The sequence below is a fragment of the Serratia proteamaculans genome (assembly GCF_946227095.1).
In the GTDB taxonomy this organism is placed as follows: domain Bacteria; phylum Pseudomonadota; class Gammaproteobacteria; order Enterobacterales; family Enterobacteriaceae; genus Serratia; species Serratia proteamaculans_E.
In genome coordinates this window covers 115,343-230,685 of record NZ_CAMISV010000002.1, presented here as the reverse complement: position 1 = coordinate 230,685, position 115,343 = coordinate 115,343, and the positions used below count along the sequence as shown (strand labels likewise).

Below are 115,343 nucleotides of genomic sequence, written 5' to 3'. Positions count from 1 at the left end.
AAATCCGCCGGTAAGGGGACCTATACCGTCCGTTAATGGGAAGTCCACGCTGGTGGCAGCCCAATCCGGGAACGTTGGGCTGCCGTCAAAGGGAGTGAATGTGCCAAGTTGCCTCAAAGTAATTCTGTGATAATAACTTCGACCACATTGGGCAGGTTCACTGGCTTGACTGAAAACAGCGAGTTAAAGACTTCGGCATTGCCGCCTTTGGTCTCTGCATATTGATACCAAAGTTGATTTAAAACAGCGTGTTCAAATGAGGTGACGATGCGTACGGTGTGATTAAGGTAGGTCTGAATAACATAAGAGGTGTCTGAAGAAAAATAAATGCAGCATGCGTGAGTGTAATCCCAATTATCATAGTCGAGCAGTATATTAACCAGATCTCCATTTTTATATTTCTTAAGTTCATCTCCGGTCAGGTTATTGATTTTGATTCTGTAACTTTTATCCGTGTCCTTTCCTCCTGCTTTTTCATAAACGGCTCCGGCGAATTGAGTACAACCAATTGAACCGTCGGTGGTTTTATCTGAATTTAAATTATCGATTCTTATTGCGGAGTGAAATTCAGCTAACGCCGCATTGATGGCATTAGTCATCTGTGTTTTATCAATAGACATAATATCACCTGTATTAATGAGTTACGATTGGATATTGTCTTGGGCTCGGACGTGGCGATCACCAATGAAGAATATTGTTGTAACGATTCCACTTCTGACTGCTGTTTACTACATTGATTTATTGGTAGTTAAATTAAATAGCAGCGAACTTGTATTTAATTTTGCCATGCGTGAGTTACAACATTAATAAACATAGTCTGAATTGCAATGATACGTCGTTTTTTCTTAAGTATTTTTATTGTAATTTGTCGTTATTTAAACAACTCATTGTTATTGGTTAATAAAGATAACATTCGGAGCAGGTCGATTAATATCCTGGGTTATAATATTAACTGAAAGTATTTAATAACGAATGAAGTCATTTTTACCGGCAGCCTCGGCGGCTGCCGGTAAGGGGGCTAGAGGGTCAGCGAGTCATAATTTTTGCGGCGGTAATTCAGCGCGGACAATGCCCAAAGCACCACAAATAGCGCGATGGCGGCGTAACCTACGCTGCCCATGTTGTCATTGAGGACTTCAACACCACGCCACAGGCCACCCTGTAACCCCAGCTTGTCGGCTAACAACCCCAGACCTTCCAGGCCGCCGATCACCAAAGCAATCGCCACGCTGGTGGCGGTAATGGTCATGTTGTAATACAGCTTGCGGATCGGCTTGTTGAAGGCCCAACCATAAGCGCCGACCATCACAAAGTTATCCAGCGAATCAATCAGCGCCATGCCGCTGGCGAACAGTAACGGAAACACCATAATCGACCAGACCGATAGACCGGAGGTGGCACCTGCTGCGGAGATGCCCAACAGGCCGACTTCGGTGGCGGTATCGAACCCCAAACCAAACAAAAAGCCGACCAGATACATATGCCAGCTTTTATTCACCAGATTAAAAGCAAAGCGATACAGACGCGTCATCACGCCGCCGGTGCCATTAACCAGCAGGGCCACATCTTGTTCCACCAGTTTCTCCCCGCGTTTCACCTGCCGGAAAATGCGATAAACATCGCGGAAAATCAGCCAGTTCAACAGTGCCATGGCCAGCAGGAACAGCGAGGAGATCAGCGTACCCAGAGTCGCGCCGTACTGATGCAGCCAGCCAATGCGATCGCCAAACGCCAGAGAGGTGGCGGCAATCGCAATGCAGGCCAGGATCACGATGCTGGAGTGGCCCAAAGAGAAGAATGCGCCGACGGACACCGGGCGCTGGCCTTGCTGCATCAGCTTGCGGGTGACGTTATCGATAGCGGCGATATGGTCAGCATCCACCGCATGGCGCAGCCCGTAGCCATAAGCCAGCAAAGCGGCGGCGATCAGCGCCGGATACTGATGGAACGCAGCAAAAGCCGCCCCCCAGGCCAACAGATTCAATGCCACCAACGCCAGTAATAGCCAAAAGGCGCGGGTATGGGTGTGGAAAAACTCGCGGTTTAACATGTTAAATCCTGTCAGGGTTTACAGAGGAAGTCGGGGAATGCTGGGCACAGGCGACCAGCGCCTGACCCAACGCCAGCCCACCGTCGCCCGCCGGCAGTTGTTGTGGCAGCAGCACCTGCAACGGTGCCAGATGATGCTGTAGCCGTTCACGTAATAAGCGGTTGTGCAGCACGCCGCCGCTTAACGCCACATGGTGGATGCCATGCTGCGCGGCAAAATGTTTGGCCAAGCTGGCAAAGCCTTGCGCCAGCGCATCATGGAACGCCCAGGCCTGTTGAGGGGCGGGAGCCTGCCAACCCAGCCACTGCTGCCAGAATGCCGCAAGATCAAATTGCTCGCCTTTCAGTGACAATGTCACCGGGTGAGGGCAAGGTCCGCTCTGGTGAGCCAGGGCTTCAAACCGGCTGGCCGCTTCGCCCTCCCAACTCTGTTGTGCCGGGGCACAGCCCAGGGTGGCAGCGGCGGCGTCAAACAAACGGCCGCAGGAAGAGGCCAGCGGAGCATTAATACCGGCGTTAATCGCTTTCAGCAGCGGTTGCCAGGGCAGAGCCTGCAGCCGTTCGGCCTGAGGGTAGCTTTGCCAGTCCGGTACGAAGCGCGCGAAATGCGCCAACTGGTTACGCCAGGGTTGCTGCGCGGCCAGATCACCGCCGGGCAGTGCCACTGCGGGTAATCCCCCCAGATGACGGCAACGGCGATAATCAACCAGCAGGCATTCGCCGCCCCACAAAGCACCGCCCTGGCCGTACCCGAGGCCATCGAGTGCCAGACCAATCACCGGCCCGCCTTCCAGTGGCCAGCGGTGCTCGGCGAGACAAGCGGCCAGATGCGCATGATGATGCAGCACCGGGGTCACCGGCAGTGACTGCCGGGCGGCCCATTGATGGCTGATGTAATGGGGATGAGCATCGCTGGCCAGCCGCTGTGGCTGGCAATGGTACAGGCCGGTGAAGTGCTGAATGGCCTGTTGCCACTGTTGCTGAATATCCTCTTGCTCCAAATCGCCAAAATGCGCGCTGAGCAGGGCCTGATCGCCCAGCACCAGGCAAAAGGTATTTTTGCGATCGCCGCCCACCGCCAACAGGGCCTGCTGAACGGGGAAGCCGGGCGGCAGCGGCAGGGCATCGGGAACAAATCCACGCGCCCGGCGGATCATTTCATGGCCTTCGGTTAGCAAACGCACCAGCGAGTCGTCAGCGCGTTGCAGGATTTCGCGATCGTGCATCAACCACAGATCGGCAATGCCGTCCAGGTCGGCCAAGGCCTGGTCATTGGTTAACGCCGGAGCACGGCCAGCAGCATTGCCTGAGGTCATCACCAGAGGCCGTTGTATCGCCTGCATCAGCAAATGCTGAATCGGGTTGGCGGGCAACATCAGACCCACTTCATCAAGTTGCGGCGCAACGGCGGCAGACAGCGGTGAGTATGCGGATTGAGGGACCAGCACCACCGGTGCGGCGGGCGAAGTTAACAACGCCTGCAACTGCACCTGGTCAATGCCACTGGTGCAGCGCACCAGCCAACTGGCATCCGGCAACATCACCGCCAGCGGTTTGCTCGGTCGCCGTTTGTGCCGACGCAGCCGTTCGACGGCCTGGGTGTCGGTGGCGTCGCACGCCAGGTGAAAACCGCCCAGGCCTTTGATCGCCACAATTTGTCCGGCGGCCAGTGCAGCCACTGCCTGTTGTAGCGCGGCTTCGCCCTGATGTTGTGCCTGGCCCTGAGCCAGACAGCTAAACAACTGGGGGCCGCAGTCGCTACAGGCCACCGGCTGGGCATGAAAACGACGGTCCTGCGCAGAATGGTATTCCCAGGCACAGTGTGGGCAAAGAGTGAAGGGCGCCATGCTGGTCGCCGGGCGATCATAAGGCATGGCGCGAATAAGGGTAAAACGGGGGCCGCAATGGGTGCAGTTGATAAAAGGATAACGGTAGCGCCGATCCTGCGGATCGTTCATTTCCTGCAGGCATTGGGGGCAGGTCGCCGCATCCGGGACGATCTGGGTCGCTTTGGCGCCATGCTGACTGGGGCGGATACTGAAATCGTTGGGGGCTTGCAGCCAGGTAAACGCGCGCTGCTGGATGCGTTCGATCTGCGCCAGAGGCGGTGCCTGCTGGTACAATACATGCAGGAATACTTCCAGATCAACGGGTTGTACCAGACGAATTTCCACCCCGGCGCTGTCGTTCCAGACTTCGCCATGCAGGTTGAGTTGTTCGGCCAGTTGCCAGACAAAAGGCCGGAAGCCGACGCCCTGTACTTTGCCACTGATGCGCAGCAGTAATCCTGAATGGGACACTTTTTTATTACTCTCCGTGTAGGGGCGCTACATGCTGCGCCCGCGTTAATCGGGGCGAATGTATTCGCCCCCTACAAAGTGACCGTGTAACTTTACATCACATCTTCAGCCGCGCGCCGCAGGCGGGCTTTCATATCGCTGTAGCTCTGTTGCGCATAGTTTTCCGCCCAGTTCTGATCGGCAATGGCCTCCAGTTTTACCGCGCAGTATTTGGTTTCCGGCGTTTTGGAGATCGGATCCAAATTCTCCTGAGTCAGCTCATTACAGGCCCCGATCCACCACTGGTAGGTCATATACACCGCGCCCAGGTTAATGCGCTCGTTATAGTTGGCGCGGCTGATCACCTTGCCGCGGCGCGAGCTGACCCACACCAGTTGCTGGTCGGCAATACCCAGTGCTTCGGCATCCTGCGGATTGATCTGCACGAAGCCGGGCTCATCCGCCAGGGTTTGCAGGGCGGCGCAGTTACCGGTCATCGAACGGCAGGAGTAGTGACCGACTTCACGCACGGTACACAGTACCAGCGGATAACCGGCATCCGGCACTTCCGCCGGGGCACGCCAGGTGGTGGCGAACAACTGGCCTTTGCCGGTCGGCGTGGTGAACTGGTTACCCTGATACAGGTAAGGGGTACCCTGGCTTTCCAGCGTGGTACAAGGCCATTGCACGTGGCCCAGCTCGCCCATTTTTTCGTAGGTCGCGCCATAGAACAGCGGGCAGAGCTCGCGCATTTCGTCCCAGATTTGCTGGTTATCGTCGTAATGCATCGGATAACCCATCTCGGTGGCCAGCAAACTGATGATGTCCCAGTCACGTTTGACGTTGTACTGCGGTTCAATGGCTTTCTCGAAACGCTGGAACCCACGGTCGGCACAGGAGAACACGCCGCCATGCTCACCCCAGGAGGTAGCCGGCAGGATCACGTCGGCCTGTTCGGCGGTTTTGGTCATAAAGATATCTTGCACCACCACAAACTCCAGCGCCTCGAACGCGCCGCGCACCAGGCTCAGGTCGGCCTCGGTCTGCAACGGATCTTCGCCCATGATGTAGTAGGCTTTCACTTTGCCCTCATGAACCAAATGCGGAATTTCGGTGATGCGATAGCCCACGTTCGGATCCATTTTGGCGGCATCAATTCCCCAGGCGGTGGCGAACTTGGCGCGTACCGCAGCGTCGGTGACGGCCTGATAGCCGGGGAACTCATTCGGCAGCACGCCCATGTCGCAGGCGCCCTGAACGTTATTTTGCCCACGCACCGGCCCTACACCCACGTTGGCGCGGCCCAGATTACCGGTCAGCAGCGCCAGGCTGGCGAGCCCTTTGACCACGTCGACCGCCTGGCCGAACTGGGTGACCCCCATGCCCCACATAATGGTGGCAGAAGGGGCGCTGGCGTAGGTGCGCATCGCCTGGCGAATTTGCTGGGCGCTGACGCCGGTCAGTTGTTCTACCGCTTCCGGCGCATAGTCTGCCAACTGCTGACGATAAGCCTCGAACCCCTCGGTGTATTTCGCCACGTAATCGCGGTCATACAGGTTTTCTTCAATCAGCGTATAAGCGAAGGCATTCACCAGAGCCATGTTACAGCCGTTCTTGATCTGCAAATGCTGGTCGGCAATGCGCGCGGTTTCGATACGGCGCGGGTCGCACACGATAATCTGCGCGCCTTTCTCTTTGGCCTTCAGCACCCGGCGAGCCACGATAGGGTGTGAGTCGGCGCAGTTGTAACCGATGACCAGCAGGCATTTGGAGTTTTCGATATCACCAATCGAGTTGCTCATTGCGCCGTTACCCAGCGTGGCCTGCAAACCCGCCACCGACGGGCCGTGGCAGACGCGGGCGCAGCAGTCGACGTTGTTGGTGCCGATCACCGCACGGGCGAACTTCTGCATCACGTAGTTGGTTTCATTACCGGTACCGCGTGATGAGCCGGTGTGTATGATGGCGCTGGCACCGTGCTTATCTTTGATCTGTTGTAGCCGCTGGGCGGTGTAGCGGATCGCCTCATCCCAACTGACGGCCTCAAACTTGCCGCCTTTTTCACGGCGGATCAGCGGTTGGCTCAGACGCGGGGTCAGCAGCTTGGTATCGTTTAGAAAGTCCCAGCCGTAATAGCCTTTCAGGCACAGCTCGCCCTGATTGGTCACGCCGTCAGCCGCTTCGGCACGGATGATTTTACCGTTGTCGACCACCAGTTTCATTTTGCAGCCTGCACCGCAGTAAGGGCAGACGGTTGTGATTTTTTTCATCGGTTCAGTTCCTAAAACAGTGACGACATGGTGTCGAGTGCGGCGCGACGACGTTTCTCGGCGTTCATTTCCTGCAGCATGTTGCGATCCACACAGTGCAGTGCTTTGGTTGGGCAGGTTTCCATACAGGCCGGTCCGCTATCACGGCCAATACACAGGTCGCATTTATGGGCTTCGGCTTTCTCAGTGGTGGCGCTCATCATGGCGCCGTTCTGGCGGACAACCGGGCGGGTGATCACTTCCATCGCGCCGTAGGGGCAGGCCACTACGCAGGTTTTGCAGCCGATGCAGCGCTCCTGCATCACCAGCACCATGCCGTTGGTGCGGCTGATAGCGCCATTGGGGCAGACGTTGGAACAGGGGGCGTCCTCACACTGGCGGCACAGCACGGCGGTGCTGACGTTAACGCCTTTGATCACGTGCAGACGTGGAGCGAAGCTGGCGGCGTTGAGCGCTGAAATATCCTGGCTTTCGCTGTGTGCCATCACGCAGGCAATTTCACAGGTACGGCAGCCGATGCATTTCTTGGGATCGGCGATGATAAACCGGTTCATCAATAACTCCTGGGTTACCCTTCATCCGGGTATGACAATGGATAGGTTGTGCCTCGGATTAGGCATAAAGCATGCCAACCCTGAAAATCAAGTAAAAGCAGAGGGTTAGCCTGGTGGTGACGAAGTCAACGACGGCATGTCGACACAAATGACGATGCCGTGTCAGACATTCGTCACTACCAGTGGCGAGTAGCCGCCGTTAATCGGCCAGTCATGCAGGCGTTGGTGCAGCCGGGTCACCGCCTGCTGTACCGCCGCGCCGATCGGGTAGTAAAACGCCACCACCTCGGGCTGAATGCCGATAAAGGTAATCTCCGGCACCGTTTCGCGCAGTTGGTCGATCAGGAAATTGAGCGGCAGGTTATGGGTGGTCATGATGAACATGTCGGCAATGTCTTTTTCATCGATCACCCGGGTTTCACCCGCCGCCAGCCCCATGTCGGTGGCATCGACAATCACCAACCGATCGGGGCGCAGTTCGCGGATATGGCCAATGTCGTTCTCCGGCGCGGCTCCGCCATCAATCACTATCCAGCCAGCGGGGGGATTACCGGCACAGAGTTCCGCCAGCAGCGGCCCGGCGCCGTCATCTCCCATCATGCAGTTGCCTACACACAATAAAACGTCAGTCATCATGCCTCCGGACCATCAGGTAAATGGCGGGTTCGTTTTCAATCGACTGCAGCAGGGCGATCAACTGTTGGCTCCAGTCTTGCTGTTGGGCGTTCATCTGTGGGGCGGCCGCGCTCAACGCGGTGGCCAGCAGGTGGGTGTGGCTGCTGTCGATGCAGATCTCACCGAAGCGGTCGACCCCTTCCAGCTTGCGCCGGGCGGTGCTGTCGGCGGGCAGTTGGCCCACCCAGCCGTGGAACCCGGCCAGCGGGCAACTGAGTTTGGCCTCCAGACAGTCGATAACCCCCAGATGGTGGCCGATCGCCAGGCTGTAATAGATCACCTCCTGGGCTTTGGGCGGGGCTTTTTTCTCCTGCACGAACTTGCGGCTCAGGGAGTAAAACACCACCTGCGCATGGGAATGGCTCATAGTCGCAGCTCCCCACGCAGTACCCGCTGATAGATGCCCTGCAGGTTGCCGACAATCTCGCTTAGGCGCAGGTCGTCCTGCTGTTGCAGGTAAGCACTAATGCGCTGTTCGACCGGCAGGGGGCTGTCTGCGGCCAGCAGTTGCATAAACTGGTCGGCGATCTGACGACCATAACGATATCCGGCCATCCGCCGGGCTTCCCGATCCAGCAATACCCGCAGTGGCTGGGGTAATGCCGGGTGCAACAGTCGGGTGGCTTCGCCATCGGTTTCATCATGCTGGCGACCTTTTATTTTCTGATCCAACAGGCCGAGCGCCATGGCAAAACCGTAAATGGTGGCCGCCGGGGTCGGCGGGCAACCGGGAATATAGACATCGACCGGGACGATGCGATCGGTGCCGCCCCATACGCAGTACAGATCGTGGAAGATGCCACCGCTGTTACCGCAGGCACCGTAAGAGATGCTGATTTTTGGATCGGGCGACGCCTGCCAGGCGCGGATCGCCGGGATACGCATGGCGCGGGTGACTGCCCCGGTAAACAGCAAAATATCGGCGTGACGGGGTGAGGGAACCACTTTGATACCGAAGCGTTCAGCGTCGAACAGCGGGGAAATAGCGGCAAAAATCTCGATTTCGCAGCCATTGCACCCCCCGCAGTCCACCCGGTAAACATAGGCCGAGCGGCGGATATCTTTCAGCAGGGTGGTTTTCAGCTTGGCGATACTTTCGTCGAGGGTGATCGGCACCGGCAGGCCATTTTCGTCGCGAGGGCCAATCAGTGGCGGATTCATGAGATGACCTCCCGGGTCAGATGGCGGCCAATGTCAATGCGATCGGCCTGGGTCAGGTTTTGCTGCTGTTTGCAGGCCGGGCAGGTTTCAAACTGCGTGCGGCGCGCGGCGGTTTCGGTACTGTTCAGCCCGAGCAGCGCAATGGCATAGTCAATTTCCTTCTGCGACGCGTAGGGCTTGCCACACTGGCGGCAATGGCAGAGGGCGAAATCGGCTTGCTCGTACAGATCTTCTTTGCACCACACCGCCAGTTCGAACTGCTGCGAAAGCCGGATGGCGGCGGTAGGGCAAACCTCTTCGCAGCGGGCGCAAAAGATGCAGCGTCCGAGAAACAGCTGCCAGCGGATCGTGCCGTTGCTCAGGTCTGTCGCCATGGTCAACGCATTGGACGGGCAGGCGTTGGCACAGGCTCCGCAGGCAATACATTGCTGCGGGTTGTATTCGGGTTTGCCACGAAAGTTCGGGTCAATCACCAACGGCTGGGCCGGATAGGCCACGGTGGCCGGCCCGGTTTTCAGCACTTTTTTAATCAGTTTCAGCATGATGGGCTCCGGTTAGAACGGCTTGTTTTTCCGTTCGATGCCATAACGCTCAATCTCTTTGTACGGCACGATGATGGACTGGCGCTTGCGCACGTCGACGATGGTCATGCGATCGGTACAGGAATAGCAGGGATCCAGACTGCCGATGATCAGCGGGGCGTCAGAAACCGTGTTGCCACGCAGCATGTAACGCAGGGTCGGCCAATTGGCGTAGGTCGCGGCCCGGCAGCGCCAGCGGAACAGCTTCTGGTTGTCGCCGGTCATGCTCCAGTGGATGTCATCACCGCGTGGGGCTTCGGCAAAGCCCAGGGCAAAGCGGTGCGGGATATAGGTGAAACCGTCCACTGCCAGCGGCCCGCTGGGCAGACTTTGCAGCCCGAACTCGATGATACCGAGTGAGTTGAACACTTCGTGAATACGTACTTTAAGCCGCGAATAGACGTCGCAGCCGTCTTCCACGCACAGTTCCACCGGCAGCTTGGCGTAACCGGCAAACGGATGGTCGATGCGGGTATCGCGGCGGTGGCCGCTGCCGCGGATCATTGGGCCGACGTTGCTGTAGTCACGGGCAACCTGTGGATCGAGACGGCCAACCCCGACGCTGCGCTGTTCGGTATTTGGCGTGCTGAGCAAGATATCGACCAGATCCACCAGTTCACTGCGCATTTGCGCCGCCAGTCGCAGAGTTTGCAGCATGTCGTCTTTCAGAATGTCGCGGCGGATGCCGCCAATCAGGTTCAAACCATAGGTTTTACGCGCACCGGTCAGGATTTCAGCCATCTTCATCGACTGTTCACGCACCCGGAAGAACTGCATAAAGCCGGAGTCGAAACCGACGAAGTGGCAGGCCAGCCCCAGATTCAACAGGTGGCTGTGCAGGCGCTCCACTTCCAGCAGGACTGAGCGGATCATCTGGGCGCGCTCAGGCACCTGAATGCCCATCGCGTTCTCGACTGAACTGGTGTACGCCACGCTGTGGGTAAACCCGCAAATGCCACACACCCGGTCCGACAGGAAGGTCACTTCGTTGTAGCCCATGCGGGTTTCGGCCAGCTTCTCCATTCCCCGGTGCACGTAGAACAAGCGGTAGTCGGCATCAATGATGTCTTCACCGTCGACGAATAGCCGGAAATGGCCGGGTTCATCCGAGGTGATATGCAGCGGGCCGATTGGCACCACGTTGGCTTTGCTACCAGCCAGGCTCTGGAACGGATAGGTTTCCACGTCGGTGGTGGGTGCGGGCCGTTGGCGATAATCCATGGCGTCTTTGCGCAGCGGGTAGAGATCGTCCGGCCAGTCATCCGGTAGCACCAACCGGCGTTCGTCCGGCAGGCCAACCGGGCGCAGGCCATACATGTCGCGCACTTCACGTTCACCCCAGACTGCCGCCGGTACCCGTGGCGTCACGGAAGGGAACTCCAGCGTTTGGGCGTCGACTTCGGCACGCACCGTGATCCAGCATTTGGTGCCTTTCTCCATCGACAGCACGTAATACAGCGCATAACTGCCACACAGCGTGCGTTCATCGTTACCAAACAGCACCGACAGCCAGCCACCCTGTTGGTAATACAGCCATTCCACCACTTCCGGCAGCGCATTGAGTTTCACGGTAACCGTCAACTGATCGGCCGTTTGCCATTCTGCTGCCAGCATGGCGGCGGGGAACTGTTGCTGCAGTGCTGCCAGATAGTGCTGGCCTTGATGTTCGTTAGTCATTATTGATTGCCTTAATCATTATTCAGCCGACGACCAGCCAGGAAACCAGCGCCAGAAAAGCCAGCCCAAACCCGGCCCAGGTGGTACGGGCGGTTTTCAGGAAGCGCAAACGTGCCACGCTGTTTTCGATGAGTGCGATCAGCGTCACTGCACACAGTAGCTTGAGCAGCGCCAGCACCAGCCCGGTCAACAGTTGTGGGGCGGTGAGCTGTGCCGCTTGCCCCCAGGGCAGAAACACGCCGAGGAACAGTTGCAGTACCACCAGTTGTTTAAGGCTGATGCCCCATTTGATGATGCCGAGCTCAACGCCGGAGTATTCCGTCAACGGGCCTTCCTGCAGCTCTTGTTCGGCCTCGGCCATGTCGAACGGCAGCTTGCCCATCTCAATATAAGTGGCGAACGCGCAGGCCAAACCGGCCAACAGCAGCGGTAACCCCGCGTGATGCGGCAAGCCCAGCAGGCTTTGCACCATGGCACTCAGTTGGGTCGAACCGGCGACCAGCGCCGTCACCCACAGACCGAGCAGCAGGATCGGTTCGACCAGAATGCCTAACACCGCCTCGCGGCTGGCGCCGATGGCGGTAAAGGGGCTGCCGGTATCCAGCCCGGCAATGGCAAACACAAAGCGCACCACGGCAAACAGATAGATCAGCGTGATCACATCGCCGATGGCGGGCAGCGGTGAGGCGGTGGTCAACATCGGCAGCGCACAGGCAATGGCCAGCAAGGTGCCGGTCAGCAAGTAAGGCATGGCGCGAAATGTCAGGCCGGAAGCCCCCGGTGCCACGCTTTGGCGTTTAAGCAGTTTGGCGATATCACGGTATTCCTGTAATACGTCGGGGCCGCGACGGCTATGGATGCGCGCGCGTAGCACCCGGCTGATACCGGCAAATAGCGGGGCAATAGCCAGTAGCAGCAGAGCCTGCGCCAGTCCGAGTAATACATTGGGATAGGTCATTGTCATCTCCTCAGGCAAAAGCCACGACCAACAGCACCGCCAGCTCTATGGCGGCCAGGCCACGGCAGAAGGCCACGAATGCGTTACGGTGTAACCCATTACCGAAGTTTTCCGGCAGCCAGCGGCGCAGTTGGTACAGCGGGGCAAACATCACCCGCAGCGGTTGAGCAAAGCCGGTCGCGGTGATCACCATCGCGTCTTCATGCCCATAGCCGCAGGCCCAGGCGCTGCCTTGCACCCGGCGAGGTTGGCGACGAGCCTGATAACGCGCCGCGATCAACAACGGCAGTAGCGGCATCGCCAGCAATAAAATGGCGATCAGCGGGGTGGAAACCAGCGTATCGGTAACGGAAAGCGACTGCTCGGCCGTCATGCCGGTCAGGCGGGCAAACAGCGGAATGATCCAGGGCGCACCCAGGCCGCAAACCAGACACAACAATGCAGGCAGCGCATGGCTCAGCGTCAGGAAAAGGTTGGTCTGAACGGCATTCGCGGCAGCAGCACAGCGTGGTGCTCCCAGACAGGCAACACCAAAGACCTTACTGACGCACATCACCGCCAGCGCGCCGGTCAGGGCCAGGGCCACGGCCAACAGCGGGCCGAACAGATGACCAATAAAGCCGGGCGCGGCGCTAAAGTGGAACAGCCCCTGGTAGATCAACCATTCACTGGCGAAACCGTTCAACGGCGGTAATGCCGCCATCGCCACCAGGCCAATCAGCAGGGAAACGGCGGTCCAGGGCATTAACCGTGCCAAACCGCCCATTTTTTCCATGTCTTTCAGCCCGGTCTGTTGCTCAATCGCTCCTGCCGCCAACAGCAATGCGCTTTTGAACAGGCTGTGATTCAGCAGGTGGAACAGGCCACCAATCAGGGCGAAGGCGGTCAGTAATGGCTGTTGCAGCGCCATACCGACCATGGCCCCCCCGATACCCAGCAGGATGATGCCGATATTTTCCAGCGTGTGGTAAGCCAGCAAGCGGCGCAGATCGTGTTCCATCAGCGCATACAGCCCACCGAAAAAGGCGGTGCCGGCAGCCAACAGCAGCACCAGTAATCCCCACCACAATGGCGGCGTGCCCAGCAGATCCAGTCCGACTTTCAAAATACCCAGCAGGCCGACCTTCATCAACGCGCTGGAAAACAGCATGGCGGCGGAGGCGGGCGCACTGCTGTGGGACTGTGGCACCCAGGCATGTAACGGCATCACCCCGGCAAAAATGCCAAAGCCAGCCAGCGCCAGCAGGAAAACGCCGTTACGCAGCGCGTCCGGCAATGGTGTGGCGCGGATCACGCTGAATTGCAGACTGTGGCTGTGGGAATAGATCAATGCGAAGGCGAGCACCAACAGCAAAGTGCCTGAGCGCATCAACAAGAACTGGCTATGCCCGGCGCGCAGGCTTTTAGCGCTCGGGGCATGGACAATCAGGAAATAGCCGCACAGTGCCGCCAGCTCGAGTAACAAAAGCAAAGCCAGGGCGTTATCGGCCATTACCGCAGCGCTTAATGCCGCCAGCATCAGATTGCTTAACCCAGCCAACCGGCCGCGAGCGCGCGGGTTCAGACTGGATAAGCTGCCTGCGTGATACAGCGCGGCAAAAATTCCGCTGAGCGCCATCACCAGCAGCAACAGGGCGTTAAGGCCACTGATTTCCACTGCGTAATGCAACCAAGGCAAACGGGCGCTGTGCAGTGGCGCAAACAGCATTTGCACCGCCGCCAACAGCGAAGCGACAGCACAGAGCAAGGTGCCGCCACTCAGCAGGACGCTGATGCGTGACCAGGGGGCCAATAACCAGCCCAACAGGGCGCAGAGTAAATACCCCACCAATGCCGGCGTCAGCAGCAACAACGGGTCGGGCAGAAGGGCATACATCATCAATTCGGCTCCTTGTGGGATCCAGGGGCGGCGGCGAACGGCAACTCGGCGCTGAGCGCCTGCATGGCGTTGCGCCTTTTCTGTTCGCTGGCGTTGCGTACGTCCAGGTCAGTCACCAGCCGGATAGCCTGGGTTGGACAGGTGCGGATACAGGCCGGGCCTTCGGGGCTGAAGTCGCAGAGATCGCACTTCACCGCCACGGCACGCACACCGGGTACGCAATCCAGGAAGGCGCTGATCGGGCGTGGTGCCTTGGCCGCCGGCAGTGCCAGCGGGGTGTTGCAATAGGTTGGGATCGACAATGGACTACTGCCGCCGAAGCCAATCGCCCCGAACGGGCAGGCAATGCCGCAGAGCTTGCAACTGATGCACAGGCTTTCGTTCAGTACGATGGCGTTATCCTGATGACGAATAGCGTTGACCGGGCATACCTGTGCACAGGGGGCATCTTCACACTGGTGGCACATCACCGGGGCCGAGTCGCGGGCGTTACGTATTACCTGCAAGCGGGGTAATGCCTGCAAACCTTGCTGACGGTGTTCCGCAGAACAACTGGCCATACAGGTATTGCAGCCAATACACAGTTTGGGGTCCGCAATAATAAAGCGGTTCATGCACACTCCTTGCTTCGTCATTTATGACGAAATCGTCAGTAAAAAATGACGCTTCGACAGTTTTCTGTCGGTGATTAACGCCGACGGTCAGACGGGTAAGGTTATTTTCTTCAGTGCATCATGAATGGCATGGCCGTCATGCAGGGAATCAAACAGACATTGATAAATAACGGCGATCTTATCCAGGTAATGATCAAATACCGCCTGCATATCGCGGTTATTTATTACACCGTCGATATTGCCATTTTCATCCAGCGTGGCATGGGCGAATGGGGCAAAGTCTTCCGGCTCATGGGCCGTGGCCAGATTAATGCGGTAGCAAATATCACGGCTGTAAAAGCCCTCGCTCAGCTGGATGCTGACCGTAAAGTGGTTGAACAACACAAAACGCAGATCGTTTTCCTGCCCGTAGGTAAACTGATGATTAATCTTCTTTTTAGTGGTGGTCACCGCTTTGACCAGGGTGCTGTGGTAAGTCTGCCACTGCGCCATCAGGCGGTTGCTTTTGTTGGCGATATAATCGGCCTGACTGGTTACTTCACTGATTGTACTCATTGTCGTCACTCAATATTGATGGTCGTTGTCGAAATAGCTCCGGGTCAGCGAGTTAAAGCATAAAGCGTGCCAAACTCCGGTAAATTTCATTATTTCCTTTTAATTCAATTATCAGGATTAAATTAACCCGCCAGCCGCTCAGGCAATAAACGGGTTAATCACTGACGATGACATGACGCTCGACAAATATGCCATTGGCGACTTGGCACCCTATTTGCAATGTGAGGGGAATAACGCGTTTTATCGCCATTAACGGAGGCCGGATGCACGAAATAACCTTGTGCCAACATGCGATGGAAATAATGCAGCAACAGGCTAACCAACATCATGCGCAGCGTATTACCGCGGTGTGGTTCGAGATTGGCGCATTTTCCTGTGTCGAAGCGGAGTCATTGAGGTTCTGCTTTGACATGGTATGCCGCGACACGCTGGCCGAAGGCTGCGAACTGCATCTGATCGAACAGAAAGCGCTGTCCTGGTGTTATGACTGCCAGGCCGACGTCGAGTTACTGATGCCGCAGGTGCTGGTTTGTCCACACTGCTCCGGGCGCAACCTGCGGGTGCAGGCCGATGATGGCTTGCAGATAAAACGCCTGGAAATTGAATAACAGAGGGGAATGACTATGTGCAGTACCTGCGGATGTGCCCAGGGTGAACTGACGATTGAAGGGGAAGTGAAGGTGCCATTCCGCCCGCAACGCAATGTGCAGGGAGATCTGCATTACGGCTTGGGGTTGGCGGGCACCCATGCGCCGGGCATCAGCCAGCGCCGGATGCTGGAAATTGAAACCCGGGTGCTGGATAAAAACGATCGCCTGGCAGAAGGTAACCGGCAATATTTTGCCGGGCAACATATTCTGGCGCTGAATCTGGTTTCCAGCCCCGGCTCCGGTAAAACCACGCTGCTGACAGAAACCTTGCTGCGGCTGCGTGATCGGCATCCGTGCGCGGTGGTGGAAGGTGACCAGCAAACCACCAATGATGCGGAACGTATCCGCGCCACCGGCGTGCCGGCGATTCAGGTGAATACCGGGAAAGGGTGTCACCTGGATGCGCAAATGGTTCACGAGGCCGCCCGGCGTCTGGAACTCAAGCCCCATAGCCTGTTGTTTATCGAAAACGTCGGCAATCTGGTTTGCCCGGCCAGCTTTGATCTCGGGGAACGCCATAAGGTGGCGGTGCTTTCGGTCACCGAAGGGGAAGACAAACCGCTCAAGTACCCGCATATGTTTGCTGCTGCCCGGGTGATGCTGCTCAACAAAATCGATCTGTTGCCGTATTTGAACTTCGACCTGGCCACCTGTATCGACAATGCGCGGCAGGTGAACCCAACCATTGAGGTGATTACCCTGTCGGCGACCAGCGGCGAAGGCATGGATCAGTGGCTGGCCTGGCTGGAGGAACAGCTATGTGCATAGGCGTTCCAGGGCAGATCGTGGCGCTGGATGAAAAGCAGCCTCAGCACGCCTGGGCAGAAGTCTGTGGCGTGCAACGGGAAGTGAACATTGCTTTGGTGCGTCAGGACGGTGAGCCGAGAGAGGCGATGATCGGCTGCTGGGTGCTGATCCACGTGGGCTTCGCGATGAGTCGCCTTGACCAACAAGAGGCCGAGGAAATGCTGGCGGCACTGCAGGCGATGGGGGAAGTGGAGCAGGACGTAGCGCTGTTTCTGGCGGGGGAAGGCAACCATGCATTACGTTGATGAATTCCGCGATCCGCAACGGGTCAAAACCCTGTTACAGCATATCCGGCGGCGTGCAGTGCAGTTGCCGTTTACCGCCGAGCGCCCCTTGCAAATAATGGAGGTTTGCGGTGGTCATACCCATGCCATTTTCCGCTTTGGGCTGGATAAACTGCTGCCCCCGCAGATTGAATTTATTCATGGCCCCGGTTGCCCGGTTTGCGTGTTACCTATGGGCCGTATCGATGCCTGTTGCGAAATCGCCGCTCACCCGGAGGTGATTTTTTGCACCTTCGGCGATGCGCTGCGGGTACCGGGCAAACAAGGTTCGTTACTGCAGGCTCGCGAGCGTGGGGCCGACGTGCGGGTAGTTTATTCACCGTTGGATGCCCTTATGCTGGCGCGGCAAAATCCACAGCGGCAGGTGGTGTTCTTTGCCCTGGGTTTCGAAACCACCATGCCGGTCACCGCGATCACTTTGCAACAGGCCCGGCAGGAAGGTCTCGATAACTTCAGCGTATTTTGTCAGCACATCAGCCTGATCCCCACCTTGCGCAGCCTGTTGCAACAGCCGGATGTGCGCATCGACGGTTTTCTGGCGCCCGGTCACGTCAGTATGGTGATCGGCACCGAGCCCTATGACTTTATCAGCCAGCAATACCACAAACCCCTGGTGGTAACCGGCTTTGAACCGTTGGATATCTTGCAAGGGGTGATGATGCTGGTTGAGCAGTTTGTCGGGCAGCAGAGCCAAACCGAAAACCAATATCGGCGTGTGGTGCCGGAACAGGGCAATCTGCTGGCACAGCAGGCGATGAGCGACGTTTTTGTGCTGGGCGGCGGTAGCGAATGGCGTGGTCTTGGCACCATTGCCGACTCCGGCATTGCCCTGACCGCCGCCTATCGTGCCTTTGATGCTGAACGGCGTTTTCGCCCGAAGCATCGGCAGGTGGCTGACGATCCTCATGCCCGCTGTGGCGAGGTGCTGACCGGGCGCTGCAAACCGCGGGATTGCCCGCTATTCGGTCGTGGCTGTACGCCGCAAAACGCCTTTGGTGCGCTGATGGTGTCCTCGGAAGGGGCCTGCGCCGCCTGGTACCAATACCGCCGTGAAGCAGAGGAAACCCCAGCATGAATAACGTGATTACCATGGCTCACGGCAGTGGCGGCACAGCGATGCAGCAACTGCTGGATGAGATTTTCTTGCCGGCCTTTGCCAACCCACAGTTGGATCAGCGCGAAGATCAGGCCCGACTGGATTTGGCCGAGTTAACCCAACAGGGCGATCGGCTGGCATTTACCACCGACAGCTACGTGATTGACCCGATTTTCTTTCCGGGCGGCGATATTGGCAAACTGGCAGTTTGCGGTACGGCTAACGATCTGGCGGTCAGTGGTGCATTACCGCGTTATCTCTCCTGCGGGTTCATCCTCGAAGAAGGCTTGCCGTTGGCCGATTTACAGCGGGTGGTGGCTTCGATGGCCGTCACCGCACAGCAGGCCGGTATTCGCATTGTCACCGGGGATACCAAGGTGGTGCAGCGGGGTGCCGCCGACAAGCTGTTTATCAACACCGCCGGTATTGGAGTGATCCCACCGGGCCTGGATTGGGCGGCGACCCATATCCGTGTCGGCGACGCCGTTATTGTCAGCGGCACCTTGGGCGACCACGGGGCAACTATCCTCAACCTGCGGGAAAAGCTGGGCATGTCGCTGGACGTGATCAGTGACTGCGCGGTGTTGGCACCGTTAATCGCGCCATTGCGGGCCATTAATGGCGTGCGGGCATTGCGCGATGCCACCCGTGGTGGGGTGAATGCCATCCTGCATGAGTTTGCTCGTGCGGCCGGTGTGGGTATCGAGGTGGAAGAGAACCTGTTGCCCGTAGCCTCGGCGGTTCGGGGTATTTGTGAATTGTTGGGGTTGGATGCCATCAACTTTGCCAACGAGGGCAAACTGGTGGTGGTGGCTGCACCCGAAGCCGAACTTGAAGTGCTGGCTGCCTTGCAGGCTCACCCGCTAGGCAAGGCCGCTACGGTGATTGGCCGGGTGACGGCAGGACGTCAGGTGAGACTGCAAGGCGCTTATGGCATCAGCCGCCTGCTGGATTTGCCACATGCCGAACCTTTGCCGCGCATTTGTTGATCCGGTCGGGGGAGAACCTTGCCGCCCAGCGTTACACTTTGTGACGTGACTCACTAAAATCATCATCGCGACTCAGGCAAGTGATAAACAATGTCGAATGCACAATTAGAAAAACAAGAATTACTCGAAATAACTCGCACGCTGCTCAGTCAGCACAGCTTCGCCGATCTGTTACGGCAACTACGCCAGCTGCTGCAACGTCAGCAACTGGCCGACAACGTGACGCTGGTGCTGCTTGACCCACACAGTGAACGAGTGAGCTTTCATGGGTTGGACGCGCAGCGGCAGCCGGTTATCTATCAGGATGAAACCCTGCTGGCTAACGGACCGGTCAGCCGGTTACGGCAGAGCCCATTGCCGCAGCGTTGGCAGAGTGAAGATCTGCATGCGCGATACCCACAAATCAGCGCCCTGGCGTTGTACCCCTCCTTTAACCACTATTGCCTGATGCCACTGCATGCCGGTGGCACCCTGATTGGCGGTTGCGAACTGTTACGCAGTAGCGCGCAATCTTTCAGTGATGCCGGCCTGGTACAGCTACAGACGCTGATGGAGTTGGTCGCGTTGGCGGCAGAGCAGATCACATTGCGTGAGCAGGCGGAAACACGTCAGCGCCAGTTGAGCCATGAGCGAGACGATTACCGTGTTTTGGTTGACGTGACCAACGCGGTGTTGTCAAAGCTCGATCTGGATGATTTGATTGGCGAAATCTCAACGGAGATCCACCGTTTTTTCAAGATCGACGCCATCAGCATGGTGTTATGCGTCGATAAAACCGATCAGGTGACCATCTACTCCACGCATTATTTGCAAGACGACGTGGTTGAGCGTCAGCAGTACAGCGTGGCACTGGCGGGAACCTTATCGGAACAGGTGATGCAGAGCGGGGAAATGTTGCTGTTGAACCTCAAGCATTCCGATCGCCTGGCGGCTTATGAACGCCAGCTGTTCGATCTCTGGCATGACCAAATCCAAACGCTGTGCGTCTTGCCGCTGGTGTTTGGCAAAAAGACCCTGGGCGTATTGAAGTTGGCACAATGTCAGCCGGATAATTTCAACGCCGCCAATCTGCGGGTGCTGCAGCAAATTGCCGAACGTATTGCCATTGCGGTGGACAATGCGTTGGCCTACCAGGAAATCAGCCGACTCAAAGAGAGCCTGGTGCATGAAAACCTGTATCTGACCGAGCAAATCAACGGCAATAACCCGGACTTCGGTGAGATTGTCGGGCGCAGCGTAGTGATGTCTGCAGTGCTGAAACAGGTCGAAATGGTGGCCAAGAGTGACTGTTCGGTGCTGATCCTCGGTGAAACTGGCACCGGTAAAGAATTGATTGCTCGGGCTATTCACAACCTGAGTGAGCGGCGTGACCAGCGCATGGTGAAAATGAACTGCGCGGTGATGCCGGCCGGCTTGCTGGAAAGCGATTTATTTGGTCACGAAAAGGGATCCTTCACCGGGGCCACCAACCAGCGGATGGGGCGTTTTGAACTGGCCGACAAGGGAACGTTGTTTCTGGATGAAGTGGGGGAAATTCCCGTCGAACTGCAGCCTAAATTGCTGCGGGTATTGCAGGAGAGGGAGTTTGAACGGGTAGGCGGTAACAAGGTGATCTCGGTAGATGTGCGCCTGATTGCCGCCACCAATCGGGACCTGCAGCAAATGGTGGCCGATCGCGAGTTTCGCAGTGACCTGTTTTACCGGCTGAATGTGTTCCCGATCGTCATCCCACCCTTGCGTGAGCGGCCGGAAGACATTCCGCAATTAGTGAAGTTTCTCACCTATAAAATCGCCCGTCGGATGAAGCGCACCATCGACAGCATTCCGGCTGAAACCCTGCGCCTGCTGAGCCAAATGCCCTGGCCGGGCAATGTGCGCGAGCTGGAGAATGTCATCGAACGGGCGGTATTGCTGACGCGCGGTACGGTGCTTAATCTGGAATTGCCCGAACTGCGTTATCCGGTGCCTTCGATGGCCTTACCCCTGACGGCAGCGGAACCCATCCAGGCGGGAGAGGACGACCGCCAGCGGATTATCCGTGTACTGAAGGAAACCAACGGCGTGGTGGCCGGTCCGCGTGGCGCCGCGCAGCGTCTGGGGCTTAAACGCACTACGCTACTTTCACGCATGAAGAAGTGGGGGATTTTGGTCAAGTGACCGGCATAAGGTAATCTGCTTCCCAGGGTGAATAATCATTCTCCTACCGAATAGGATCAACGAGTGTGCTATGACCAGAACAGTTGCTTTCAAGCAGGTTGATGTTTTTTCTGAATTGCCTTTTGGCGGTAATCCGTTGGCAGTTATTCTGGATGCTGATGTGTTAAGCGATGACGAAATGGCCGCGATCGCCCGCTGGACGCATTTATCTGAAACGACTTTTGTGTTAACTCCGACGGATAATCAGGCCGACTATCGGGTGCGTATCTTTACCGTTGAAGGTGAGTTGCCGTTTGCCGGTCATCCTACGCTGGGTACCGCTCATGCATTACTGGAAGTTGGGCTGGTGCCAAAAACTGCAGGCAGACTGGTTCAGGAGTGTGGTGTCGGTCTGGTGAACGTCAAGATTGCCCCTCTGGGTTCGCTGGCGTTTGCGGCACCGGAGGCAGTGCTTACGCCGTTTGACGATGCGTTGCTCAGCACTGTGCTCAACCACGGGGCGTTGGATAAAGAGCAGAGGGTAACCATCGTTGATATGGGGATCCGCTGGCTATTAGTACCAATGATCTCGGCTGACGCGGTGTTAGAAGTCAGTCCTGACGTCAGTGCGTTAGAGCTTCTACTGAAACGCGCGCAGGTGAATGGTTTGATGCCGTTTGGGCCATGTAACCATGGTGAGGAGCAATTTGAGGTTCGCGGTTTGATGGTTGAAAATGGGGCATTGACGGAAGACCCGGTCACCGGCAGTGCCAATGCCTGTCTGGCGCGCTATTTTTCCGCGTGTGGGGTAAATGAAGATTACCGAGCTCGCCAGGGAACGGCCATTCAACGCAACGGCCGTATAACGATCCAGTATCGGGAGGACGGCATTTGGATTGGTGGCAAGACGGTAACGGTTATTGACGGCACTATTAATCTTTAATTTGGGACGTTGTTCATCACTTGGCAGGTAAAGCAGCCTTAATGTGAACTGCCCCATTTTCTGAGGGCAGTTCACTTGTGGGGCTAACGCCTTTAAGCGTGTTTATGGCGTTGGGTCATCGATCTCATGCGGTCTTTGCTTGCGCAGCAGATGCAGCAGTAAAGACACCCGTCGCTCCGTCCGTTCCGGGGTATCCGGCGGCAAGTTATAGCGCAGGGTATAACGCTCGTTTTTTTCATTGAAGAAATCGATAACCAGTACCGGTATCGAAGCCCCAACCACTTTGCGATAATTCAATGAGATCGATGACAGGTCTCGTTTCATGACACATCCATCCTTGATCAACTCACGACAACGTTACGACGTGTTGATACCGCAATCCGCCCGATAGCAAAACTCAGCCCAGCGCCCAACAACAGCAGCAACAAGGAGCCCCAGGCAGCACGAGATACCTGTTTGGCTGCCACATCCGCCGCTTCGCGGGCTTTCTGTTCGGCCTGAGCCTTCAGCTCTTCAACTTTTTTTACTGCCTGCTGATAGGCCTGAGCGTAGTTGTCGACAATTTGGGTCGCTTCGGCGTGGCTCTTGCCGGTACGAGCGGCAACGATGTTCACCAGTGCATCCTTATCAGCGGCATTCAGAGTTGGCTCACCAGATTGCTTTACGCGCTCGAACCATTGCTTAAGCTCCGCTGTGGCCTGGGCCGGATCGGTGGCGGCATCGGTCGCCGATTGTTTACCGTCCGCACCCGCCTGTTCGGTTTTTTGTTCCAGTCTGGACGGGTCTAATTCCGGCTTGCCGGTTTGCTTGAGCGTGGTAGCCAACTGATTTTGCAAATCATCCCAGTCCAGGCTGATACCCTTTTTATCAAGCTGCTGCTTAACGCTGTCGCCAATGCCCGGTGCCGCCGCTGCCAGGCCGTTGCCCGTCAGTGATAACCCTTTGCCCACGGCATTGCCGGCCAGACCGACCACGCCGCTCGCCAAGGAAATAACCAGCCAGGTGGTCAGCAAGGTAGTAACCGCCCAGCTCAACAGGCCGTGTAAACCGCCCCGGTTGGGTGAGGTTCGGCCGGCGACAAAGGCCCCGGCGGCCAGGGAGAGCAAGGTGGTGACAAACAGCCAGATGCCGGTTCCCACACCGAAGCCGCTCAGGGGATTACCTGCCTGCAGCGGATCCACGGCCGATGCGCCGACAGCGGTACCCAGTACACTCAAGATCAGATAGGTCACCAGTGCCATGGCGCTCCCGGCCAATATTGAGCCCCATGAAACGTGAAACGCCAAGCGATTGGATTCATAGACAGTGGTCATTGTTATTCCTTATATTTACTGGACAAGGGGTTGTACGCGCAGCAGTCCGCTGCACCGACAGGATCAGTCTGCCGCTCTGCACCACCGATCGTCCCGGTTCATTTGCACCCTTGGTGCTAGTGCATTCACACCCCGCGAATGAACTACTTAAGCACTATGCTGGTTGGGACGTCGCATCATTGCCAGGCGCGAAGATCGCCGCTTGGTGGCCCGAGGTCTTTTGTCTTATGGAGAAATAATGAGCCAGTCCGTTCTTGCCAGCGAAACTAACCGCAGCCAACTACAACAGATCATTTCAGGATTGACCGAAGGGGTGATTCTGACCGAAGTCGACCAGACCATCCTGTGGGCTAATGAAGCCGCGCTGAGCATGCATGGGCTGACCAAACTGAGTGAGTTGGGAGCCAATGCCCAGGAGTACGCAGAGCGTTTTGCCTTGCGTTACCGCAACAATCATCCTTTGACCGAAGAGCAATACCCGATTAACCGGGTAGCCAAGGGTGAAGAGTTCAGTGAGGTGCTGGTCGAGGTCAAACCTGTCAGCGAACCGGAGTTTCTCTGGGTTCACCGGTTACGCAGCCTGACTATCACCGACGCTAAAGGGCAACCTGAGTTATTGGTATTAATCCTGAGTGATGCCACCGACTGGGCCAGTGCCGAAGATCGTTTTGAAAAAACCTTCAACGCCAACCCGGCTCCCGCCGTGATCTGCAGCCTGAGCGATCTGCGTTATATCAAGGTCAATCAGGGATTCCTCGATATGACCGGTTACCACCGCGATCAGGTGATGGGCAATTCGGTCTACGCACTGGATGTACTGGAGCAGGCGGAGAATAAGGAGTTGGCCGTGCAGCGTCTGAGTGAAGGGGCAACCATTCCGCAGATGCAGGCCGAGTTAAAACTGCCCGCCGGGGGGACCAAACTGGTGATCGTCGCCGGGCAGCCGCTGGACATCAATGAAGAAGATTGCATGCTGTTTACCTTTACCGACCTTGAGCCTCGCCGCAAGGCCGAGTCGGCGTTACGCGAGAGTGAAGAGCGGTTTGCCAAGTCCTTTCGTTTGAGCCCGGTCCCCACGCTGGTGTGCACGGTGGACAAGCAGCGAGTGCTGGATATCAATGAAGCCTTTATCAAGACCACCGGGTACGCCGCTGAGGAGCTGATCGGCAAGACGGTCGAGGATCTCAATGTTATTGACGGGCAGGGGGAATGTCGTCGCTTGTTTACCCTGCTGGCAAAAACCGGCAACGTCGAGAGTCAGGATCTTAAAATCCGTAAGAAGGGCAATGAGGTGATCGACTGCGTGGTCTCTGCCGATGCCGTGAGTATTCAGGACGCGCCCTGTTATCTGTTGGTCATGATGGACATTACCGAGCGCAAACGTTCGGAACTGGAGCTGGTGTCCGCCATCGAGGAGGTGATGCAAGATGCCTCCTGGTTCAGTCAAACTTTGCTCGAGAAACTGGCCAATGTGAAAAGCATCAATAAACCCCATCTGTCTGGGGTTTCCTTCACCGATCTTACCGCCCGTGAGCGCGACGTATTGGGGTTAATCTGCGAGGGGCTGCCTGACAAGAAAATTGCCACACGCCTTAATCTTGCCGCCAATACCGTGCGCAATCATGTGGCTACGGTGTATTCCAAACTTGACGTGCACAGCCGCAGTGAGGCCATTGTCTGGGCCAGGGAACGGGGGTTATTTGCCGGTGAGCGGCAGCCCAAAAAGGAAAAGTAGGGCGCAAATGCACTAGTCAATTTCATGCAAATTGACCTTATGAGTGGCTAGGGGGCAGCTTAATATTGGGGCAGTCATCTAACCGATGCCAAACTCAGGAGAGCACGATGAACAGCGATAAGATTGAAGGTGTTATGGATAAAGTTGTCGGCAAAACGCAGGAAGTTGCTGGTGATGTGACTGGCGATGAGCGCTTGCAAGCCGAAGGCAGCGCCCGCTACGTGGCGGGGGCGATACAAGAAAAATATGGCGATGCACTGGGCTGTGTCAGCGACCTGGTCAAGAAGAAGCCGCTCACCACTGTGGCGATCTTTGCCGGCGTGAGTTTATTGGCCGGCCTGCTGTTACGTCGCCGATAACCCTGTTTTAATCGCCCGTATGCTGCGGGCGAACTCTCCAGATTGCGCACTATGCTTCAGACTAATCCCTTCGTCGTCCCCACCGTTATCTTATGTAACTTCGCCAGTGATCCCCCTTTGCAGCCGCAGACTTCTCATAACCCGGGCGAAGAACCTTTGCCTCTGATTTTGCGTCTGGGGCATACGTCCTATATATTTATTAACAGGCCCAAAGGCCGTTAGGGAATTGTGATACTTGATCCAACTAATCACCGATTACTAGGAAGCTATCATGCATAAAAGAACACTGGCGACACTGCACTACGATAAAATGCCTTACGATGGAGTGTATTACCATATCTTAAAACGTGAGGCGCAAGGGCACACGGCGCTGTTGAAACTTGATGCTGGCAGCCAACAGTCAGCCCGTTTTCATCCTGGTTGGGTCAAATTGATGGTCCTGTCCGGTGAGCTCAAAATTGGCGACCAGACCCTGCAGGCGCATGAGATGTTGATGATCCCGGCAAAAAACGCCTACACGGTAGAAGCCATCACCGAAGTTTACTGCCTGGCGATTTCTGAACTGGACGGGGTAGAACTGGCTCGCTAGAGAGGGCTCCTGACAAAGTAGCCAGCCTGGCCCCGCATGGGCTTATCTGGTGGAATTCCCCGTCACTCAGCGGGGAGTTCTGATTTTAGCGCTGCAAGGTATAACAACCCGCCTGATAGATAACCTCTTGCTCTTCATCTGCCGCTATCCTTGTTTCTCTGGGGAGGCTTTTGCCGCTTAATATAGATTGTGACCCATTAATATATTGGTCACTCATTGTGAATCAAAACTCACAGAGATAAGCTATACCGATGAATAAAAAAACGAAGACACCCCAAACACGCGGCCCCTCGGATCACAGCGTTCGCGATCAGGTCGTAGAGGCGGCTACAGAATATTTTGGACATTATGGGTTTGAAAAAACCACGGTGTCCGATCTGGCCAAGGCCATCGGTTTTTCCAAGGCTTATATCTACAAATTCTTTGAGTCCAAGCAGGCGATTGGCGAGGTGATCTGCGCCAATCGACTGGCCATGATTATGGTGCTGGTGGACTCGGCGATCGCGGAGGCACCCACCGCCTCAGAGAAGCTGAGATGTCTGTTCAAGGCGCTATCGGAAACCGGCAGCGACTTATTCTTCCATGACCGCAAGCTGTATGACATCGCCGCTGTTGCCGCACGCGATCGGTGGCCTTCAGTGAAGGCGCATGAAGCGCATTTGCTGCAGGTCATTCAGCAAATCCTCCGAGAGGGCCGCGAGTCCGGGGAATTTGAGCGCAAGACCCCGCTGGACGAAGCCGCCAGTGCGATTTATCTGGTGATGCGACCCTATATCAACCCGGTACAACTGCAATACAACCTGGAAACGGCCGGTGAGGCTGCGGTGCTTTTATCAGCATTGATATTGCGCAGTCTGTCGCCTTAACGTCACTAGTGACCATTGACATAATTGGTCACTAGTTAGAGAATGCGGTTCTTGTCCTGTTAATGACGTAAGGGAACCCATGCCTCGGCTTAAACCTGCCACCATTGCCGTTTGTCTGTTGCCTCTCGCCTTGGTGGCTTGTGGTGATCCATCGACCGCCGACGACCCACGAATTAAGGCGCCTTTAGTGCGGGCGGTAGCGGTTGAAGATTCAATCGACACTTCTCGTGCTTTCACCGGTGTTGTGGTCGCGCGCATTCAGAGTGACCTCGGTTTCCGGGTCTCCGGTAAAATACTTGAGCGCCTGGTCGATACCGGTCAGACCGTCAAGCGTGGTCAGCCACTGATGCGTCTTGATCCGGTCGATTTGGCTCTGCAGTCACGAGCCCAGCAACAGGCCGTGACGGCAGCTCGCGCGCAGGCCCGGCAGGCAACTGCCGACGAAGCGCGTTACCGTGGACTGGTCACCAGCGGTGCTGTTTCAGCCTCGGCTTACGATCAGATCAAGGCGGCAGCGGATACCGCCAAGGCACAGCTCAGCGCCGCAGAGGCTCAGGCTGATGTGGCCCGTAATGCTTTCGGGTATGCCGTTCTACCCGCCGACGCCGATGGCGTGGTGATGGCGACCCTGGCTGAACCCGGACAGGTTGTCAGTGCAGGTCAGCCGATAGTTCGGCTGGCGCGGGCAGGGCAAAGAGAGGCCATAGTGCATCTGCCGGAAACATTGCGTCCGGCCATTGGCAGTGTGGCGATGGCCAGTCTGTATGGCCGCAGTAGTGACGCAATGCCTTCCACATTGCGACTGCTTTCCGATGCGGCCGATCCTGCAACGCGAACATTCGAGGCCAGATATGTGCTTGAAGGCTCGCTGGCTGGAGCCCCTTTAGGATCCACCGTCACCCTCGATATCGCTAACAGCAATCGATCGGCGTCAAGGCTACAGGTACCGGTTGCGGCACTGTATGACCCCGGCAAGGGGGCTGGCGTATGGATTATCGCCGGTAAGCCGGCGAAAGTGTCCTGGCGTGCCGTGCAGGTCCTGGGCATCAGTGACGATATGGCACAAGTTGCGGGCAATCTCAGGGTCGGCGAACAGGTCGTGGCTTTGGGGGCGCACTTGCTGCGCGACGGCGAGCAGGTCAGGTCGGCTCAGCAGGCTGAAGACGGCGTTACCGGGAGCCAGCCATGAGCACGGGGCGTTTTAACCTCTCGGCACTCGCGGTTCGCGAACGTTCCATCACGCTTTTCTTGATCTTTCTTATCACGGTAGCCGGTATTCTTTCGTTTTTCGAATTGGGACGTGCTGAAGATCCCCCCTTTACGGTTAAACAGATGACGGTCATCACCGCCTGGCCGGGAGCTACAGCGCAGGAAATGCAGGATCAGGTCGCCGAGCCGCTTGAAAAACGGATGCAGGAACTGAAATGGTATGACCGCAGCGAAACCTACACGCGCCCAGGGTTGGCCTTCACCATGCTGTCACTGGCAGATAAAACACCGCCATCCGAGGTGCAGGAAGCTTTCTATCAGGCCCGCAAGAAGCTGGGTGACGAGGCCAGGAACTTGCCTGCGGGCGTCATCGGGCCGATGGTCAATGATGAGTTCTCAGACGTCACCTTTGCGCTGTTTGCGCTGAAGGCCAGAGGAGAACCGCAACGTCTGTTAGTGCGAGATGCCGAGTCCCTTCGCCAGCGCCTGTTGCATGTGCCGGGCGTGAAAAAGGTCAATATCATTGGCGAGCAGGCGGAACGTATCTTTGTCTCCTTCTCTCACGATCGACTGGCCACCCTTGGTGTGACCCCCCAACAGATTTTTGCCGCACTGAATAATCAGAACGTGCTGACGCCCGCCGGTTCTATCGACACCCAGGGACCGCAGGTCTTTCTCCGCCTGGACGGTGCCCTCGATACCTTGACGAAGATTCGTGACACACCGGTTGTGGCACAGGGGCGGACCCTGAAGTTTTCGGACGTCGCGACGGTGGAACGCGGTTATGAAGATCCTGCCACCTTTATTATTCGTAACAACGGCGAGCAGGTTCTGCTGTTGGGCATTGTGATGCGGGAGGGATGGAACGGACTGGACCTGGGCAAAGCGCTTAATGCAGAAACGGCCAGTATCAATCAGGACATGCCACTGGGGATGACGCTCACCAAGATCACTGACCAGTCTGTCAACATCCGGTCCGCGGTTGACGAGTTTATGGTGAAGTTCTTCGTTGCGCTACTGGTGGTGATGGTGGTTTGCTTTGTTAGCATGGGCTGGCGCGTAGGGGTGGTAGTTGCCGCGGCGGTGCCTTTGACGCTGGCAGTGGTGTTTATGGTGATGGAAGCCTCTGGCAAGAACTTTGACCGCATCACTCTGGGCTCACTGATACTGGCGCTGGGACTACTGGTTGATGACGCCATTATCGCCATCGAAATGATGGTGGTAAAGATGGAGGAAGGGTACGACCGGATCAAAGCCTCCGCCTACGCCTGGAGCCATACGGCCGCACCAATGCTGGCGGGGACGCTGGTGACGGCCATTGGCTTTATGCCGAATGGTTTCGCACAGTCTACCGCAGGCGAGTACACCAGCAACATGTTCTGGATTGTCGGTATCGCCCTGATCGCATCCTGGGTGGTTGCGGTGATCTTTACGCCTTATCTGGGGGTGAAGATGTTGCCGAACATCAAACAGGTCAAGGGGGGACACGCGGCTATCTATAACACCCGCCACTATAATCGCTTTCGCCGGTTGTTGACCCGAGTCATCACCCGCAAGTGGGCAGTGGCCGCTACGGTGATTGCCGCCTTTATCCTGGCGGTTGTCGGCATGGGACTGGTCAAGAAGCAGTTTTTCCCTACTTCCGATCGGCCTGAGGTCCTAGTCGAGGTACAGATGCCCTATGGAACCGCCATTGAGCAAACCAGCGCCGCCACCGCCAAGATTGAAGCCTGGCTGAAGAAACAGCCTGAGGCCAGGATCGTCACATCTTATATTGGCCAAGGTTCGCCGCGTTTTTTTCTGGCCATGGCGCCAGAGCTACCCGATCCTTCGTTCGCCAAGATAGTGATACACACGGACAGCCAGCAAGCCCGTGAAGCCCTTAAGTTCCGTCTTCGCGAAGCCGCAGCTGAAGGGCTGGCCCCAGAGGCTCGTATCCGGGTCACTCAACTGGTATTTGGTCCGTACTCGCCATTCCCTGTGGCTTATCGGGTCATGGGACCGGCCCCGGATAAACTGCGTGACATTGCCGGTCAGGTCGAGGCAGTGATGCAAACCAGCCCGATGATGCGGACCGTTAACACCGACTGGGGACAACGGGTACCCACACTGCATTTCTCTTTGGATCCAAACCGTTTACAAGCGGTGGGGTTAACGTCCAACAGCGTAGCGCAGCAACTGCAATTCCTGATTTCTGGCATACCTATCACGTCGGTGCGCGAGGATATTCGTGCTGTGCAGGTTGTCGGTCGAGCGGCGGGTAATATTCGACTCGATCCGGCCAAAATAGCCGGTTTTACCCTTGTGGGTTCTGCCGGACAACGCATTCCGCTATCGCAAGTGGGCGAAGTGGACGTGCAAATGGAAGATCCTATCCTGCGACGCCGCGACCGAATTCCGACGATGACGGTGCGGGGCGACGTAGCCGAAGGGCTGCAACCCCCGGACGTTTCCGCCGTGATACTGAAAGCGTTACAGCCGGTCATCGACCAACTGCCTGCCGGTTACCGCATAGAACAAGCCGGTTCGGTTGAAGAGTCAGCCAAGGCGACCAAGGCGATGTTGCCGTTATTCCCAATCATGATCGCATTGACGCTGTTGATCATCATTTTGCAGGTCCGCTCGATGTCCGCGATGGTCATGGTGTTCCTCACGGCCCCATTGGGACTGATCGGTGTAGTGCCCACTTTGCTGCTGTTCCAACAGCCGTTTGGCATCAACGCTCTGGTCGGGCTGATCGCGCTATCGGGTATTTTAATGCGGAATACCCTGATCCTGATCGGGCAAATTGATCACAATCAGCAGGCGGGAATGGATCCGTTCCATGCGGTAGTCGAAGCCACGGTGCAACGTGCCCGTCCGGTGTTGCTTACCGCTTTGGCGGCTATTTTGGCCTTTATCCCGCTGACCCATTCGGTATTCTGGGGCACCCTGGCCTACACCTTGATTGGCGGCACCTTCGGAGGAACCCTGATGACATTGGTGTTCCTGCCGGCGATGTATGCCATCTGGTTTAAAATCCGTCCTGACAAAGGGTAATTAATCTGACTGCGCAGGTTGGAAGCCCAAAAGGCGGCATCCGACCTGTCAGTTTGCCTGGAGGACGCCAGAGACAAAATAGTGCTAACAAAATAAATGACGATTGACATCTATTATACATGACGCGCATCATTCAATGAGTGAAGTATGAGTCATTTCCCATCACAGAGAGGCAAGTATGACAGACATCAGTTCGGTATTGATCACCGGTGCCTCCACCGGTATTGGAGCGGTTTATGCTGACCGTTTTGCCCGCCGCGGGCATAACCTTATCCTGGTTGCGCGGGATGTTTCCCGTATGGAAGCGCTGGCCGGTCGCCTGCGCGCAGAGTATGGCGTAGCCGTGGATATCCTGCCGGCAGACCTCACGCAGCGAGCAGATATACAAACTGTGGCACAGCGACTTCGGGACGATGAGAACATAACGGTGCTGGTGAATAACGCCGGTATGAGCCTGTCCGGTTCGTTTGCGTCTCAGGAGGCGGTGGATATTGACCGACTGATAGCCCTGAATCTGTCAGCGGTTGCCAGTCTGGCCCACGCGGTGGCTCCACGTCTGGCCGCGGCCGGGGAGGGTGCCATTATCAACATCAGTTCAGTGGTCGGGTTGGCGCCGGAATTCGGCCTGACCGTTTACGGTGCCACCAAGGCGTTTGTGCTTTATCTGTCTCAGGGGATGAGTCTCGAACTCGCGGCGCAGGGCGTGTATGTACAAGCCGTATTGCCTGCCGCAACGCGTACCGAAATCTGGCAGCGTTCGGGGACGGACATCAATACTGTGAGCGGCGTGATGGAAGTCGATGAACTGGTGGATGCAGCGCTTGTCGGCTTTGACCGCCGCGAGGTGGTGACCATTCCGCCTCTGCATAACGAACAGCAGTGGCTAAACTATGATCAAGCTCGCCAAGCGATGCTGCCGGAGTTTCGGCAGGAACATCCAGCAGCGCGCTACATTAGTGAGTAATTTGATCCTCCCGTCCCACCTGCGGACGGGATCTTATCGGTGTCGGGCTATCTTTTCCTCGTCGCACCATCACGGAACATTTTAGTTGCCCTGAGGGGCATTAAATTTGTCACTACCTTTAGCTGATTTATCAATCTATTGATAACTAAGTTAAATTAATTTGGCATGGTTGTTGCTCTAACCCTTTTTCTTGCTGGCGATACTGATTTTTTCTCCGCTGGCGTTTACAGATAACAAGGGAGAGTGCGAATGACCATATTGAATATGCCAATAACCGCTGCGGCCGGCACCCGGTGGCGTCAGTTAATCTTGGGTCTGATTTGTATGGCGGCAATTTCCAGCCCGCAATATATCTGGACGTTACTGACCAAGCCGCTAGCACTCAAACTTGGTGTGCCGCTGGCTGAATTACAGGTGACTTTCTCGCTGTTAATCATCCTGCAAACCTTCTTTTCTCCTTTTCAGGGCAGCCTGATTGAGCGCTTCGGCCCGCGTAAACTGATTTCAATTGGCGCGCTGTTATCAGGATTTAGCTGGGTGTTGGCGTCGCAAGTCAGCAGCATCACCGGCCTCTATCTGGTTTACGGTTGTATCGGCGGGCTGGGCACCGGTATTGTTTATGTGGGCGTTGTAGGCCTGATGGTTCGTTGGTTCCCACATAAACGCGGCTTTGCAGCGGGAATGGTGGCGGCGGGATATGGAATGGGCGCGGTGCTGACAACGTTTCCCGTTTCGACATCACTGGCCACGCGCGGTTTAGAAAGTACGTTGATGCTGTTTGGCGCGATTTTCGCTGTGATCGGCTTTCTGGCCAGTCAGGGGCTACGGATGCCACCTTCAGCGAATGAACGCCAAGATGTGCCAGTTTTGCTCACAGAGGGTAAACAGTATCGCCCGAAGCAAATGCTCAGGCAGCCTCTGTTCTGGTTGATGTTTGTAATGATGGCGATGATGTCGACATCCGGTTTGATGGTGACGTCGCAAATGGCAATATTTGCGCATGATTTTGGCATCACCGAAGCCGTGGTATTCGGCATGGCTGCATTGCCATTAGCGCTGACGATTGACCGTTTCACTAACGGACTGACGCGCCCATTTTTCGGGTTCATTTCTGATAAATTTGGCAGGGAGCAGACCATGTTCATCGCGTTTGCATTGGAAGGATGCGCGATGATTTTGTGGCTTCTGTGTCGTGATAACGCAATGTTGTTCGTCTTGTTATCGGGTGTGGTTTTCTTTGGCTGGGGCGAGATTTTTTCTCTGTTCCCGGCAACGCTGACAGATACATTTGGCAGCCAGAATGCAACGGCAAACTACGGCTGGCTGTATATGTCACAGGGCATTGGTTCTATTTTTGGAGGGCCAATGGCGGCATTGATTTATCAACATACCGGTGGGTGGAACATTGTATTCACCTGCGCGATCACATTGGATTTCGCTACTGCTATTCTTGCGCTCTGGGTTCTTAAACCCTGGCGTGCACGCTTTATGCAAGCAGCCGGACAGTAAGTCACTGAAAACCAAAAGGTGCCACAGGGCGCCTTTTGGTTGCCTATAATCAAGGCAGAAATGTTGCATTTGGTCGCTTCGGCCAAGAAGAGACTGCTAGCTTCCCCAGCGACTCCTGATATAACTGACGGCTTGCTGAGTTTGCGGCTGGTTGACGTAGTTTTCACGAAACAAAATCGTACCGTTGATTTGTGGCAATGACTCATTTAAATCGAGCTGTTTTTTCAGCTCCGGCACGCCACCATTGATCATCCAGTCCGGTTCATTTTTTGAAGGTTCACCCACTTTATACAACGCAATACCAATGTAGAGACGCGTCTGGGTAGGTTTCACCACATCCGCCCACCATTTTGCCAGCACATCATAACGGGCCGCCTGACGGGCGAAAGGCCAGTACAATTGAGGCGCAATATAATCCAGCAGTCCCTGCTGCACCCAGCTGCGGGTATCGGCATAGGCCTCATCATAAGCCGCTGCTCCCTGCGTTTGGGAACCGGCCGGATCATGGGAAAGATTACGCCATACGCCTGCCGGACTGACGCCGAATTCAACATTCGGTTTTATCTGCTTAATGGTGCGCGAGACCTGCTCAATCAACTGCTGAGTATTGTGGCGTCGCCAATCTGCTTTTGATACAAATCCTTGCCCATATTTCTGGAATGTCGCGCTGTCGTTGAGGCTGGAGCCCGGGGACTCTGCATAGAAGTAATCATCAAACTGCACCCCATCTACAGGGTAATGCGCTACGACCTCCGCCACGATACTGGTGATCCAGTCCCGCGCTTGCGGGATGCCCGGATCAAGTACAAAGCGGTCGCCCGCCGTACGGATCCAGTCGCGATGCAGCACAAAAACGCTGGCCGGTTGCAGAGACAGCGTGGCGTTCAGTTCCGCCACGGTTGACGGTTTGGTATTAACAGAGACGCGATAGGGATTAAACCAGGCGTGGACTTTCATGCCTCGCCGGTGCGCTTCACTTAGCATAAACTGTAACGGATCGTAGCCCGGATCTTGCCCAATTTTCCCGGTCATCATATCTGACCATGGTAATATCTTTGAAACCCACAGAGCAGTGCCATCAGGTTTGACCTGAAAAAACACGGTATTAATTCCGAGGCTTTTAAGCTTATCCAGTTTGTCTGTCAGTGTTTTTTGCTGTTGGTTGATACGAACGGCAGCACTGCCTGCATTGATGGATGAAACGGGTGGCCAATCGAGCCGTGAAATGGTCGCCAGCCAGACTCCGCGTACCGGCTCCTTACCCTGAGCCGATGGGGGCTGAAGGGGGTGTAAACTCACAGGATGAAGCGGGGTAACCAGCGATTTCGGCGGCGCGGATGAGCAACTGACAAGTAAAACAACGGCAGCAGCCAGTCCCGCTAATTTTTTGACCAACGTTGCGCTAGAAAAATGACGAAGAGAGACGATGGTAAACTCCATTTCTATTAGGTAGTCGCTCGAAAGAATCATTCTCTTATCTTTCTCATTAAAGTCAATTTCTTAGAAGCTAGAGTTGAATAGTTCGATCTCAACGGGCCACTGTGTGGCTGGCGGTTCATTACGGGTGTATTTAACGGTGCGTTTTGACGAAATCTGCAGGGTGATTACTGCCAATTGTTTTCAGATTTCACGTAGCGCGATCAAAAAAGGAGGGCGTTTTGACCCATTCGACAGAGCTGTTGGCCGTGATCCAATCGCTGGAGGCTAAACTGCATCAGCCGGCAACGCGCAGTGACTTAGCTGCAGTCAGTGAATTGCTGCATGAAGACTTTGAAGAAATTGGACGTTCTGGCCAACGCTATGACAAACCGCAAACTCTGGCTGCATTGCAGATGGAAAGTGACCCGGCAGAAATTTTTGCTGACGGGTTTAAGTTAGCCGCAATTGCCGAAGGCTCAGTGCTGCTGACATACCGAAGTTATCAGCGTAGTGCCGATGGCGGTGTTGCTCGTTGTACATGGCGATCGTCGATCTGGTTGCTAACCTCAGAAGACAATGGCAGTCGATGGCAGATGCGTTTTCATCAGGGAACGCCGACGGATGATTGAGGCTGGTGATGTTGAGCCACATGCATAGATATTGGTGAAAAGACCGGTAAGGATTGGAGGTGAGGTGAGTTATAGCCAGGAAAGCCAGCCCGGTGCGTAACTCCATATTCAATTTAACATAATATACATTATGCGCACCAAGGTGGATTTACGTAGAATCTGAGGTTCTGGCCTTTGTCATGGCCTTATCAGGATATCCTAAGTTCGTTGGCAACCAACCGACTTGATGATGCTATCCAGCCTGTCAGATATCTTCCTATCTTCAAGTCCAAATACCTCTGCATGATTTGGCTATTCTATGGGATAGTCAGGCCGGTTTTTACACAAGGAACTCAGTATGTGTACCACAGAGAAACATATGATTGTTATCGGTGCAGGAATTATGGGCGCGTCAATAGCCTATCATTTGGCAAGTCGCGGGATAAAAGTGACGGTCATCGATAAAAGCCAACCTGCTTCTGGTGCTACCGGCAGCTCTTTTGGCTGGATCCACACGACAGTAAGTGATGATGCACCTGATGCATTTCTTCGCCGCGCATCGGTGGCAGATTGGCAGCGACTGGAAAAAGAAATTCCGGAGCTTTGGGTGAACTGGACTGGCGCACTAAGTTATGACGATGAAACGCTGGAAAGTCAGTCCAATGAAAACTGTCTTCGGCAACCCGAGATATCCCAGCTTGAACCCGCGTTGAACCACCCACCGCAGCATGCATATTTTGCGGTTGACGATGGTGCTGTCGATCCCATAGATGCCACACGCGCCTTGCTGGAAAAGGCCTGTAGCTTGGGTGCTACGCTGAAAAGTCAAACGTCAGTCATCGGTTTTCTCCGAAATGGAAACCATGTTACAGGCATCCAAACCCCGGAAGGCGTATTAAATGCGGATGCTGTCATCCTGGCCTGCGGAACGGGTATAACTCCCCTACTTAATACCATTGGGATCCCGTTGTCGATCCTGGCCTCTCCGGCAATTCTGTTACGGTACAGCACTGCACATCATTTAATTAACACCCTGATTTCTGGTCCTGATGTAGAAGTCCGTCATGCCCGTAACGGTGATATCTTAGCTGCGGAAGACTATCCGCTATCGGGCAATACCGAAAATGTCACCGCTGAAACACTGGCTGCGATAAAGATCGGATTGAACGGCGCGGATTCTGTGAGTTTACTGAGTCAATCTGTGGGACAGCGTCCCGTGCCGAAATATGGATGTCCGATCATCGGATATATTGACGATATACCTGGAGTTTATGTTGCCGTCATGCATCCGGCGGTTACCTGCGCGGCCACTGTGGGCAGAATGGTCAGTGAAGAGCTGATCAGCGGTTATAACCCGGAAATACCTGCAATTTATCGTCCTGCCCGTTTCATTTCCCTCCAAAAACAACCTTAATAACGGCAATCGTCTCAGGGCTATGCCTAGACGATTGCCAGGCATACTCAAATCACATATAATCGATCATTCCGGTCTGTAGTCCGGAATACGCCAGGCAATTTGAGCTGGTCAACTTTCCCGGCAACCTCTCCCACTGCACCCTGCTCCACGATCGACAAGCCTGGAGTTATGACTCAGGAACAGACGAATGGCACAGTTGGGCACAGCATTTCGGCGTGAATCTGGATACCTCGCCTGGAATTGGCTTTGATCGTTCCGATCTGGCCGTGACGGCAGCCATCAATCATGTCGGCGTGGCCATGGGCCGTAAACGGCTGATCCGCAAGCAGCTTGATTCCGGTGAACTGGTAGCTCCCTTCCCGAAGATGGAGCTGAAATGCGACCAGCACTATTATGTATCGACGCTTTCCGATCGCCAGTGGCCGAAGATTGACGCCTTCATCCTTTGGTTAAAAGCCCTGGGGGAACAACCGGCGTAAGTCACGTTTATTTACGCTGGAATACTCAGCCGTTAGGATATAACACTATCTTTACTGCCAGTATTATTTCACGGCGAGGCCAAGATATATCCTAAAGGTTAAATGGGTTGAGAATGTGAGACAAACGGCAATTCACTTTAGCAATGGGCTAACTATGAATAAAATGTTTTAACATTTGCCGTATAAAACAGTACAATTCCGTCCGTTAATTTCGCACTATTTTAGGATATATGTGTCGTTAATTCGGACTGCTACATCGCGAAGCCGTCTCCCTGCCTGTCTGGGGATTTTTGCGATCCTGATGTTGTTCATTGCCCCGGTGATCTCACGGTCGCTGGAGCATGCACGCATCGGGCAGTCTGAACCTGCCAGCATGGCAGACTGCGGTATGGATATGTCGACGCATAGCCATCACCAGCCGCCGCCAGAGCCAACCGGCAAGGCCAGCATGCCGGGCATGTCAATGGCCATGCAGACCGGCAGCCACAATATGGCGATGATGATGGATGACAGCGCCTGCGGGTACTGCGTCTTGCTGATCCATGTCCCGCTGCTGGATCTGGCCTACTCGCCATTATTCTGGTCAGGATCGTTGCTGTCCCGCGCCCCACCAGCACATTATATCTTCCCGTTATTCGCCCATGTGATCTACTCCGAGTCACAGCCCCGCGCTCCACCAGCATCACTTCCTCTGATTTAAAAATTAATAGACTGCAGCCAAATTATTCCTGTTGAGATGATTCAATCAGGAGGTTGACTCACGCCTGTCAGATTTATGGCTGCAGAACATTATTCATCGCAACCCGATTGGCGTTATTGATTCGTCATGACGGAACCCAACCCCTATTTACGGCGGCATGATGCTCCGGGCGTTGTTACGTCCAAATAATAGTCGGTTGCGATGTGAAAATATTTTTAGCGTCAAAATTTGCATTAAGGAACGATGATGTTCGGTAAAACCAAGAATTATAAAAAGCGCCCTCTGCCACTGCATATTACTGCGGCGATGCCACTGTTTGTCCTGGCCACCTTCAGCGCTCATGGCACTGAATCGCACCAGCATGATGTTGCGGTCAAAGCCAATGATGGCGACGTGATCACCGTAACGGCACCACTCTATTCACCAATGACCATCGTGACATCCCCGAAAACGCCGCGTCAGCCGGTGCCGGCCAGCGATGGTTCGGATTACCTGAAAACCATTCCAGGCTTCTCGCAGATCCGTAACGGTGGCACCAACGGCGATCCGGTGTTTCGTGGCATGTTTGGCTCACGACTGAAGATCCTGACCGACGGCGGCGAAATGCTGGGTGCCTGTCCTGCAAGAATGGATGCCCCTACCTCGTACATTTCACCAGAAAGCTACGATCTGTTGACCATCACCAAAGGCCCGCAAACGGTGCTCTGGGGGGCCGGTTCTTCGGCAGGCACGGTGCGCTTTGAACGTGAACGCCCTCGTTTTGATCAGCCCGGAATCAAGGGAAATGCCAGCCTGCTGGCCGGTTCTAACGGGCGCTGGGATGAAAACATCGACGCCAGCCTGGGTGGCGAAAAAGGCTATCTGCGTCTGATGGGCAATAAATCGCGTTCAAATGATTATCAGGACGGCGATAGCCAACGCGTCCCTTCGCGCTGGGATAAATGGAATGGCGATTTGGCGCTCGGCTGGACGCCAGACAGTGACACCCTGTTGGAAGTCACCATGGGCCGGGGTAATGGCGAAGCGCGCTATGCCGGGCGCAGCATGGATGGCTCACAGTTCAAGCGAGAAAGTCTGGGGATGCGAGTAGAAAAATCCAACATTGGCGAGGTGTTGGATAAGCTAGAAGCCCAGGTTTATTACAACTACGCCAACCATATTATGGATAACGTCACCCTCCGCTTCCCCGGTCAGGGCGGCATGGCGATGGGCCATATGGGCATGGGACACATGAATATGGGGATGACGATGCAGTTGGATCGCCGTACCGTCGGCGGGCGCGTGATGGGCACCTTCCTATGGGACGATTTCAAGTTGGAAAGCGGTATGGATACCCAGACCAACACTCACCGTAATAAACAGGGCGCTGCCTGGCAAAAAGATGCGCAATTCCATAACTACGGCGCTTTTGGCGAGCTGACCTGGACCGCAACCGAGCAAAGCAAGGTCATCAGCGGTGCGCGCCTTGATCGTAGCCTGGTGGATAACTATAAATCCGCTAATGACAGCGAACGTTCCGACACCTTGCCGAGCGGCTTTACTCGTATTGAGCATACGCTTGCCGGCATGCCGCTGATGGTTTACGCCGGGATAGGCTATACCGAACGTTTCCCTGACTACTGGGAGCTGTTCTCGCCGACATTCGGGCCGGACGGCAGTAAGAGCCCATTTGATAGTGTGAAGAGTGAGAAAACCACGCAGATCGATATCGGCGCTCAATACACGGATAAACGCTTTAACAGTTGGGTTTCAGCGTATCTGGGTCATGTGAATGACTTTATCCTGTTCAAGTACGATCCCAACCACGCCCGCATCAGCCAGGCCGATAACGTCAACGCGACAATTATGGGCGGTGAGATGGGCATGGGTTATCAGCTGGCCGAGCACTGGAAAACCGATGCCAGCCTGGCCTATGCCTGGGGTAAAAATACCACTGACAACCAGCCACTGCCGCAAATTCCACCGCTGGAAGCACGCTTGGGTTTAACCTACGAACGTGGGGATTGGAGCAGTACCGGACTTTGGCGCCTGGTCAGCAGCCAGCACCGTGTGGCGATCAATCAGGGTAACGTGGTGGGTAAAGACTTTGCAGACAGCCCGGGCTTTGGCGTGCTTTCCGCCAATGTGGCGTACAAGGTGAGTCCGCAGGTCAAACTCAGCACCGGTCTGGATAACATTTTCAATAAAACCTACAGCGAGCACCTAAACCTGGCGGGTAACAGCACCTTTGGTTACTCCTCGAATACTTCGGTAAATGAACCGGGCCGTACCCTCTGGGCCAAGGTTAATGTCACCTTCTAACTAAAGGGGCCGGGCGGTGGTCAGCATCGCCCGGCAAAGCCCTTTCTGAGCCTGTCCTCACTCCCTAAGTATTATTGCTTCCGCCCGCCAAACTCGTTAAGATCGCTTCAAATAAATTTGAAAATATAAACAAAATGATTAAATCTAATTTAAATCCGGGTTCCCGTTACCTGAATTTGCCCGCAGGCTATTTTGGCATGGTATTGGGCCTCATTGGCGCAGGTTTTGGCTGGCGTTATGCTGCCACCATCCTGCCGGTCCCCGCGGTCATCGGTGAGGGGTTAGTGGTCATCGCTATCACCCTTTGGTTTCTGCTGGCCTGCGCTTTTTTATACCGCCTGCTGCGTTTCCCCCAGAGTGTAAAAGCCGAAATCACCCATCCGCTGATGAGTAGCTATGTCAGTTTGTTCCCGGCAACCACCCTACTGGTCGCCATTGGCGTGGTGCCCTGGTGGCGTTCACTGGCCGTGGCACTGTTCGTGGTGGGCGCTCTGGCACAGCTGAGCTATGCCGCCTGGCAAAGTGCCGGCCTGTGGCGTGGAACACACCCTGGTGAGGCCACCACCCCCGGGCTCTACTTGCCAACGGTCGCCAATAACTTTATCAGCTGCATGGCCTGCGGCGCATTGGGGTATCAGGATCTGGGCCTGCTGTTTCTGGGCGCCGGTGTCCTTTCCTGGCTGAGTCTGGAACCGGCTATCTTACATCGCCTGCGCAGTCATGGCGAAATGCCAGAACCGGTACGTATCTCTCTCGGTATCCAACTGGCCCCCGCTCTGGTGGCTTGCAGCGCCTGGCTGGCAGTGAATGGCGGTGAGGCCGACGTGCTGGCCAAAATGCTTTTCGGCTATGGTCTGCTGCAACTGTTATTTATGATCCGTCTGCTTCCCTGGTATCTGAAGGGGCCTTTTAATGCCTCATTCTGGAGCTTTTCATTCGGCCTTTCTGCCCTGGCGACCACCGCTCTGCATCTGGGGCATGCGAGCCAGGAGGGAATACTGTCTGCGCTCGCATTACCGCTTTTTGTCTTCAGTAATGTCCTGATTGGCTTGTTGTTCATCCGCACGCTGATTCTGTTGTTCCAGGGCGATCTGTTGAAATACACCCAGCGGCCCTGAACCCTGTCAGCCTACACGATGAGGCCCGGTAAACCGGGCCATCAGCCAAATCATTTTTCCAGCGGGTAAATAGTGCCGGTATTCATGATGCCGTTAGGATCGTAGACCTCTTTCAACGCCTTCAAAATGTAATAGGCACTGCCGTGCTCGTCTTTGGTCCAGTGGGTACGATGCTTGCCGATACCGTGGTGATGGACCATTGAACCGCCCTGTTTTAACGTTTCCTCGACGATAATCTTGTTCAAAGGGTTGTGGTACTTGTCGATCTCCTCTTCCGGCTTACAGTCCACCACGTTGTAATCGTAAACGAAGTACATATTGGTGCCATTGATATAACTGTGAGAAGAGTGCCCACCCAGCATGGTGATGTCGGCAACATGGGGGAATTCGGCACGTATACGACGGATCACGTTTTCATAGATAGTATGGATACTCGCCCAGTCGCTGGAAACCTCAGTGGTGAAGCCCATGTTGTTGGTTTTCATGATCTGCACGCGTTCGGCTTCGACCTTCTCCGGCCCCCAGTTCAGGTTATTGAACCAGGCCTCAATCAGTTTACTGTCCACCTTATGGCATTCGGTATGGCGTTGTACGATCGCCTCAATGCCAGCACCTGTCGCCTGTGCTATCCCTTTTGCCCCTTCGGCCATAAAAATCAGCACGCATTTCCCCTTGGCAAAATGGGTAAAATGCTGGGTGCCGTCTTCGGCATCGTAGAGCCGGGCGATCGATGGGCGGTAACCGTCCACCATCACTTCCCGCAGGATATCGAAACCGGTTTGCATATTGTCGAGGGTATAGCCGTAAAACAGGTTGTTTTCTGGCGTGTATTTGAAGATTTTTACCGTAACTTCGGTAATGAAACACAGCGCCCCTTCGTTGCCGATAATCACATGGCGAATATCCGGCCCGGCGGCACGGCGCGGCACGTTTTTGATCCGGGTAATGGTGCCGTTAGGGAAGACCGCCTCCAGCCCAACCACCATGTCTTCTATCGCTCCGTATAATGTGGAAAGCTGCCCAATGCTGCGTGTCGCCACCAGCCCGCCCATTTGCGCCAGCGGTTTGGACTGCGGTGAATGCCCGGTGGTATAACCCTGAGCCCGCAACTGATCCTCCAGCACTTCCAGCGGGACGCCGCACTGGGCCGTGGCCTGCATGTTGCGAATATCAATCTTGACCACCTGGTTCAGCCCTGAGCCATCCAGCACCACCGAGTTTTTCACCACCGTCTCCAGCCCCCCCTCGGTAGCGGACGCGCCGGTGCGTGGTACGCAGTTGATGCGATTTTCATTCATAAACTTTAATACGTCTGACACCTGCTGGGTATTCTCCAGTTTGACCACCGCGGCGGGTAACGGCTGGGTGAATACACCGTGGATATCGGCATATTTGCGGAAGCGGTCTACACTATTTTTTTTCAGCACTTCTTCATCCGTAATCACCCGTGCCGGGCCAACGATTTCTTTTAAATGAGCGACAATAGCTTCACGAGTCAGAGACATGATTATTCCTTCCTGATAATAAGAATATAAGTTTTGTTGCTTGAGGTGAAACGGGAAGCCCCGCTTATTTAACGAACCAGATAACCACCATCTACCACCAGCAAATGACCGTTAACATAATTCGACGCCTTGCTGGCTAAAAATACCATTGCCCCCATTAAGTCCTGAGTGTCACCCCATCGATTGGCGGGAATATGCTCCAGTACTCGGCGATTTGCTTCCGGATTACTACGGGTCTCGGCGGTAATATCGGTAGCATAATAACCAGGAGCAATACCGTTGACCTGAATATTATATTGACCCAGTTCATCACAATAGGCTTTGGTAAACCCGGCCAGGGCGTGTTTGGTGGCAGCATAAGCCGGTGACCACTGCCCGCCAAGATAAGAAAACAACGAACAAATATTGATGATCTTGCCCTGCTGGTTAGGGATCATCACCTTGGCGGCTTCATAGCTCATTTCAAAGGCGGCAGTCAGATTGATGTCGATCATCGGATCCCAGTCACCACGACCAAAATCCAGCACCTTGTTCAATTTACAGATGCCTGCATTGTTGACCAGAATATCTACACCACCGAACTTCGCCAGACATTGGGCAATAACCCTTGCGGGAGCGCCTTTCTCGGTAATATCGACCTGCATGAACTCAACCCGAACGCCCTGCTGCTCAAGGATTTCGCGGGTTTGTCCCTGATCCATCACAAAGCTGGGAATAAACAGATTGGCGCCTGCCTTGGCCAGTGCTACGGCAAATGCCTGCCCCAGGCCGCTGTTGCCGCCGGTGACAATGGCCGTTTTTCCCTTCAGCGAAAAGAAATCCAGTGAGAACGCATTCAATTTATCCAGTGACATGTACTAACTCCTTAGCCTGAAAAAAATGCAAAAAAAAATGAGAAAAGTAAGCTCCTCTGCGTGTAGCAAAGAAGTTACTTTTCTCATCGGCTCTAGTAACTGTGGAGCAAGCTAACATGGCCTATCAGGCCCGTTCAGTGACTTACATCACAAAATCATTTCATGCCAAAAATACAGTGTATAATATCATTCCGAACAATTAATTTATTTAAAAACCGGGCGAGCCAACTTTAATCTTTTGTGATGGCGGTCGCTTTTATTATTAGTATCACCGTGTTATTTCTTAGTGCAGTTACTGAATGAGCCGAAGAGAAAAGTAACTTCCCGCAATGCGGGGAGCTTGCTTTTCTCTTTTTTTATTTGATTTTTAACAGGGTGCCGCATGAAAAAAACCAATCCCCACCGCTGGTTAACGCTGGCGATAATAAGCATCAGTGGCGGCGTGAGCTTTGACCTGGCCTATCTGCGTTATATTTATCAAATTCCCATGGCGAAATTTATGGGGTTTTCCAATACCGAAATAGGGTTAATCATGAGCACCTTTGGTATTGCCGCGATTATTCTTTATGCCCCCAGCGGTATTATCGCCGACAAACTCTCCCATCGGAAAACAATGACTTTTGCCATGATCGCTACCGGGTTACTGGGCGGGTTGATGGCGTTATACCCCCCCTTCTGGATGATGATCATGATCCAGGTGGCATTCGCCATTACCACCATTCTGTTGTTGTGGTCCGTTTCCATCAAGGCAGCATCGCTGCTTGGCGACCACCAGGAACAAGGGAAAATAATGGGTTGGATGGAGGGCTTCCGGGGCGTTGGTGTCATGACGTTGGCGGTCTTCACCATGTGGATCTTCTCCATGTTCAGCCCCGAAGACCCTGACAGTCTCAAAGCAGTGATCCTGATTTACAGCGGCGTGTATATTCTTCTCGGCATCCTGTGCTGGTTCTTTGTCAACGATGGTTCAACCCCGGTGGCGGACAGTGCTGAGCCTGCACGCCGCTTTAGCCTCGGCGATATCCTTAGGGTGCTGAAAGTCAGTACCACCTGGTATTGCAGCATGATCATTTTCGGCGTTTACACCATCTACGCCATCCTGAGTTATTCAACCAACTATCTGACCGAAATGTACGGTATGACCTTGGTCGCCGCCAGCTATATGGGCATTGTAATTAACAAGATATTTCGTGCGGTATGCGGTCCGCTTGGAGGGTTGATCACCAGCCACAGCCGGCTGAAATCACCTACCCGGGTGATCCAGTTGCTGGCATTGGTCAGCCTGATCACCCTGGGTGCATTGCTGCTCACCAATCAACAGCCGGTTTCGGTCGCTGTAGGCATCGGGTTGATTCTACTGCTGGCCTTTGCCTGTTATGCCTCGCGTGGGTTGTATTTCGCCTGCATTGGCGAGGCCCGTACGCCCAAATTCATTATGGGTACCACCGTCGGTATCTGTTCGGTGATCGGCTTCCTGCCAGATGTCTTTGTCTATCCGTTAGTCGGGCACTGGCAAGATACCCTGCCCGCCGCCGAGGCTTACCGCAATATGTGGCTGATGGGCCTGGCGGCCACCGGTTTGGTGGTGGTGTTTACTTATCTGTTGTTCAACAAAATCAAAACTGCCGACGCGAAAACCATAACCACAAAACCGGCGATCGGATAATGCCTTTTCCTTAAGGAGTCATAACATGAAGAAGAAGTATCTGATGGGTGTGGACGTGGGCACCCAGAGCGCCAAAGTGGTTATTTTTGATTTGGACGGCAAGGTGATTTGCGAAGGCAAACAGCCACTGCGCAGGCTGGATATCCCTGCACCGCTGCTGGCGGAGCACCCGGATGACGATCTGTGGGATGCCTTAAAAGTGGCCTTCCGTCGGGTCATGCAACGCTTTGCCGATCATGGCGGCCAGCCGGAGGATATTATTTCGATGGGGCTCTGCATCATCCGTTGTTGCCGCGCGCTGTTAAAAGAAAATGGAGAGTTGGCCTACCCAGTGATTAACTGGATGGATAAGCGCTTGAATAAACCCTATGAGTATATCGAGGCCTATCGGGACGTTCGCTATATCACTACCACCTCCGGCTATATCGCCCACAGGCTAACCGGCGAGTTCAAAGATACCTGTGCCAACTACATTGGTTGGTGGCCGATGGACAATGACCGACTCGACTGGAGCACCGACTCGGCCGTCTGGCAAAGTTGTAACCTGACACGCGACCAGGTGTTTGAGGTGGTCAAACCGGGTGAAATTCTCGGTCGGCTCAGCGAACGCGCAGGCCAACAAATCGGTTTACCTGCCGGTATCCCGGTGGTGGCCACCGCACACGATAAAGCGGTAGAAGCCCTGGGGGCCGGATCGCTGGAACCCGGCGTCGCACTGATCTCTCTGGGGACCTATATTGGCGCTATGGTGCATGGCCATGCCAATGTGAAAGACGCACAGCATTTCTGGCCGTTCCAGGCCTCGATCCCTGGCCGCTATTTGTATGAATGTATGGGCGTGCGGCGCGGTATGTGGACCGTAAGCTGGTTTCGCGATCAGTTTGGTGCAGCCGCGCTGTCTGCCGCTGACGACGCCGGGGTCAGCATTGAGGAATTGCTGAACCAGGAGGCAGAACGGGTACCTGCCGGCTGTGAAGGATTAATCACCGTGCATGACTGGGCGCCGCCACCTGAAGCAGAGTTCCGCAAAGGCGCGATGATCGGCTTCGACGGCCGTCATACCCGGGCGCACCTGTATCGTTCCATTCTGGAAGGCATTGCCTTCACCATGAAGAACCATATGGACAAGATGGCCCAGGAACTGAATACGCCGTTCCGCAGCCTGATCATTTCCGGCGGCGGTGCCAACAGCGATCTGTTTATGCAGATTTTTGCCGACGTCTTTGGCATCCCGACACGGCGTAATCTGATGAGTGGCTCGGCCGCGGTGGGCTGTGCCATCAATGCCGGCATGGCGGTAGGCGCATTCGACAGTTATCAGCAGGCAACCGACAGGCTGGTGAAGGTAGGCGACAGCTTTATGCCGGATAGCGCCAATCACGCCTTTTATCAGCAACTCAACCAACAGGTTTATCAGCGGGTAAACGCACATCTCGATCCCTTGTTACGTGCGCTCAGCCCTTTGGTGGATTAACTAAAGCTTTAATTTCCAGACGTCATGGTTAGTGGTGGAGACGGCAATCGCCCCAGCTTTTAATGCCGTCTGGGCATCGTCTTCATCACAGACCAGACCACCAGCAATGATCGGCAGGTCAATCTTGTCAGCCACCCAACCCAACACTTTCGGCATACAACCCGGTAAGATCTCAATGCAGTCCGGCGTGGACTGCGCTACCTGTTTGTCGACGTTATGAAAGGAGATGGAGTCGAGGATAAATAACCTGTGAATGGCATAGAACCCCTGCTGACGCGCGGCTTTTACCATGGAGGTTTTGGTGCTGATGATGCCGTCTGCGGCGGTCACGATCTTCAGAAAATTAATCACAATTTCTTTGTTGGAGCTGCCTTCCAGCAGATCAACGTGCACAAAGGCGTATTTCCCGGCTTCTTTAATCTGCTGCACGATGCGCCCGATATTACAGATGTTGCCGTAGAGCACCGAAATAATCCGGCAATCCGACTTCACTGCGGCCTGCAGGCTTTCATTATCTTTTACTGCGGCGATCACCGGATGCAGTTTTAACAACTCAACGATTGAAGGCACATTTTTCTCCAGATAAGCCCGACAGGATTGGCTCCGGGCAATGCTCATTAACAATAAGATAACACACCACTACACCGGTATATCCACGTCGGCAAACACCGCAGCCATCATGCCTGACATCGGCTCTGCATGCTGTGATAGCTGCTGAATTTCCTCCTGTAACCAGTCATGAAAGTAGCCTACCCGGGGCAAATCGTGCTTGCCGACAGGAATTTCCAGCCAGTAACCATTGCGACTTTTTAGCTCCAACGGTGACAACAATACCAGTAACCCACTTTGCAGCTCATTGCGGATCATCAAACGGTCCAGGACTGCATAGCCTGCACCGGTAATACAGGCGTTGATCACCTGGTCCTGAGTGCTGAATTCCAGCCCACTCTGCGGACCGGCAATAACCTGTCCCGCCGCCGTCAGCCAGCATGCCCAGTTATCCAGCCGTGTATCCCCGTTAAGAATGTGCAGCTGCGGCTGGGTATGTAACGGCGGGAAAACACCATTAACGGCCAACAACGGGCTACCGACCAGTACCAACCGCTCATGGCATAACCATTCCCCCCTGTTTACGCAGTCGGCCGGTTCGCCAAAACGAATGGCACAGTCGAAGTCACAGTTTTTTGCCGGGTTTCGCTGATCAGGGCGATCTGCAACTGGCTGTTACGACGGCGCAGGGCTACCAGACGCGGTGCCAGCCAACGAGTGGCAAAGGTTGGCGCTACCTGTAGCCGCAGATGCTGCAGCGGATTATGCAGCTGTACCTGCTGGATCCCCTCTTCCAGGATATCCAGTGACTGCCGTACCCGTGGCAGCAACAAAATGGCATCCTGGGTCAGTGTCAGGCCACTGTGGCTGCGGATAAACAGCAATTTTCCCAGAAACTCTTCAAGCTGCTTGATCTGACGACTGGCCGCGCTTTGAGTAATAAACAACGCCTCTGCCGCCTTGCTAAAACTCAACGTCCGACAGGTTTCTTCAAATACGCGCAACGTACTGAGTGATGGAAGTTTTCTCACGATCCACAACGCCTCTGTTCAGCAATCAACATGTTAACCATATGTTGCCAATCTGCCGTTATTCACCAGTACCCGCAGGGTTTATTTCTGTAAAACCAGAAGCCGATCACATGCATTTTCCACCTGAGGGTATGACTAAAACGCACTCGCCGAACGGCAGGTTCTGCTGCCACATTGTTCACGCATTCAAAACAAAAAACCAACAATAACCCTACACCGCTCCTACTGGAGGACAGGTCAATGCAAAATCTGACATCGCAACAAATTCGTATGGATGATGTACCGTTAAACCGATTCCATCTCAAAATCGCCGGGCTGACCTTCGGGGCACATTTCACCGACGGCTATGTGCTGGGGGTGATTGGTTTCGCCCTGGCACAAATCAAACCGCAAATGGGGATCTCCGCCTTCTGGGAAGGAATGCTCGGCAGTTCGGCGTTAATCGGCCTGTTTATCGGTAGTCTGGTACTGGGCTGGGTTGCCGATCATATCGGGCGGCAGAAAATCTTCTGCTTTAGCTTTGTGGTGATCACCCTCGCCTCGGCACTGCAATTTTTCGCTACGACACCGGAACAACTGTTCCTGCTGCGAGTGCTGGTTGGCATTGGGCTGGGAGGTGATTTCTCGGTAGGACACACCATGCTTGCCGAGTTCTCCCCACGTAAGCACCGTGGCGTGCTGCTGGGTTCTTTCAGCGTGATTTGGACCTTCGGCTATGTGGCCGCCGGGTTTGCCGGTCACTTTCTGACGGCGATGGGGCCGGACGCCTGGCGCTGGCTGCTCTCTTCCTCGGCGCTGCCGGCTGTCATCATCCTGTTCATGCGTATCGGCACGCCAGAATCACCCCGCTGGTTGATGGGCAAAGGCCGCCGCGAAGAAGCCATGGCCATTGTGCTGCGCTATTTCGGCCCGAATGTCATGCTGGTCGGTGAAGCGCCAACGCTCAGCAAACCACGCTTTCTATCGCTGTTTGGGCCCGTTTATCGTCGTCGCACCGCGTTCAACAGCCTGTTCTTTGTCTGCCTGGTGATCCCGTACTTCGCTATTTATACCTTCTTACCGTCAATTTTGCAGATGATGGGCCTGGATCAAAACTTTGCCACCGACCTGCTGCTCAACGCTCTGCTGATTGTCGGGGCACTCCTCGGTATTTTACTGACGCTGTACTGCTCTCGACGGGGTTTCCTGATCGGCGCTTTCGTCTTCCTCGCCGCCTGTTTGGTCATGCTGAGTCTCGTTCCCATCAGCCAATCGGCCTGGCTGATTACCCTGTTTGCGGCCTTCACGCTGGTGATGTCGGCGGTCAGCAATTTGGTCGGCGTTTTTCCGGCGGAAAGTTTCCCCACGGAAGTGCGCTCGATGGGCGTCGGCTTTGTTACCTCAATGAGCCGCCTGGGCTCAGCCATCGGCACCGGCCTGTTGCCGCTGTCGATTGTCCACTATGGCATGCCCGCTACCACCAGCATTCTGGCCGTAATTTTAATTATTGGCGCATTGGTTTCCATCGCCTGGGCACCGGAAACCAAAGGACTAACCCTGGTGGATGCCTGCCAGGATCCAGCGCAACGCGCAGAAAACGCGTTAATGACATCAGCTAAATAACACCATCTTACTGAAGACAGGAGCAATGACGTGGAAATGTATATCGGTGAAGGGTTTGAGGGAAACGGCGTAAATGCCTCACACATCAATATTATGATCGGGCCGCGCCACGGCGTGGTCGGTCAGGCATTCTCTTCAAGTCTGGCATCCCCCAGCCAGGGCCACTGCCCATTCATGGTGGTGGTGAAGCCCAACGTGCCCACCAAACCAATGACTTTGTATGTCAACAAGGCCGAGATCAGTGGTGAACTGCATGGCAATGCTACCTGGGGGGCCTCTCAGGCGGCGATTGCCAAAGCGGTAACCGAAGCCTTGCTGGAAGGCATTTTGCCACCGGAGGCCGAAGATCAGTGGTGCATCGTCACCGCCAACTGGGTCAATCCTGCCTGCGACAATCTTGACGAGGTGTTCCGCAATAACTACCGCGCCTGCCGTCAGGCGATCCACTCCGCAATGAATCGCTTGCCCAATCGCAGCCAGCTTGCCGATGCCCTGCCACAATTGGCTAACCCCTTCTATACGCCACGCGCCTGAGGACAACCCGATGGAATATATCAATCTTGGCCATTGTGGGCTGAAAGTCTCCCGTTTGTGTCTTGGCACCATGAACATGGGCAGCAAACAGTGGAAACCCTGGATCTTCGACGATCAGCAAAGTGAGCCTTTGCTCCGCCATGCGCTCGAGTGCGGTATCAACTTTATTGACTTGGCTGATTTTTACTCCAGCGGTGCAGGTGAGGAAGTGGTGGGTCGTATCGTTGCACGCCTGGCTCAGCGCGACGAACTGGTTCTGGCCACCAAGGTCGGTTACCCGCTCGGTTCCGGTGCCAACAATCATGGGCATTCACGCAAGCACATCATGGCCAGCATTGACGCCAGTCTGCGCCGTCTCGGTACCGATTATGTCGACATTTACATGCTGCACTACTTCGACGTGAATACCCCAATCGAAGAAACCTGGTCGGCGATGAACGATATCGTGCGTTCAGGTAAAGCCCGTTACGTTGGTGTATCGACCATGTATGCCTGGCAACTGGCCAAAATCCTGTGGATTTGCGAGCGTCATGGCTTCGTTAAGCCAGTCAACATGCAGTTGCAACTCAATTGTGCTTACCGGGAAGAAGAACGGGAGATGATCCCCCTGTGCCGCGATCAGGGATTGGGCGTATCGGTATTCAGCCCGCTGGCACGCGGTTTATTGAGCTGCGATTTCAACTCGGTACGTAACCAGACGGATTTCTTCACTCAAGAAATGTACGCCGACACCACCTCGCGCAATGTTGCTCAATCGGTCAGCCTGGTGGCGTCGCCACGCGGGATCCCTCCGGCGCAGGTTGCTCAGGCTTGGGTGCTTGGGCACACGGGGGTCGACTGCATGCTGGTCGGGGCCGATACGGTGCAGCAAATAGACACCGCCGTTAGCGCTTTGTCGACCCCGCTCAGTGATGACGAGCGCTACGAACTGGAACGCCACTATACCCCCTGCGATGTCATCAATGATTACACCGCCGGTAAGCGTATTACACGCGAGAGCCGCCCAGCGCATGGTCGGTTTGCCCTGGACAATACAAACACAAGGAACATCGCATGACAGACTCTGCTTCTTTACTGCGCAACGGTTGGTACTGTGGCGGCCAATGGCGCAGTAGCCCGCAACGCTATCAGGTCAATAATCCCGCCACTGGCGAGTTGGTGGCCGAAGTGGCCTTTGCCGGCATTCAGGAAACCCACGAGGCCATTGAGTCGGCCGCCGCGGCCCTGCCCGCCTGGCGTGCTTTACCGGCCAAAGCACGGGCGCAAATCCTGCAACGTTGGTTCCAGTTGATCATTACCCATCAGTCGGCGCTGGCAGAACTGATGGTCACCGAGCAAGGCAAGGTATTGAGCGAAGCCCAGGGCGAAGTCGCCTATGCCGCCAGCTTTATCGAATGGTTTGCCGAAGAAGCCAAGCGCGCTTATGGGCAGACCATTCCGGCGACCAAAGCCGGTAACCAAATCATGACCTTTAAAGAGCCGGTCGGCGTTATTGCCGCCATCACGCCGTGGAATTTTCCGCTGGCGATGTTGACGCGCAAGTTAGGCCCGGCGCTGGCGGCCGGTTGCACCACGGTGATCAAACCCGCCAACGAGACGCCACTTTCTGCTTTTGCACTGATCGTACTGGCCGAACTTGCCGGGGTACCGCCAGGGGTCATTAATGCCGTTTCAGGTGATACCCCGGCCATCGGTGCCGCATTGATGGCCAGCCCACTGGTGCGCAAAGTGTCATTCACTGGTTCCACGCCGGTCGGAAAACTGCTGATGCGCCAGGCGGCGGAGACGGTGAAAAAACTGTCGCTGGAGTTGGGAGGTAATGCCCCGTTTATCGTGTTTGACGATGCAGACCTTGATGCGGCGGTCGCTGGTGCAATGGCGGCAAAATTCCGTAACAGTGGCCAAACCTGCGTGTGCGTCAATCGCTTTTACATCCAGAACGGCATTTACGATCGTTTTGTTCAGCGGCTCACCGATGCCGCCCGGGCATTGAAAGTGGCTCCAGGCATGACACCGGGGGCGCAACAAGGCCCGTTAATCCATCTGAAAGCGGTAGAAAAAGTGGAGATTCATCTGCAAGATGCTTTAAACCACGGAGCGCGGCTGATGTGCGGCGGAGAACGCCACCCGCTTGGAGGTTCCTTCTTCCAGCCTACGGTGTTGGCCGATGCCGACGAACGGATGCTGTTGGCGCATGAGGAAACTTTTGGCCCGCTGGCCGCTTGCTTCCGTTTCCATGATGAGGAAGAGGTGATCCGACGCGCCAACGATACGCCCTTTGGGCTGGCGGCCTATCTGTATACCCGGGATCTCACTCGTGCATTCCGTGTGACACGTCAGCTCGAAAGCGGCATGGTTGGCATCAACGAGGGTATTATCTCAACCGAGGTCGCGCCCTTTGGTGGCGTTAAGGAATCGGGACTGGGCCGTGAGGGCGCCGCGATCGGGCTCGATGAGTATCTCGAAACCAAATACGTCAACCTCGGACAGCTTAACGGCGAATAAATAGCTGTTCGGTCATCAATTGACCCCATTGTGTGCCCGGCTGTTCTTCTGCCAGCGTGAAACCGACGCTTTCATACAGATGCCGGGCCGCATCCAGCCCTTTGAAGGTCCACAAATGGGTTTCATCAAACCCGCGTTCGTCGCAAAAGCTGACCGCCCGGTTCAGCAGTTGGCGGCCTACACCGCTGCCGCGCAGGCTGTCATCAATGATAAAAGCGCGCAGATGGGCGCGGTTATCCCCCAGGGTTTCCCCGTCGATAGAAACAGAACCGACGATACGACCGCGACTTAATGCCGACCAGGTCTGATTGAGTGGATGCGATAGCCGCCCGGCCAGATCGGCCAGTGCCGCGCCAACGGCAGCTTCAAAAAAGGCACCAAACCCCACCGTGCGCGAATAATATTGCATGTGCATTTCCAGCGTTCTGCCGGTAAAGCCAGGCAGGTAACCACTGACAATCTCGATTGACGGTGCAGAAACCGACGCTTCACCCAAACGGTGACAGCGTAACGCAGCAGCATAATTTTGCAGGCCCTCGGCAATGCCTGCACTAGCGTTAGCCGGCAGTTGTTGCAGCGCGTTAAGTACCTGATGCTCGGCATACTGGTTAATTCCTGCCAGAGTCTGTCGCCCTTTATCCGTTAACCGCAGGATTTTTTCCCGGGCATCACGCTCACTGGGTAAAGTCACCAGTTCCCCGGCTTTGATCAGCTTGTTCAGCATGCGGCTGACGCTGGATTTTTCCAGGTTGAGCACCGTGCAAAGCTCGGCTGCGGTTTCAACCTGCCTGTCGCCGATTTCAATCAGCGCATGCACCGCCGACGGCGGCAGATCGGTACCTGCCAGGGTACTGCCCATAAAGCCCAGTTCCCGCACCAGATGGCGTGATGCGTCCCTGATAGGTTGTAAATACGGATCTGTTTTGGTTATTGGCATGATGAGCGCTCTGATATAGTTGTATACGACAACCATATCAGAGGCGTTCTGGAATACAAGCGGTCAAACGAATGACCGAGTTAGTGCCTTTTAGGTAGACCCGGAGGGTTATCCCGTTTTTTGGCGAGGGCTTCTTAGGGGGAGCCCTCGCCTTTTTTTACACTTTAGCCAATGCGGGTTACTCAACCTCATGGCTACGTTGGTAAAACACGTAGTTTTCCTGTGCCAGGCTATTTTTAACTCTGAAACGCCACACCAACGCCAGAGCGATAAACCACAGCGGCATGCTGCACAGCGCAATCAGCGTATCTCGGTCAAACACCATCAGCACCAGCGTGAAAGCAAAGAACACCAACGTCAGCCAGGTCATTATCACCCCGCCCGGCATCTTGAAGGTAGAACGCGCGTGCAGCTCGGGCCGTTGCTTGCGGTACACCAGATAGGCCACCAGGATCATGCCCCAGCTGTAAACCACCAGTATCGCCGCCACGGTCGAGACAATGGTAAACAGTGTCATGACATCCGGCATCAGGATCAACAGCATGGTTCCCACCACCATACAAAAGCAGGAGAACATCAGGCTGCGGATCGGAATCGCCGTGGTGCGGGACAGTATTTTGAACTGCCCGTGGGCGTGTTTCTCCATCGACAGGCCATACAGCATGCGGGTACTGGAATAAACGCCGCTATTGGCCGAAGACATCGCCGAGGTCAACGCCACAAAGTTAATCACCGCCGCCGCCGCGGGCAAACCGGCCTGGTCGAACAACATGACGAAAGGGCTGCTGTCCGGTGAGACATGGCTCCATGAGGTTACGGCGATAATCGCCAGCATTGAGAACACGTAGAAGATGATAATCCGCACCGGGATAACGTTGATGGCTTTCGGCAGAACCTTTTGCGGATCCTTGGTTTCGGCCGACATGGTGCCCAGCAGCTCGATACCGGTGCAGGAGAAAATGGCAATCTGGAAGCCGGCAAAGAAACCGAAAATACCGTGCGGCATAAAGATATTGGGGTTGGTGATATTGCTCACCGAAGCTTTAACGCCGTCCGGCGAGGTCCAGCCGATAAACACCATCCAGGCCCCGGTCAGGATCAACGCAATAATGGCTATCACCTTGATGATGGCAAACCAAAATTCCGCCTCGCCGAACATCTTCACCGACAGCATATTAAACAAACACAGCAGGCCCAGGGTCAGTAACGCCGGTAGCCAGGGGGAAACCTCGGGGTACCAATACTGCACGTAACCACCGCATACCACCACGTCGGCGATACAGGTCACTACCCAGCTCAACCAGTAGGACCAGCCGAGAAAAAAGCTGGCTTTGGGCCCCAGGTATTCGGAGACAAAATCGGCAAACGAGCGGTAGTCGAGCTTGGTCAGCAATAACTCCCCCATCGCTCGCATCACCATAAACATAAAGAAGCCGACAATCACATAGGTCAAAACAATAGAGGTGCCGGAAAGCGCAATGGTTTTGCCCGAGCCCATAAACAACCCGGTACCAATCGCACCACCAATGGAAATAAGTTGAATATGGCGTTCGCTCAGGCCACGTTGCAATGTTTGGGCGCAGTCGTGCCCCTCGGTTGAAGGAGTATTCAACCGATGTTGCTTACTTTTTGTCATGGTGTTACCTGTCCGTCATTAAGGCGATTAAGCAGCCCGTTACCGCTGCAGCAGGAGTGAAACGCCGTTGGCGTTCTACCGGCAAAAAAGAAATTCAGGCCAAACGCTGCCCGCCCTTTTGTTAAAGGGAAGTAAATACCTGTACGTCTCAGAAAACGACGGGTCGAACTGAGCGGTAGTCCACATTGAACATGCGAAGCATGAACGTGGAAATTAAAGGTCTTTATATCAGTGGGTTGTGATTATTCCCGGTTAAGAAAAAAACGCGACCAACGCAGATTTAACATGAATTTAACTCTGGCGTCAGGAAACGGCATTGTCAACACGACACTTAAATAAAATGAAACTTTTTGATCACATTCAAGCTTCTGAAAAATAGATAAAAACGAGTTTTATGCATTTTTTATGCATAAAGAATGCTTACTCCGCGCAACCTCCAAACAAAAGTAATTAACTATTCATTTTTACCCCTCAAAACCGGCTGGAAACCGGCCCGCAGCCCGATGAGGGGGGGCTAACAAGCCGCGTTTTTAATGGTAAATTTAGCGTCGCAAAAGTGTTATGCACTTAGTAATCCACGGTTAAACAAAATAAATACCTCTATATAAAAAAGGTTGGTTATGGAAAAGCTATCCTACGCTTCAGAAAGCAGCACAACGGCCTGGGCCACCTATCTGCAACAAATCGACCGCGTTGCACCTTACCTGGGTGAGCTGTCGCGTTGGGTTGATACCCTGCGTCACCCTAAGCGTGCGCTGATCGTTGATATCCCACTGCAGATGGACGACGGTTCAATCCGCCATTTCGAAGGCTTCCGCGTTCAGCACAACCTGTCACGCGGCCCGGGTAAAGGCGGCATCCGTTATCACCCGGACGTTGATCTCGATGAAGTCATGGCGCTGTCAGCCTGGATGACCATCAAATGTGCGGCAGTCAACCTGCCCTACGGTGGTGCCAAGGGGGGGATCCGCGTCGATCCTTTCAAACTGTCTGAAGGCGAGCTGGAAAGATTGACCCGTCGCTACACCAGCGAAATCGGTTTTATCATCGGGCCACAGAAAGATATCCCGGCACCGGACGTCGGTACCAACTCCAAAGTGATGGCCTGGATGATGGATACCTACTCCATGAACCACGGCACCACTATCACCGGCGTAGTGACCGGTAAGCCTATTCATCTGGGCGGTTCTCTGGGTCGTGAGAAAGCAACCGGTCGCGGTGTGTTCGTGACGGGCTGTGAAGTGGCGAAACGTCTGGGCGTACAAATCGAAGGTGCCAAAGTTGCGGTTCAAGGCTTTGGTAACGTGGGCAGCGAAGCCGCCCGCCTGTTTGTGGGCATCGGCGCACGTGTGGTGGTGATTCAGGACCACTCCGCGACCCTGTTCAATGCCAACGGCATCGATCTGGCTGCACTGACCGAATGGCAAGCCAAGAACAAGATGATTGCCGGCTTCCCTGGCGCCAGCGAAATCGAAAGCGAAGCTTTCTGGTCCGTTGACATGGATATCCTGATCCCAGCGGCGCTGGAAGGTCAGATTACCCGTCAACGCGCAGAAATCCTCAGCGCCAAACTGGTTCTGGAAGGCGCTAACGGCCCAACCTACCCAGATGCGGACGACGTGCTGCGTTCACGCAACATCACCGTAGTACCTGACGTAATCTGTAACGCCGGCGGCGTGACCGTCAGTTACTTCGAGTGGGTACAGGACATGGCCAGCTACTTCTGGAGCGAAAGTGAGATCAACGAGCGTATGGACAAGATCATGACCGACGCTATGGTTCACGTTTGGAACAAGGCCGAAGAGAAAGAGTGCAGCCTGCGCACAGCGGCTTATATCGTCGCCTGTGAGCGTATCCTGACCGCACGTAAAGAGCGTGGCATTTACCCAGGTTAATGCGTTATCCCTCCCGGCTTGCACCGCAGGCCGGGAGTATTTTCAAGTGATCCTTTTAGCGCAGCAGCCGCTTCATCACCTTGCCGGTACTGGTCATCGGTAACCGTTCGACAAATTCAACAATACGCGGATATTTGAACGCTGCCAGCCGCTCTTTTGTCCAGGTTATCAACTGCTCTTCAGTCACCGTTTCATCCACATCCTTTAACACCACCACCGCTTTGATCTCTTCGCCAAGTGACGGATGCGGTACACCAATCACTGCCACCAATGACACCGCCGGATGACGGATCATCAGTTCTTCAACTTCACGCGGGTAGACGTTAAATCCGCCGCGGATAATCACATCTTTCGATCTGTCGACGATAAAATAGAAGCCATCGGCATCACGGCGTGCCAGGTCACCGGTTCTGAACCAACCCTTTTCCAGCACCTCGGCCGTCGCTTCCGGGCGGTTAAGGTAGCCTTTCATCACGTTGTGGCCACGCACCGCAATCTCACCAACCTGATCTATCTCCGTCAGTGTTTTACCGGTGACATCAACCAGACGAACTTCAATGCCCCAAATGGGCTGGCCAATAGAGCCCACTTTATTGACCCGCCCCGGGTGGTTAAAGGTTGCAACCGGGCTGGTTTCCGATAAGCCGTAACCTTCCAGAATATTCACGCCGAAGCGCTGGGCAAAGTCCTCGATAATTTGCACGGGTAAACTGGCGCCACCGGATACCGCCATGCGCAGGTTTTTGCGTAACAGAACAAGGTCCGCAGTGTCATCCAGCGCGTTCAGTAACGCCCAGTACATGGTGGGCACCCCGGCAAAAAAGGTGATGGCGTGTTTTTGCATCAGCGCGATGGCCTGCTTCGCATCAAAACGCGGCACCAGAACCAGCGTCGCCGCCAGGGCAAAACCGGCATTCATCTGTACGGTGGAACCAAAAGTATGGAATAGCGGCAGCGTCACCAAATGGCGATCGGGCTGTTCGACCGAGCTATTGAACAACTGTACCGAACCTAGCGCGTTCAGCACCAGGTTGGCGTGCGTCAGTTCGGCCCCCTTGGCGCGGCCAGTGGTCCCGCTGGTGTAAAGGATTACGGCGGTGTCAGACTCCAGCGTAGTGGCACTGTCAAAATCGGTGGGCTGGGTGCTGATAACCTGGCTGAAACGGTCACCTGCCAGCGGCAGGCTGTCGCCGATAATGATAAAATCACGACACTGCTCTGCAGTATCAAATGCACGTTGCGCCTCTTCCCCCAGCGTTAATCCGTTACCGCCCTCAAAGCAAAAGAAGAGCACCGCCTGTGAATCCTGCAGATAGTATTCAAACTCCCCCGCCTTTAACAATGTGTTCAGCGGCACCACCACCGCACCGGCTTTTAGCACGCCATAATAGATAGCCGGGAATTCCCAAATATTGGGGCAGGCCAGCGCCACCCTTTCGCCCGGTTGCACTCCCCGGGCAATCAGTAGGTTGGCGACCTGGTTGGCCCGTTGATTCAGCGTGGCGTAGTTAAACTGAGTCTCCTCCTGCACCAACGCCAGACGGTCCGGAAATGAACGCGCACTCTCTTCAAGCAATGTAGCCAGATTTAGCATGGGTTTTTCTCGAAAGCAGAGACCGGGCAAGCCCGGTGAGTCATCGACTGAGATACTGCGCTACCTCGCTGAGGTTGCTCTCCCTGAACAGCCTGAGGCGAAAAAGCCACGGCAAGGAAAAGTATAGACCAGGTCATACCAGTGTACAGGTTCGCGTTCCACCGCTCGATCGACTATATGTTAGGGATCATTCCCCCTCCGGAGAGCCCCTGATGAGCAAAAAAAAGATCCTGATGTTGGTCGGCGATTACGCCGAAGATTATGAAACCATGGTGCCGTTCCAGGCGTTGCAAATGATTGGCCACCAGGTGGATGCGGTATGTCCCGATAAGGTCAAAGGTGACTACATCATGACCGCCATCCATGATTTTGATGGTGCGCAGACCTACAGCGAAAAACCCGGCCACCGCTTCACCCTCAACGCGGACTTTGCGGCAGCAAAAGAAGAAAACTATGACGCCCTGTTGATCCCCGGCGGCAGAGCGCCCGAGTATCTGCGCCTCAACCCACAGGTCATCAAGCTGGTGCAGGCCTTTGACGCGGCACGCAAGCCGATCGCCGCCGTCTGTCACGGCCCACAGCTGCTGGCCGCCGCTGGCGTGTTGAAAGGCAGAACCTGCAGCGCCTACCCGGCCTGCGCCCCCGAAGTACAATTGGCTGACGGGCACTTTGCCGACATCGGTATCGATCAGGCCCACGTCGATGGCAATCTGGTCACCGCCCCGGCGTGGCCGGCACACCCACAATGGCTGGCGAAATTTGCTGAGCTGCTGGCGGAATAGCAGCATTAAAAGGCCCGCAATCACTCTGCGGGCCGGAAACTTATTTTGATGTTGTGATGACTCTCACACAATTAATTTAACAGATAGCGAATTGCTTACCTTGAATGTCACAGCATCATTTTAATTGCTCCATCAGAAAATGGATATCATAGAGCCAACGTTTGGCACGGGCGGATCGTACCAGCATATAAACATACAGCGGTCGGATCCTTTCCATTTCAAGATCCCAATGATCTCCACGTCGAGATGATGGGGAAAATAAGGACGCCGACCTGGGCTCCTGACGGAAATACAATTCATGATTGTAATTACTGCTGTCGATTCGAAAGGCATCGAAGTAGCCACACATCAACGTCTCCGACCTGGGTAAAGACAGGTTTAGCTCTTTATTTATTTCTGTATTAAGCGTCACGTCTATCCCTCTCTTAAGGAGGCTGGGCGCGTTATACTTATTAACCACCGAAATAACCTGTTGCTGAATATCACTATCCATTTCAACCTCAATATATTTGGCCGCGGGAATGATGCGATAACATTCAGACCCTGCTTCCGGTGGCGAGTTCTGCCACTGGTGGCTATTTTCCTTTTCTTTACACTTTCACCACAGAATGAATATAAAAATACGCAGAGTGTTGCCACCACCCTGCGTAATAAGATTATTACTTGCGGTCAATTTTATTGTGTCAGGGAGCTATTATTGGCAATGACGCCATCGCCCTGCTTCTCCGCCGTAATACCGCCACCCAGCACCTTATACAGCGTAATCAGGTTTTGATACTCGGTTTGTTGAGTAGTAATTAACGACTGACGGGCGGTATACAGCGTTCGCTGCGCGTCCAGCATCACCAGATAGGTATCCACCCCATGGCGATAACGCAGTTCTGCCAAGCGATAATACTCCTGCGAGGCTGCCACATAGCCGGTTTGCGCCGCGAGTTGTTCCTGGATAGTCCCTTTGCGGGCCAATGCGTCGGCCGTCTCTTGGAATGCCGTCTGCACCGCTTTCTCGTAGGTGGCGGCGTAAAGGTCTTTCTGCGCCTTGGTGTAGTTCAACTGGGCGGTGTTATAGCCACCGGTGAAAATCGGCAGGCTAATACTCGGTGCAAATGACCAGACCCCCGCCCCCTTACTGAACAGCGATGACAGTTCCCCGCTGCCTATTCCGCCACTGGCGGTCAGGCTGATTGACGGGAAGAACGCTGCACGGGCGGAACCGATGTTGGCGTTGGCCGCCTTCAGGTTATGTTCAGCCTCCAGCACGTCCGGCCGGTTCAGCAGCACCTGCGAAGACACATTTGCCGGCAGCTCTTTCATCATACCGGACAGCGCCGCGATATCCGTGGGTAACAGGTTCTCCGGCACGCCTTGCCCCACCACCAGATCCAGCGCATTTTTCGCCTGTGCGACGCTGGTGGTGTAGCTGGCCACATCCGAACGCGCCTGCTGATATACCGTGTCCGCCGAGGCCACATCGACCATCGACAAGATGCCGTTTTGCTGATTTTTGCGCGTCACGTCGAGCGACAATTTGGCGCTTTCCATGGTGCCTTTGGCGGCGGCCAGGTTGCTGCGCTCGGCCGCCACGTTCACCCAATCGGTCACGATATCGGCGATCAGCGTCAGGCGGGTGCTTTTTGCCGCCTCCGACTCGGCCAGATAGGTTTCAAAAGTCGAGCGCGACAGGCTACGGTTCTTGCCGAACAAGTCCAGCTCAAACGCGCTGGTGCCGGCCGTGGCTTCATAGCTCTGGCTGATCGCCGTGGCGTTACCGTTACCGGTCAGTGCCCGGCCACGACTGCCGTCCACACCGGCGTTAATGGTGGGGAACAGATCGGAACGCTGCTCGCCATAGAGCGCTCTTGCCGATTCAATATTGGCAATGGCCTCCCGCAGGTCACGGCTGCTGCTCAGCCCCATCTCGACCACCTGCCGCAGTTTGGCATCGACCACATAGTCGTGCCAGGGAATATCCGGGTAACTCAATGACAACTTACCGGAGGGCACAGCATAAGCCGCCCCCTGGGGCAACGTGGAAGGTACCGGTGCCTGTGGACGCTGATAGTCCGGATCCAGCGAGAGACATCCCGTCAGCAATAACGGAAAGGTTAGAGTGATTAAACGTTGCAGCACATTATTCTCCTGCCTGTGGCGCCGTATTTTCTGTCGGTTTGGCGGCGGTGGTTTTACGTGAAAACATCCGGCGTACCAAGACGTAGAACAAAGGAACAAAGAAGATCGCCAGTATCGTTGCCGTGATGGTGCCGCCAATGATCCCGGTGCCGATGGCGATACGGCTGTTGGCCCCGGCACCGCTGGATACCGCCAGCGGTAACACACCGGCGGTAAACGCCAGTGAGGTCATCAGAATCGGCCGCAAACGCATGCGGGAGGCCTCGACCGCCGCGGCGATTAGCGTTTCGCCCCGCTGGTATTTCTCTTCGGCGAATTCGACGATCAGAATGGCGTTCTTGGCTGACAGGCCGATGATGGTTAACAGCGCCACCTGGAAGTAAATATCGTTTTCCAGGCCACGCAGGGTGATCGCCAACAGCGAGCCGACCACGCCCATCGGCACCACCATCATCACCGCAAACGGAATTGACCAGCTCTCGTACAGCGCGGCCAGGCACAGGAATACCACCACCAGTGAAATGGCATACAGCGAGGCTGCCTGCCCGCTGGTCAGGCGCTCCTGATAAGACAGCCCGCTCCAGGAGAAGCTGCTGGCGGAGGAGTATTTCGCCGCCAGTTTTTCCATCTCATCCATCGCCGTACCAGAACTGGCACCGGCTGCACCCTCACCGGTGATCTCAAACGATGACAGACCGTTGTAGCGTGACAAGTTTTCCGGCCCGTAGATCCAGTGGGAAGAGGCAAAGGCCGAGAACGGTGTCATGCTGGTGCCCGAGCTGCTAGAGGTGCCACTCACAAACCATTTATCGAGATCTTCCGGCTTTGAACGGTATTCCACATCACCCTGCATATAGACTTTTTTCACCCGGTTACGGTCGATAAAGTCGTTGATATAGGTGCTGCCAAATGCGCTGGTGAGTGTGCTGCTGACGTCGCTGGCGCTCAGCCCTAACGCCTGCAGTTTGCTATTGTCGATCTCCACCTGCAGTTGTGGGGTGTCAGGTAAGGTATTGGCGCGCACCGCACTCAGGCTCGAATTTTCCCCCGCCGCCGCGATAATCTGATCGCGCATCACCTGTAACTCCGCACGGGTGGTCGCCCCCTTGGCTTGCAGTTCGAAGGTGAAACCGTCGGACTGGCCAAAGCCATCAATCGCCGGTGGGCTCATCGAGAACACCTGGGCGTCGCGGATCTTGGCGAAGTGCGCCATCGCACGTTTGGCAATTGCATCGGCGTTATTGGCACTGCCGGCGCGCAGACTCCAGTCTTTCAGGCTGACGAAGGCCATACCGGCGTTTTGTCCGCTGCCGCTGAAACCAAAACCGTTAATGGTGAAGATAGTACTGACGTTGGCCTTCTCGTCGTTGAGGAAGTAATCCTTCACCTCGTCGCTGACCGCCGAGGTACGGGCATTGGTCGCCCCGGCCGGCAGCGTGTACTGCACCATCACCACGCCCTGATCTTCATTGGGCAAGAAGCCGGTCGGCAGCCGCATGTACATCACGGCGGCGGCAATCAGCAACAGGCCGTATAGCAACAGATAGCGCATCGGGCTGTGGATCACCCGGCCGACCTTGTCGGCATACTTCTCCTGCAAGCGGTTATAACCACGGTTAAATTTACCCAGCAGGCCTTTGTTAGTCAGCTCCCCGTGTGCGGGTTTCAGCAAGGTGGCGCACAGCGCCGGTGCCAGCGTCAACGCCAGGATCACCGACAGCACCATAGAAGCCACGATAGTCACCGAGAACTGGCGGTAGATCACCCCGGTGGAACCGCCGAAGAACGCCATCGGCAGAAACACCGCCGACAGCACCAGGGCAATGCCCACCAGTGCGCCGGTGATCTCCTTCATCGACTTTTCTGTCGCCTCGCGCGGCGGCAGTTTATCTTCCCGCATAACCCGCTCGACGTTCTCCACCACCACAATGGCATCATCCACCAACAGCCCAATCGCCAACACCATGCCAAACAGCGTCAGGGTGTTGATCGAATAGCCGAAGGCAGCGAGTACGCCAAAGGTCCCCAGCAGTACCACCGGCACGGTAATGGTCGGGATCAGCGTGGTGCGCAAATTCTGCAGGAACACAAACATCACGATCACTACCAACACCACCGCCTCGACCAAGGTTTTCACTACTTCTTCGATCGAGATATTAATAAAGTCGGTGCTGTCTTTCGGATAGGCCACCTTGTAACCGTTTGGCATCGAGCTTTGGTATTCCGCCACCTTGGCCTTGACCAGTTTGGCGGTATTCAGCGCGTTAGCCCCGGCGGCCAGTTTGACCGCAATACCTGATGCCGGATGGCCATTCAAGCGGGCACTGGAGGAGTAATCCTCATTGCCCAACTCAACCCGCGCCACATCACCCAGACGCACCAGGGCCCCGCTACTGTCACTTTTCAGAATGATATTGCGGAACTGCTCCGGCGTTTGCAGCCGCGACTGCGCCTTCACCGTGGCGGTCAATTGCTGATCGGCGCCAGACGGCAAATCGCCAACCTTACCGGCGGAAACCTGGGTATTTTGCGCCTCAACCGCCGTTTCGACATCGGACGGCATCAGTGAATAGGACGCCAGTTTGGTCGGGTTCAGCCAGATGCGCATCGCGTATTCTGACCCGAATACCTGTACGTCACCGACACCGTCGATGCGCGACAGCGGATCCTGAATATTACTCACCAGATAGTCGGATATGTCCGCCATACTGGCCTTGTCAGTTTCGTCATACAGCCCGACGATCAGCAAAAAGCTGCTCTGGGATTTCTTGACCGTCACCCCTTGCGCCGTCACCTCGGTCGGCAAACGGCTTTCCGCCTGCTGTACCTTGTTTTGCACCTGTACCTGAGCGATATCCGGGTCAGTGCCCTGATCAAAGGTGACATTGATGCTCACCGAGCCGTCAGAGCTGCTGGTCGCCGAGAAATAAAGTAGCCCGTCCAGGCCGGTCAGCTGCTGCTCGATCACCTGGGTAACGCTGTTTTCCAGAGTCTCCGCATCGGCCCCTGGATAGGTGGCGGAAATGGAAATCTGCGGTGGCGAAACGTCCGGATATTGCGAAATAGGCAGCGAGTTGATCGACATCAGGCCGCACAGCATGATGATGATCGCAATCACCCAGGCAAATACCGGGCGACGGATAAAGAACTGCGCCATGGTTACTGCTCCCCGCCGTTAACTGCGGCGCTATCCGCCGTTTCTTTCACCTCAACCGCCTTGACCTCAACGCCGGCAGCCACCTTATTGGTGCCTTCGACGATCAACCGATCGCCGGCATTCAAGCCTTTGCTGACCAGCCAGTGGTTGCCGATAACCTGCTCGGTGGTGACCGTGCGTTGCTCCACCTTGTTTTGCGCGTTAACCACCAGTGCGGTCGCTTCGCCCTTGGCATTGCGGGTAATGCCTTGCTGCGGCGCCAAAATCCCTTTGGGGTCGACACCGTTGTCTACCCTGGCGTGCACATACATTCCCGGCAGTAATTCATGCTCAGGGTTAGGGAACACGGCGCGCAGCGTGACGGAACCGGTAGACTCGTCCACCGACACTTCCGTCAGCTCCAGCTTGCCAGGGTGGGTATAGGGCGTGCCGTCTTCGAGGTTGATCGCCACTGGCGTGACATCGTCACGTTGCAACGAAGCTTGCTGTTTGCGCAGCTTAAGCAGTTGGCTGCTGGACTGGGTGAGATCGACATAGACCGGATCGAGCGCACGAATGGTCGCCAGAGCATCGGTCTGGCTGGCGGTCACCAGCGCCCCCGGCGTGACCGAAGAGATACCGATACGGCCGGAAATCGGCGCGCGCACCTGGGTATAGGCGAGATTGATTTTAGTGGTTTCCAGCGCCGCCTGATACTGCGCGACGGCGGCTACCGCTTCCAGATAGGTCGCCATGGCATCATCCGCATCCTGTTTGGAAACGCCATTTTCTTTCACCAGCGCGGCATAGCGCTGAGCCTTCAGACGGCTTGAATTGACCGTGGCCTGGGCACTTTTCAACTGGGCGGCGGCCTGATCGTAACTGGCCTGGTAGGTCGCGGGGTCGATTTGATACAACACCTGACCCGCTTTAACCTCGGCACCTTCGGTAAACAGGCGTTTTTTGATGATGCCCTCCACCTGCGGACGAACATCTGAGGTCATGGTGGCGTTTACCCGCCCCGTCAGGTCACTGCTCAGCGTGACCGCTTGCGGCTGCAGCGTTGCCACACCCACCTCCTGCACGCTGCCTGCCCCGGTAGTTGCACTACCGGTTTGGCCATCACAGGCGGCCAGCAACAGCGACAGGCTGACCAGTAAAACCTTTTTCCTTTGCATCAACTTTCCATCCTATTGAGAACGTTTATTCTCAATATATAGAAAGCGATGTTTTTAGTCTGACAGGGTAACGTAAGGATTGAGTAAAAGTGCACCACAGAGCATGAGGAGAGCCGGTACGCACTCCTTTCTCGCACCGGCTCAGGGTTACTTCTTGCGCAGAGGCACGTCTTTCAACAGCCAGGTCAGTGCAAAGGCCAGCGCCATCACCCCAGCCGCAATCTGATACACCGAGTGGATCGCCCCACCGAAGGCCAGTAAATAGTCACGTTGCAGTTCCGCCGGCAGATGGTGCACGGCATCGGCGCCCAGTGAACGAGGCAGCTCCGCACCTTCCGGCAGCAAGGTGGTCAGGCGACTGTGCAGCACATTGGTAAAGATCGCGCCGAACACCGCCACGCCGATAGAACCGCCTATCGAACGGAACAGCGTAGCGCTGGAGGTCGCGACCCCCATATGTTTTGGCTCAACGCTATTTTGCGCCGCCAGGATCATCACCTGCATCACCATACCCAGTCCCAACCCCAGCAGGCTGATGTAGACGTACAGCAAATGCACCGGGGTCGTGTTTTTCAGCGTCCCCAACAACACCATCCCTGCCAGAGCACACAGGGTGCCAATAATCGGGAAAATACGGTATTTACCGCGCTTGCTGATTAACCGACCGCTGACGATCGAGCTGAGCATGATCCCTCCCATCAGCGGCAGCAGTTGCATCCCGGCCTGGGTCGGCGTTGAGTCCTTCACCACCTGCAAATACAGTGGCAGGAAGGTCACCGAACCAAACAGCGACATGCCAACGATAAAACCGATCAGCGCACAGAGCACAAAGGTCCGGTTGCGAAACAGCCCGAGCGGAATGATCGGCTCGCTCGCCAGCCGTTCTTCGTAGATAAAACCGCCCAACGACACCAACGCAAAGGCCAAAATGCACCACAGTTGGCCATCCGACCAGGCCATGACCGTACCGCCCTGGCTGGTAAACAGGATGATGCAGGTCAACGCGGCAGCCAGATAACTGGCTCCCAGAAAGTCAATTTCGTGCTTCACCCGGTTAACCTTGGACTGGAACACCGCGCCGATCACCAACAGCGCGAAGATCCCCAGCGGCAGGTTGATATAGAAGATCCAACGCCAGGAGAAATGTTGTACCAGCACCCCGCCGATCAGCGGACCGACTACCGTCGCCAGGCCAAACACCCCGCCAAACAGCCCCTGATAGCGCCCGCGATCGGCCGGTGGAATAACATCACCGACCACCGCCATGGTCACCACCAGTAAGCCACCGCCGCCCAGTCCCTGCAGCGCACGCATCAGGATCAATTGGGTCATGTTTTGCGCCAGCCCGCATAACACCGAGCCGAGTAAAAACACCACAATGGCGATCTGCAGCACGATCTTGCGACCGAATAGATCGCCGAACTTGCCATACAGCGGCACCACAATGGTCGACGCCAACAGATAGGCGGTCACTACCCACGATAGATTCTCCAGGCCACCGAATTCGCCAACGATGGTTGGCAGCGCGGTGGAGACAATGGTCTGATCGAGCGCTGCCAGCAGCATCACCAGCAGCAGCGCGGAGAACAGCAAACGGATCGAGGGTGCCTGCTCGGACGCCCTGCCGTTTTCTTCGATGCCTGCCAGGTTATCAATACCCATTTAGCTGAGCCTGCTTGTAATTAATTAATCGAGTAATTAATATATGAGTTATTCATTTCTCAGGTCAATGGATCTCACCGCGATGACAGCACAAAACGTTCAAAAACCGCGCCGCCCCGGTCGCCCTAGCGGCAGCGCTAATGGCGCAGAAAAACGCGAGCACCTGCTCAACACGGCGCTAAATATGTTTGCCCGTCAAGGCATTGCCGATACTTCGTTGAACGCCATCGCCCGTGAGGCCGGTGTTACTCCAGCCATGCTGCACTACTACTTTCACAACCGTGAACAGTTGTTGGATGTGCTGATCGACGAACGTTTCCTGCCGGTGAGGCTCGCTGCCAGCAGCGTTTTTGACGCCAATGCGGACGATCCGGTGGCTGCCATTACCCAACTGGCGCAGCGGTTTATCGATATATCCAGCGATCATCCGTGGTTTCCCCCGCTGTGGCTGCGTGAGGTGATGAGTGATAACGGCGTATTGAAGCAGCGCATGAACGAGCGTTTTGGTGATATCCAGCGTAAATCTGCACTGCAATCGATCATCCGTTGGCAGGCGGAAGGCAAACTGCATGCCGGGCTGGAGCCCTCGTTATTGTTTATCACCCTGTTTGGCATGACGTTACTGCCGTTGGCCACCGCGCCCAAATGGCAGCGTGATGACAGCAACCCATTGAGCGCCGATGTCATCGCCCGCCACGCCATTACGCTGCTGACCCACGGCCTGGGACCGTTGGCCAAGTGATTTTTTTGTTTTTGAGATTTACGCTGGGGGGAGGCAGAGCCAAAGCTGGCCCTGCCTACTGGCGGATTTAAACGGCCGGCAGTTGGTTGGTGACACAGTGAATACCGCCGCCGCCAGCGGCGATGGCATCAATATCCAATTGCACCACTTCACGATCCGGATAAAGCTCGTTTAATAATCGCAACGCTTCAGCATCTGCCTCTGGGTCGCCAAACTCAGGGGCGATGACCGCACCGTTGATCACAAAGTAATTGATGTATCCCGCAGCAAAATCCGGGTTCCCTTTACTGAAACGGCTGCGACGCGGTTCCATCGGCGGTGACATGGTGTGCACCTGTAACTTGCGGCCATCGGCATCGGTCGCTTGTTTGAGGATCGCCAAATGCGCCTGAGTGACTTTATGGTCGTAAGAGTCAGGATCGGTGTCCAGATTGGCCACCACCACTCCCGGGCTGGCAAAACGGGCGTAGAAATCGACGTGGGCATCGGTAATATCCTTACCTTTAATCCCCGGCAGCCAGATGATTTTGCGCAGGCCGAGCATCTCCTTCAACTCTTGTTCTACCCGGTCACGACTCCAGCCTGGGTTGCGGTTATTGTTGACCCAACTGCTTTCGGTCATGATACCGGTGCCATGACCATCCACTTCTATGCCGCCGCCTTCGCCTACCAGGCCGCTGCACCGTATATTGGCGACGCCGTAATGATTAGCTTCAAACGCCGCCAGACGCGCATCATAGGTGTGCTGCTGTTTGTTGCCCCAGCCGTTAAAGTTAAAGTCCACGGCCCCCAGTTTGCCCGTATCGTTGATGACAAAATTGGCGCCAATATCACGCATCCAAATATCATCGAGTTCGGTAACAATATAGGTCACATTGTGGCTGCCGCATTTCTCCTCAGCCAACCGGCGTTCACTCTCTCGGCAAAACACCGTTAACGGCTGATATTGAGCAATGGCGCGAGCTATCCGTCCCAGGGCGCTCTGCACACCCGAAGTATAATCAGCCCAAATAGCCCGTTGGGCCCCGAAGGCGATAAACGCACGTTGTTGCTCCTCGCCTTCATCCGGCATGCGCCAGCCTTCTCCGCGCACGGCTTGCGCTGCATGGGCAGGTAACGTCAGCCCCATGGATGCCGTTAGGCTCATGCCGGCAATCAGGGATGCCTGCTTAATAAATTCACGACGCGTTGACATGGTTTGCTCCTGTATTGCCGTCATTGAAATAAGGTATTCTGTTCAGTGAAAGACGGCGTGATTTCGATGTAATACATGTTAAGGCTTCCAGTGCGGTCATAACAAACGATACATTTAGCGGACACCTGATTAGATAGGCTTATCAATAATGCTAAAGCACTGGCCCCCAATGAACGCGTTACGCGGTTTTGAAGCCGCAGCCCGCTTGGGCAGTTTCCACCAGGCCGCCGATGAACTGCACCTCACTCAGTCAGCCATCAGTCAACAGATACGCAGCCTGGAAGCCTTTCTGGAACAACCCTTGTTTTTTCGCAGTGGTCGCAGCGTCAGCCTGACCGATGCCGGGCACGATCTCTACAGCACCGCCCAGGTGATGCTGCAACAATTAGCGGTCGGCATCCGCCGTCTGGAGCAATACCGCAAACCTAACCAACTGATCGTCAACACCACTCCGGCGTTTGCCCGCCACTGGCTGGTGCCACGCCTGAAGAGCTTTAATCGGCTGCACCCGGATATCGATCTTTGGCTGTTCACCAGCTTTGATCCCCCGGATATGGTGACGGAAACCGTCGATCTGGCGATCCGTGACGACCTCAGCGCGCAGGCTGAATGCAGCTTCCAAATACTGCATCAGGATCGGCTCTATCCGGCTTGCCATCCTGACCTGCTAAAACTTGACGCTGAGCACCGCACCACCCTGCACGGCGAGCGTGAGATGGACTGGAGTCATTGGGCCGTTCAGGGCGGCGTCAATCTGGGGCAAAGCAGCCATGGATTGAATTTCTCAGACCCGGGCCTGTTATTGGACGCCGCCTGCGACGGCCTGGGCATCGCGCTGGTCAGCCAATTGCTGGCACAGCAGGCGCTGGCAAAAGGGGTGTTGCAACCGCTGACGGAACAAAGTGTGCGCGGCCCCCACTGGGCCTGGCTTGTCCACCGTGACAGTGAAAGCAGCCCGCATACTCGGCAGTTTTGTGAGTGGTTGCTAACTCAATTGCCGCCGCCAATTTAACGTTCCAGCTCACGGATCCATGCGGCAGATAAAGCAGGTCGGATTGAGCGGTGCTACCTTCAATCAGGCGCCTTAAAACCTCATACAACGGCGCTAAGTGATTGTTGAGATTGAATTCACCTGTCATCGTTCAATTCGAAAAGGAACCGCTATGCATTCTGGCTTATTGAAAACCTTAGCACTCAGCGTGGCGATTGCCACCCTCAGCCCTTCAACCTGGGCCGCAAATCTCAACGCCGGCGCCGTGGCCGCACCTGACCAATACGGTGCCAAAGTGGCCGCACAAATTTTGCAGGCCGGCGGCAACGCGGTCGATGCGGCGGTCGCTACCGCTTTTACCCTGGCGGTGACCTATCCGGAAGCCGGTAACATTGGCGGCGGCGGTTTTATGACGCTGTACGTCGACGGCAAGCCCTACTTCCTCGATTACCGTGAAATCGCCCCCAAAGCCGCCACCAAAACCATGTACCTGAACGATAAAGGCGAGGTAATTGAAAACCTCAGCCTGGTGGGCACCAAAGCGGCCGGCGTGCCGGGCACGGTGCTGGGGCTGTGGGAAGCGCACAAACGCTTCGGCAAATTGCCTTGGGCCGAGTTGCTGACCCCGGCGATCGGTTACGCGCAGCAGGGCTTTAAGGTGGCCGATCAGCAATATCAGTACCGTGAGGACGCCAACAAGCTGTTCGCCGGTCAAACCAACTTCGGCGATTACTTTGGCAGCATGAAACCCGGCGCGGTGTTTAAACAGCCGGAGCTGGCCAAAACGCTGGAGCGTATCGCCAATAAAGGCGCGGACGATTTCTATCAGGGGGAAACGGCCAAACTGCTGGTGGCCCAAATGCAGCATGATGGCGGCCTGATCACCCAGGCGGACCTGACGGACTATCGAGTGAAATGGCGCGATCCGATGCAGATTTCCTGGCGTGGCAACACCCTTTACACCGCCCCGCTGCCCAGCTCTGGCGGCATCGCGCTGGCTCAGTTACTGGGCATCAAAGAGGATCGCGCTGCCGATTTCAAAGGAGTGGAACTGAACTCGGCGCGTTATATTCACCTGCTGTCGGAAATTGAAAAACGCGTATTTGCCGATCGTGCCGATTATCTCGGCGACCCCGACTTCGCCAAGGTCCCGGTTGCCCAGTTAATCGCCCCGGACTACCTGCAAAAACGCGCGGCGGAAATCAACCCGACGGCCATTTCACCGACCGAAAAAGTACGGCCGGGTCTGGAGCCGCACCAAACTACCCATTTCTCGATTGTTGATGCACAGGGCAACGCCGTCAGCAACACCTACACGCTGAACTGGGACTTCGGCAGCGGCGTGGTGGTGAAAGGCGCCGGCTTCCTGCTGAATGATGAAATGGACGACTTCAGCGCCAAACCGGGCGTGGCTAACGCCTTCGGCGTGGTCGGTAGCGACGCCAATGCCATTGAGCCGGGCAAACGCATGCTCTCTTCCATGAGCCCGACCATTATCACCCGCGACGGTAACGTCAGTCTGGTGATCGGCACTCCCGGCGGTTCGCGCATTTTTACCTCGATTTTCCAGGTGATAAACAATATTTATGATTATCAGTTGCCATTGGACAAAGCGGTGGCCGCCCAGCGCGTTCATCACCAACTGCTGCCGAAAGATACCATCTTCTATGATGGCTTTGCCCCGCTGACCGGCAAAGTGGCCGAACAGTTGAAAGCGATGGGCTATAAGCTGGAAGATCAGGGCTGGTATATGGGGGATATTCAGGTGATCCGCGTCAACGGTGATACGCCAGAGACGGCATCTGACCCACGTGGCCGCGGCGTAGGCCTGGTAGTGAAGAAATAATTGAAAATGGCCGGCCCGGTGACAGCAACCGGGCCGGCCAACATGGTGTTACTGCTTACGCGTCCAACCGTCCCTCTGATCGTTCTTCACTACCTCAATGAAGGACTCAGGCAGCAGGTTGCGGAACAAACCATTCTCTTCTTCGATAACGCTGACCATTTTGTCCACCATCTCCTGCGGATCGAACTGATCGAAAGGGAACTTGAGCTTGCTGTGGTCAATAAAGTTCACCTTAGGGTCGTACCACACTTTGAAACTTTCCATCATGCGATCATTAAAGCCGGTCAGATAAGGGCCGGGGTTGACCGTGGCCACCTTCACGCCAAAATCGGCCAGCTCCATGCGCAAGGATTCGGCAATCGCCTCCAGTGCATGTTTGGACGCACAATAAGCGCCGGTAAAAGCGCCGGTCAGCAAGCCGGCAACGGAAGAAACGAACACTATCTTGCCGCTCTTACGCCCCACCATTTGTTTAATAAACCCCTGAGTCAGCGCCATACTGGAAAATACGTTGGTCTCAAACTAGGATCGCAGCACGTCGATAGGCATTTCTGCCACCGCACCGGCTTCGGCAATACCGGCATTGTTGAACAACACGTCAATATCCCATTTCCACGCATACTCCCGATCCCTGCGGTCCAAAATATCCAGTTTTTCAACCTGCAGCGTAACGCCGCGCTGTTTGGCAGCCTCAAGCAACTGGGTGACCTGCGGCGTGAGCTGGACACCGGCGATCACCTTATGCCCGCGCGCTGCCAGTGCCAGTGAAACCTCCCGGCCAAAACCGGACCCTGCGCCTGTCACTAATACTGTTTTATTAACCATCTGATTATTTCCTCTGTTCACATTGATAGGGCTAGCACTCAGGGTTACAGCGGGTAACACCGACGTCGCCGCCACCACGCCGCTGCTGATAATAAATTTCCTGCGGGTTATTTCAGGCATGCAGCCTCCTTCTGCCGAGGCAGAATGGTATAAATGGTTAGATATCGCTTTATTTAATGAATGTACTTAATACTGGTATGGTATTTATTTCAGACTGGTCTCTGCAATATAAGCATCCTCATGAGACTTGGCGCCGGAAATGCCAATTGCGCCAATAAATTCATTCGCAGATGAATAGACTGGCAGTCCGCCGGCAAAAGAAGCCAGCCCCTGATTGCTGTGCTCAATCGACCACAACTCTTGTCCTGAACCAGAGAGCCGGCCCAAGTCGGCACTGGGAATACGAAATAACGCTGAAGTTTTCGCTTTCCTTTGGGCTAAATCAATGGCCCCCAGCGGGGTATTATCCATGCGGGCAAAGGCGATCATATTGGCGCCGTCATCATAGACACAAATACAAACCGCCAACCCCTGCTGTTGCGCGGTGCTGACCCCTTTGGCAATAATCTGCTGGGCATAATCCAGCGAGAACGTTCCTGACATGGCAAGTAACCCCCGTTAATAAATACGAAACTGGGGGAAACTATAAAGTTGCGCTAGGATGTGAACAATACCCACTCACCTGACAACAGTTGTTAGTTTATCTTATGAATAGACAAGATCCGCTTAACGGCATTCACCTGTTTTTGACCGTGGTCGAAGCCGGCAATTTCTCTCGCGCAGCCGCCATGCTCAGCGTCACGCCAGCCGCAGTCAGCCTGAGGATCGGGCAACTGGAAACCGAACTGGCGGTGAAGCTGTTTCATCGCTCGACGCGTAGCGTCAGTCTCAGTGAGGCCGGTGAGTGGTTCTATCAAAGTGTGGCGCCTTTTTATCAACATATACTTAATGCCCGCGAAGGCCTGCATCAGAGTCAGGACCTGCCGTCTGGCCATCTGCGCATCACCGCCGTACAAATGGCAAAAGAACTGCTTAAAGCGCCATTCCTGGCAGAATTCAACCGACTTTATGCGCAGATCACCCTGGAAATAAATTACGAAGATCATCTGATAGACATTATTCAGGAGCGGATCGATGTGGGTATTCGGCTGGCGGATAAATTACAACCCGGCATGGTTGGCGTACAAATAACTCCGGCACTGCCTTGTGCCCTTATCGCCTCACGCGATTATATTGCAAAATATGCGGCTCCAACGAATATTGCCGAGTTACAGCAACATCGTTGCATACGTTTTCGCTTCCCCGACCGTGGCATATTGCATAAGTGGTCGCTGACCGATGGCGAGCAAGATCATGACATTGACCTGCCGGGAGTGTTTATTACCGACAACACCGAGGCTATTATTGAGGCCGCTCGGGCGGGCATTGGCATTGCTCATGTGTTTTTACGGCACAGGATCAAACAAGAGCTTGAGGCGGGGACCTTGATCGAAATAATGCCGGGGTATTGCCGCCCACTGCCACCGATGTGGGTCTATTACGCCAACCGCAAATATGTACCCAAAAAAGTCAGGGTATTTATTGATGAATTAAAACGCCACAGCCAGACGCTGTCGTGGTGAAGCCTGCCCCGTCATCACGGGGCAGGCTCAGGGTTATCCGCCGGCTTTATTCAGCGCAGCGTTCGACAATTCGCCGTAAACCACCTGGCCACGGAAACCACGACGTACCTGCTGGAACAGGGCTCGGAATGCCGGATAATCCTGTGGCTGGCAAAGTGCATCCTTGCCGCGAATGGCATTCATCTGCAACCGATGGTTGACGACCACCTGCTGCCCCTTGAGTTGCCATTCCACCTGGTATTGGCCGGCCGCATTGCTGAATTTTTGGTTCTTGGGAATGGCGATAATCGGCACTCCGGCAGGCAATTGCAGGCGATAGGTTTCATCATAGTGCTGTGCGGTGCAATAAAACGGCGTCTCGTTGGTCGGCGCTGAAGTGGTTGAATAAAGCGTTCTGAAAGACTTACCGCCGGGCGGTGTTGGCACCGTCATACCCCCTACCACGCTAAAATCAACATAGTCCTCGGCCTTGAAACGATAGCTGTAACCAAACTGCTTTTTGAGATTGAGCGGATCGCCTTGCATCACAATTTTCCCACGCCCATCAATGCCGGAAGAGGCCATGATGGTTTCTTCAACCCGCGTCTGATTCTGCTGATTGATATGGGAAAAATACCCTCTCAGGTCGATCTCATCCACTTCCCCCAAATTACGTTCGGTTTGTCCGCGCATATTGCCCGACTTATCGAATTCGAAATCCACGCTGAGTGAGGTGTTATTACGCAGTTCATCATTGTCTGGGGTACGCGCCAATTTCGCTTCGCGAGTGAGCAACACCGGCGCCCCAAGATCGGCCCCCGGCAGTTGACCAAAACGGGCCCAGGGATTGGTGGAATCCAGATACAGCTTGAACTCCGGCACATAGGTAATGGCATGGTTAAAACGGCCCAACAGCGGTACCGTCGGCAGAACCGGCCCTTCATCCATGCCAATCAGCACCGGCGAACTGTCAATGCCCTTGGCGGCTAACAGCGCCTCCAGCAGCACCACGTGATCCTTGCAGTCACCGTAATGGTTATCAAGGATGCTCTGCGCCGGATTCGGCTCCAGCCCACCGTTACCCAAATACACGGCAACGTAACGAATATTCTGTGCCACCCAACGGTAGAGAGCCGCCGTCTGTTCACGACGATCGCTGATACCGCTGGTGATTTGATCCGCCAGAGTTTGGATCGCCGGGGTGACTTTCGCCGCCTCGCCGGCTTTCAATTGGTAGGCTTTGGCCAGCTGTGGCCATTCACGGTAGGTACTGGCCATGATGGTTGGGCTGAATGTCCAACTGTTGGCCGACCAGTTCTGTGCTTTCAGCGGGTCGCTGCGTTGATAACGCCAGCGCCAATGCGCCTGGCCGTCACGGACCTGCGGCGTATTACCCCCCTCAACTCCCCGGGTAAAGACATGCATCGGCAAGTCAGCCGGCGCATGCAAGTTAACTTCCGCATCATCAAATTGATCGAATACGCTGAAAGTTTCCCACAGGCCGAAGTAGTCCGGGAAATACGGAGTATTTTGCGTGCGGCGTAGCTCATACACCACGCGAGACCCCGGAGCCAGGTTGGAGAACACGATAACTCGCACCTTGCGATCGGCATACAGCGGTGCGGAAGCGCTGGAGTAACTTTCCTGGGTATAGATACGATCGGGCGCTACGTCATGGCGCTGGCCATCAGCCGTCAGCGTATAGGCCGAAATCACCTCCAGCGTTTCCATTTTCTCGCTGTAACTCAGGCGGATTTGGCTGAACTTTTCGACGGCGGCTTTGGTTTTGAGCAGAACTTCATAGCTCTCGGTTTTCACATTACTGGCATTGGCCCGCACTTGATAATCGGCGCGGTAGCGCACAAAGCTAAAATCATTGCGCACCGCGGCTTCCTGCGCGCTAGCCGTCGTAGGGGTATCAGCAGCCAGCAGCATGGCAGGTTGTGCTGCCGTCAGGCCGGCGAGCACCAGTATTGAGGAGATAGCGATTTGCATCTTCAATCCTTGAAGGTTTATTTAATCATAACGGTGGCCTTAATCAGGGCCAGGCCACGGTCGCAACAAGCAGGTACGCCAGTATAAATGAGAAACATTACCAATAAAATACTGATTCGCCTGACAGGATCCGATGTATCATCCGGGGCAGAAAGTTTCAAAATGACAAAGGCCACGTTTTAAAAGGAAGGCTATTGATGGAAAGTATCATTATCGAGAAAGCGAAAAAAACGGATGCCGCAGAAATTGTAAGGCTGATATCCCTGGCCGATAAAGATGCGGTACTGGCTCTTTCCGGTAAAGATGATATTGATAATGCTCTGCGTCAGTATGAAATAAACTTCGGTCGTGAGGATATCTATTTCAGCTACAAGAATATCTTTGTGGCACGCAGCAACCGCCAGATCCTTGGCTGCATCCTCTACTTCCGGGGCGAAGATGAGTCCAGTTTCCAGTCCATCTCGGAACGTCCACTTGAAATGGAAATGGAAAATGAATCTGATCCCGATGAAATCTACATTGACTCACTGGCAGTGCTGCCGGAGTGCCGGGGAAAGGGGATCGCCAAGCAGCTGGTTAAACAGGTCACTCTTGAAGCCAGAAAACAGGGGTTTCAAAAGGTAGGCTTGCTGGCTGACAAGAACAAAGCCTATCTGGGCAGAATGTACCAAACGCTGGGGTTTAACGTCACGGCCGAGGTGAGTCTGCTTAACGACCATTACGAAAAAATGACCTTCTACACAGAACCATCATGTTCCTGAAACTGTCCCTCTCCCAAAGGAGAGGGATTGAGCTAGCCTTGCTCTATCAGCATCACCGCCGTGGTATCCGCTGCCAGGGCTTCGAAGATATGCTCCCGATCGGCGGAGTAACTGATGTAATCCCCCGGACTCAACTCTACCGCCTGGTCTTTCGGTCCCACTAGCGCCCTGCCACTGCTGATAATCACGTGCTCAATGGTCCCCGGCATATGCGGCCGCGAGATGCGCGTTTCGCCCGGTTGAACGCTCAGACGGTAAATATCGCGCTGGGCTCCCGGCGGACACGTCGCCAATAAGGTGGCGGCGTAATTGGCCTGTTCGGAAACGGTAGTGACTCCTTCGTTAGCGCGGATCACCTGAACGTGCTGGCGCGGCTGGGAAATTAACCGGCTGACCGGTACGTCCAGCGCCATCGCCAACGCCCACAGCGTTTCCAGACTAGGGTTGCCGCTGCCGGTTTCCAGCTGTGAAAGCGTCGATTTGGCTATCCCGGCCCGTCGGGCCAGTTCGGTAACCGATAGCCCCAACCGCTCGCGTTCCCGGCGAATGGCGGTCGAAAGCAGGCCGATCGGCGTGGCGTTATTGCAGATGTCATCGCTCATTGTTCACCATACCATCCATTTGTTCGACTTGACGAACGCTTGCGAGCTGTTCATCATAATGTTCAGTTGTTCATTTTAATGGTAACCGCTTCAGTCGGCAAGCGCTGAGCACCATCAGGGAGAAGGGATATGCAGGTAAAAACCAGTGGCGTCATGCAGATGACCCTCGCCATGGTCATTTCCGGCACCGTGGGGTGGCCGGTAGTGATGCTGGGGCAACCGGCCACCACGGTGGTTTTCTGGCGCTGTGCGTTTGGTGCGCTGGCGATGTTGGTGGTTTGTGCCCTGCTCGGCCTGCTGAAAAAAGGCCTGCTGACCCGACGACAGGCCGCGATAGCGGTGCTGGGTGGCATAGCGCTGGTGTTGAACTGGACGCTGCTGTTCGCTGCCTATTCCTACGCCTCTATCGCCGTGGCTACGGTCACCTACCACGTTCAGCCCTTTATGTTGGTCGGGCTGGGGGTGCTGTTTTTTGGTGAAAAACTGACGGCGACCAAGCTTGGTTGGCTGTTATTGGCCTTTGCCGGCATGTTGTTGATCATCACCGGCAAACAAAATGCTGGCGACGCCAGTTCTCATTACTTCACCGGCATATTACTGGCGCTGGGCGCCGCCTTTATGTATGCGCTAGCGGCGGCGATCGTCAAACAACTGAAAGCAGTGCCGCCGCATCTGATTGTGTTGATCCAGCTCTCCGTTGGCGCGGTACTGTTGGCCCCCTTCGCCGGTCTGGGCTCTCTGCCGTCAACGGCCAATGCCTGGTTGCTGCTGGCGACCCTGGGTCTGGTGCATACCGGGTTAATGTCCTCACTGCTGTACAGCGCGATCCAGAAAATCCCTACCAGCCTGGTGGGTGCCTTGTCCTTCATCTATCCGTTGGTGGCGATTATTGTCGACTGGAAGGTGTTCGGTCACCGCCTGAGCCTGCTGCAGCTGCTGGGTGCTGCCGCCATCTTGCTGGCTGCGGCGGGTATGAACTTTGGCTGGCGGTTGATGCGTGCGAAGAAAACGCCCCATCCGGCGGACGGGATCTAAATGCCGTAAAGATGGTCTTGATTACTGATACACCTGCGGCAAGGTTATCCCGAAAATATCAAAAGCTCAGCAAATTAAGGTATTCGCCCTGGCCGACAATAGCTGTTATTTATTGAGTCAGACACGGCGGAGGAATCAACGATGACGCTTTATCTGTGGAATAACCGGCTGAAACAGCGCGTCCGTTTCAGTTACTGGAATGAGCTGTGCGTGATTAACTAAATCGGGGGCCTATATTGGCCCCCACCAATTTTAAAACCCCTACCTGTCCTCAGTCTCGCTGCGTATATGACTGACCTGCTCTTGTAGATCGGGCCACGGTGCTTTCCCCGCATAATTTTGCCGCAGGTAGTTAAGCAACGCCGCTATCTGCCCATCATTCAGGTTATGACGGAATGCCGGCATATAACCCAGATTGATATTGGCCGGTTGCTGAATACCGTCCAGTACCACCCGAATGGCGTTGTCCGGCGTGTCGACAAACAGATTGGTGTTTAGCGCCAGCGAAGGCCGGACCCCGGCCATTTGCGCGCCCTTCTCCTGAGCATGGCAAGCCATGCAGGCCCCGGAGAAAATACGTGCCCCCTCGGTGGTTAACGGCTCGGTCTTTAATTCGGCCCAGTCATTCAACCGTTGAGCCTCTGCGACCTTGGGTTGTTCCGGGTGATAACTGCGAAGATAGGTGGCGATGGCCTGCAAGTCCTGCTCCGGCAGGCGTGAAAGCCCCTCTTCGATCACTGGCGCCATCGGCCCTGCTGCGACACCATGATTGGCCGAATACCCGCTGCGCATAAAGCTGAGCAAATCCTGCCGGGACCAGTCCAGCGGAGCCAAAGAACTGCCGGTGAGTGACGGTGCCGTCCAGGCTTCAGCCACGCCGCCGGTCAAATGCGCAGTGCCGCCTTTTTCGCCAAACATCAGATTGCGCGGTGAGTGACAGGCGCTGCAATGCCCAAGACCTTCAGTCAGATAAGCTCCCCGGTTCCACTCGGCACTTTGCTCAGGATCCGTTTTCATCGCACCCGGCGTCAGGAACAGCCAGTTCCAGGTCACTATGCCCTGGCGAATGTTAAACGGAAAACTCAGCGCGGTGACCGGCGGCTGGTAGCTCACTGCTGGCTGCGACATCAGATAGGCGTACAACGCCTGCAGATCTTCGTCACTGGTGCGGGTAAAGGCGGTATAGGGGAAGGCCGGGTAGAGATAGTGCCCTTCGCGATCCACCCCATGACGCATCGCCCGTTCAAAGGCGGCATAGGACCATTTGCCAATGCCGGTTTCGTTATCCGGCGTAATGTTGGTGGTATAGATGGTGCCGAACGGGATCTCCATCGCCAGTCCGCCGGTATTGCGTTTACCGCCCGGCCGGGTATGGCAGACCGAACAATCGCCGAGGTCGGCCAGCATTTTGCCACGGGCGATCTGTTGCTGACTAAAAGCGTGGGTCTCGTTCGCATCGCGTGGCGCAATTTCCGGCTGCCAACTGACAATCACACCGGCGACCACAACGGCGATGACCGCCAGACTGCCCCATCCGGCGACTTTCTTTAACTTGCCCATTATGACTTATCCCTTTCTGCGTTGGCGGAAGCCTGCTGTTTTAACGCCTTCAGCACCTGTTCAGGGGTGAAGGGCACTTCCCGCAGTCGTACACCCAGCGCGTCGAATAATGCATTGGCGATCGCTGCCGCACTCGGCACCGAGGCCGATTCCCCTGCGCCCATCGACGGCTCATCCGGGTAGTCCAGCAGTTGCACATCTACCTGCGGCAACTCATCAAACCGCAGAATTGGATAGCCGCCCCAGTCCAATGACGTCACCGCTGACGCATCAAAGGTGACAAACTCCTTCAGCACCCGACTGGCGGATTGAAGGATATTGCCGTGCACCTGATGACGCACCCCGGCCGGGTTGATGATGCGTCCGCAGTCATGGGTAACGAAGATTTTGTCGAGTTTGATCTGGCCGCTGTGGCGGTTAACGCTAAGGTCACACACCCAGGCTGCCCAGGCCGCGCCGAACCCCGGGAATTTGCTGTGAAAATAACGGGCATAGGCAAAGCCACGGCCACTTACCCATGCTTGTTCGCCCGTTGCCGGGTTGCGATGCGCCGGGCCATCCTGCCATCCTGCCTGTTTTTTTAAGGCATTGATTAACGCCACGGCGCGCGGGTCTTTCAGATATTGCAGACGGAAGGCGATCGGATCCTGCCCGGCGTGCCACGCCAGCTCATCAATCCACGATTCGTGGGCAAACACATTGGGCAACGCCGAAACCCCGCGCATCCACGAAGCCCGTACGATCGGCGCAGCATCCTGACAAATCACCCGCATATTCGGATATTCGTACTGAGGGATGGCGGTTCTGTCGCCCATCTGCTGCACATCGGCTCTATTGGCCACCTTACCGGTCAACACCAGTGACAATGTCACGGCGTTATTGGAGGGATAGCTGGTTTTCAGCTCGTAGGCCGCCACCTGCCGGTGTTGATCCAACCCACCGCGCACCCGCATCAACTGCCCGGTGCCCTTGGGTTCCCAACCCGACTCTTGCTCACGCATCAACTGCACTCTGACCGGTTTGCCGGTGGCCTGCGATAACAGCGCGGCATCTGCCGACACGTCATCGGCACAGTTGCGGCCATAACAACCGGAGGCCTCCATGCGATTGATATGCACCTGCTCAGGCTGCCTGTCGAGCAAATGGGCGATATCTTTACGCAGGTCATGAGGGTTTTGCGTGCCCGACCAGATTTCTGCATGTTCACTGCTGACATCGGCCACCGCACAGGAAGGGCCAATGGAGGCATGCTGATGATAAGGCCAGACGTAATCGGCATTGACCTCGGTGTGCAGCGAAGCCAGAGCAGCATCGACGCCCGCATCATCGCGCAGCACGCGATCGCTTTTCGGGTTATCCGCCAGCGCCGCCTGCAATCCCTGCACCGAAAGATCCGGTAGCCCGCTCCAGGGACGCCACACCGTCTTCAATTGCCGCATGGCTGCGATCGCCTGCTCTTCGCGCTCGGCAACGATGCCGATAAAATCGTTAATCACCACCAGTTTCACGATGCCCGGCAGATGAGAGATAGAAGCCCGGTCCACCGACAGCAGCCCACTGCCCAGGGGAGCACTGCTGTCCGCACCGGTATAAGGCGGGCGCACCACTCTGCCGTGTAACATGCCCGGCAGCCGCAGATCGTGCACGTAGGTCAATTGACCGGTGACCTTGGCCGGGATATCCACCCGCGGCACGGCTTTGCCGACGTAGCGGCTGTCTGCCACGCTTTTCAGCTTGACCGTTTTATCCAGTGCAACCTGTAAGTTCTGTCCGTTGGCCAGGTCGCCATAGCTCAGGCTGACGTGGGGTTTGTCCACCGCAAACACCCGGCCATTTTCGGCCCGCAGTCTGTCCACCGGCAACGCGAAGGCGCGTGCGGCCAGCCCCAGCAACAACTGGCGTACCTGTGCCGCCGCCTGACGCAGCGGAATTGAGGTTACCTGAATAGTGGCACTGGCGATGGTCGGCCCCTGATCCGGCGTGCGCTGGGTATCCCCCAGAATGACCGTGACATGGTCAAAGGACACGCTGATTTCATCGGCAACAATTTGTGCCAACGCCGTGCGAATACCGGTACCGAGATCCACATGGCCATTAAAGGCAGTGACCTGGCCATCTGCGGTCAGGCCAATAAAACTGTCCACGCGATCCAGCGGCAGGTCGCCCACGGCGGCAGGCGTATCGGCCAGGGCATTGAGTGAAACGGGCAGCAGACTGCTGACCATCACCAGCCCTCCTGCCTGTAACAGGCGACGTCGGGTGAGTTCCAGGCGGCTCATGACTGCCCCCTTTCGGCCAGCAGTTGTCGGGCTTTGGCGGCGGCCCGCAAGATCTCAATATGGGTGCCGCAGCGGCACAGGTTATAGGCCAGTTCATTTTTAATTTGTTGTTCATCGGCCTGCGGATTGCGCTCAAATAGCGCAACCAGCGTCATGATCATACCGTTGGTGCAATAACCGCACTGCGCGGCCTGCTCATCGATAAAGCCCTGTTGAACCGGGTGCAGTTGCCCCGCTTCGCTTAGGCCTTCCAGCGTGGTAACAGATTTATTGATGGCACCGCTCAGTGGGATAGAACAGGAACGAGCGGCAACGCCGTCGATCAACACCGTACAGGCACCGCACTCCCCCAGACCACAGCCATATTTGGGGCCGTTGAGGCCAAGATCATTGCGTAACACGTAGAGTAAAGGCGTCTCGGGCGAGACGTCATCGAGTGCGACCATCCGGCCGTTTATTTTAATTTCCATGGTGAAATATATCCTTAACCAAACGGATTTCTCCGTAATATCACTGCAGTGAATGATTCACAGCATGCTAATTATAATCATTAAAAGACTTAGCAATGTTAAGGTGATGTAGCGTGAATTGCTTTACCGAAAAGTGGGTATTTATTATAAATTTCTTATAGATATTCATAATATTCTTGGCGAACGCGGCAGTGAAGTATGAAAAACAACCGTTTGTCGGCGACTAAATAGGGCTAAACGAAGCGATACTGTGTGCCACTCTCTCTCGCATGTTACGACTGACTGTTACCGCTTTTACCCCACTGCTCACATTACCGGTAACACCTTTTTTTAACATCCTTCAGCGTGATATCTGTCGCAAAACCGCCTGCGGAAAAACGCTTTGATAGTCCTATCGAAGCAACTATTTTTTGACAGGTGAAACCATGACGACCCCAACGCTCAATGAAGTGCTGTTAATTGCCCCCGTGATGGAAAACCTGCAGACCCGCCTTGAGGCGGCCTTTGTGGTGCACCGGCTGTATGAACAGACGGACCCGGTGGCGTTTCTCGCCGCCAAGGGAGCTGACTTTCACGCGATCGTTACCCGTGGCGATATCGGCGTCGCCACGCCGGTTCTCGAGCAATTACCTCAGTTGGGGCTGATTGCGGTGTTCGGCGTAGGCACCGACGCGATAGACCTGGAGTACACCCGTCAGCGTGGCATTGCCGTCACCATCACTTCCGGCGCATTGACCGATGACGTGGCAGATATGGCGCTGGGGCTGCTGCTGGCCACCGCTCGTCAGCTCTGTCACAACGACCGTTTTGTCCGTGAAGGCCGCTGGCTGCAAGAGGCACCTGGCCTGTCGGTGCAGGTCAGCGGTAAGCGTCTGGGGATTTTTGGCATGGGTAACATCGGCCGTGCCATTGCCCAGCGCGCCGCCGGCTTCAACATGCACATTCAATACGCCAGCCACCGCCAGGACGAAACACTGCCCTATGCCTATTACCCGGATCTGCTGGCACTGGCGCGGGAAAGCGATTTTTTTGTGATTGCTATTTCCGGCGGAAAGGACAGCGCCGGTTTGGTTGACAAGGCCGTGTTTGACGCGCTGCCGTCGCACGCACTGGTGATCAACATCGCCCGTGGCAGCATCGTCAACCAAACGGATCTGATTGCCGCGCTGCAAAACGGTGACATCGCCGGCGCCGGGCTGGACGTTTACGCCCAGGAGCCGCAGGTGCCTGCCGAACTGATCGCGATGGATAACGTGGTGCTGCAACCGCATATCGCCAGCGCCACCCAGGAAACCCGGCAAAAAATGAGCGATATCGTCTTCACCAACGTTGAAGCCTTTTTCAACCAGACGCCGCTGCCCCACGCCATTGAATAATTAACCCGCTTTAATTCGATTTTATTACCACCGAATAACAGAACCTCCCGTTCTGGAGGTTCTCCCTGCGTCCTGTAAAGAGAGATCGCCATGGATAATAAAATACCCAACACCCGCTGGCTGCGGGTCATTGCCCCGATCCTGATCGCCTGCATTATTTCCTTTATGGACCGGGTTAATATCAGTTTTGCCTTGCCCGGTGGTATGGAAAGTGATTTGGGCATTACCAGCCAGATGGCGGGTTTGGCCAGAGGCATCTTCTTTATCGGTTATCTGTTTTTGCAGGTTCCCGGCGGCCGCATTGCGGTTAACGGCAGCGGCAAACGCTTTATCGCCTGGTCACTCTGTGCCTGGGCGGTGGTTTCGGTGGCCACCGGCTTTGTCACCAACCACTACCAACTGCTGGTGTTACGTTTTGTATTAGGCATTTCCGAAGGCGGCATGTTGCCGGTGGTACTGACCATGATCAGCAATTGGTTCCCGGAAAAAGAACTGGGCCGTGCCAACGCCTTCGTCATGATGTTCGCCCCGCTGGGTGGCATGCTTACCGCCCCCATTTCGGGTGCCATCATTAACCAGCTCGACTGGCGCTGGCTGTTTATCCTCGAAGGTTTGCTGTCACTGGTGGTGTTGGCCGTTTGGTGGCTGTTGATCAGCGACCGTCCGCAGGAGGCGCGCTGGCTGCCGGCCCGTGAGCGCGAATATCTGATAACAGAACTGACGCGTGAACGCCAGGCCCGCAGCAGAAGCCAGCCGGTCAGCAACGCACCGTTGAAGGACGTGTTCCGCAATAAGGGGCTGATGAAACTGGTACTGCTGAACTTCTTCTACCAGACCGGTGACTATGGCTACACCCTGTGGCTGCCGACCATTTTGAAAAATCTGACCGGTGGCAATATGGCCTCGGTTGGCTTCCTGGCGATATTGCCGTTCGTCGCGACCCTGCTGGGGATTTACCTGATATCGGTGCTGACCGACAAAACCGGCAAGCGTCGGCTGTGGGTGATGGTCTCCCTGTTCTGCTTTGCCGCCGCGCTGTTGGCATCGGTGGTGTTGCGCCATAACGTGGTGGCGGCCTATATCGCCTTGGTGGTTTGTGGCTTCTTCCTGAAGGCGGCGACCAGCCCATTCTGGTCGATGCCAGGGCGTATCGCCTCGGCGGAAGTGGCCGGTGGCGCACGCGGCGTGATTAACGGCCTCGGCAATCTGGGCGGTTTCTGTGGCCCCTATCTGGTGGGCGTGATGATCTACCTGTACGGTCAGAACGTCGCGGTTTGCGCATTGGCGGTCTCGCTGATCATCGCCGGTATCATCGCCTGGCGCTTGCCGAAGGAATGCGACCTGACCGGCAGCGAACCGGCGCATGACGTGCTGCTGGATAAGGCCAAACGTGCCTGAATAACAACGAAAACCACGAGCGGGCTACGGCAAAATTTGCTATGTTAGCCCGCTGATTAAGGTCTGTTGTTACTCGCCGGATAGGTCTATGTTTACCCATAAAGCAATTGCCGAACTCAATGCGCTGGAGTTGATGGTTTATAACTACGTCATCAAAAACAACAACCCGGTGATGTATATGACCATCCGCGAACTGGCCGAGGCCGCCGGGGTGTCCACCACTACCGTGCTGCGTTTCTGCAAGAAAATGGGTTGCGAAGGTTATTCCGAATTCCGTATCCGCTTTAAACTGCATCTTGAGCAAACTGAGGCGCCGCCGGTAGACTTCGGTACCAGCGAAATCATCAACTTCTTTAAAAGCATCAATAATGACGAGTTTAATCAGCTGATTGACCAGGCGGTGCAGCATATTGCCGCCGCCGAACGCATTATTTTTGTCGGGGTAAGTACCTCAGGGGCATTGGGGAAATATGGTGCGCGTTTCTTTTCCAACGTGGGGAAATTCAGCACCCATATTGATGATCCTTATTATCCGATCAATAGCGACATGTATAAAAGCGCGGTAGCAATTATGCTTTCCGTCTCCGGTGAGACCGAAGAGATCCTGCGCCTCGCCAGCCAGTTCAGCCTGCACCACTGTAAGATCGTCAGCATCACCAACAACGAAACCTCGTCGCTGGCACGTATGGCGGACTTCAACCTCTCCTATCACGTTCCCCCGCAGTTAATTGCCGGGCAACATAATATCACCACCCAGATCCCGGTCATTTACATTATTGAAACTATTGGCAAGCGGCTGGGCCATATTAACGCCAGAAAATAAAACAGCATGTTTTTTTAATGTGACAAATTACCAAATCGGTATTTTGTTATATCGTGACATTCAATCCCAGCTTGCTAGTATATTCTCAGAACCTTTCATTAATAAGCGAATGAGAAACCAACGATGAAACAGCAACAGTTACCGAAAGATTTTCTGTGGGGTGGCGCGGTTGCCGCGCACCAGGTTGAAGGCGGTTGGGATCAGGGCGGCAAAGGCCCAAGCATTGCTGACGTGCTGTCAGGTGGCGCGCACGGCGTGGATCGCGTAATGACCGATGGCGTACTGGAAGGCTATCGCTACCCTAACCATGAAGCCGTTGATTTCTACGGCCGTTACAAACAGGATATCGCGCTGTTCGCCGAGATGGGCTTCAAATGCTTCCGTACCTCGATCGCCTGGACCCGCATCTTCCCTAAAGGTGATGAGCTGGAGCCAAATGAAGCCGGTCTGCAATTCTACGACGATCTGTTTGATGAACTGCTGAAATACAATATCCAGCCGGTGATCACCCTGTCGCACTTCGAAATGCCCTATCACCTGGTGAAAGAGTATGGCGGCTGGAAAAACCGTCAGGTGGTCGATTTCTTCGTGCGTTTCAGCGAAGTGGTGCTGCGCCGCTATCAGCATAAAGTTAAATACTGGATGACCTTTAACGAGATCAACAACCAGAGCAACTATCAATATCCGCTGTTCGGCTACTGCTGCTCCGGTGTGGTGTACAGCGAAGAACAGAACCCGGAACAGACGCTGTATCAGGTGCTGCATCATCAGTTCGTTGCCAGCGCCCAGGTGGTGAAACTGGGTCACCAGATTAACCCGGAGTTCAAAATCGGTTGCATGCTGGCCTGCGTGCCCTTCTACCCGTTCTCCTGTAAGCCGGATGACGTGATGTACAGCGTCGAAGCCATGCACCAGCGTTATCTCTACACCGACGTCCAGGTGCGCGGTTACTACCCGTCTTACCTGCTGCGCGACTGGCAACGCAAGGGCTTGCAGATTGAAATGCAGCCGCAGGATGAGCAAACCCTGCGTGAAGGCTGCGCGGATTACATCGGTTTCAGCTACTACATGAGTAACGCCCTGCAGGCCGATGCGGTGAGCAGCAGTGACCCGATGTTCGGCTTCCCCGGCAACGTGCCAAACCCACATGTTAAAGCCTCCGACTGGGGCTGGCAGATTGACCCGGTTGGGCTGCGTTATTCACTGAATGTGCTGTACGAGCGTTACCAGAAGCCGCTATTTATCGTTGAGAACGGCTTTGGCGCTTTCGATAAGGTCGAGGCTGACGGTCAAATCAGCGATGACTACCGTATCGACTACCTGAGTGCGCATATCGAACAGATGAAAAAAGCGGTGATCGAAGACGGCGTGGATCTGATCGGTTACACCCCATGGGGCTGCATCGATTGCGTTTCCTTCACTACCGGTGAATACGGCAAGCGCTACGGCTTTATCTACGTCGATAAACACGACGATGGCACCGGCACCCTTGAGCGCTCCCGCAAAAAGAGCTTCGACTGGTACCGCCGCGTGATCGCCAGCAACGGCGAACAGCTTTAATCCGCCAAACACCCCATTGGGAGCCACGTCACTGTGGCTCTTCTTTTTTTGATGCTCGTATACGATCAATAAAAACAATAGCGACACCCACCAACAAGGAAATAAAACCCATAGCAATGATCGAAATAAATCCGTCAAAACCATTCAGTGTGTCTATATATTTAGCTGTACACATAACAGTAAACATAGTCCAGGCGTAATTTACGCTATCTTTTGTTATATTTTTCATAATAGTCTCATTTAACAATGAAATTAACAGACTGGAATTACACCTCCGTGTTATTTAAATAACCAATAATAATTTTTATTTATGCCATTTGAATATCGACAGATGCCAACAGAATGTCAAACGAATAAATAAAACCCCGGTTGTCACTGGCAAGACTCGACTGCCTCCCTTTTTTACTCCGTCGCCAACACCAGACTCAAACCTCCCCCCTTATTACATAACCTAAGGTTATGCAAAACACCGCTAAATTTCACTTTATCGTAACACTCTGTCTTGCGAGACTCAGGTGAGGGAAAGCGATTTTCCCCTTCGTGCTGACATTAAATCAAAACAGATCAGCCCTCTGCACCCTGCCTACGCCATGAGGATTTCCGCATGAGCCAGATAGATGAACTCTACCAACGTAACTATGATCGGCATCCGCCGGTGCTGGTACCGGAATACAAAACCAGCGTGCTGCGCTCACCGAAAAATGCGCTGATCTCGCTGCAAAATTCACTGTCCGAAATCACCGGCCCGGTATTTGGCCAACATGAACTCGGCACACTGGATAACGACCTGATCCTTAACTACGCCAAACAAGGCTTGCCGATCGGCGAGCGGATTATCGTGCACGGCTACGTTCGCGATGAAAACGGCCTGCCGATGCGCAATGCGCTGGTCGAGGTGTGGCAAGCCAACGCCGGTGGGCGCTATCGCCATAAAAAAGACCAGTATCTGGCACCGATAGACCCCAACTTCGGCGGCTGCGGCCGGGTATTAACCGACGACAACGGCTATTACTTCTTCCGCACCATCAAACCCGGCCCTTATCCCTGGCGCAACCGGGTTAATGACTGGCGCCCCGCCCATATTCACTTTTCGCTGTCCGGCGACGCCTTCGCCCAGCGGCTGATCACCCAGATGTATTTCGAAGGCGATCCGCTGATTGCCAGTTGCCCCATCGTGCGCGCGATCAAAAATGACGATGCGGTACGCACGCTGATCGCCGGTCTGGACAAAACCGCCTCGGTGCAGCTGGACAGCCTGGCCTATCGTTTCGATCTGGTGTTACGCGGTCACCGCGCCACCTTGTTTGAAAACCGCCTGCAGGGGAAAGCATGATGCCGCAAAACTATCTTCTGGAAACGCCGTCGCAAACCGCCGGCCCTTATGTACACATTGGCCTCGCGCCCCTGGCCGCCGGCTTCGAGATCTTTGAGAATAACTTCGGCCAGGTGCTGACCCAGCCGGAAACTCAGGGCCAGCGTATTACCCTGGAAGGTCAGGTGTTCGACGGCAGCGGCTCCCCGATCCGCGACGTGCTGCTGGAAATCTGGCAGGCCAACAGCCACGGCCGCTATAACCACCCGGGCGACCAGCAACAGCACAAACCGCTGGATGATGCCTTTCGTGGCTGGGGCCGCAGCTGTTCGGATTTTGAAACCGGCCTCTACCGCTTTGAAACCATCAAGCCCGGCGCTGTCTGCGGCCGTGACGGCCGGATGATGGCACCGCACATTAACCTGTGGATCGTCGCACGCGGCATCAATATTGGTTTGCATACCCGGCTGTATTTTGCCGACGAAAATGCCGCTAACCAACAGGATCCGGTGTTGAACCTGATCGAGCTGGAAGTACGGCGTAAAACGCTGATTGCCCAGCCAGAACGCCGGGGTGATGAATTAGTGTATCGCTTTGACATTGTGGTCCAGGGCGAAAACGAAACGGTGTTCTTCGACCTGTAAACTCCGCCAGTATGCGGCCGCAAAAAATCTGTATGCCAATGCAAATATGCGGCCGCCATCACTTGTTACCTCCGGGGAAAACTCCCTACACTGAGGTATGAAAAAAGCCAATTTATTTATTCAACGCATGCGCTTACGCCACATCAACGGCTTTGTTGCCGTGGCGCAGGAACGGTCGCTAAGCCGCGCCGCCGATAAGCTGAGTCTGAGCCAACCGGCACTGTCCAAAACGCTGAGCGAGCTGGAAGCCTTGACCGGCAACCGCCTGCTGGTGCGTAACCGCCAGGGAACCCGGCTGACCGAACAAGGTGAGCAGTTTCTCGGTTATGCCACGCGAGTGCTGGAGGCACTGACCGCTGCCGGACACGCACTCGACAGGCTCGACGATGCCCCGGCGCAGGTATTACGTATCGGGGCACTGCCGACCACCGCGCTGGGCATGCTGCCGCAGTCCATCGGCCAGTATCAGCAGGCCCACCCTTATTCACGCATTCAGGTGGTTACCGGTAAAAATACCGAGTTGCTGGCACAGCTCAAGGCAGGAGAGATTGACGTCGCGATAGGCCGCATGGCCGATCCGGAAATGATGAGCGGGTTGGCTTTCGAACTGTTGCTGCTGGAGTCTCTGCTGATGGTGACGCGCCCAGGGCATCCGCTGTTAAGCGAAACCATCACTCTGGAGCACGCACTGCATTATCCGGCCATTATTTCGCCAAAGGGCACGGTGCCGCGCCATAATACCGAGAATCTGCTGTCGACCCAGGGTTTCAGCCTACCCGGCCAGTATATTGAAACGCTGTCGGCCTCGCTGGCACGCCAAATGACGCTGCAGTTTGATTATGTGTGGTTTGTGCCATCCAGCGCGGTAAAAACCGATATCGCCGCCGGGCAACTGATCCCGCTACCGCTGCCGACCCAGGGTATGGAGGAAGCGGTAGGTATTCTGACCCGCAACGACGGTGAGTTGACTGAGGCGGTGCTGGCGTTTATCGCCACGGTTCGGGGTATCGCGGGCGCGGCACGTTCCGCTTAGCCGGCTTCCCGGTCCTGCTCTGCAAAGACTTCTGCCGCCAGATGAAACGCTGAGTTGGCCGCTGGCAGACCGCAGTACAGCGCACTTTGCATCAGCACTTCTTTAATTTCCTCGCGAGTCACGCCATTGTTCACTGCCGCCTTCAAGTGCATACGCAGCTCGGCTTCGCGGTTAAGGGCGATCAACATCGCAATGGTGATCAGACTGCGGGTATGGCGTGCCAGCCCCGGTCGGGTCCAGATCTCCCCCCAGGCATAGCGGCTGATAAAGTCCTGGAACTCTTCGTTTAACGGAGTGAGTTGACTGAGGCTACGGTCCACATGGCTGTCCCCCAGTACCGCCCTGCGTACCTCAATCCCCCGCTGATAACGTTGTTCATCATTCATATTGTTTTGCTCCTGAAATGGCTGCCGTGGCCTGTTCCAGTACCCGCCGGGTAAAGGTTTGGGCACTACCGAGGTACTGCTGGGGATCCAACAGGTTGGAAAGCTGCTGGCCAGATAAATGTGCCATAACCAGCGGATCGTCCAGCAACACCCCAGACAGAGTGAGCTGCTGCGTCAGCGCCAGATGGCACTGTTTTTCGATATGCTGATGGGCCTGCTGGCGGCCAATAGCTTCGCCCAATGCCATGGTCACCGCCTCCGCCATGATCAAGCCGTGTGTTAACTTCAGGTTATATTCCATCTGTTGCGGAAACACCTGCAGCCCGTCAATCAGATCACCGGCCGTGTGCAAGGCCCCCGCCGTCAACATCACCAATTCTGGCAGGCTTTCCCACTCGGCGTGCCAACCGCCCAGACCGCGCTCGTGCTCCTGCACCATAGCGGCATACAGCCCGCCGACCAACGCGGGCACCCGATTGGCCGCCGCGAGGATCACCGCACAGGCCACCGGATTACGCTTGTGCGGCATGGTCGAAGAGCCACCGCGCCCAGCCGCGACCGGTTCAGCCACCTCTGCCACTTCGGTTTGCGTCAGCAAAGAGATATCGCGTGCCAGTTTGCCCAGCGTGCCGCTTAATCCGGCATACCAACCGGCAATCTCCAGCAGGCGATCGCGCTGACTGTGCCAGGGAGTATCTGCCGCCGTCAGTTGCAACCTGGCTGCCAGCGCGGTCACCAGTGCCTCTCCCTGTTCGCCCAGCGATGCCAGGGTACCGGCGGCACCGCCTAGCTGCAGTGCCAATACGCGCGGCCGCATTTCATCCAGCCGCTGCCGGTAGCGCAGCAAGGCATCCAGCGTACCGGCCAGCTTTAGCCCCAGCGTGGTGGGCAGTGCGTGCTGCATCCAGGTACGGCCGACCAACACAGAGTCCTGATTACGTGTAATTTGTTGTACCAGCGCCGCGATCAGCCAATCCAGGTCGTTCTGCGTCAAGGTGAGCGCCTGCCGCAGTTGCAGCATCAACCCGGTGTCGATGGCATCCTGACTGGTTGCGCCCCAGTGAACGTAGCGTGCAGCCTCGGCATCTTGCTGCGCCACTCGGCTGGTTAGCTGTTTCACCAGCGGGATCGCCAGATTACCAGCCTGCGCCGCAGCCTGAGCCAGGCTCAGCGCATCGAACAAATGGCTGTGGCAAACGGCAGCAATCTGTTGGCCGGCTTCGGCAGGAATGATGCCAAGCCCAGCCTGCGCCGTGGCCAGCGCCGCTTCGAAATCCAGCATCCCCTGCAGGGTAGCGGCATCGCTAAAGCACGGGCTCACCGCCGAAGACCGCAGCAGCGGTGTCAGTAACTCCATATATCCTCCGGGCAAAGGGCTAATTTCCCGATGATGGCGCGACGCAGTTGGCAGCGTCAAGAACGATAACCGCTGATTTGGGCGATTATCGAAACATTGGACGAATTTATTGGTTTTTGTGATACCGGCCGGGTTACATCATCTGAAAGGGTGAGCCGACATAGTTTTCCGCCAGCACCGTCATGGCGCTGCGCGACTTCACGGTGTATTGCAGCTCCGATAACTGCAACCGTTGCTGGAATGCGCTGTCGTCATGATGGGTATGCAGCATATTGGTCATCCACCAGGAGAAATGCTCCGCACGCCAGACACGTTGCAGCGCGTCATCACTGTAGCTGTCCAGCCGCCGCCAGCTTTTGTGACGGTAAAACGCCTCCAACGCCTGAGACAACAGACAGACATCCGCCATCGCCAGATTCAACCCCTTGGCCCCGGTTGGCGGCACAATATGCGCCGAGTCACCCGCCAGCAGCAGGCGTTTACAGCGCATGGGTTCGGTGACAAAACTGCGCATCCCAACCACGTTTTTCTGGAATATACGGCCCTTCTTCAGCGACCAACCGTCGTGATTTTCTACCCGGCTCTCCAGTTCATTCCAGATACGATCGTCCGACCATTGGTCGACGTTTTCCGTCGGGTCGCACTGGAAATACATGCGCTGAATGCCTGGAGAACGGGTGCTGATCAGCGCAAAACCCCGCGGGTGACGGGCATAGATCAGCTCATCGCTGGACGGCGGTGCCTCCACCAGAATACCGAACCAGCCAAAGGGATAGACCCGTGTATAGTCCTGGCGCAGCCCACCGGGCATCGCCGCCCGACTGATACCGTGGAAACCATCACAGCCAATGACAAAATCACAATCCAGTCGCTGCGATTCGCCGTCAAGACGGTAATGTACCTGCGGTCGTTCGCCGTCCAATTCCTTCAGTTCCACCTGTTCCACCTCGAAATAGAGCTGGCCCTTTACCGCCTGCCGCGCGGCAATCAGATCTTTCAGCACCTCGTGCTGGGCATAAACCGTGATCGCCCGGTCAGTCAGTTCGGTCAGATCGATCCGGTGCTGTTGGCCGCCGAACGCCAGCCGGATGCCATGGTGTTGTGCCCCTTCTTTGCGCATGCGTTCACCCAATCCGGTTTGATTGAGTAAATCGACCGTTCCCTGCTCAAGCACCCCGGCGCGAATAGTGGACTCCACCGCCTGCTGGCTGCGCGTTTCCAATACCACCGACTCAATGCCCTGCAGATGCAGCAGGTGCGACAGCATCAATCCGGCCGGGCCGGCACCAATAATCGCGATCTGTGTACGCATGGTTATCTCCTTATAGGGCTTTGTTGAGCGAACCGGACAGTGCCGTCGCCTTGGCAGAAAGGTGTTTGACTATCAGCGCCAGCGCGGCCACCAGCGCCGGGATCGCCAACAGGGTGAAAATGGTGCTGAACGACAGCTGCATTTGCATCAGCACCCCGCCGCTCATCGCGCCCAGGATGCCGCCGAAACGCCCAAGTCCCAGCATCCAGGCGACACCCGTCGCTCGTCCCTGGGTTGGATAGAACCCGGCGGCCAACGCCGGCATGGAAGACTGTGCACCGTTCATGCAGGTACCGGCGATAAACACCGTCACCGCCATCAGTATCGGGTCGGTGTAAACGTAGCCAATGGCGCAGACGAACAAGCCGGTTAACAGATAGCCCACCGCCACCACCTTGTGCGGATTCATCCGGTCCATCAGCCAACCGATGATCAGCACGCCAATACCGCCACCCAGAGGAAATAGCGCGGTAATCAACGACGCCTGGCGAATGGAAGCACCGGTTTCACGGATCAACAATGGCAACCAACTGGTCAACAGATAGAAGATCATCAGCCCCATGAAATAGGTCAGGCACAGCATCAGGGTACCCAGCAGATAACGCGGGGAGAAAATCACCCCCAGCGCCGATTTGGCTTTAACTTGGCCGGCCTCAGACAGGCTAAAGCGCAGCGGTTCGATTAACTTGAGCGGCGCAATACGTTTGAGCACCGCAGCAATACGCTGCGCCGGGTAACCCCGCACCACCATAAAACGGGCCGATTCCGGCAGTGCGACAATCAGCACTACCGCCAGCAGCAGCGGCATCACGCCCCCCAGCACCATGACGCTCTGCCAACCGAAGTGTGGGATCAGCCAGGCGGAAACGAAGCCGCCCATCGACGACCCAAGCGGAAAGCCACAGAACATCAGGTTCACCAGCAGTGCTCGCTTACGTTCCGGTGCATATTCCGACATCAAGGTGGCCGCATTCGGCATCGCCGCGCCCAGCCCCAGACCGGTTAAAAAACGCAGCAACGTCAGCATCGGCAGCGTGGTAGCAAAAGCCGTCAACAGGCTGAAACCACCAAACAGGAACAGCGACAGCACCAGCACCTTTTTGCGGCCAATGCGGTCCGCCAGCGGTCCGGCGGTGAGTGCCCCCACGGCTAACCCGACCAGGGCCGCACTCATCACCGGCCCCAGCGAGGTCTTCTCTATCCCCCAGTCTTGCACCAGCGAGGTGGCGATAAAACCGATAATAGCGGTGTCGAAACCGTCCAGCGCCACGGTGAGAAAGCACAGTATCAGGATCATCCACTGGTAACGGGAAAAGGGGTTCTCATTAATAAACGACTGAATTTCTAGGGTGTTTGGCTGAGACATAGAGCGCTTCCTGGGTTGGCCTGGTGAAATAAACCCGGCGAAAACAGCCAGGCGTTCCCCCTGGCAAAGCCGCTAGTTGTGCGATTATCGAAACTTGGTTCGTTAATCGCCTATTCATCAAAACACCACCCACAATAAGTTTCAATATTGTTAAATTAATTAGCGTGCGATAACCGAACGCGAAAAAGCCTGATTTACAACAAAGACTTTATTATCAGCCTGATGGTTTATTTTCTTCCTTTCGGCAAGGTGGGCATTCTGTGAGCCATTTAACATTGATGAAACTATTTCGGCGCTTATTTAACAGGGAAAAAATGCCGGTTCCCCTTACCACGCCCCGACGCCCCGGCGCTGCCTTATTCCAGGCGGCAATTTTGATTGATTAACCCGGAAATCGGGTTCGATTGAACAACTTGAAAGCGCATGCGACTGGACTAAGCTGAAACGGAAGAAAGCGAATAACAAAATAATAAAAATAGATTACTGACTGGGCAGGTAACCATGAGCAAAAGAGTGAATGGCGTTGTTTGCTGTCTGTTATTTCTGATTTCATCCCTGTGCTTTGGCGCTGAGCCACGCCAACTCGCCACCGATCAGGAAAAGGCCCGCACGCTTTATATATTTCATCAGCCCATTGTCATGCTGCAGGCAAAGTTCGGCTTTACCACCCCAGAAGAACGTGTTCTGCGGATCCGTAATACCCTGCGCGCTCTCACCGAAGAAGACATACGCCAGCCGGTACAGGTACATGTAATAAAACGCTATAACCAGCAGGGGCGGCTGTTTACCATTAATGGCAAGCCCTTTATGTTATTAACCCAGGGAGACCTGGATGATGGCGATGACCTGACGCTGGATCAGGCCTCCCTCAAAGTGCTGGCGAGAATCAATGCCCAGCGCACGGCGCTGATAGAACAGTATTCTTCTGCTTATTTGGTCATCGCGGTAGCGAAGAGCGCAGCCGGAACCCTGGCACTGGCGGTGGTATTTTACGCCGCGTTCAAATCCTGGCAGCGGGTTAAAAAGTTTTATGCTGCCAGAATAGCGCTCAAGCGGGGGTGGATCCCACAAAGCTGGCGCGTGCTGCTCGGGGCTTTTGAATCCCGCCTGTACGCCCTGCTAATGATCTTGCTGAGTATTAGCGCCTTTTATATCTGGCTGAGCTGGCTCTTCCGGTTATTCCCGTGGACACGTGTTTGGGGCGAGTCTCTGGGTGACTGGTCTATCAGCGTTATACAGAAAGTCACCCTATCCATTGTTTCCGCCTTCCCTGGGCTGGTGATTGTCGCCATTATCTTTTTGCTGACGGGTTTTATTCTCAAACTGCTCAAGGTGCTGTTAAAACGCGTCGAGAGCGGAAGACTGGTCGTACCGGGATTACATCCCGAAACGGTTGGCGCCACACGTAAACTGATTTCGGTGATGGTCTGGTTATTCGCCTTGTCGGCCGCCTATCCTTTCTTACCGGGTGCCGACTCTTTGGCCTTTAAAGGCGTCAGTGTTTTCTTTGGTTTGATGTTAACGCTCGGCTCCGCGGGATTAATGAATCATGCCATGAGTGGATTGGTACTGACTTATTCGCGCGCATTACGTAAAGGCGACTTTATCAGGATAGGTGACAACGAAGGGCTGGTCAGCGAAGTCGGAATGCTGGCCACCAAAATCCTCACCCGCGAGAACTATGTTGTCACCGTCCCCAATGCGGTAGTGGTCAGTGGGAAAATTACCAATCTCAGCGCACTGAACCCCGGCGAGGGTGTGAATCTCACCACCAGCGTGACGATTGGCTACGACACCCCATGGCGGCAGGTTCACGCAATGCTGGAACTGGCGGCCAAAAGAACCCAGGGCATCGACAGCCAGGTCCCCCCGCTGGTTCGCCAGCTCAATTTAATGGACTGGTACATCGCCTATGAACTGCAGGTCAAGCTCGCTGCAGGCGAATCACTGGCAACCGTCAAAAGCGAATTACATAGCCATATTCAGGACGTGTTCAATGAATTTAACGTCCAGATCATGTCGCCGAACTTCGTACTTCAGCCCGAAAATGCCGTGATGGTCACCCAGGAAAATTGGTATACCGCCCCGGCGGTGCGACCGGGTCAACAGCCATGACAAAATTGGGTGTCCTGCTGGCGCTGGTTCCCGGGTTAGCCTTTCCCGCTGCCGTTCAGGCGGCAGGACTGATTGACGCGGAAGACGGCATGCTGGATATGGGCGAGTACATGAGCGATAGCCGCTACGGTTTTCTGCCGGTGCCGGTGGTGATCACCGAACCGGCCGTGGGGTATGGCGGTGGCCTGTTTGGGCTTTTTCTGCATGACACCGGTCAGCCCAATGAAATGCCTCGCTCAGGCAGGCGCAGCGCGCCACCCGCAATCAGCGCCTTTGGCGGCGGGGCTACGCAAAATGGCACCTGGTTTGTCGGTGGCGGGCATCGACACACCTGGAATAACGATGCCATTCGCTATCTTGTGGCCGTAGGCTACGCGGATATCAATCTGGATATTTACACTGGCGACATTGCCGGTTTCGGCGGCGGTCATGGGGTCAGTACCCAAACGAAAGGCTATGGCGGAACACAGAAACTGTTGTTCCGTCTTGCCGAAACGCCCTTCTTTGTCGGCGGTTCGCAGTTTTACGCCAATACCCAAATCTCTGCTGATAAACCTTTTATCAGCCAGGCACTACAACAGGTGCTGGGGGGTTCCAGTACCAGCTCCGGACTGGGCCTGGTGATGGAATATGACACCACGGACAACCTTTTCTACCCGCGCCATGGGCTATCGGCCTCCGCTGAATATCAGTTTTACACCGGCTTCTTGGGCGGCGATTACCGCTATGACACGCTGACCCTGGACGGAAAATACTTCCATCCGCTTGGCCGAAACTTCACCCTGGCGCTCGCCGGTAACTACCAGTCACTGTCGGATCACCAAAGCCATTTACCCCCGATGGCGCGTCCCTATATCAAACTCCGTGGCATCCCGAGCTATCGCTATCAGGGGGATTACGTCGCGGTGGGACAAACCCAATTAGAGTGGCAGGTGACACCGCGTTGGGTAGTGCAAGGGTTTGTCGGGGCCGGCAGCGCCAGTCGTGATAGCCAAACGTTGTTCGATAAGACTGAAGTGGCCTGGGGCGGCGGATTCCGCTACCTGATAGCGCGAAAATTTGGATTGCATACCGGGATCGATGTCGCCTTCAGCAACAGCGATCAGGCGCTCTATTTCAATGTCGGCTCTGGGCTTTAAGCCGGTTGAAACCGGTCTTCTCGTTGAGGATCCAATAATGACAAATCACAGACATGGCCAAACCCGCATCAAAAACATCTCACTCCGATACGCGAAACGAGTGGTTTTTCCTTTGTTGTTTTTATCGGGTACCGCATGGGGTGCAGCAGCCCCCGTCCCGGCCCAAAGTGACAGTACTTTTCCTATTTGGGGAGATGAAGCCCGCGCCCGCGGCTATAACATCCCGCTGCCGTTTGGCGTCAATCTCAGCTATATGAATATGCGCCAGAATATTGATGTCGATAGCATTACCTTTTCCGGCCTGAAACTGGGTAATCACCCGATTCCCAGCGATCTGTTCAATATTGATGTCGGGCACACTCGCGAACGTAGCCAAAGCGAGAACCTGCGCTTGGATATGTGGGTTTTCCCCTTTTTGAATATTTATGGCCTGGTCGGGCACACCAAGGGGTCTTCGATATCTCAGGTTTCTGTCGACGCCGACCCATCACAGTTCACCGGCCTCGACCGTATTATCGCCTCGGCGGTTCATCGCCTTAACCAAAATGGCGATCTCAGAGACATCGATTTTGCCCTCGATTTTAAAGGTACCACCTGGGGCACCGGGTTCACCCTGGCGGGCGGTTATGAGAAGTGGTTTGCGCTGGTGGATACCAACTATACCCGCACGGACTTTGACATTCTCGATGGCAAAATTTCGGCCATCACAGTTTCGCCGCGCGTGGGTTATCGCTTTGATATGCCGGCAATCTCTGGCCCTTCGCACCTGAGCCTTTGGATAGGCAGCATGTATCAGGATGTAGATCAGGAGTTTAAAGGCAACCTCTCGGATTTGCATATGCCGGCAGAACTTCAACCACTTATTGACGCAGTGAATAAAGACAACGCCGGCCGCTTTGATGTCAAACAGCATCTCACATCGCCGTGGAATACGCTGGTTGGGGCGCAGTACGAACTCACGCAGAACTTCAACCTATTGGCCGAAGTCGGCTTCAATGAGCGAAACAGTTTCTTCCTGGCGGGTGAATATCGATTCTAATGAAGCGACCTGTGCTGTGGTTAGGTGGACTCTGTAGCCTGTTGACCTTATCCGTTAATGCGGAGTTGCTGACGCGCGAGTCCATCGATCAGTTTCTCGGTGCCATGGGGGCAGACGATCAATACCACGCCGCTAAAGGGGTGAACTGGACGGTGCTGCCAGGGCCCTTTTATACGCCGGAGTTAAAGCTGGGGTTGGGAACCGCGGTGGCAGGACTTTATCGCGTCGATCCCAACGATAAAGTGACGCAAAACTCCTCCCTCTCATTTACCGGTTTTATCAGTACCAGCGGCGCACTGGGGCTTGGGCTAAATAACTACACTTTTTTTAGTGACGACCAGTGGCGGCTGTTTGTTGAAGGCTCGGTGGCAAAGATCCCAACGGAATTCTGGGGCGTGGGCTACGATGCCGCACAGGGATCGGGCCAGAAATATACCCAGGATTCTTTTAGCGTTCATCCGCAGGTTTTTTATCGACTGGTGGATCATCTTTATGCCGGTGTTGGCTGGGACTTTTCAACCCTGGATGCCAAAGTTGATGATCCGCAGCCTGGCGATACCTTCTCTCACTATACCGATTCAACGTCACCGCTGAGTTCCGGCGCGACTTTCGCCCTTAATTACGACTCCCGCGACGCCATCACGCAGCCGAAAAACGGGCAGTATGCCAGCGTCCAATACAGCGTATTTGATCCGTCTCTGGGCTCGGATACGCATTTCACCGCCCTGCAGCTGCAATACAATTACTATTTTCCGCTTAACCAGAATGACGTATTGGCATTCGATGCCTGGGGACGTTTTACTCGCGGAGAGGTGCCCTGGGACCGGCTTTCACAAGCTGGGGATGATCGGCGGTTACGCGGCTACTATCAGGGACGCTATCGGGATAAAGATGTGGTGAGCACCCAGATTGAATACCGCAAGAAGCTCAACTGGCGGCACGGTTATGTGCTCTGGCTAGGCGCAGGTTCACTGGGTGCCAGCCCGGATAAAATGGGACAACACCCTATTCTTCCTACCCTGGGTGCAGGGTATCGTTTTGAAATTAAACCAGATATGAATCTACGTCTCGATCTCGGCGTTGGCCGGGACAGCGCAGGGTTTTATTTTCAGGTCGCGGAGGCCTTTTAATGCGTGGTTATTTTCTCGCAATGCTGCTGGCTACTACCTGTTTTGCCCATGCGCAACCGGATAAGGCCGACATTTTACCTTTTGAGCAGGCAACTCGCGTTTGGCCCGTCGCACAGAACCTTTCGCCACCGGAATCGCTGCGCCCTTGCTGTGCATTTGGCTACAACCTTCAGGTGCGCGCGGCGGGCATTCCCATTCCGGTTTACCAGATTGGTAACGTGCTCTCACTCAGCACCCTGGGTCACCATCATTACAATGACAGTGCGCTGGGCGCAGCGAAAAATATCCTTGGTCTGAGCGAGGAAGCCAACGGTCTGATCTATACACGGCGCGGTGGCTTTATTGATATCGCCCACGTTCGTGATACTGCCGATAACACCTTTTATCTCTTCACCCGGCTGTATCCACGGCTGGGTCGGGAATGGCGGCTGTTTTACAGTGAAGAATTAGGGCTCAGACGGGTTCAGTTTTACCCGTTTACCCCGCCGGCATCGAAGGTAGATCGCTATAATCTGGCGGCGTGGCTGGCCGGGCATCTGGCGTTTCAACTGGCACAGTGGCATGAAATCGCCCAGTGGTATGGCTTCCAGTCTGTCCCCGGGTTTTCTGAGGAAATCTCTGCTTTTTCACCGGAAGATCTCTATGCCAATCTGCTGGGGGCCAGGCTGGCCATCAATGTGATTTTGCAGGGGCATGCCGGTTCGGTAGAGAACTACAATCTGGCGATGGATAAAGCGCTCTCTCAGGCTTTAATTGACCTTGAGGCGGTGAATCAGACCGAAACCGAACGTCAGTTCCGCGAGGTCGACGGCGACTGGTGGAATAGCCAACGTCGGGTACCGGATAAATTTTTAGTGCTTAAACGCAATTACCATCTTGGCGAAGACCGCTTGCCCACCGCGGTACCTTTCGAGCAAGCCCTGCCGTACCGCCTGGCTATGCCGGAGAAAATAGCAGGAATAACACTAAGCCGCCTTGGCGAACTGCAAATCCACAAGGGAAAGGATATGCGTGGCCTGCCTACGCCCAACACATTCTATCGCCCTGCACAGTTTGCCGCACTGGCAGAGCAGGCACGTCAAGCCGATCAGGTTCAATTGCAACGGCTCAACCGCTGAGGTCAAAGACTTTTGGCGGTGACCTGGCTGGCCAACTGCGCCTGACGGTTAAAGCCTCTGGCACCCTTGATAAAAATGGCGCAGGCGGTGATCAGCGACGGAATGGCGATAAGGGTAAAAATACGATCGAAACCCCAACCCAATGCCAGCATTTCCGCCCCGGCAAAGGCGCTCAGAATGGCGCCGATACGGCCAACGCCGTGCATCCAACTGGAGCCGGTGGCCCGCGCCTCGGTCGGGTAATAATGAGCCGACAGCGCGTTCATGCCGGTATTAGCGCCGTTCAGGCAAAAGCCGCAGGCTAACGCCAACACACCGAGCATCAAACTGCTGTGGGACGCCAGGCCGATCGACAACGTAAACGCGGCACCCAACAGGTAAATCACGCCCAGCGCCCGGTGGGGATTGACCCTATCCATCAACCAACCGGCAAACAGCGAGCCGAAGGTGCCACCAGCCTGATACAACGCGGTGATCACCGCCGCCTGCGCCACGCTCATGCCAATGCCTTTCACCAGCGTCGGTAACCAACTGCCCAGCAGATAGACCAGAAACAGCGCCATAAAATAGCCCAGCCACAACATCAGGCTGCCAAATCGGTACTGCCGGGAGATCACAATCTGCATCGATCCTTTGCCGGGTGCCACCCGCGGCGGCAGCCGGTAGTGGGTGTTGGCGTCGGTACTGCCCGGTGCCAGCTTTTCCACTATTTTGCCAATGCGTTGTTTGCTGGCACGTTTGGTGACCAAAAATCGCACCGACTCCGGCAGTTTGGCGATCAACAGCGGTACGCTCAACAGTGGCAATATGCCCCCCAGCAACAACAGCGCATGCCAGCCCATCTGCGGGATGATCCACGAGGCCGCGAACCCACCCAACACGGCACCAAAGGTAAAGCCGCAAAACACCACGGTGATAATAAAGGAACGTTTCTTTTCCGGCGCATATTCAGAGATCAGCGTGCCGACGTTCGGCATCGCTGCCCCCAGCCCCAGCCCGGTCATAAAACGGAAGAAAATCATTTGATCAATATTGTGCGAAAACACGGTGACCAGCGTCCAGATGCCAAAAAAGAACACGCTGTTAATGATGATGACTTTACGGCCCAGCCAGTCCGCCAGCGGCCCGGACAGCAATGCACCGAGGGTCAGGCCGACCAGCGCGGCGCTGATCACCATGCCAAGCTGCTGATTACTGACGCCCCATTCGCTTTTCAGCTCCGGCGCGATAAACCCCATCAGGGTAATGTCGAAGCCATCGAGCGCAACCACGATAAAACCCAGCAAAATAATTAACTTTTGGTAACCACACAGCGGACGATCGTTGATCAGCGCACGAACATCAATTTCGTTTGAAGCCACAATTTTTCCTTGGACAGACGCCAATAAATGCAGGTGTTCGATAATCGAACTGACATTAAATATCCCGCTTCTAATGTATGAACTCCGGTGCAGGTCGGCAACGGGGATTATCGATAATCTGACGGTTATCGAACCTGGCGGTACGTTTATCAACAATTAAAGATTCTTCCGTATCAAAGAAACTCAAGACAATATGCTAACAAGCAAGCTAGCAACGCCTTTATTTCCCGGCCGGCAGCCCGTGGCCAGGCGGGAAATAATGTTGTCGAATTGTGAGAAGGATCGTCTCGCCCCTGCGGTTATCGTCGCGCAGGTTTACCGGTGAGCAATATGACGTCGTTCACAAAAGCCCGGCTATGGCGGATTGTATTGCCGTGTGACCCCGGTTACTCTTAACCGGTGTTCCCCTAAAGATAAGTGACTGATGTTTTGAAGAATGATGAGATCACTGCCACCAAACGCAAAAACGACCCTGTTGGCCTGAAGCAGCGCATTTTCGCTGCGGCACTGACCGAGTTCGCCGAGGCAGGCCTGAAAGGCGCCCGCATGGAAAACATTGCCGAGCACGCGGCGACCACCAAACGCATGGTGGTTTATCACTTCAAGACCAAGGAATCACTGTACCTGGAGGTGTTGGAACACGTATATCAGCACATCCGTGCGCACGAAACGGGGTTGGATCTACAGGCATTACCGCCGGTGGCGGCCATGACCAGGCTGGTCGAGGAAAGCTTTAATTACCATGCGGAGCACCCCGACTTCATCCGGGTGATTTGCATGGAAAACATGATGCGCGGCCAGTATATCCGCCAGTCGCCACGGATTAAGGCATTGAACCAGAGCGCCCTGACCCTGCTGGAAGATATTTTGCAGCGCGGCAAGCAAGAGCGAGAGTTCACCCCGGACGCCAGCGCCACAGATGTGCATCGTTTGATCAGCAGCCTGTGTTTCCACTACGTCGCCAACCAGTACACCTTTAATACGCTGTTTGAAAACCATGAACCGCAGGAAGATCAGGCTCGGCACATCCGTCGGTTAGCCGTCGTGGCAACCCTGCGTTATTTGGCTCTGTAAGCACTGCCTCTGGAGACCATGATGACCAAGACCTCTGCCGGCGAAGAGATCGCCGCGCCTGATAGCTCACTGTCCGCCGCCAGCGGTGATCCGTTCAAGGGCGATCCCAATTTTATGGCGTCGCTGGCCCGGGGGCTTGAGGTGATCCAGGCTTTTACCCCGCAACGCCGGTTGATGTCGATTTCGCAAATCAGCCAGAAAACCGGCATTCCGCGCGCTGCGGTGCGCCGCTGTCTGTATACGCTGAACAAGCTGGGGTTTGTCTACGCGCAGGATGGTAAGAATTTTGAGCTGCGCCCACGCATTCTGACGCTGGCTCATGCCTATCTGGGTGCCACACCGCTGGCGAAAGCCACCCAGCCGGTGCTGAAACACATCAGCCAGTTGCTGAATGAATCCTGCTCTATCGCCACGCTGGATGGCGACAATATTCTGTATATCGCCCGCGCCTCTGCCGAACGCATTATGACCATCGACCTGAACATTGGCAGCCGCCTGCCGGCATTCGCCACCTCGATGGGCCGGGTGTTATTGAGCCATTTGCCACTAGATAAGCGTGAGGATTACCTGCAACGCATCACTCTGATGCGCTATACGCAATACACCATTGGGTCCGTCGACAAACTGCGTGACGAACTGGATAGGGTTCGCACGCAGGGTTATGCGATTAACGATCAGGAGTTGGAAATCGGCCTGCGCTCCATCGCAGTACCGATTTCCTCGGTCAACGGCGGCGTCACGGCCGCGTTAAACGTGGGGGTGCAGGCCGGTCATGTCCCACTGAACGAACTGACCGAGCGTATCCTGCCGATCCTGCTGGAAGGCGCGCAGGAGCTTTCACTGCTAACGCATTAAATCGACTGCTGCGCGGTGGCCAAATACTTGGTCATTTCCGCCTCGGGCACCATGCCGCCGCCGGTGGCCCACACCAGGTGGGTGGCATTGTTCATTTGTTCTGCATTTAGCCCCTGGCTCGCCAACCATTCGGCATCTGCCGTGACGCGCCATGGCCCCGGCATGCCTGCCAGCGCCGAAGGTTCGAGCTGAATATGCTCATGGCTGTCCAGCAGCCCCAGCAGTGCAAACATCTCGCGGTCACTGAGAGTGTAAAAACCGGAAAGCAACCGCTCCATGGCCCGACCGACAAAGCCGGATGCGCGCCCTACCGCCAGCCCGTCCGCCGCAGTCTGATTATCAATACCCAGATCCTGTACCGCGATGCCATCGTGCAGGCCGGTATGCACCCCCAACAGCATGCAAGGTGAATGCGTCGGTTCGGCAAAGATGCAGTGTACGTGATCGCCAAAGGCCAGTTTCAGCCCAAAGGCCACCCCGCCGGGCCCGCCGCCGACGCCGCAAGGCAGGTAAACGAACAGCGGGTGCTGAGCATCCACCCGGACGCCGCTGTCGGCAAACTGTCGCTTCAGGCGACCACCGGCCACGGCATAGCCCAGGAACAGCGTCTGTGAGTTCTCATCATCGATAAAGAAACAGCGCGGATCGCTCGCCGCCTGCAAACGGCCCTGTTCCACGGCAACGCCATAATCTTGCGCGTACTCCACCACGTTGACGCCATTCTCACGCAGCTTTTGCTTTTTCCATTCGCGGGCGTCGGCCGACATGTGCACGCTGACGCTGAAACCCAACCGGGCGCTGATAATGCCGATCGACATCCCCAGATTACCGGTCGACCCCACGGCAATGCGGTAACCGCTGAAGAATTCGCGGAACTCCTCCGAGAACAAGCTGGCGTAGTTATCCGTCAGTTGCAACAGGCCCGCAGCCAGCGCCAGTTTTTCTGCATGCGCCAGCACCTCGTAGATACCGCCACGCGCCTTGATCGAGCCAGAAATCGGCAGATGGCTGTCTTTTTTCAGCAGTAAACGGCCAGCCAGCGTCAGGCCATAGCGCTGATCGAGCGCAGTTTGCATCGCAGGAAGGGCGACCACTTCGGACTCGATCACCCCGTGGGTGGCTCGGGTTTCCGGGAAGGCGGCACTCAGATAAGGGGCAAAACGCGCCAGCCGCTGTTCTGCATCACTCACGTCGCTGGCGTCGAGCCCCACAAACGGCAGCCCGACCTGCAAAGTGGTCGCTCGCGGGTTGAACCAGGTCACCGGTTTAAGCTCGATCAGTTCCTGCACCAGCGGGAATTGCGTAACCAACTGCTGAATCTGTGTCTTTTCCATGATTGTTCTCTGCGCTGCATAAAGGTTAGCCCTAGGGTGCAGCGATTTGCTCAGGCTGACAAATGATAAAATTTCAGCCTTGGGTGAGCAGTATTGATGCAAAAAGATGATTTGCGTCAATTTCTCGCTCACATTGACGGATTAGGTGACAGTGAATCATCTTAAGTACCCCGTAGCCAAAAAGAGGCTACGGGGCATTAACGCACCGAATCTTACCCGCGAGCCGCTGCTTCCATGTCTTTCTCAAACCACAGGTGTTGGGTGATTTTCACGATATCCCCTCCGCTACTGGTCCAGAATAGTTTCGAAGCCGCCGAAAATCATGCGTTTACCGTCAAATGGCATTTGATCGCCGAATGCCTTCATCCGCGGGTCGCTCATCATTTTCTGACTTGCAGCATCACGGACCTCTTTTGACGGATATTCTATCCAACTGAACACCACCACCTCGTCGGCTTCAGCCTTAACCGCGCCGCGAAAATCGGTGACTTTTCCATCAGGAACATCATTGCCCCAGCATTCGACGATCCGCGTAGCACCGAACTCTTTAAACAACGGTGCCGTCGCGGCGGCCAGTTTTTTGTACGCCTCCTTATTCGCGGCCGGCACCGCCACTACAAAACCTTCTACATATTTCATCGGGGTGTCCTCTTGTCAGTTCGACAGTCGGGTTGGCACCGGCGGAGCTGCCTGCGCCCTCTTCCATTTTAGACCCCATTAGCGGGGTCAACCATTAAGGGTTCCGTTTGGTGAGGCAGTGATCCCCCTGGCCGCCAGGGTCTCTGTGCGGCGTCGGTTGTGCCGACCCGACCAGATAAATCCCTATGGCCAGGACGGTGGCCATACACGCAAGGGCCAGCGAAATCGCCAACATGCCGGTATCCCCGAATCTCTCGCGAAAACTGGCATAGCACGAGGGAGCCAGCGCCGACAGGAAAAAACCGGGCATCAGCAGTTTTCCCATACGACCGGCATACAGATGGGATTCAAACAGTGTCAATGGCAATGTCGCCCTGACCAGAGTGGACAGGCCGTTGATGGCACCATACCCGAGAACGAACAAACCGGTGCCCACAAGGGATGTCTGCCCCAGCAGGCTGATGATAAAGCAGCAAGGAAGTAATATCCCTACCACCAGGTTCAACCCCAGTGCCGATCCACGACTGCCCATAGCCACATCACCGAGGCGCGCGCTGACCTGTCCCACGCCCCATAATGCGCCGAGGAGTACCGGCAGACCGGCATTGGCCAGAATGAGAGGCAAGTGGGTTGAAATACCGGTTGCCAGGAAACCAAGCAGCGCCATCAATGCCGCATACAACCCGCCTTTCAGGCGGTCATGACCGGAGTGAGGAGCATTCGCCGCAGGCAGTCGGGGACACGCTTCAGGTGCCCCCTGAACATCTGGCAGGCAACCACACAGCATCATGCTTAACAAGGCGAACAAGCCGTAGCAGCCCACTCCCCACCGCCAGCCAAACAACTGCAGCAAAGTATCGCCAATGGGCCAAAAGACCACGGAAGCCAGGCCTCCGAGCAAAGTCACTTGAGCGATGGGTTTTCTGGCCGCGGTCCCGGCGAGACTCACCAGAACGGCAAAGGCCGCATCATAGAGCGATAGTCGCATGCCGATGCCCATCACCAGCCAGGCCAGGAAGTAAATGTCGACAGTCTGGCTCGTCGCCAGCAGCAGGCAGCCAAAACCATTCAGGAGCGCGCCGAGCTGCATGAGCTTTCGCCCCCCCATCCGCGTGAGCCATTGCCCGGACAGTGGAGAAACCAATCCCATGGTGGCCATAGCCAGCGTCAGACCTGAGAAGATTAGAGTTTCTCCCCACGCCGTGTCGTATGCAATAGCACGGCCATACGCCCCCAACAGATAGAAGGTAATACCCCAGTTAATTAACTGGGTCAGACCGACACACCAGACGATTTTACTGCTAAGCGGCGGTGTATTCATCCGGCAGGGTCCGCTAGCCTGGCGTGGCTTTCACCCAGAGCAGGTGGCATGTTCAGGGTATCGTCCCAACAGGCCGGTCCCAGCTCAACAGAGGTGGCGGAGGACCATAACCGCTTGCCCATCACCGGCTCAAGTTTTTCCGGATGAGCAAGCAGGAACGGCAACCCATAGTGTAAAGTGATGGAGATGTTCATTCAGTCCGTCAGAAGATGATATTTTTGTTTTATCGAGAGTAAATCACTCTCTCAGGTTCTTGTAGCGCCCGAATTTTATGTACTGCATAAGGAAAACTTTGGTGTGGGTAAACTCAATTTGGACCAGCTTCAGACGTTCGCTCAGGTTATCAAGCAAGGTAGCTTCTCCGGCGCGGGTGCCACATTGGGATTGACACAGCCAGCAGTGAGTCTGCAAATCCGGCAGTTAGAGCGGTCGCTCAATGTCAAACTCATCGAACGCGTCGCCAAGCGCATTCGCCCGACCGCGGCAGGCGCGGTGTTACTGGGGCATCGTCATCGCATCAATAGCGCGGTAGATGAAGCGTTGAGCGACATGGCCAACCATGCCAGCAACATCATGGGCAACGTGATCCTCGGTACGGGCGCGACAGCCTGCATTCACCTCCTCCCGCCGATACTGCGTGAATTGAAACATAGCTATCCGATGTTAACGGTCGGGGTCAGAACGGGAAATACCGATGATATGGTGCGGGCGGTGGAAGAAAACCGCCTCGATATTGCCCTGGTCACCCTACCGGCATCGGGCCGCAATGTGTTGATCACGCCTATTTTGCAGGATGAATTTGTGGCGATTTTCCCGGCCGCCGATCCCTCTCTGCCAACGACGTTCTCGCCTGACGCGTTAAGTGCCTACCCGTTTGTTGTTTTTGAATCCGGTAGCAGCACGCGCTTACTGATCGACGACTGGTTCAGACAGGCGGGGAGCTCAAACAACCCGATCATGGAGCTGGGCAGTATTGAGGCCATTAAAGAAATGGTATCGGCCGGACTGGGCTTCAGTATCGTTCCACGGATGGCTCTGGCGGGTAACACGGAAAATCCTGGCATCATACAGAGATCACTATCCCCCTCTCTTGAACGCACGCTGGGTATTGCGCTACGCCAAGATAAGCCCCTGACCAAAGGGCTTCAGAAAGTGATCAATCGTCTCAACAACCTGCAGCGCTAGTGCTTCATGGACGGCTAATGATCACCGCTCAGAATAAGACACAAGCTAACCCGGATAAGTGTTTTTCCGGGTTTCAAAGATCAGAGTCCATCCGTTGCAGCAGTTCTGGCGTGGCGACCCGGTTGCGACCGCTATTTTTGGCTTTGTAAACCGCCAGATCGGCGATTTTCAGCAGGTTGTCCAGATTTTGCCCGGTACCGCCGATGCAGGTGACCATGCCGATACTGACGGTGATCTGCAGCGGTGTGCCGGCGGGCATGGTGATAGATTCGATTTCAACCCGGCGACGCAGGCGCTCGGCCAACAACAGCGCGTCCTGCAGCTGCGCTATCGGTGCAACGATCGCAAACTCTTCCCCCCCCATGCGGCCAAACAGGTCGTTATCACGCAAATCGGCAGTAATGGCACGGGTAAAAGACAGTAAAGCCGTGTCACCGCCAGCATGGCCAAAGCGGTCATTGATCGATTTAAAGTAGTCGATGTCCAGCATCATGATGCAGATCCGCTCGCCCTTCTGGCTCACCAGCCTGGTACCGCGTTGCATAAAGGCGCTGCGAGTCAATACGTGAGTCAGCGCATCATGATTCGCCACGTGCTCAAGTTTGCGCAGCAGTGCATTGCGGGCAAAGTTCATGCTGGCGACGGCAATCGGCCCCAGCGCCAATAGCGCCACGCCAAGGCGCATCGATACCGTATTCTGCAGCACTTTCATGTCGAGATTAGTGGTGATCAGGCCCAGATCGATCGCCAGATGGCACCATATCACATAGGCCAGCACGGTAATCATGGTGCTGAACAGGGAGAACGACATCGCCAGCCACAGCAGGATGGGCATCGGGAAGATCACCGCGCCAGGGCCGCCAATCAGGATGCTGCAGATACAGGCCAACAGCAGCAGGATTAACACCGCCATTTTTCTGCAGGTGCTGTACCACTGGCTACGTAAGGTGACCGACTGGCTAATGCTACGCAGATAGCCTTTCCAGTCCGCCGGGAAGGTCAGGATAAACGGCATCAGCGTGATGTAATTAGTGAACTCCGAAGACAGCCACAACGCCACTGAGGGTAAGTACTGACGATCAAACAGCAGCACCGAAGCCCCAGCCCCGAGGAGCCCCGTGGCGGTCGCACTCGCCAGGCAGGCGGCGAACAGAAAAATACTGGATGAGGTGCGTTCCAGAGTTCTTACCTGCGGCGATAAACGCATAAACAGATAAAACCCGACCGCCACGCCGGCGATATTGGCGCCATTGAGCAATATGGCTTTGCCGAGCGTGCTGCCGGTGATCAGGTCCGCGGCCAAATAGCCCAGCATCGCCATCACCCAGCCAACAGGACTGGCCATTGCCGGGTAACGTACCAGCACGGCCAACAGTACCGCATTGGTTGGCCAAAATAGCGCTAACAGACCGATGGGACGGCTTTCAATGCCAAACAGGCAGGTGACAAACACCAGCAGAAAAACCATCAGCGCAGGCTGAATTTTTGTGGCGACAGGTAACTCAGTGGTGTGCATCTTGCTTCCAGGGGCTTACGAAGAATACGGATAAAATCCTGCCGGCATGACGGTGGTCGAGGGCCCGTCCATCAGGTCTGGCGAAGCACATAAAGCGAGCGGCCAGACTGACATTATTGCTACTTTTCTCGAGTCGAGCACCTGTTAATTTAAAGTTTTAAAATATAATTATGTATCAAGCTGTAGCTCAGACGGCGACCGCCACAAACCAGACAAACATTCACTACCAAAATAGTACATATGCGAATTATAATGAAAATGATAATCGTTATTATTTATTAATTTGATATGGAATGGTATGCGCCAGGTAGAAAATCATCGTCTGTATAAAACTAAAAAACGTCAGGCTCTTCGCTCACTTCCCCTGCTCGTCAGTGTGTTACCGGCGCTGCCAGTAACCGCCGTACTGGCCGAGGATGACTCACTCACCGTAACCGCAGGCGCCTTGCCTGCTGAGAGCTACAGCGCCGATAGCGCGTCAACCGGCAGTAAAACCAATACCCCACTCAGTGAGGTGCCACAGTCCGTCAGCGTCGTTACCCCGGAAGTGATTAACGATTTTCAGGTCAAAAGCGTCAACGACGCCATGAAATTCGTCAGCGGTGTGACGCAAGGCAATACCCTTGGCGGCACTGAAGACGGTTTCGTCAAACGCGGCTTTGGCGTCAACTCCGACGGCTCGGTGTTTATCGACGGCGTCCGCAGCAATCAGGGATTGAGCATGGATGCCACCACCGATCGCGTTGAGGTGCTTAAAGGCTCGGCTTCGCTGCTGTATGGCATTCTTAGCCCCGGCGGCATCATCAATCTGATCAGCAAAAAACCACAGTACGACTGGAATACCCGCATCAGCGGCGCCACCAACAGCTTTGGCGGCGGTGGTGGTTCCGTCGATGTGACCGGGCCATTGGGTAACGGCTTTGCTTTTCGCTTTATTGCCGAACGGCAACACCAGGATTACTGGCGCAATTTTGGCACCGATGAGCATACGCTGATCGCCCCCTCGCTCAGTTGGTTTGGCGATAAGGCCGCCTTCAATATCGCCTACAGCGAGTATAAGTACGATATCCCTTACGATCGCGGCACTGCCTTTATCAATGGCAAGCCTGTCGATATCCCCTATAACCGCCGACTGGACGACTATGCCAACCATGCCTGGGGCAAGAACAAACGTCTGAACGCACACTATGAGTATGCACTGGACAGTACCTGGACCACCCGTTTCAACTATGCCTGGATGCAGCGCCGCTACGACAGTAACGAAGTGCGCGCCACGGCGATCAACACCACCACCGGCATCGTTTCACGCCGTGCGGACGCCAACCGTGGCTTCAACCATCAGACCGACTATTATTCCTGGGATCTGAACGGTTCCCCGGTCGCACTCGGCATGCAGCATGACCTGCTGATTGGCGTCGACTATGAGAAAAATGAAACCTACAAGGCCTATTCCTATCGCGGCAAGGTCTCGCAAACCTTCAATATGTATGACCCGGTCTACGGCGAAACACCGGTTACCAACAGCAGCACCTACAATGATGCTCTGAGTAATCTACGCAGCAGCTTGTACAGCCGCTCGGCCTACATCAAAGACAGCATTCATTTGACAGACCAATGGATAGCCGTTCTCGGCGCGCGCTACCAGTCTTACTACCAGAACAACAGTAACGGCTTCCAGAACCCGAAAAACACGCTGAATGACAAAGGGAACAAATTTCTGCCGCAGGCCGGTGTGGTGTATAAGCTGACCCCCGCTGTTTCGCTGTATGCTAACTACAGCCGGTCTTTCACCCCGTCGACGGCCGTAGATGACAACGGCAACGTTGCCACACCGGAAACCGGCACCACCTACGAGGTAGGCGGCAAATGGCAAGTGACCCCGGTGGTGGATGCCACGCTGGCGTTATACCGCATAGATGAAAACAACATGTCGATCTTTATCAACGGCGTGACCCGCAGCATTCCCAAGGCGCGATCTTCCGGTATTGAGTTGGAACTGAATGGCGAAGTCGCCCGCAACTGGGATCTGACCGCCAATTACAGCTACGACAAAACCGAGATTGTGGAAGATAACCTCAACCCGGATAACGTCGGTAACCGGCTGGTGAATGCCCCAACCAACATGGGCAGCCTGTATCTCAGCCACCGTATAACGCTGCCATTAGTTCCTGGTGATGTGCGGTTAGGTGGCGGTGGTCGCTACGTCGGCCGCCGCGCGGGCGATCCTGAAAACAGTTTTACCATGCCGGCCTACACCGTGGCGGATGCGTTTATCGCCTGGGACAGCAAACTGGTAGGTAAACACACTCAGATCAAGCTAAATGTTAAGAACCTGTTCAACCGCGAGTATTATGAATCCAGTGCGGGCAATCTGCGGGTGATTGAAGGCGAACCCCGCAGCCTGAGCCTGCAGGCAACGGTAGATTTCTGACAGAGCGTCCCCGGGCGCAGTTGGCCCGCGCCCGGGGAGAGTTAGCGGTTATTTCAGCTTAAGCATTTTCCCGAGCAGAACATCGGTTGATTCGAGCATATCCGTATCAATGCCTGCGGAAGGCGTGAAGGTCAATTCGCCAAAAATGGGTTTGCCGTTGTCGAT

General features: G+C 55.3%; 98 protein-coding genes and 3 pseudogenes (2 of these 101 running past the window's edge). 52 read left to right on the top strand and 49 right to left on the bottom strand.

The window, feature by feature from the left end:
* Nucleotides 1-36: the final stretch of a diguanylate cyclase domain-containing protein gene (locus tag OC597_RS04750; RefSeq protein WP_262207773.1), read on the top strand. 1,839 nt of this gene lie to the left of the window's left edge; only the last 36 of its 1,875 coding nucleotides appear in the window; its start codon lies off the left edge, out of view; its stop codon occupies nucleotides 34-36.
* 77 nt (nucleotides 37-113) lie between these two features.
* Here the strand turns inward: OC597_RS04750 and OC597_RS04745 are convergent, their stop codons facing one another.
* The 14 genes from OC597_RS04745 to hycA all read right to left on the bottom strand — a co-directional run bounded on the left by OC597_RS04745 (nucleotide 114) and on the right by hycA (nucleotide 15,252).
* Nucleotides 114-620: a hypothetical protein gene (locus tag OC597_RS04745; protein WP_262207771.1), complete on the bottom strand. Its 507-nt coding sequence runs from the start codon at nucleotides 618-620 to the stop codon at nucleotides 114-116.
* Between the two features lie 398 nt (nucleotides 621-1,018).
* A complete protein-coding gene (locus OC597_RS04740; protein WP_261254402.1) occupies nucleotides 1,019-2,050 on the bottom strand; it encodes a HoxN/HupN/NixA family nickel/cobalt transporter in 1,032 nt (343 codons plus the stop codon).
* Between the two features lies 1 nt (nucleotide 2,051).
* Complete coding sequence (hypF, locus tag OC597_RS04735; RefSeq protein ID WP_262207769.1) at nucleotides 2,052-4,349, bottom strand: carbamoyltransferase HypF; 2,298 nt, start codon at nucleotides 4,347-4,349, stop codon at nucleotides 2,052-2,054.
* A 92-nt stretch (nucleotides 4,350-4,441) separates the two neighbouring features.
* Nucleotides 4,442-6,598: a formate dehydrogenase subunit alpha gene (gene fdhF, locus OC597_RS04730; RefSeq protein ID WP_262207767.1), complete on the bottom strand. Its 2,157-nt coding sequence runs from the start codon at nucleotides 6,596-6,598 to the stop codon at nucleotides 4,442-4,444.
* Nucleotides 6,599-6,609: 11 nt separating this feature from the next.
* A complete protein-coding gene (gene hydN / locus OC597_RS04725) occupies nucleotides 6,610-7,152 on the bottom strand; it encodes an electron transport protein HydN (protein WP_262207765.1) in 543 nt (180 codons plus the stop codon).
* 162 nt (nucleotides 7,153-7,314) lie between these two features.
* Nucleotides 7,315-7,785, bottom strand: coding sequence for a hydrogenase maturation peptidase HycI (gene hycI / locus OC597_RS04720; protein ID WP_262207763.1), 471 nt, complete (start codon nucleotides 7,783-7,785; stop codon nucleotides 7,315-7,317).
* Complete coding sequence (locus tag OC597_RS04715; RefSeq protein WP_262207761.1) at nucleotides 7,778-8,194, bottom strand: formate hydrogenlyase maturation HycH family protein; 417 nt, start codon at nucleotides 8,192-8,194, stop codon at nucleotides 7,778-7,780. The genes hycI and OC597_RS04715 overlap by 8 nt, the downstream gene beginning before the upstream one ends.
* On the bottom strand, nucleotides 8,191-8,988 hold the full coding sequence (locus tag OC597_RS04710; RefSeq protein WP_262207759.1) for an NADH-quinone oxidoreductase subunit B family protein: 798 nt from the start codon (nucleotides 8,986-8,988) through the stop codon (nucleotides 8,191-8,193). The genes OC597_RS04715 and OC597_RS04710 overlap by 4 nt, the downstream gene beginning before the upstream one ends.
* Nucleotides 8,985-9,530 carry a formate hydrogenlyase complex iron-sulfur subunit gene (locus tag OC597_RS04705; protein ID WP_262207757.1) on the bottom strand — a complete coding sequence of 182 codons (546 nt, stop codon included), beginning with the start codon at nucleotides 9,528-9,530 and terminating at the stop codon, nucleotides 8,985-8,987. Before OC597_RS04705 ends, OC597_RS04710 begins: the two co-directional genes overlap by 4 nt.
* A gap of 12 nt (nucleotides 9,531-9,542) precedes the next feature.
* The gene (locus tag OC597_RS04700) at nucleotides 9,543-11,246 is read right to left on the bottom strand and encodes a hydrogenase large subunit (RefSeq protein ID WP_262207755.1); all 1,704 of its coding nucleotides are present in this window, start codon (nucleotides 11,244-11,246) and stop codon (nucleotides 9,543-9,545) included.
* A gap of 22 nt (nucleotides 11,247-11,268) precedes the next feature.
* The gene (locus OC597_RS04695; protein WP_316044858.1) at nucleotides 11,269-12,204 is read right to left on the bottom strand and encodes a respiratory chain complex I subunit 1 family protein; all 936 of its coding nucleotides are present in this window, start codon (nucleotides 12,202-12,204) and stop codon (nucleotides 11,269-11,271) included.
* A gap of 10 nt (nucleotides 12,205-12,214) precedes the next feature.
* Nucleotides 12,215-14,083 (bottom strand): proton-conducting transporter transmembrane domain-containing protein, encoded by a 1,869-nt coding sequence (locus tag OC597_RS04690; protein WP_262207752.1) that lies wholly within the window; start codon nucleotides 14,081-14,083, stop codon nucleotides 12,215-12,217.
* The gene (locus tag OC597_RS04685) at nucleotides 14,083-14,697 is read right to left on the bottom strand and encodes a 4Fe-4S dicluster domain-containing protein (protein ID WP_262207751.1); all 615 of its coding nucleotides are present in this window, start codon (nucleotides 14,695-14,697) and stop codon (nucleotides 14,083-14,085) included. Before OC597_RS04685 ends, OC597_RS04690 begins: the two co-directional genes overlap by 1 nt.
* Nucleotides 14,698-14,784: 87 nt before the next feature.
* The gene (hycA, locus tag OC597_RS04680) at nucleotides 14,785-15,252 is read right to left on the bottom strand and encodes a formate hydrogenlyase regulator HycA (protein ID WP_261254359.1); all 468 of its coding nucleotides are present in this window, start codon (nucleotides 15,250-15,252) and stop codon (nucleotides 14,785-14,787) included.
* 263 nt (nucleotides 15,253-15,515) lie between these two features.
* On the opposite strand from hycA, the gene hypA reads away from it, so the two are divergent.
* The 7 genes from hypA to OC597_RS04645 all read left to right on the top strand — a co-directional run bounded on the left by hypA (nucleotide 15,516) and on the right by OC597_RS04645 (nucleotide 22,157).
* On the top strand, nucleotides 15,516-15,860 hold the full coding sequence (gene hypA, locus OC597_RS04675; protein ID WP_099062030.1) for a hydrogenase maturation nickel metallochaperone HypA: 345 nt from the start codon (nucleotides 15,516-15,518) through the stop codon (nucleotides 15,858-15,860).
* Nucleotides 15,861-15,875: 15 nt separating this feature from the next.
* On the top strand, nucleotides 15,876-16,670 hold the full coding sequence (gene hypB, locus OC597_RS04670; protein ID WP_261254357.1) for a hydrogenase nickel incorporation protein HypB: 795 nt from the start codon (nucleotides 15,876-15,878) through the stop codon (nucleotides 16,668-16,670).
* Complete coding sequence (locus tag OC597_RS04665) at nucleotides 16,661-16,954, top strand: HypC/HybG/HupF family hydrogenase formation chaperone (protein ID WP_085116814.1); 294 nt, start codon at nucleotides 16,661-16,663, stop codon at nucleotides 16,952-16,954. Before hypB ends, OC597_RS04665 begins: the two co-directional genes overlap by 10 nt.
* Nucleotides 16,941-18,068, top strand: coding sequence for a hydrogenase formation protein HypD (gene hypD / locus OC597_RS04660; protein ID WP_262207747.1), 1,128 nt, complete (start codon nucleotides 16,941-16,943; stop codon nucleotides 18,066-18,068). Before OC597_RS04665 ends, hypD begins: the two co-directional genes overlap by 14 nt.
* Complete coding sequence (gene hypE / locus OC597_RS04655) at nucleotides 18,065-19,078, top strand: hydrogenase expression/formation protein HypE (RefSeq protein WP_262207745.1); 1,014 nt, start codon at nucleotides 18,065-18,067, stop codon at nucleotides 19,076-19,078. Before hypD ends, hypE begins: the two co-directional genes overlap by 4 nt.
* Before the next feature lie 90 nt (nucleotides 19,079-19,168).
* Nucleotides 19,169-21,235, top strand: a complete 2,067-nt coding sequence (gene flhA, locus OC597_RS04650; protein ID WP_262207743.1) for a formate hydrogenlyase transcriptional activator FlhA — start codon at nucleotides 19,169-19,171, stop codon at nucleotides 21,233-21,235.
* Between the two features lie 70 nt (nucleotides 21,236-21,305).
* Nucleotides 21,306-22,157, top strand: coding sequence for a PhzF family protein (locus tag OC597_RS04645; RefSeq protein ID WP_262207741.1), 852 nt, complete (start codon nucleotides 21,306-21,308; stop codon nucleotides 22,155-22,157).
* Nucleotides 22,158-22,259: 102 nt separating this feature from the next.
* On the opposite strand, the gene OC597_RS04640 is transcribed toward OC597_RS04645, so the two are convergent.
* Nucleotides 22,260-22,481, bottom strand: a complete 222-nt coding sequence (locus tag OC597_RS04640; RefSeq protein ID WP_085116819.1) for a hypothetical protein — start codon at nucleotides 22,479-22,481, stop codon at nucleotides 22,260-22,262.
* 17 nt (nucleotides 22,482-22,498) lie between these two features.
* On the bottom strand, nucleotides 22,499-23,470 hold the full coding sequence (locus OC597_RS04635; RefSeq protein WP_262207738.1) for a hypothetical protein: 972 nt from the start codon (nucleotides 23,468-23,470) through the stop codon (nucleotides 22,499-22,501).
* A gap of 238 nt (nucleotides 23,471-23,708) precedes the next feature.
* On the opposite strand from OC597_RS04635, the gene OC597_RS04630 reads away from it, so the two are divergent.
* The 8 genes from OC597_RS04630 (at nucleotide 23,709) to oxlT (ending at nucleotide 33,740) form a co-directional block, all read left to right on the top strand.
* Nucleotides 23,709-25,205 carry a helix-turn-helix transcriptional regulator gene (locus tag OC597_RS04630; RefSeq protein ID WP_261254337.1) on the top strand — a complete coding sequence of 499 codons (1,497 nt, stop codon included), beginning with the start codon at nucleotides 23,709-23,711 and terminating at the stop codon, nucleotides 25,203-25,205.
* A gap of 107 nt (nucleotides 25,206-25,312) precedes the next feature.
* On the top strand, nucleotides 25,313-25,564 hold the full coding sequence (locus tag OC597_RS04625) for a CsbD family protein (protein ID WP_085116822.1): 252 nt from the start codon (nucleotides 25,313-25,315) through the stop codon (nucleotides 25,562-25,564).
* 271 nt (nucleotides 25,565-25,835) lie between these two features.
* A complete protein-coding gene (locus tag OC597_RS04620; protein WP_262207735.1) occupies nucleotides 25,836-26,153 on the top strand; it encodes a hypothetical protein in 318 nt (105 codons plus the stop codon).
* A 251-nt stretch (nucleotides 26,154-26,404) separates the two neighbouring features.
* Complete coding sequence (locus OC597_RS04615; RefSeq protein WP_262207734.1) at nucleotides 26,405-27,019, top strand: TetR/AcrR family transcriptional regulator; 615 nt, start codon at nucleotides 26,405-26,407, stop codon at nucleotides 27,017-27,019.
* A gap of 79 nt (nucleotides 27,020-27,098) precedes the next feature.
* Entirely contained in the window at nucleotides 27,099-28,208 is a 1,110-nt protein-coding gene (locus tag OC597_RS04610) for an efflux RND transporter periplasmic adaptor subunit (protein ID WP_262207733.1), read from the top strand.
* Nucleotides 28,205-31,267 carry an efflux RND transporter permease subunit gene (locus tag OC597_RS04605; RefSeq protein ID WP_262207731.1) on the top strand — a complete coding sequence of 1,021 codons (3,063 nt, stop codon included), beginning with the start codon at nucleotides 28,205-28,207 and terminating at the stop codon, nucleotides 31,265-31,267. The genes OC597_RS04610 and OC597_RS04605 overlap by 4 nt, the downstream gene beginning before the upstream one ends.
* Before the next feature lie 178 nt (nucleotides 31,268-31,445).
* Nucleotides 31,446-32,231 (top strand): SDR family NAD(P)-dependent oxidoreductase, encoded by a 786-nt coding sequence (locus OC597_RS04600; protein ID WP_262207729.1) that lies wholly within the window; start codon nucleotides 31,446-31,448, stop codon nucleotides 32,229-32,231.
* A 249-nt stretch (nucleotides 32,232-32,480) separates the two neighbouring features.
* On the top strand, nucleotides 32,481-33,740 hold the full coding sequence (gene oxlT, locus OC597_RS04595) for an oxalate/formate MFS antiporter (RefSeq protein ID WP_262207727.1): 1,260 nt from the start codon (nucleotides 32,481-32,483) through the stop codon (nucleotides 33,738-33,740).
* Between the two features lie 96 nt (nucleotides 33,741-33,836).
* Here oxlT and OC597_RS04590 read toward each other — a convergent pair whose 3' ends face one another.
* Nucleotides 33,837-35,180, bottom strand: a complete 1,344-nt coding sequence (locus OC597_RS04590; protein WP_262208079.1) for a glycoside hydrolase family 10-like protein — start codon at nucleotides 35,178-35,180, stop codon at nucleotides 33,837-33,839.
* A gap of 218 nt (nucleotides 35,181-35,398) precedes the next feature.
* On the opposite strand from OC597_RS04590, the gene OC597_RS04585 reads away from it, so the two are divergent.
* The 6 genes and pseudogenes from OC597_RS04585 to tehA all read left to right on the top strand — a co-directional run bounded on the left by OC597_RS04585 (nucleotide 35,399) and on the right by tehA (nucleotide 41,782).
* On the top strand, nucleotides 35,399-35,788 hold the full coding sequence (locus OC597_RS04585; protein WP_261254317.1) for a nuclear transport factor 2 family protein: 390 nt from the start codon (nucleotides 35,399-35,401) through the stop codon (nucleotides 35,786-35,788).
* A 337-nt stretch (nucleotides 35,789-36,125) separates the two neighbouring features.
* Nucleotides 36,126-37,181, top strand: a complete 1,056-nt coding sequence (locus tag OC597_RS04580) for an NAD(P)/FAD-dependent oxidoreductase (protein ID WP_261284622.1) — start codon at nucleotides 36,126-36,128, stop codon at nucleotides 37,179-37,181.
* Between the two features lie 62 nt (nucleotides 37,182-37,243).
* Nucleotides 37,244-37,663: pseudogene (locus OC597_RS04575) on the top strand (LysR substrate-binding domain-containing protein); the annotation flags it as partial.
* A 301-nt stretch (nucleotides 37,664-37,964) separates the two neighbouring features.
* Nucleotides 37,965-38,363, top strand: a complete 399-nt coding sequence (locus OC597_RS04570; protein WP_410001323.1) for a DUF2946 domain-containing protein — start codon at nucleotides 37,965-37,967, stop codon at nucleotides 38,361-38,363.
* Nucleotides 38,364-38,609: 246 nt separating this feature from the next.
* On the top strand, nucleotides 38,610-40,664 hold the full coding sequence (locus tag OC597_RS04565) for a TonB-dependent copper receptor (protein WP_262207724.1): 2,055 nt from the start codon (nucleotides 38,610-38,612) through the stop codon (nucleotides 40,662-40,664).
* 134 nt (nucleotides 40,665-40,798) lie between these two features.
* Nucleotides 40,799-41,782, top strand: coding sequence for a dicarboxylate transporter/tellurite-resistance protein TehA (tehA, locus tag OC597_RS04560; RefSeq protein ID WP_262207722.1), 984 nt, complete (start codon nucleotides 40,799-40,801; stop codon nucleotides 41,780-41,782).
* Nucleotides 41,783-41,832: 50 nt separating this feature from the next.
* Here the strand turns inward: tehA and OC597_RS04555 are convergent, their stop codons facing one another.
* Together OC597_RS04555 and OC597_RS04550 are read right to left on the bottom strand one after the other, a co-directional pair.
* Entirely contained in the window at nucleotides 41,833-43,287 is a 1,455-nt protein-coding gene (locus OC597_RS04555; RefSeq protein ID WP_261254301.1) for an FAD-binding oxidoreductase, read from the bottom strand.
* A 68-nt stretch (nucleotides 43,288-43,355) separates the two neighbouring features.
* Nucleotides 43,356-44,141: an SDR family oxidoreductase gene (locus tag OC597_RS04550; RefSeq protein ID WP_261254299.1), complete on the bottom strand. Its 786-nt coding sequence runs from the start codon at nucleotides 44,139-44,141 to the stop codon at nucleotides 43,356-43,358.
* Nucleotides 44,142-44,523: 382 nt separating this feature from the next.
* Between OC597_RS04550 and OC597_RS04545 the strand changes: the two genes are divergently transcribed.
* Together OC597_RS04545 and OC597_RS04540 are read left to right on the top strand one after the other, a co-directional pair.
* The gene (locus OC597_RS04545; RefSeq protein ID WP_262207720.1) at nucleotides 44,524-45,807 is read left to right on the top strand and encodes an MFS transporter; all 1,284 of its coding nucleotides are present in this window, start codon (nucleotides 44,524-44,526) and stop codon (nucleotides 45,805-45,807) included.
* Nucleotides 45,808-45,832: 25 nt separating this feature from the next.
* On the top strand, nucleotides 45,833-47,281 hold the full coding sequence (locus tag OC597_RS04540) for an FGGY-family carbohydrate kinase (protein WP_262207719.1): 1,449 nt from the start codon (nucleotides 45,833-45,835) through the stop codon (nucleotides 47,279-47,281).
* Here the strand turns inward: OC597_RS04540 and OC597_RS04535 are convergent, their stop codons facing one another.
* Together OC597_RS04535 and OC597_RS04530 are read right to left on the bottom strand one after the other, a co-directional pair.
* On the bottom strand, nucleotides 47,282-47,851 hold the full coding sequence (locus OC597_RS04535; RefSeq protein WP_409977050.1) for a glycerol-3-phosphate responsive antiterminator: 570 nt from the start codon (nucleotides 47,849-47,851) through the stop codon (nucleotides 47,282-47,284).
* 69 nt (nucleotides 47,852-47,920) lie between these two features.
* Nucleotides 47,921-48,861 (bottom strand): annotated as a pseudogene (locus OC597_RS04530) (LysR substrate-binding domain-containing protein).
* A gap of 240 nt (nucleotides 48,862-49,101) precedes the next feature.
* On the opposite strand from OC597_RS04530, the gene OC597_RS04525 reads away from it, so the two are divergent.
* The 4 genes from OC597_RS04525 to OC597_RS04510 are packed head-to-tail and all read left to right on the top strand — an operon-like array spanning nucleotide 49,102 to nucleotide 53,502.
* Nucleotides 49,102-50,463: an MFS transporter gene (locus tag OC597_RS04525; protein WP_262207718.1), complete on the top strand. Its 1,362-nt coding sequence runs from the start codon at nucleotides 49,102-49,104 to the stop codon at nucleotides 50,461-50,463.
* Between the two features lie 30 nt (nucleotides 50,464-50,493).
* On the top strand, nucleotides 50,494-50,997 hold the full coding sequence (gene fae / locus OC597_RS04520) for a formaldehyde-activating enzyme (RefSeq protein WP_261423930.1): 504 nt from the start codon (nucleotides 50,494-50,496) through the stop codon (nucleotides 50,995-50,997).
* Nucleotides 50,998-51,007: 10 nt separating this feature from the next.
* On the top strand, nucleotides 51,008-52,054 hold the full coding sequence (locus OC597_RS04515) for an aldo/keto reductase (RefSeq protein WP_262207717.1): 1,047 nt from the start codon (nucleotides 51,008-51,010) through the stop codon (nucleotides 52,052-52,054).
* Nucleotides 52,051-53,502, top strand: a complete 1,452-nt coding sequence (locus OC597_RS04510) for an NAD-dependent succinate-semialdehyde dehydrogenase (protein ID WP_261423931.1) — start codon at nucleotides 52,051-52,053, stop codon at nucleotides 53,500-53,502. Before OC597_RS04515 ends, OC597_RS04510 begins: the two co-directional genes overlap by 4 nt.
* On the opposite strand, the gene OC597_RS04505 is transcribed toward OC597_RS04510, so the two are convergent.
* Both OC597_RS04505 and OC597_RS04500 read right to left on the bottom strand, forming a co-directional pair.
* Entirely contained in the window at nucleotides 53,489-54,439 is a 951-nt protein-coding gene (locus OC597_RS04505) for a bifunctional helix-turn-helix transcriptional regulator/GNAT family N-acetyltransferase (protein WP_262207716.1), read from the bottom strand. The two genes, OC597_RS04510 and OC597_RS04505, sit on opposite strands and share 14 nt — an antisense overlap.
* Nucleotides 54,440-54,617: 178 nt before the next feature.
* Nucleotides 54,618-56,075, bottom strand: coding sequence for an amino acid permease (locus tag OC597_RS04500; protein WP_262207715.1), 1,458 nt, complete (start codon nucleotides 56,073-56,075; stop codon nucleotides 54,618-54,620).
* A 620-nt stretch (nucleotides 56,076-56,695) separates the two neighbouring features.
* Here OC597_RS04500 and OC597_RS04495 point away from each other — a divergent pair.
* A complete protein-coding gene (locus OC597_RS04495) occupies nucleotides 56,696-57,970 on the top strand; it encodes a Glu/Leu/Phe/Val family dehydrogenase (protein WP_261254241.1) in 1,275 nt (424 codons plus the stop codon).
* Between the two features lie 55 nt (nucleotides 57,971-58,025).
* Here OC597_RS04495 and OC597_RS04490 read toward each other — a convergent pair whose 3' ends face one another.
* Nucleotides 58,026-59,564 carry a long-chain-fatty-acid--CoA ligase gene (locus OC597_RS04490; RefSeq protein ID WP_262207714.1) on the bottom strand — a complete coding sequence of 513 codons (1,539 nt, stop codon included), beginning with the start codon at nucleotides 59,562-59,564 and terminating at the stop codon, nucleotides 58,026-58,028.
* A 212-nt stretch (nucleotides 59,565-59,776) separates the two neighbouring features.
* On the opposite strand from OC597_RS04490, the gene OC597_RS04485 reads away from it, so the two are divergent.
* On the top strand, nucleotides 59,777-60,346 hold the full coding sequence (locus OC597_RS04485; RefSeq protein ID WP_262207713.1) for a DJ-1/PfpI family protein: 570 nt from the start codon (nucleotides 59,777-59,779) through the stop codon (nucleotides 60,344-60,346).
* A 115-nt stretch (nucleotides 60,347-60,461) separates the two neighbouring features.
* Here the strand turns inward: OC597_RS04485 and OC597_RS04480 are convergent, their stop codons facing one another.
* The 5 genes from OC597_RS04480 to OC597_RS04460 form a co-directional block, all read right to left on the bottom strand.
* The gene (locus OC597_RS04480; RefSeq protein WP_262207712.1) at nucleotides 60,462-60,839 is read right to left on the bottom strand and encodes a DUF1493 family protein; all 378 of its coding nucleotides are present in this window, start codon (nucleotides 60,837-60,839) and stop codon (nucleotides 60,462-60,464) included.
* A 182-nt stretch (nucleotides 60,840-61,021) separates the two neighbouring features.
* Nucleotides 61,022-62,476, bottom strand: coding sequence for an efflux transporter outer membrane subunit (locus tag OC597_RS04475; RefSeq protein ID WP_262207711.1), 1,455 nt, complete (start codon nucleotides 62,474-62,476; stop codon nucleotides 61,022-61,024).
* A 1-nt stretch (nucleotide 62,477) separates the two neighbouring features.
* Nucleotides 62,478-65,633 (bottom strand): efflux RND transporter permease subunit, encoded by a 3,156-nt coding sequence (locus OC597_RS04470; protein ID WP_261463522.1) that lies wholly within the window; start codon nucleotides 65,631-65,633, stop codon nucleotides 62,478-62,480.
* 2 nt (nucleotides 65,634-65,635) lie between these two features.
* A complete protein-coding gene (locus tag OC597_RS04465) occupies nucleotides 65,636-66,790 on the bottom strand; it encodes an efflux RND transporter periplasmic adaptor subunit (protein ID WP_261423940.1) in 1,155 nt (384 codons plus the stop codon).
* 147 nt (nucleotides 66,791-66,937) lie between these two features.
* Nucleotides 66,938-68,452 (bottom strand): MDR family MFS transporter, encoded by a 1,515-nt coding sequence (locus OC597_RS04460; RefSeq protein WP_261284638.1) that lies wholly within the window; start codon nucleotides 68,450-68,452, stop codon nucleotides 66,938-66,940.
* Between the two features lie 43 nt (nucleotides 68,453-68,495).
* Here OC597_RS04460 and OC597_RS04455 point away from each other — a divergent pair, with 43 nt between their 5' ends.
* Complete coding sequence (locus OC597_RS04455; protein WP_261463520.1) at nucleotides 68,496-69,194, top strand: TetR/AcrR family transcriptional regulator; 699 nt, start codon at nucleotides 68,496-68,498, stop codon at nucleotides 69,192-69,194.
* A 67-nt stretch (nucleotides 69,195-69,261) separates the two neighbouring features.
* Here OC597_RS04455 and OC597_RS04450 read toward each other — a convergent pair whose 3' ends face one another.
* Nucleotides 69,262-70,389 carry an agmatine deiminase family protein gene (locus OC597_RS04450; RefSeq protein ID WP_262207710.1) on the bottom strand — a complete coding sequence of 376 codons (1,128 nt, stop codon included), beginning with the start codon at nucleotides 70,387-70,389 and terminating at the stop codon, nucleotides 69,262-69,264.
* A gap of 148 nt (nucleotides 70,390-70,537) precedes the next feature.
* On the opposite strand from OC597_RS04450, the gene OC597_RS04445 reads away from it, so the two are divergent.
* Together OC597_RS04445 and ggt are read left to right on the top strand one after the other, a co-directional pair.
* On the top strand, nucleotides 70,538-71,401 hold the full coding sequence (locus OC597_RS04445) for a LysR substrate-binding domain-containing protein (RefSeq protein ID WP_261423942.1): 864 nt from the start codon (nucleotides 70,538-70,540) through the stop codon (nucleotides 71,399-71,401).
* Nucleotides 71,402-71,552: 151 nt separating this feature from the next.
* Entirely contained in the window at nucleotides 71,553-73,226 is a 1,674-nt protein-coding gene (gene ggt, locus OC597_RS04440; RefSeq protein ID WP_262207709.1) for a gamma-glutamyltransferase, read from the top strand.
* Between the two features lie 48 nt (nucleotides 73,227-73,274).
* Here the strand turns inward: ggt and OC597_RS04435 are convergent.
* Nucleotides 73,275-74,051, bottom strand: a pseudogene (locus OC597_RS04435) (SDR family oxidoreductase).
* A gap of 204 nt (nucleotides 74,052-74,255) precedes the next feature.
* Nucleotides 74,256-74,654 carry a GlcG/HbpS family heme-binding protein gene (locus OC597_RS04430; RefSeq protein WP_261284642.1) on the bottom strand — a complete coding sequence of 133 codons (399 nt, stop codon included), beginning with the start codon at nucleotides 74,652-74,654 and terminating at the stop codon, nucleotides 74,256-74,258.
* Nucleotides 74,655-74,758: 104 nt separating this feature from the next.
* On the opposite strand from OC597_RS04430, the gene OC597_RS04425 reads away from it, so the two are divergent.
* Nucleotides 74,759-75,673 carry a LysR family transcriptional regulator gene (locus OC597_RS04425; RefSeq protein WP_261254175.1) on the top strand — a complete coding sequence of 305 codons (915 nt, stop codon included), beginning with the start codon at nucleotides 74,759-74,761 and terminating at the stop codon, nucleotides 75,671-75,673.
* A gap of 33 nt (nucleotides 75,674-75,706) precedes the next feature.
* On the opposite strand, the gene OC597_RS04420 is transcribed toward OC597_RS04425, so the two are convergent.
* Nucleotides 75,707-77,647 carry a DUF3857 domain-containing protein gene (locus OC597_RS04420; RefSeq protein ID WP_261284643.1) on the bottom strand — a complete coding sequence of 647 codons (1,941 nt, stop codon included), beginning with the start codon at nucleotides 77,645-77,647 and terminating at the stop codon, nucleotides 75,707-75,709.
* 197 nt (nucleotides 77,648-77,844) lie between these two features.
* Here OC597_RS04420 and OC597_RS04415 point away from each other — a divergent pair, with 197 nt between their 5' ends.
* Complete coding sequence (locus tag OC597_RS04415; RefSeq protein ID WP_262207707.1) at nucleotides 77,845-78,408, top strand: GNAT family N-acetyltransferase; 564 nt, start codon at nucleotides 77,845-77,847, stop codon at nucleotides 78,406-78,408.
* Nucleotides 78,409-78,440: 32 nt separating this feature from the next.
* Here OC597_RS04415 and OC597_RS04410 read toward each other — a convergent pair whose 3' ends face one another.
* Nucleotides 78,441-79,010 (bottom strand): helix-turn-helix domain-containing protein, encoded by a 570-nt coding sequence (locus OC597_RS04410; RefSeq protein ID WP_261254146.1) that lies wholly within the window; start codon nucleotides 79,008-79,010, stop codon nucleotides 78,441-78,443.
* A 129-nt stretch (nucleotides 79,011-79,139) separates the two neighbouring features.
* Between OC597_RS04410 and OC597_RS04405 the strand changes: the two genes are divergently transcribed.
* Complete coding sequence (locus OC597_RS04405) at nucleotides 79,140-80,045, top strand: DMT family transporter (RefSeq protein ID WP_262207705.1); 906 nt, start codon at nucleotides 79,140-79,142, stop codon at nucleotides 80,043-80,045.
* A gap of 261 nt (nucleotides 80,046-80,306) precedes the next feature.
* Here OC597_RS04405 and OC597_RS04400 read toward each other — a convergent pair whose 3' ends face one another.
* From OC597_RS04400 to OC597_RS04390, 3 genes are read right to left on the bottom strand one after another with little or no spacing between them, the layout of a single operon-like run.
* Nucleotides 80,307-81,605 carry a c-type cytochrome gene (locus OC597_RS04400; protein ID WP_262207703.1) on the bottom strand — a complete coding sequence of 433 codons (1,299 nt, stop codon included), beginning with the start codon at nucleotides 81,603-81,605 and terminating at the stop codon, nucleotides 80,307-80,309.
* The gene (locus OC597_RS04395; protein WP_262207702.1) at nucleotides 81,605-83,884 is read right to left on the bottom strand and encodes a xanthine dehydrogenase family protein molybdopterin-binding subunit; all 2,280 of its coding nucleotides are present in this window, start codon (nucleotides 83,882-83,884) and stop codon (nucleotides 81,605-81,607) included. Before OC597_RS04395 ends, OC597_RS04400 begins: the two co-directional genes overlap by 1 nt.
* The gene (locus OC597_RS04390) at nucleotides 83,881-84,354 is read right to left on the bottom strand and encodes a (2Fe-2S)-binding protein (RefSeq protein WP_099063015.1); all 474 of its coding nucleotides are present in this window, start codon (nucleotides 84,352-84,354) and stop codon (nucleotides 83,881-83,883) included. Before OC597_RS04390 ends, OC597_RS04395 begins: the two co-directional genes overlap by 4 nt.
* 425 nt (nucleotides 84,355-84,779) lie before the next feature.
* Between OC597_RS04390 and OC597_RS04385 the strand changes: the two genes are divergently transcribed.
* The 4 genes from OC597_RS04385 to OC597_RS04370 all read left to right on the top strand — a co-directional run bounded on the left by OC597_RS04385 (nucleotide 84,780) and on the right by OC597_RS04370 (nucleotide 89,511).
* Nucleotides 84,780-85,730: a 2-hydroxyacid dehydrogenase gene (locus OC597_RS04385; protein WP_262207700.1), complete on the top strand. Its 951-nt coding sequence runs from the start codon at nucleotides 84,780-84,782 to the stop codon at nucleotides 85,728-85,730.
* Between the two features lie 90 nt (nucleotides 85,731-85,820).
* Complete coding sequence (locus tag OC597_RS04380; RefSeq protein ID WP_262207698.1) at nucleotides 85,821-87,128, top strand: MFS transporter; 1,308 nt, start codon at nucleotides 85,821-85,823, stop codon at nucleotides 87,126-87,128.
* Nucleotides 87,129-87,216: 88 nt separating this feature from the next.
* A complete protein-coding gene (locus OC597_RS04375) occupies nucleotides 87,217-87,951 on the top strand; it encodes a MurR/RpiR family transcriptional regulator (RefSeq protein ID WP_262207696.1) in 735 nt (244 codons plus the stop codon).
* A 123-nt stretch (nucleotides 87,952-88,074) separates the two neighbouring features.
* Entirely contained in the window at nucleotides 88,075-89,511 is a 1,437-nt protein-coding gene (locus tag OC597_RS04370; RefSeq protein WP_262207694.1) for a 6-phospho-beta-glucosidase, read from the top strand.
* Between the two features lie 28 nt (nucleotides 89,512-89,539).
* Here OC597_RS04370 and OC597_RS04365 read toward each other — a convergent pair whose 3' ends face one another.
* Nucleotides 89,540-89,740, bottom strand: a complete 201-nt coding sequence (locus OC597_RS04365; RefSeq protein WP_261254095.1) for a hypothetical protein — start codon at nucleotides 89,738-89,740, stop codon at nucleotides 89,540-89,542.
* Between the two features lie 375 nt (nucleotides 89,741-90,115).
* Between OC597_RS04365 and pcaH the strand changes: the two genes are divergently transcribed.
* From pcaH to OC597_RS04350, 3 genes are all read left to right on the top strand, one after another.
* Entirely contained in the window at nucleotides 90,116-90,844 is a 729-nt protein-coding gene (pcaH, locus tag OC597_RS04360; protein ID WP_261284657.1) for a protocatechuate 3,4-dioxygenase subunit beta, read from the top strand.
* A complete protein-coding gene (gene pcaG / locus OC597_RS04355; protein ID WP_261285166.1) occupies nucleotides 90,844-91,467 on the top strand; it encodes a protocatechuate 3,4-dioxygenase subunit alpha in 624 nt (207 codons plus the stop codon). Before pcaH ends, pcaG begins: the two co-directional genes overlap by 1 nt.
* A 97-nt stretch (nucleotides 91,468-91,564) precedes the next feature.
* Nucleotides 91,565-92,500, top strand: coding sequence for a LysR substrate-binding domain-containing protein (locus OC597_RS04350; protein ID WP_262207692.1), 936 nt, complete (start codon nucleotides 91,565-91,567; stop codon nucleotides 92,498-92,500).
* On the opposite strand, the gene pcaC is transcribed toward OC597_RS04350, so the two are convergent.
* The 4 genes from pcaC to OC597_RS04330 form a co-directional block, all read right to left on the bottom strand.
* The gene (gene pcaC, locus OC597_RS04345; RefSeq protein ID WP_262207690.1) at nucleotides 92,497-92,886 is read right to left on the bottom strand and encodes a 4-carboxymuconolactone decarboxylase; all 390 of its coding nucleotides are present in this window, start codon (nucleotides 92,884-92,886) and stop codon (nucleotides 92,497-92,499) included. The genes OC597_RS04350 and pcaC overlap by 4 nt on opposite strands.
* Nucleotides 92,879-94,243 (bottom strand): 3-carboxy-cis,cis-muconate cycloisomerase, encoded by a 1,365-nt coding sequence (locus OC597_RS04340; protein WP_262207688.1) that lies wholly within the window; start codon nucleotides 94,241-94,243, stop codon nucleotides 92,879-92,881. Before OC597_RS04340 ends, pcaC begins: the two co-directional genes overlap by 8 nt.
* Nucleotides 94,244-94,376: 133 nt before the next feature.
* Nucleotides 94,377-95,555, bottom strand: a complete 1,179-nt coding sequence (locus OC597_RS04335; RefSeq protein ID WP_261284662.1) for a 4-hydroxybenzoate 3-monooxygenase — start codon at nucleotides 95,553-95,555, stop codon at nucleotides 94,377-94,379.
* A gap of 10 nt (nucleotides 95,556-95,565) precedes the next feature.
* Nucleotides 95,566-96,921 carry an MFS transporter gene (locus tag OC597_RS04330; RefSeq protein ID WP_261284663.1) on the bottom strand — a complete coding sequence of 452 codons (1,356 nt, stop codon included), beginning with the start codon at nucleotides 96,919-96,921 and terminating at the stop codon, nucleotides 95,566-95,568.
* 501 nt (nucleotides 96,922-97,422) lie between these two features.
* Here OC597_RS04330 and OC597_RS04325 point away from each other — a divergent pair.
* Genes OC597_RS04325 through OC597_RS04305 form a run of 5 tightly spaced genes read left to right on the top strand, consistent with a single transcriptional unit; the run spans nucleotide 97,423 to nucleotide 103,462 of the window.
* A complete protein-coding gene (locus tag OC597_RS04325; protein ID WP_262207686.1) occupies nucleotides 97,423-99,036 on the top strand; it encodes a mechanosensitive ion channel family protein in 1,614 nt (537 codons plus the stop codon).
* Complete coding sequence (locus tag OC597_RS04320) at nucleotides 99,033-100,175, top strand: BamA/TamA family outer membrane protein (protein WP_262207684.1); 1,143 nt, start codon at nucleotides 99,033-99,035, stop codon at nucleotides 100,173-100,175. Before OC597_RS04325 ends, OC597_RS04320 begins: the two co-directional genes overlap by 4 nt.
* Before the next feature lie 37 nt (nucleotides 100,176-100,212).
* The gene (locus tag OC597_RS04315; RefSeq protein ID WP_262207682.1) at nucleotides 100,213-101,214 is read left to right on the top strand and encodes a hypothetical protein; all 1,002 of its coding nucleotides are present in this window, start codon (nucleotides 100,213-100,215) and stop codon (nucleotides 101,212-101,214) included.
* The gene (locus OC597_RS04310; RefSeq protein WP_261254062.1) at nucleotides 101,214-102,344 is read left to right on the top strand and encodes a BamA/TamA family outer membrane protein; all 1,131 of its coding nucleotides are present in this window, start codon (nucleotides 101,214-101,216) and stop codon (nucleotides 102,342-102,344) included. The genes OC597_RS04315 and OC597_RS04310 overlap by 1 nt, the downstream gene beginning before the upstream one ends.
* Nucleotides 102,344-103,462: a DUF4056 domain-containing protein gene (locus OC597_RS04305; RefSeq protein WP_262207679.1), complete on the top strand. Its 1,119-nt coding sequence runs from the start codon at nucleotides 102,344-102,346 to the stop codon at nucleotides 103,460-103,462. The genes OC597_RS04310 and OC597_RS04305 overlap by 1 nt, the downstream gene beginning before the upstream one ends.
* Before the next feature lie 2 nt (nucleotides 103,463-103,464).
* Here OC597_RS04305 and OC597_RS04300 read toward each other — a convergent pair whose 3' ends face one another.
* Nucleotides 103,465-104,826 (bottom strand): MFS transporter, encoded by a 1,362-nt coding sequence (locus tag OC597_RS04300; RefSeq protein ID WP_410071703.1) that lies wholly within the window; start codon nucleotides 104,824-104,826, stop codon nucleotides 103,465-103,467.
* A gap of 426 nt (nucleotides 104,827-105,252) precedes the next feature.
* Between OC597_RS04300 and OC597_RS04295 the strand changes: the two genes are divergently transcribed.
* Together OC597_RS04295 and OC597_RS04290 are read left to right on the top strand one after the other, a co-directional pair.
* Complete coding sequence (locus OC597_RS04295) at nucleotides 105,253-105,897, top strand: TetR/AcrR family transcriptional regulator (protein WP_261255778.1); 645 nt, start codon at nucleotides 105,253-105,255, stop codon at nucleotides 105,895-105,897.
* A 21-nt stretch (nucleotides 105,898-105,918) separates the two neighbouring features.
* Complete coding sequence (locus OC597_RS04290; protein ID WP_261254055.1) at nucleotides 105,919-106,752, top strand: IclR family transcriptional regulator domain-containing protein; 834 nt, start codon at nucleotides 105,919-105,921, stop codon at nucleotides 106,750-106,752.
* On the opposite strand, the gene dsdA is transcribed toward OC597_RS04290, so the two are convergent.
* From dsdA to OC597_RS04270, 4 genes are all read right to left on the bottom strand, one after another.
* Entirely contained in the window at nucleotides 106,749-108,086 is a 1,338-nt protein-coding gene (dsdA, locus tag OC597_RS04285) for a D-serine ammonia-lyase (RefSeq protein ID WP_262207676.1), read from the bottom strand. The two genes, OC597_RS04290 and dsdA, sit on opposite strands and share 4 nt — an antisense overlap.
* 285 nt (nucleotides 108,087-108,371) lie before the next feature.
* Nucleotides 108,372-108,725 (bottom strand): DUF1428 domain-containing protein, encoded by a 354-nt coding sequence (locus tag OC597_RS04280; RefSeq protein WP_261284668.1) that lies wholly within the window; start codon nucleotides 108,723-108,725, stop codon nucleotides 108,372-108,374.
* 94 nt (nucleotides 108,726-108,819) lie between these two features.
* Nucleotides 108,820-110,046: an MFS transporter gene (locus OC597_RS04275; protein WP_262207674.1), complete on the bottom strand. Its 1,227-nt coding sequence runs from the start codon at nucleotides 110,044-110,046 to the stop codon at nucleotides 108,820-108,822.
* The gene (locus tag OC597_RS04270; protein WP_261254044.1) at nucleotides 110,043-110,240 is read right to left on the bottom strand and encodes a hypothetical protein; all 198 of its coding nucleotides are present in this window, start codon (nucleotides 110,238-110,240) and stop codon (nucleotides 110,043-110,045) included. Before OC597_RS04270 ends, OC597_RS04275 begins: the two co-directional genes overlap by 4 nt.
* Nucleotides 110,241-110,343: 103 nt before the next feature.
* Here OC597_RS04270 and OC597_RS04265 point away from each other — a divergent pair, with 103 nt between their 5' ends.
* Entirely contained in the window at nucleotides 110,344-111,231 is an 888-nt protein-coding gene (locus OC597_RS04265) for a LysR family transcriptional regulator (RefSeq protein WP_262207671.1), read from the top strand.
* Between the two features lie 73 nt (nucleotides 111,232-111,304).
* On the opposite strand, the gene OC597_RS04260 is transcribed toward OC597_RS04265, so the two are convergent.
* Nucleotides 111,305-112,747, bottom strand: coding sequence for a sensor domain-containing diguanylate cyclase (locus OC597_RS04260; RefSeq protein WP_261254040.1), 1,443 nt, complete (start codon nucleotides 112,745-112,747; stop codon nucleotides 111,305-111,307).
* A 298-nt stretch (nucleotides 112,748-113,045) separates the two neighbouring features.
* Between OC597_RS04260 and OC597_RS04255 the strand changes: the two genes are divergently transcribed.
* The gene (locus tag OC597_RS04255) at nucleotides 113,046-115,178 is read left to right on the top strand and encodes a TonB-dependent siderophore receptor (RefSeq protein ID WP_262207670.1); all 2,133 of its coding nucleotides are present in this window, start codon (nucleotides 113,046-113,048) and stop codon (nucleotides 115,176-115,178) included.
* A 48-nt stretch (nucleotides 115,179-115,226) separates the two neighbouring features.
* On the opposite strand, the gene OC597_RS04250 is transcribed toward OC597_RS04255, so the two are convergent.
* Nucleotides 115,227-115,343, bottom strand: partial view of an ATP-grasp fold amidoligase family protein gene (locus OC597_RS04250; RefSeq protein ID WP_262207668.1) — the 3' end only. The gene runs 762 nt beyond the window's last position; only the last 117 of its 879 coding nucleotides appear in the window; its start codon lies beyond the right edge, outside the window; it ends in the stop codon at nucleotides 115,227-115,229.

What these genes read in the sequence shown, in the direction of transcription:
- oxlT (WP_262207727.1), top strand. Translation starts at nt 32,481, where the DNA reads ATGACCATATTGAATATGCCAATAACCGCTGCGGCCGGCACCCGGTGG.
- OC597_RS04335 (WP_261284662.1), bottom strand. Translation starts at nt 95,555, where the DNA reads ATGCGTACACAGATCGCGATTATTGGTGCCGGCCCGGCCGGATTGATG.
- OC597_RS04255 (WP_262207670.1), top strand. Translation starts at nt 113,046, where the DNA reads ATGCGCCAGGTAGAAAATCATCGTCTGTATAAAACTAAAAAACGTCAG.
- OC597_RS04645 (WP_262207741.1), top strand. Translation starts at nt 21,306, where the DNA reads ATGACCAGAACAGTTGCTTTCAAGCAGGTTGATGTTTTTTCTGAATTG.
- OC597_RS04590 (WP_262208079.1), bottom strand. Translation starts at nt 35,180, where the DNA reads ATGGAGTTTACCATCGTCTCTCTTCGTCATTTTTCTAGCGCAACGTTG.
- OC597_RS04705 (WP_262207757.1), bottom strand. Translation starts at nt 9,530, where the DNA reads ATGCTGAAACTGATTAAAAAAGTGCTGAAAACCGGGCCGGCCACCGTG.
- hycI (WP_262207763.1), bottom strand. Translation starts at nt 7,785, where the DNA reads ATGACTGACGTTTTATTGTGTGTAGGCAACTGCATGATGGGAGATGAC.
- OC597_RS04615 (WP_262207734.1), top strand. Translation starts at nt 26,405, where the DNA reads ATGAATAAAAAAACGAAGACACCCCAAACACGCGGCCCCTCGGATCAC.
- OC597_RS04555 (WP_261254301.1), bottom strand. Translation starts at nt 43,287, where the DNA reads ATGTCTCTGACTCGTGAAGCTATTGTCGCTCATTTAAAAGAAATCGTT.
- OC597_RS04410 (WP_261254146.1), bottom strand. Translation starts at nt 79,010, where the DNA reads ATGAGCGATGACATCTGCAATAACGCCACGCCGATCGGCCTGCTTTCG.
- hycA (WP_261254359.1), bottom strand. Translation starts at nt 15,252, where the DNA reads ATGAGTACAATCAGTGAAGTAACCAGTCAGGCCGATTATATCGCCAAC.
- OC597_RS04565 (WP_262207724.1), top strand. Translation starts at nt 38,610, where the DNA reads ATGTTCGGTAAAACCAAGAATTATAAAAAGCGCCCTCTGCCACTGCAT.
- OC597_RS04290 (WP_261254055.1), top strand. Translation starts at nt 105,919, where the DNA reads ATGACCAAGACCTCTGCCGGCGAAGAGATCGCCGCGCCTGATAGCTCA.
- hypD (WP_262207747.1), top strand. Translation starts at nt 16,941, where the DNA reads ATGCATTACGTTGATGAATTCCGCGATCCGCAACGGGTCAAAACCCTG.
- OC597_RS04540 (WP_262207719.1), top strand. Translation starts at nt 45,833, where the DNA reads ATGAAGAAGAAGTATCTGATGGGTGTGGACGTGGGCACCCAGAGCGCC.
- OC597_RS04665 (WP_085116814.1), top strand. Translation starts at nt 16,661, where the DNA reads ATGTGCATAGGCGTTCCAGGGCAGATCGTGGCGCTGGATGAAAAGCAG.
- OC597_RS04420 (WP_261284643.1), bottom strand. Translation starts at nt 77,647, where the DNA reads ATGCAAATCGCTATCTCCTCAATACTGGTGCTCGCCGGCCTGACGGCA.
- hypE (WP_262207745.1), top strand. Translation starts at nt 18,065, where the DNA reads ATGAATAACGTGATTACCATGGCTCACGGCAGTGGCGGCACAGCGATG.
- OC597_RS04570 (WP_410001323.1), top strand. Translation starts at nt 37,965, where the DNA reads ATGTTGTTCATTGCCCCGGTGATCTCACGGTCGCTGGAGCATGCACGC.
- OC597_RS04370 (WP_262207694.1), top strand. Translation starts at nt 88,075, where the DNA reads ATGAAACAGCAACAGTTACCGAAAGATTTTCTGTGGGGTGGCGCGGTT.
- OC597_RS04635 (WP_262207738.1), bottom strand. Translation starts at nt 23,470, where the DNA reads ATGACCACTGTCTATGAATCCAATCGCTTGGCGTTTCACGTTTCATGG.
- OC597_RS04455 (WP_261463520.1), top strand. Translation starts at nt 68,496, where the DNA reads ATGAGTTATTCATTTCTCAGGTCAATGGATCTCACCGCGATGACAGCA.
- OC597_RS04545 (WP_262207720.1), top strand. Translation starts at nt 44,524, where the DNA reads ATGAAAAAAACCAATCCCCACCGCTGGTTAACGCTGGCGATAATAAGC.
- OC597_RS04715 (WP_262207761.1), bottom strand. Translation starts at nt 8,194, where the DNA reads ATGAGCCATTCCCATGCGCAGGTGGTGTTTTACTCCCTGAGCCGCAAG.
- OC597_RS04640 (WP_085116819.1), bottom strand. Translation starts at nt 22,481, where the DNA reads ATGAAACGAGACCTGTCATCGATCTCATTGAATTATCGCAAAGTGGTT.
- pcaH (WP_261284657.1), top strand. Translation starts at nt 90,116, where the DNA reads ATGAGCCAGATAGATGAACTCTACCAACGTAACTATGATCGGCATCCG.
- OC597_RS04685 (WP_262207751.1), bottom strand. Translation starts at nt 14,697, where the DNA reads ATGAACCGCTTTATTATTGCGGACCCCAAACTGTGTATTGGCTGCAAT.
- OC597_RS04305 (WP_262207679.1), top strand. Translation starts at nt 102,344, where the DNA reads ATGCGTGGTTATTTTCTCGCAATGCTGCTGGCTACTACCTGTTTTGCC.
- OC597_RS04460 (WP_261284638.1), bottom strand. Translation starts at nt 68,452, where the DNA reads ATGGGTATTGATAACCTGGCAGGCATCGAAGAAAACGGCAGGGCGTCC.
- OC597_RS04350 (WP_262207692.1), top strand. Translation starts at nt 91,565, where the DNA reads ATGAAAAAAGCCAATTTATTTATTCAACGCATGCGCTTACGCCACATC.
- OC597_RS04320 (WP_262207684.1), top strand. Translation starts at nt 99,033, where the DNA reads ATGACAAAATTGGGTGTCCTGCTGGCGCTGGTTCCCGGGTTAGCCTTT.
- OC597_RS04385 (WP_262207700.1), top strand. Translation starts at nt 84,780, where the DNA reads ATGACGACCCCAACGCTCAATGAAGTGCTGTTAATTGCCCCCGTGATG.
- OC597_RS04375 (WP_262207696.1), top strand. Translation starts at nt 87,217, where the DNA reads ATGTTTACCCATAAAGCAATTGCCGAACTCAATGCGCTGGAGTTGATG.
- hydN (WP_262207765.1), bottom strand. Translation starts at nt 7,152, where the DNA reads ATGAACCGGTTTATCATCGCCGATCCCAAGAAATGCATCGGCTGCCGT.
- tehA (WP_262207722.1), top strand. Translation starts at nt 40,799, where the DNA reads ATGATTAAATCTAATTTAAATCCGGGTTCCCGTTACCTGAATTTGCCC.
- OC597_RS04690 (WP_262207752.1), bottom strand. Translation starts at nt 14,083, where the DNA reads ATGATGTATGCCCTTCTGCCCGACCCGTTGTTGCTGCTGACGCCGGCA.
- OC597_RS04745 (WP_262207771.1), bottom strand. Translation starts at nt 620, where the DNA reads ATGTCTATTGATAAAACACAGATGACTAATGCCATCAATGCGGCGTTA.
- OC597_RS04405 (WP_262207705.1), top strand. Translation starts at nt 79,140, where the DNA reads ATGCAGGTAAAAACCAGTGGCGTCATGCAGATGACCCTCGCCATGGTC.
- OC597_RS04485 (WP_262207713.1), top strand. Translation starts at nt 59,777, where the DNA reads ATGAGCAAAAAAAAGATCCTGATGTTGGTCGGCGATTACGCCGAAGAT.
- OC597_RS04695 (WP_316044858.1), bottom strand. Translation starts at nt 12,204, where the DNA reads ATGACCTATCCCAATGTATTACTCGGACTGGCGCAGGCTCTGCTGCTA.
- OC597_RS04465 (WP_261423940.1), bottom strand. Translation starts at nt 66,790, where the DNA reads ATGCAAAGGAAAAAGGTTTTACTGGTCAGCCTGTCGCTGTTGCTGGCC.
- OC597_RS04280 (WP_261284668.1), bottom strand. Translation starts at nt 108,725, where the DNA reads ATGAAATATGTAGAAGGTTTTGTAGTGGCGGTGCCGGCCGCGAATAAG.
- OC597_RS04275 (WP_262207674.1), bottom strand. Translation starts at nt 110,046, where the DNA reads ATGAATACACCGCCGCTTAGCAGTAAAATCGTCTGGTGTGTCGGTCTG.
- OC597_RS04330 (WP_261284663.1), bottom strand. Translation starts at nt 96,921, where the DNA reads ATGTCTCAGCCAAACACCCTAGAAATTCAGTCGTTTATTAATGAGAAC.
- OC597_RS04630 (WP_261254337.1), top strand. Translation starts at nt 23,709, where the DNA reads ATGAGCCAGTCCGTTCTTGCCAGCGAAACTAACCGCAGCCAACTACAA.
- OC597_RS04340 (WP_262207688.1), bottom strand. Translation starts at nt 94,243, where the DNA reads ATGGAGTTACTGACACCGCTGCTGCGGTCTTCGGCGGTGAGCCCGTGC.
- OC597_RS04490 (WP_262207714.1), bottom strand. Translation starts at nt 59,564, where the DNA reads ATGCTAAATCTGGCTACATTGCTTGAAGAGAGTGCGCGTTCATTTCCG.
- OC597_RS04625 (WP_085116822.1), top strand. Translation starts at nt 25,313, where the DNA reads ATGAACAGCGATAAGATTGAAGGTGTTATGGATAAAGTTGTCGGCAAA.
- pcaG (WP_261285166.1), top strand. Translation starts at nt 90,844, where the DNA reads ATGCCGCAAAACTATCTTCTGGAAACGCCGTCGCAAACCGCCGGCCCT.
- ggt (WP_262207709.1), top strand. Translation starts at nt 71,553, where the DNA reads ATGCATTCTGGCTTATTGAAAACCTTAGCACTCAGCGTGGCGATTGCC.
- OC597_RS04395 (WP_262207702.1), bottom strand. Translation starts at nt 83,884, where the DNA reads ATGAGCCGCCTGGAACTCACCCGACGTCGCCTGTTACAGGCAGGAGGG.
- OC597_RS04430 (WP_261284642.1), bottom strand. Translation starts at nt 74,654, where the DNA reads ATGTCAGGAACGTTCTCGCTGGATTATGCCCAGCAGATTATTGCCAAA.
- OC597_RS04610 (WP_262207733.1), top strand. Translation starts at nt 27,099, where the DNA reads ATGCCTCGGCTTAAACCTGCCACCATTGCCGTTTGTCTGTTGCCTCTC.
- OC597_RS04550 (WP_261254299.1), bottom strand. Translation starts at nt 44,141, where the DNA reads ATGTCACTGGATAAATTGAATGCGTTCTCACTGGATTTCTTTTCGCTG.
- OC597_RS04500 (WP_262207715.1), bottom strand. Translation starts at nt 56,075, where the DNA reads ATGACAAAAAGTAAGCAACATCGGTTGAATACTCCTTCAACCGAGGGG.
- hypB (WP_261254357.1), top strand. Translation starts at nt 15,876, where the DNA reads ATGTGCAGTACCTGCGGATGTGCCCAGGGTGAACTGACGATTGAAGGG.
- OC597_RS04700 (WP_262207755.1), bottom strand. Translation starts at nt 11,246, where the DNA reads ATGACTAACGAACATCAAGGCCAGCACTATCTGGCAGCACTGCAGCAA.
- OC597_RS04620 (WP_262207735.1), top strand. Translation starts at nt 25,836, where the DNA reads ATGCATAAAAGAACACTGGCGACACTGCACTACGATAAAATGCCTTAC.
- OC597_RS04505 (WP_262207716.1), bottom strand. Translation starts at nt 54,439, where the DNA reads ATGCCAATAACCAAAACAGATCCGTATTTACAACCTATCAGGGACGCA.
- OC597_RS04600 (WP_262207729.1), top strand. Translation starts at nt 31,446, where the DNA reads ATGACAGACATCAGTTCGGTATTGATCACCGGTGCCTCCACCGGTATT.
- OC597_RS04450 (WP_262207710.1), bottom strand. Translation starts at nt 70,389, where the DNA reads ATGTCAACGCGTCGTGAATTTATTAAGCAGGCATCCCTGATTGCCGGC.
- OC597_RS04400 (WP_262207703.1), bottom strand. Translation starts at nt 81,605, where the DNA reads ATGGGCAAGTTAAAGAAAGTCGCCGGATGGGGCAGTCTGGCGGTCATC.
- OC597_RS04315 (WP_262207682.1), top strand. Translation starts at nt 100,213, where the DNA reads ATGACAAATCACAGACATGGCCAAACCCGCATCAAAAACATCTCACTC.
- dsdA (WP_262207676.1), bottom strand. Translation starts at nt 108,086, where the DNA reads ATGGAAAAGACACAGATTCAGCAGTTGGTTACGCAATTCCCGCTGGTG.
- OC597_RS04740 (WP_261254402.1), bottom strand. Translation starts at nt 2,050, where the DNA reads ATGTTAAACCGCGAGTTTTTCCACACCCATACCCGCGCCTTTTGGCTA.
- OC597_RS04425 (WP_261254175.1), top strand. Translation starts at nt 74,759, where the DNA reads ATGAATAGACAAGATCCGCTTAACGGCATTCACCTGTTTTTGACCGTG.
- OC597_RS04445 (WP_261423942.1), top strand. Translation starts at nt 70,538, where the DNA reads ATGCTAAAGCACTGGCCCCCAATGAACGCGTTACGCGGTTTTGAAGCC.
- fdhF (WP_262207767.1), bottom strand. Translation starts at nt 6,598, where the DNA reads ATGAAAAAAATCACAACCGTCTGCCCTTACTGCGGTGCAGGCTGCAAA.
- OC597_RS04525 (WP_262207718.1), top strand. Translation starts at nt 49,102, where the DNA reads ATGCAAAATCTGACATCGCAACAAATTCGTATGGATGATGTACCGTTA.
- OC597_RS04605 (WP_262207731.1), top strand. Translation starts at nt 28,205, where the DNA reads ATGAGCACGGGGCGTTTTAACCTCTCGGCACTCGCGGTTCGCGAACGT.
- OC597_RS04380 (WP_262207698.1), top strand. Translation starts at nt 85,821, where the DNA reads ATGGATAATAAAATACCCAACACCCGCTGGCTGCGGGTCATTGCCCCG.
- OC597_RS04515 (WP_262207717.1), top strand. Translation starts at nt 51,008, where the DNA reads ATGGAATATATCAATCTTGGCCATTGTGGGCTGAAAGTCTCCCGTTTG.
- flhA (WP_262207743.1), top strand. Translation starts at nt 19,169, where the DNA reads ATGTCGAATGCACAATTAGAAAAACAAGAATTACTCGAAATAACTCGC.
- OC597_RS04365 (WP_261254095.1), bottom strand. Translation starts at nt 89,740, where the DNA reads ATGAAAAATATAACAAAAGATAGCGTAAATTACGCCTGGACTATGTTT.
- OC597_RS04270 (WP_261254044.1), bottom strand. Translation starts at nt 110,240, where the DNA reads ATGAACATCTCCATCACTTTACACTATGGGTTGCCGTTCCTGCTTGCT.
- OC597_RS04260 (WP_261254040.1), bottom strand. Translation starts at nt 112,747, where the DNA reads ATGCACACCACTGAGTTACCTGTCGCCACAAAAATTCAGCCTGCGCTG.
- OC597_RS04310 (WP_261254062.1), top strand. Translation starts at nt 101,214, where the DNA reads ATGAAGCGACCTGTGCTGTGGTTAGGTGGACTCTGTAGCCTGTTGACC.
- OC597_RS04710 (WP_262207759.1), bottom strand. Translation starts at nt 8,988, where the DNA reads ATGAATCCGCCACTGATTGGCCCTCGCGACGAAAATGGCCTGCCGGTG.
- OC597_RS04325 (WP_262207686.1), top strand. Translation starts at nt 97,423, where the DNA reads ATGAGCAAAAGAGTGAATGGCGTTGTTTGCTGTCTGTTATTTCTGATT.
- OC597_RS04480 (WP_262207712.1), bottom strand. Translation starts at nt 60,839, where the DNA reads ATGGATAGTGATATTCAGCAACAGGTTATTTCGGTGGTTAATAAGTAT.
- hypA (WP_099062030.1), top strand. Translation starts at nt 15,516, where the DNA reads ATGCACGAAATAACCTTGTGCCAACATGCGATGGAAATAATGCAGCAA.
- OC597_RS04510 (WP_261423931.1), top strand. Translation starts at nt 52,051, where the DNA reads ATGACAGACTCTGCTTCTTTACTGCGCAACGGTTGGTACTGTGGCGGC.
- OC597_RS04415 (WP_262207707.1), top strand. Translation starts at nt 77,845, where the DNA reads ATGGAAAGTATCATTATCGAGAAAGCGAAAAAAACGGATGCCGCAGAA.
- OC597_RS04470 (WP_261463522.1), bottom strand. Translation starts at nt 65,633, where the DNA reads ATGGCGCAGTTCTTTATCCGTCGCCCGGTATTTGCCTGGGTGATTGCG.
- OC597_RS04390 (WP_099063015.1), bottom strand. Translation starts at nt 84,354, where the DNA reads ATGGAAATTAAAATAAACGGCCGGATGGTCGCACTCGATGACGTCTCG.
- OC597_RS04495 (WP_261254241.1), top strand. Translation starts at nt 56,696, where the DNA reads ATGGAAAAGCTATCCTACGCTTCAGAAAGCAGCACAACGGCCTGGGCC.
- pcaC (WP_262207690.1), bottom strand. Translation starts at nt 92,886, where the DNA reads ATGAATGATGAACAACGTTATCAGCGGGGGATTGAGGTACGCAGGGCG.
- OC597_RS04580 (WP_261284622.1), top strand. Translation starts at nt 36,126, where the DNA reads ATGTGTACCACAGAGAAACATATGATTGTTATCGGTGCAGGAATTATG.